Origin of the sequence: Pseudomonas sp. PSB11 (assembly GCF_014596605.1) — a bacterium.
In the GTDB taxonomy this organism is placed as follows: Bacteria; Pseudomonadota; Gammaproteobacteria; order Pseudomonadales; family Pseudomonadaceae; genus Aquipseudomonas; species Aquipseudomonas umsongensis.
In genome coordinates this window covers 1-115,343 of record NZ_NOIO01000008.1, presented here as the reverse complement: position 1 = coordinate 115,343, position 115,343 = coordinate 1, and the positions used below count along the sequence as shown (strand labels likewise).

At 59.9% G+C, this 115,343-nt stretch carries 103 protein-coding genes and 3 tRNA genes; 40 read left to right on the top strand and 66 right to left on the bottom strand.

Annotated elements, in window-relative coordinates:
- Nucleotides 1-111 precede the first annotated feature (111 nt).
- The 7 genes from murA to CGA21_RS12430 form a co-directional block, all read right to left on the bottom strand.
- Complete coding sequence (murA, locus tag CGA21_RS12460) at nt 112-1,377, bottom strand: UDP-N-acetylglucosamine 1-carboxyvinyltransferase (protein WP_020796651.1); 1,266 nt, start codon at nt 1,375-1,377, stop codon at nt 112-114.
- A 22-nt stretch (nt 1,378-1,399) separates the two neighbouring features.
- On the bottom strand, nt 1,400-1,639 hold the full coding sequence (locus CGA21_RS12455) for a BolA family protein (RefSeq protein WP_020796650.1): 240 nt from the start codon (nt 1,637-1,639) through the stop codon (nt 1,400-1,402).
- A gap of 114 nt (nt 1,640-1,753) precedes the next feature.
- Complete coding sequence (locus tag CGA21_RS12450; RefSeq protein WP_110746829.1) at nt 1,754-2,059, bottom strand: lipid asymmetry maintenance protein MlaB; 306 nt, start codon at nt 2,057-2,059, stop codon at nt 1,754-1,756.
- Complete coding sequence (locus tag CGA21_RS12445; RefSeq protein WP_110746828.1) at nt 2,056-2,709, bottom strand: phospholipid-binding protein MlaC; 654 nt, start codon at nt 2,707-2,709, stop codon at nt 2,056-2,058. The genes CGA21_RS12450 and CGA21_RS12445 overlap by 4 nt, the downstream gene beginning before the upstream one ends.
- Before the next feature lie 11 nt (nt 2,710-2,720).
- Nucleotides 2,721-3,188, bottom strand: coding sequence for an outer membrane lipid asymmetry maintenance protein MlaD (mlaD, locus tag CGA21_RS12440; RefSeq protein ID WP_008054374.1), 468 nt, complete (start codon nt 3,186-3,188; stop codon nt 2,721-2,723).
- Nucleotides 3,188-3,985, bottom strand: a complete 798-nt coding sequence (gene mlaE, locus CGA21_RS12435) for a lipid asymmetry maintenance ABC transporter permease subunit MlaE (RefSeq protein ID WP_110746826.1) — start codon at nt 3,983-3,985, stop codon at nt 3,188-3,190. The genes mlaD and mlaE overlap by 1 nt, the downstream gene beginning before the upstream one ends.
- On the bottom strand, nt 3,985-4,794 hold the full coding sequence (locus tag CGA21_RS12430) for an ATP-binding cassette domain-containing protein (protein ID WP_110746824.1): 810 nt from the start codon (nt 4,792-4,794) through the stop codon (nt 3,985-3,987). The genes mlaE and CGA21_RS12430 overlap by 1 nt, the downstream gene beginning before the upstream one ends.
- Nucleotides 4,795-5,068: 274 nt before the next feature.
- Between CGA21_RS12430 and CGA21_RS12425 the strand changes: the two genes are divergently transcribed.
- From CGA21_RS12425 to CGA21_RS12380, 10 genes are all read left to right on the top strand, one after another.
- Nucleotides 5,069-6,043 carry a KpsF/GutQ family sugar-phosphate isomerase gene (locus CGA21_RS12425; RefSeq protein ID WP_110747074.1) on the top strand — a complete coding sequence of 325 codons (975 nt, stop codon included), beginning with the start codon at nt 5,069-5,071 and terminating at the stop codon, nt 6,041-6,043.
- Nucleotides 6,043-6,567, top strand: a complete 525-nt coding sequence (locus tag CGA21_RS12420; RefSeq protein WP_020796644.1) for a KdsC family phosphatase — start codon at nt 6,043-6,045, stop codon at nt 6,565-6,567. The genes CGA21_RS12425 and CGA21_RS12420 overlap by 1 nt, the downstream gene beginning before the upstream one ends.
- Nucleotides 6,568-6,575: 8 nt before the next feature.
- Entirely contained in the window at nt 6,576-7,148 is a 573-nt protein-coding gene (lptC, locus tag CGA21_RS12415) for an LPS export ABC transporter periplasmic protein LptC (protein ID WP_020796643.1), read from the top strand.
- Nucleotides 7,135-7,683 (top strand): lipopolysaccharide transport periplasmic protein LptA, encoded by a 549-nt coding sequence (lptA, locus tag CGA21_RS12410; protein WP_033044848.1) that lies wholly within the window; start codon nt 7,135-7,137, stop codon nt 7,681-7,683. The genes lptC and lptA overlap by 14 nt, the downstream gene beginning before the upstream one ends.
- On the top strand, nt 7,683-8,408 hold the full coding sequence (gene lptB / locus CGA21_RS12405) for an LPS export ABC transporter ATP-binding protein (RefSeq protein ID WP_008054366.1): 726 nt from the start codon (nt 7,683-7,685) through the stop codon (nt 8,406-8,408). The genes lptA and lptB overlap by 1 nt, the downstream gene beginning before the upstream one ends.
- A gap of 184 nt (nt 8,409-8,592) precedes the next feature.
- Entirely contained in the window at nt 8,593-10,086 is a 1,494-nt protein-coding gene (locus CGA21_RS12400; protein ID WP_033044849.1) for an RNA polymerase factor sigma-54, read from the top strand.
- A gap of 75 nt (nt 10,087-10,161) precedes the next feature.
- Entirely contained in the window at nt 10,162-10,470 is a 309-nt protein-coding gene (hpf, locus tag CGA21_RS12395) for a ribosome hibernation-promoting factor, HPF/YfiA family (RefSeq protein WP_020796640.1), read from the top strand.
- Between the two features lie 12 nt (nt 10,471-10,482).
- On the top strand, nt 10,483-10,947 hold the full coding sequence (gene ptsN, locus CGA21_RS12390; RefSeq protein ID WP_110746820.1) for a PTS IIA-like nitrogen regulatory protein PtsN: 465 nt from the start codon (nt 10,483-10,485) through the stop codon (nt 10,945-10,947).
- A gap of 2 nt (nt 10,948-10,949) precedes the next feature.
- Nucleotides 10,950-11,807 (top strand): RNase adapter RapZ, encoded by an 858-nt coding sequence (rapZ, locus tag CGA21_RS12385; protein ID WP_083348227.1) that lies wholly within the window; start codon nt 10,950-10,952, stop codon nt 11,805-11,807.
- A gap of 15 nt (nt 11,808-11,822) precedes the next feature.
- A complete protein-coding gene (locus CGA21_RS12380; protein WP_020796637.1) occupies nt 11,823-12,098 on the top strand; it encodes an HPr family phosphocarrier protein in 276 nt (91 codons plus the stop codon).
- Nucleotides 12,099-12,275: 177 nt separating this feature from the next.
- Here the strand turns inward: CGA21_RS12380 and pmbA are convergent, their stop codons facing one another.
- Nucleotides 12,276-13,622: a metalloprotease PmbA gene (gene pmbA / locus CGA21_RS12375; protein ID WP_188264276.1), complete on the bottom strand. Its 1,347-nt coding sequence runs from the start codon at nt 13,620-13,622 to the stop codon at nt 12,276-12,278.
- Between the two features lie 108 nt (nt 13,623-13,730).
- Between pmbA and yjgA the strand changes: the two genes are divergently transcribed.
- Entirely contained in the window at nt 13,731-14,255 is a 525-nt protein-coding gene (gene yjgA / locus CGA21_RS12370) for a ribosome biogenesis factor YjgA (RefSeq protein WP_008054354.1), read from the top strand.
- Nucleotides 14,256-14,360: 105 nt separating this feature from the next.
- Here the strand turns inward: yjgA and tldD are convergent, their stop codons facing one another.
- The 8 genes from tldD to mreB form a co-directional block, all read right to left on the bottom strand.
- Entirely contained in the window at nt 14,361-15,803 is a 1,443-nt protein-coding gene (tldD, locus tag CGA21_RS12365; RefSeq protein WP_188264275.1) for a metalloprotease TldD, read from the bottom strand.
- Between the two features lie 18 nt (nt 15,804-15,821).
- On the bottom strand, nt 15,822-16,670 hold the full coding sequence (locus tag CGA21_RS12360; protein ID WP_110746815.1) for a carbon-nitrogen hydrolase family protein: 849 nt from the start codon (nt 16,668-16,670) through the stop codon (nt 15,822-15,824).
- Nucleotides 16,671-16,829: 159 nt separating this feature from the next.
- A complete protein-coding gene (locus CGA21_RS12355) occupies nt 16,830-20,633 on the bottom strand; it encodes a YhdP family protein (RefSeq protein ID WP_188264274.1) in 3,804 nt (1,267 codons plus the stop codon).
- A 75-nt stretch (nt 20,634-20,708) separates the two neighbouring features.
- Nucleotides 20,709-22,166 carry a ribonuclease G gene (rng, locus tag CGA21_RS12350; protein WP_110746812.1) on the bottom strand — a complete coding sequence of 486 codons (1,458 nt, stop codon included), beginning with the start codon at nt 22,164-22,166 and terminating at the stop codon, nt 20,709-20,711.
- A 48-nt stretch (nt 22,167-22,214) separates the two neighbouring features.
- A complete protein-coding gene (locus CGA21_RS12345; protein ID WP_110746810.1) occupies nt 22,215-22,811 on the bottom strand; it encodes a Maf family protein in 597 nt (198 codons plus the stop codon).
- A gap of 32 nt (nt 22,812-22,843) precedes the next feature.
- Nucleotides 22,844-23,335: a rod shape-determining protein MreD gene (gene mreD, locus CGA21_RS12340; RefSeq protein WP_008054347.1), complete on the bottom strand. Its 492-nt coding sequence runs from the start codon at nt 23,333-23,335 to the stop codon at nt 22,844-22,846.
- Nucleotides 23,335-24,480 (bottom strand): rod shape-determining protein MreC, encoded by a 1,146-nt coding sequence (gene mreC / locus CGA21_RS12335; RefSeq protein WP_110746808.1) that lies wholly within the window; start codon nt 24,478-24,480, stop codon nt 23,335-23,337. Before mreC ends, mreD begins: the two co-directional genes overlap by 1 nt.
- A 141-nt stretch (nt 24,481-24,621) precedes the next feature.
- A complete protein-coding gene (gene mreB, locus CGA21_RS12330) occupies nt 24,622-25,659 on the bottom strand; it encodes a rod shape-determining protein MreB (protein WP_002555108.1) in 1,038 nt (345 codons plus the stop codon).
- Nucleotides 25,660-25,870: 211 nt separating this feature from the next.
- Between mreB and gatC the strand changes: the two genes are divergently transcribed.
- From gatC to CGA21_RS12300, 6 genes are all read left to right on the top strand, one after another.
- On the top strand, nt 25,871-26,158 hold the full coding sequence (gene gatC, locus CGA21_RS12325) for an Asp-tRNA(Asn)/Glu-tRNA(Gln) amidotransferase subunit GatC (protein ID WP_008054345.1): 288 nt from the start codon (nt 25,871-25,873) through the stop codon (nt 26,156-26,158).
- Nucleotides 26,159-26,174: 16 nt separating this feature from the next.
- Nucleotides 26,175-27,626, top strand: coding sequence for an Asp-tRNA(Asn)/Glu-tRNA(Gln) amidotransferase subunit GatA (gatA, locus tag CGA21_RS12320; protein ID WP_110746806.1), 1,452 nt, complete (start codon nt 26,175-26,177; stop codon nt 27,624-27,626).
- Nucleotides 27,627-27,636: 10 nt separating this feature from the next.
- On the top strand, nt 27,637-29,082 hold the full coding sequence (gatB, locus tag CGA21_RS12315) for an Asp-tRNA(Asn)/Glu-tRNA(Gln) amidotransferase subunit GatB (RefSeq protein WP_110746805.1): 1,446 nt from the start codon (nt 27,637-27,639) through the stop codon (nt 29,080-29,082).
- 164 nt (nt 29,083-29,246) lie between these two features.
- Entirely contained in the window at nt 29,247-29,618 is a 372-nt protein-coding gene (locus CGA21_RS12310; RefSeq protein WP_110746803.1) for a septal ring lytic transglycosylase RlpA family protein, read from the top strand.
- Nucleotides 29,619-29,668: 50 nt separating this feature from the next.
- Nucleotides 29,669-30,730, top strand: a complete 1,062-nt coding sequence (locus CGA21_RS12305; protein WP_188264273.1) for a calcium/sodium antiporter — start codon at nt 29,669-29,671, stop codon at nt 30,728-30,730.
- Nucleotides 30,727-31,107, top strand: a complete 381-nt coding sequence (locus CGA21_RS12300; RefSeq protein ID WP_110746799.1) for a carboxymuconolactone decarboxylase family protein — start codon at nt 30,727-30,729, stop codon at nt 31,105-31,107. Before CGA21_RS12305 ends, CGA21_RS12300 begins: the two co-directional genes overlap by 4 nt.
- A 47-nt stretch (nt 31,108-31,154) precedes the next feature.
- Here the strand turns inward: CGA21_RS12300 and CGA21_RS12295 are convergent, their stop codons facing one another.
- From CGA21_RS12295 to CGA21_RS12255, 9 genes are all read right to left on the bottom strand, one after another.
- Entirely contained in the window at nt 31,155-32,096 is a 942-nt protein-coding gene (locus tag CGA21_RS12295; protein WP_110746797.1) for an AEC family transporter, read from the bottom strand.
- A gap of 157 nt (nt 32,097-32,253) precedes the next feature.
- Nucleotides 32,254-33,807, bottom strand: coding sequence for a galactarate dehydratase (gene garD / locus CGA21_RS12290; RefSeq protein WP_188264272.1), 1,554 nt, complete (start codon nt 33,805-33,807; stop codon nt 32,254-32,256).
- Between the two features lie 11 nt (nt 33,808-33,818).
- Nucleotides 33,819-35,189 (bottom strand): MFS transporter, encoded by a 1,371-nt coding sequence (locus CGA21_RS12285; RefSeq protein WP_110746793.1) that lies wholly within the window; start codon nt 35,187-35,189, stop codon nt 33,819-33,821.
- A 165-nt stretch (nt 35,190-35,354) separates the two neighbouring features.
- Nucleotides 35,355-36,794 (bottom strand): aldehyde dehydrogenase family protein, encoded by a 1,440-nt coding sequence (locus CGA21_RS12280; RefSeq protein WP_110746791.1) that lies wholly within the window; start codon nt 36,792-36,794, stop codon nt 35,355-35,357.
- Between the two features lie 59 nt (nt 36,795-36,853).
- Nucleotides 36,854-37,765 carry a 5-dehydro-4-deoxyglucarate dehydratase gene (gene kdgD / locus CGA21_RS12275; protein ID WP_020796617.1) on the bottom strand — a complete coding sequence of 304 codons (912 nt, stop codon included), beginning with the start codon at nt 37,763-37,765 and terminating at the stop codon, nt 36,854-36,856.
- Nucleotides 37,766-38,169: 404 nt separating this feature from the next.
- A complete protein-coding gene (locus CGA21_RS12270; RefSeq protein ID WP_042955306.1) occupies nt 38,170-38,919 on the bottom strand; it encodes a FadR/GntR family transcriptional regulator in 750 nt (249 codons plus the stop codon).
- 87 nt (nt 38,920-39,006) lie between these two features.
- Nucleotides 39,007-40,734 carry an ABC transporter ATP-binding protein/permease gene (locus CGA21_RS12265; protein ID WP_188264271.1) on the bottom strand — a complete coding sequence of 576 codons (1,728 nt, stop codon included), beginning with the start codon at nt 40,732-40,734 and terminating at the stop codon, nt 39,007-39,009.
- A 97-nt stretch (nt 40,735-40,831) separates the two neighbouring features.
- The gene (locus CGA21_RS12260; RefSeq protein ID WP_008057484.1) at nt 40,832-41,392 is read right to left on the bottom strand and encodes a response regulator transcription factor; all 561 of its coding nucleotides are present in this window, start codon (nt 41,390-41,392) and stop codon (nt 40,832-40,834) included.
- Nucleotides 41,385-42,647 carry an ATP-binding protein gene (locus CGA21_RS12255; RefSeq protein ID WP_110746788.1) on the bottom strand — a complete coding sequence of 421 codons (1,263 nt, stop codon included), beginning with the start codon at nt 42,645-42,647 and terminating at the stop codon, nt 41,385-41,387. The genes CGA21_RS12260 and CGA21_RS12255 overlap by 8 nt, the downstream gene beginning before the upstream one ends.
- A 298-nt stretch (nt 42,648-42,945) precedes the next feature.
- On the opposite strand from CGA21_RS12255, the gene CGA21_RS12250 reads away from it, so the two are divergent.
- The 8 genes from CGA21_RS12250 (at nt 42,946) to CGA21_RS12215 (ending at nt 53,087) form a co-directional block, all read left to right on the top strand.
- Nucleotides 42,946-43,662: an SIMPL domain-containing protein gene (locus tag CGA21_RS12250; protein WP_188264270.1), complete on the top strand. Its 717-nt coding sequence runs from the start codon at nt 42,946-42,948 to the stop codon at nt 43,660-43,662.
- Between the two features lie 561 nt (nt 43,663-44,223).
- On the top strand, nt 44,224-45,825 hold the full coding sequence (locus CGA21_RS12245) for an ABC transporter substrate-binding protein (protein ID WP_188264269.1): 1,602 nt from the start codon (nt 44,224-44,226) through the stop codon (nt 45,823-45,825).
- Between the two features lie 174 nt (nt 45,826-45,999).
- The gene (locus CGA21_RS12240) at nt 46,000-47,433 is read left to right on the top strand and encodes an OprD family porin (protein WP_020796609.1); all 1,434 of its coding nucleotides are present in this window, start codon (nt 46,000-46,002) and stop codon (nt 47,431-47,433) included.
- A gap of 78 nt (nt 47,434-47,511) precedes the next feature.
- The gene (locus CGA21_RS12235) at nt 47,512-49,107 is read left to right on the top strand and encodes an ABC transporter substrate-binding protein (RefSeq protein ID WP_110746781.1); all 1,596 of its coding nucleotides are present in this window, start codon (nt 47,512-47,514) and stop codon (nt 49,105-49,107) included.
- A 72-nt stretch (nt 49,108-49,179) separates the two neighbouring features.
- Nucleotides 49,180-50,190 (top strand): ABC transporter permease subunit, encoded by a 1,011-nt coding sequence (locus CGA21_RS12230; RefSeq protein ID WP_020796606.1) that lies wholly within the window; start codon nt 49,180-49,182, stop codon nt 50,188-50,190.
- Between the two features lie 11 nt (nt 50,191-50,201).
- Nucleotides 50,202-51,128: an ABC transporter permease subunit gene (locus CGA21_RS12225; RefSeq protein ID WP_046820587.1), complete on the top strand. Its 927-nt coding sequence runs from the start codon at nt 50,202-50,204 to the stop codon at nt 51,126-51,128.
- Nucleotides 51,129-51,138: 10 nt separating this feature from the next.
- Nucleotides 51,139-52,107 (top strand): ABC transporter ATP-binding protein, encoded by a 969-nt coding sequence (locus tag CGA21_RS12220; RefSeq protein WP_020796604.1) that lies wholly within the window; start codon nt 51,139-51,141, stop codon nt 52,105-52,107.
- Nucleotides 52,107-53,087, top strand: a complete 981-nt coding sequence (locus CGA21_RS12215) for a peptide ABC transporter ATP-binding protein (RefSeq protein ID WP_110746779.1) — start codon at nt 52,107-52,109, stop codon at nt 53,085-53,087. The genes CGA21_RS12220 and CGA21_RS12215 overlap by 1 nt, the downstream gene beginning before the upstream one ends.
- 174 nt (nt 53,088-53,261) lie before the next feature.
- On the opposite strand, the gene CGA21_RS12210 is transcribed toward CGA21_RS12215, so the two are convergent.
- Nucleotides 53,262-53,516 (bottom strand): hypothetical protein, encoded by a 255-nt coding sequence (locus CGA21_RS12210; RefSeq protein WP_110746777.1) that lies wholly within the window; start codon nt 53,514-53,516, stop codon nt 53,262-53,264.
- A gap of 272 nt (nt 53,517-53,788) precedes the next feature.
- Nucleotides 53,789-55,372, bottom strand: a complete 1,584-nt coding sequence (locus CGA21_RS12205; RefSeq protein ID WP_110746776.1) for a peptide chain release factor 3 — start codon at nt 55,370-55,372, stop codon at nt 53,789-53,791.
- A 440-nt stretch (nt 55,373-55,812) separates the two neighbouring features.
- Here CGA21_RS12205 and CGA21_RS12200 point away from each other — a divergent pair, with 440 nt between their 5' ends.
- The 5 genes from CGA21_RS12200 to CGA21_RS12180 all read left to right on the top strand — a co-directional run bounded on the left by CGA21_RS12200 (nt 55,813) and on the right by CGA21_RS12180 (nt 60,768).
- Entirely contained in the window at nt 55,813-56,529 is a 717-nt protein-coding gene (locus CGA21_RS12200) for an ABC transporter permease (protein ID WP_110746774.1), read from the top strand.
- Between the two features lie 20 nt (nt 56,530-56,549).
- A complete protein-coding gene (locus CGA21_RS12195; RefSeq protein ID WP_110746773.1) occupies nt 56,550-57,443 on the top strand; it encodes a glycine betaine ABC transporter substrate-binding protein in 894 nt (297 codons plus the stop codon).
- A gap of 12 nt (nt 57,444-57,455) precedes the next feature.
- Nucleotides 57,456-58,109, top strand: coding sequence for an ABC transporter permease (locus CGA21_RS12190; protein WP_020796558.1), 654 nt, complete (start codon nt 57,456-57,458; stop codon nt 58,107-58,109).
- Nucleotides 58,106-59,263 carry a betaine/proline/choline family ABC transporter ATP-binding protein gene (locus tag CGA21_RS12185; protein WP_110746770.1) on the top strand — a complete coding sequence of 386 codons (1,158 nt, stop codon included), beginning with the start codon at nt 58,106-58,108 and terminating at the stop codon, nt 59,261-59,263. Before CGA21_RS12190 ends, CGA21_RS12185 begins: the two co-directional genes overlap by 4 nt.
- A 341-nt stretch (nt 59,264-59,604) precedes the next feature.
- Complete coding sequence (locus tag CGA21_RS12180) at nt 59,605-60,768, top strand: type III PLP-dependent enzyme (RefSeq protein ID WP_020796555.1); 1,164 nt, start codon at nt 59,605-59,607, stop codon at nt 60,766-60,768.
- Between the two features lie 167 nt (nt 60,769-60,935).
- Here the strand turns inward: CGA21_RS12180 and CGA21_RS12175 are convergent, their stop codons facing one another.
- Both CGA21_RS12175 and CGA21_RS12170 read right to left on the bottom strand, forming a co-directional pair.
- On the bottom strand, nt 60,936-61,703 hold the full coding sequence (locus tag CGA21_RS12175) for a tetratricopeptide repeat protein (protein ID WP_188264268.1): 768 nt from the start codon (nt 61,701-61,703) through the stop codon (nt 60,936-60,938).
- On the bottom strand, nt 61,700-62,380 hold the full coding sequence (locus CGA21_RS12170) for a Fe2+-dependent dioxygenase (RefSeq protein ID WP_110746767.1): 681 nt from the start codon (nt 62,378-62,380) through the stop codon (nt 61,700-61,702). The genes CGA21_RS12175 and CGA21_RS12170 overlap by 4 nt, the downstream gene beginning before the upstream one ends.
- Before the next feature lie 207 nt (nt 62,381-62,587).
- On the opposite strand from CGA21_RS12170, the gene CGA21_RS12165 reads away from it, so the two are divergent.
- Together CGA21_RS12165 and CGA21_RS12160 are read left to right on the top strand one after the other, a co-directional pair.
- Nucleotides 62,588-64,912 carry a TonB-dependent receptor gene (locus CGA21_RS12165; protein ID WP_188264267.1) on the top strand — a complete coding sequence of 775 codons (2,325 nt, stop codon included), beginning with the start codon at nt 62,588-62,590 and terminating at the stop codon, nt 64,910-64,912.
- Between the two features lie 235 nt (nt 64,913-65,147).
- Nucleotides 65,148-67,676 carry a PepSY domain-containing protein gene (locus CGA21_RS12160; protein WP_188264266.1) on the top strand — a complete coding sequence of 843 codons (2,529 nt, stop codon included), beginning with the start codon at nt 65,148-65,150 and terminating at the stop codon, nt 67,674-67,676.
- Nucleotides 67,677-67,844: 168 nt separating this feature from the next.
- Here the strand turns inward: CGA21_RS12160 and CGA21_RS12155 are convergent, their stop codons facing one another.
- Genes CGA21_RS12155 through ptsP form a run of 3 tightly spaced genes read right to left on the bottom strand, consistent with a single transcriptional unit; the run spans nt 67,845 to nt 73,398 of the window.
- Nucleotides 67,845-69,584 (bottom strand): PTS fructose-like transporter subunit IIB, encoded by a 1,740-nt coding sequence (locus CGA21_RS12155; RefSeq protein ID WP_110746764.1) that lies wholly within the window; start codon nt 69,582-69,584, stop codon nt 67,845-67,847.
- An 11-nt stretch (nt 69,585-69,595) separates the two neighbouring features.
- The gene (pfkB, locus tag CGA21_RS12150) at nt 69,596-70,537 is read right to left on the bottom strand and encodes a 1-phosphofructokinase (protein ID WP_188264265.1); all 942 of its coding nucleotides are present in this window, start codon (nt 70,535-70,537) and stop codon (nt 69,596-69,598) included.
- Nucleotides 70,537-73,398 (bottom strand): phosphoenolpyruvate--protein phosphotransferase, encoded by a 2,862-nt coding sequence (ptsP, locus tag CGA21_RS12145; protein WP_188264264.1) that lies wholly within the window; start codon nt 73,396-73,398, stop codon nt 70,537-70,539. The genes pfkB and ptsP overlap by 1 nt, the downstream gene beginning before the upstream one ends.
- A 294-nt stretch (nt 73,399-73,692) precedes the next feature.
- Between ptsP and cra the strand changes: the two genes are divergently transcribed.
- Both cra and CGA21_RS12135 read left to right on the top strand, forming a co-directional pair.
- Complete coding sequence (cra, locus tag CGA21_RS12140; protein WP_110746758.1) at nt 73,693-74,688, top strand: catabolite repressor/activator; 996 nt, start codon at nt 73,693-73,695, stop codon at nt 74,686-74,688.
- A gap of 3 nt (nt 74,689-74,691) precedes the next feature.
- Nucleotides 74,692-75,468, top strand: coding sequence for a TatD family hydrolase (locus CGA21_RS12135; protein ID WP_110746756.1), 777 nt, complete (start codon nt 74,692-74,694; stop codon nt 75,466-75,468).
- On the opposite strand, the gene CGA21_RS12130 is transcribed toward CGA21_RS12135, so the two are convergent.
- The 5 genes from CGA21_RS12130 to CGA21_RS12110 form a co-directional block, all read right to left on the bottom strand.
- Nucleotides 75,469-75,858 (bottom strand): hypothetical protein, encoded by a 390-nt coding sequence (locus CGA21_RS12130; RefSeq protein ID WP_188264263.1) that lies wholly within the window; start codon nt 75,856-75,858, stop codon nt 75,469-75,471.
- Nucleotides 75,859-76,032: 174 nt separating this feature from the next.
- On the bottom strand, nt 76,033-76,737 hold the full coding sequence (locus tag CGA21_RS30380; protein WP_411157070.1) for a methyl-accepting chemotaxis protein: 705 nt from the start codon (nt 76,735-76,737) through the stop codon (nt 76,033-76,035).
- 1,544 nt (nt 76,738-78,281) lie between these two features.
- On the bottom strand, nt 78,282-79,118 hold the full coding sequence (ampE, locus tag CGA21_RS12120; RefSeq protein WP_188264261.1) for a regulatory signaling modulator protein AmpE: 837 nt from the start codon (nt 79,116-79,118) through the stop codon (nt 78,282-78,284).
- Nucleotides 79,118-79,675 (bottom strand): 1,6-anhydro-N-acetylmuramyl-L-alanine amidase AmpD, encoded by a 558-nt coding sequence (gene ampD, locus CGA21_RS12115; RefSeq protein WP_020796543.1) that lies wholly within the window; start codon nt 79,673-79,675, stop codon nt 79,118-79,120. Before ampD ends, ampE begins: the two co-directional genes overlap by 1 nt.
- A gap of 62 nt (nt 79,676-79,737) precedes the next feature.
- The gene (locus CGA21_RS12110; protein ID WP_188264260.1) at nt 79,738-81,114 is read right to left on the bottom strand and encodes a DUF1631 family protein; all 1,377 of its coding nucleotides are present in this window, start codon (nt 81,112-81,114) and stop codon (nt 79,738-79,740) included.
- A gap of 242 nt (nt 81,115-81,356) precedes the next feature.
- Here CGA21_RS12110 and nadC point away from each other — a divergent pair, with 242 nt between their 5' ends.
- Nucleotides 81,357-82,205, top strand: coding sequence for a carboxylating nicotinate-nucleotide diphosphorylase (nadC, locus tag CGA21_RS12105; protein ID WP_110746747.1), 849 nt, complete (start codon nt 81,357-81,359; stop codon nt 82,203-82,205).
- A gap of 51 nt (nt 82,206-82,256) precedes the next feature.
- Here nadC and CGA21_RS12100 read toward each other — a convergent pair whose 3' ends face one another.
- The 17 genes from CGA21_RS12100 to rlmE form a co-directional block, all read right to left on the bottom strand.
- A complete protein-coding gene (locus CGA21_RS12100; protein WP_110746745.1) occupies nt 82,257-82,562 on the bottom strand; it encodes a DUF6388 family protein in 306 nt (101 codons plus the stop codon).
- 134 nt (nt 82,563-82,696) lie between these two features.
- A tRNA-Thr gene (locus CGA21_RS12095) sits at nt 82,697-82,772 on the bottom strand.
- Nucleotides 82,773-82,953: 181 nt separating this feature from the next.
- Nucleotides 82,954-85,059: a polyribonucleotide nucleotidyltransferase gene (pnp, locus tag CGA21_RS12090; RefSeq protein ID WP_020796539.1), complete on the bottom strand. Its 2,106-nt coding sequence runs from the start codon at nt 85,057-85,059 to the stop codon at nt 82,954-82,956.
- 209 nt (nt 85,060-85,268) lie between these two features.
- Nucleotides 85,269-85,538: a 30S ribosomal protein S15 gene (rpsO, locus tag CGA21_RS12085; protein ID WP_011332409.1), complete on the bottom strand. Its 270-nt coding sequence runs from the start codon at nt 85,536-85,538 to the stop codon at nt 85,269-85,271.
- A 141-nt stretch (nt 85,539-85,679) separates the two neighbouring features.
- Complete coding sequence (truB, locus tag CGA21_RS12080; protein ID WP_020796537.1) at nt 85,680-86,597, bottom strand: tRNA pseudouridine(55) synthase TruB; 918 nt, start codon at nt 86,595-86,597, stop codon at nt 85,680-85,682.
- Nucleotides 86,598-86,600: 3 nt separating this feature from the next.
- Nucleotides 86,601-87,002 (bottom strand): 30S ribosome-binding factor RbfA, encoded by a 402-nt coding sequence (rbfA, locus tag CGA21_RS12075; protein WP_033039870.1) that lies wholly within the window; start codon nt 87,000-87,002, stop codon nt 86,601-86,603.
- A gap of 159 nt (nt 87,003-87,161) precedes the next feature.
- The gene (infB, locus tag CGA21_RS12070; RefSeq protein WP_110746743.1) at nt 87,162-89,687 is read right to left on the bottom strand and encodes a translation initiation factor IF-2; all 2,526 of its coding nucleotides are present in this window, start codon (nt 89,685-89,687) and stop codon (nt 87,162-87,164) included.
- 27 nt (nt 89,688-89,714) lie between these two features.
- The gene (nusA, locus tag CGA21_RS12065; RefSeq protein ID WP_047537517.1) at nt 89,715-91,196 is read right to left on the bottom strand and encodes a transcription termination factor NusA; all 1,482 of its coding nucleotides are present in this window, start codon (nt 91,194-91,196) and stop codon (nt 89,715-89,717) included.
- Nucleotides 91,197-91,255: 59 nt separating this feature from the next.
- Nucleotides 91,256-91,714: a ribosome maturation factor RimP gene (gene rimP, locus CGA21_RS12060; protein ID WP_007973115.1), complete on the bottom strand. Its 459-nt coding sequence runs from the start codon at nt 91,712-91,714 to the stop codon at nt 91,256-91,258.
- A gap of 138 nt (nt 91,715-91,852) precedes the next feature.
- Nucleotides 91,853-91,929 (bottom strand) — tRNA-Met (locus CGA21_RS12055).
- A gap of 97 nt (nt 91,930-92,026) precedes the next feature.
- Nucleotides 92,027-92,112: transfer RNA gene (locus CGA21_RS12050), tRNA-Leu, on the bottom strand.
- A 22-nt stretch (nt 92,113-92,134) separates the two neighbouring features.
- Entirely contained in the window at nt 92,135-92,518 is a 384-nt protein-coding gene (gene secG / locus CGA21_RS12045) for a preprotein translocase subunit SecG (RefSeq protein ID WP_017336473.1), read from the bottom strand.
- A gap of 4 nt (nt 92,519-92,522) precedes the next feature.
- Nucleotides 92,523-93,278 carry a triose-phosphate isomerase gene (gene tpiA / locus CGA21_RS12040; protein WP_110746741.1) on the bottom strand — a complete coding sequence of 252 codons (756 nt, stop codon included), beginning with the start codon at nt 93,276-93,278 and terminating at the stop codon, nt 92,523-92,525.
- A 66-nt stretch (nt 93,279-93,344) separates the two neighbouring features.
- Entirely contained in the window at nt 93,345-94,682 is a 1,338-nt protein-coding gene (gene glmM / locus CGA21_RS12035; protein WP_110746739.1) for a phosphoglucosamine mutase, read from the bottom strand.
- A gap of 16 nt (nt 94,683-94,698) precedes the next feature.
- Nucleotides 94,699-95,550, bottom strand: coding sequence for a dihydropteroate synthase (folP, locus tag CGA21_RS12030; protein WP_188264259.1), 852 nt, complete (start codon nt 95,548-95,550; stop codon nt 94,699-94,701).
- Between the two features lie 8 nt (nt 95,551-95,558).
- A complete protein-coding gene (gene ftsH / locus CGA21_RS12025) occupies nt 95,559-97,469 on the bottom strand; it encodes an ATP-dependent zinc metalloprotease FtsH (RefSeq protein WP_046820620.1) in 1,911 nt (636 codons plus the stop codon).
- Nucleotides 97,470-97,671: 202 nt separating this feature from the next.
- Nucleotides 97,672-98,301, bottom strand: a complete 630-nt coding sequence (gene rlmE / locus CGA21_RS12020; RefSeq protein WP_008057410.1) for a 23S rRNA (uridine(2552)-2'-O)-methyltransferase RlmE — start codon at nt 98,299-98,301, stop codon at nt 97,672-97,674.
- Between the two features lie 101 nt (nt 98,302-98,402).
- On the opposite strand from rlmE, the gene CGA21_RS12015 reads away from it, so the two are divergent.
- Nucleotides 98,403-98,711 (top strand): YhbY family RNA-binding protein, encoded by a 309-nt coding sequence (locus CGA21_RS12015; RefSeq protein WP_020796529.1) that lies wholly within the window; start codon nt 98,403-98,405, stop codon nt 98,709-98,711.
- Between the two features lie 9 nt (nt 98,712-98,720).
- Here CGA21_RS12015 and CGA21_RS12010 read toward each other — a convergent pair whose 3' ends face one another.
- The 8 genes from CGA21_RS12010 to grpE all read right to left on the bottom strand — a co-directional run bounded on the left by CGA21_RS12010 (nt 98,721) and on the right by grpE (nt 109,191).
- Nucleotides 98,721-99,125, bottom strand: a complete 405-nt coding sequence (locus CGA21_RS12010) for an MFS transporter (RefSeq protein WP_110746736.1) — start codon at nt 99,123-99,125, stop codon at nt 98,721-98,723.
- A 28-nt stretch (nt 99,126-99,153) separates the two neighbouring features.
- Nucleotides 99,154-99,630, bottom strand: coding sequence for a transcription elongation factor GreA (gene greA / locus CGA21_RS12005; RefSeq protein ID WP_032831479.1), 477 nt, complete (start codon nt 99,628-99,630; stop codon nt 99,154-99,156).
- Between the two features lie 2 nt (nt 99,631-99,632).
- Nucleotides 99,633-102,854: a carbamoyl-phosphate synthase large subunit gene (gene carB / locus CGA21_RS12000; protein WP_020796527.1), complete on the bottom strand. Its 3,222-nt coding sequence runs from the start codon at nt 102,852-102,854 to the stop codon at nt 99,633-99,635.
- Between the two features lie 118 nt (nt 102,855-102,972).
- Nucleotides 102,973-104,109, bottom strand: a complete 1,137-nt coding sequence (gene carA, locus CGA21_RS11995) for a glutamine-hydrolyzing carbamoyl-phosphate synthase small subunit (protein WP_020796526.1) — start codon at nt 104,107-104,109, stop codon at nt 102,973-102,975.
- 259 nt (nt 104,110-104,368) lie between these two features.
- Entirely contained in the window at nt 104,369-105,172 is an 804-nt protein-coding gene (dapB, locus tag CGA21_RS11990) for a 4-hydroxy-tetrahydrodipicolinate reductase (protein WP_008057399.1), read from the bottom strand.
- 10 nt (nt 105,173-105,182) lie between these two features.
- Entirely contained in the window at nt 105,183-106,307 is a 1,125-nt protein-coding gene (gene dnaJ, locus CGA21_RS11985) for a molecular chaperone DnaJ (protein ID WP_046820627.1), read from the bottom strand.
- A gap of 297 nt (nt 106,308-106,604) precedes the next feature.
- Complete coding sequence (dnaK, locus tag CGA21_RS11980; RefSeq protein WP_020796524.1) at nt 106,605-108,521, bottom strand: molecular chaperone DnaK; 1,917 nt, start codon at nt 108,519-108,521, stop codon at nt 106,605-106,607.
- A gap of 103 nt (nt 108,522-108,624) precedes the next feature.
- Nucleotides 108,625-109,191, bottom strand: coding sequence for a nucleotide exchange factor GrpE (gene grpE / locus CGA21_RS11975; protein ID WP_020796523.1), 567 nt, complete (start codon nt 109,189-109,191; stop codon nt 108,625-108,627).
- A gap of 242 nt (nt 109,192-109,433) precedes the next feature.
- Between grpE and recN the strand changes: the two genes are divergently transcribed.
- Complete coding sequence (recN, locus tag CGA21_RS11970; RefSeq protein WP_188264258.1) at nt 109,434-111,107, top strand: DNA repair protein RecN; 1,674 nt, start codon at nt 109,434-109,436, stop codon at nt 111,105-111,107.
- 190 nt (nt 111,108-111,297) lie between these two features.
- Here the strand turns inward: recN and fur are convergent, their stop codons facing one another.
- Nucleotides 111,298-111,702: a ferric iron uptake transcriptional regulator gene (gene fur, locus CGA21_RS11965; protein ID WP_003197684.1), complete on the bottom strand. Its 405-nt coding sequence runs from the start codon at nt 111,700-111,702 to the stop codon at nt 111,298-111,300.
- Between the two features lie 97 nt (nt 111,703-111,799).
- On the opposite strand from fur, the gene CGA21_RS11960 reads away from it, so the two are divergent.
- The gene (locus CGA21_RS11960; RefSeq protein ID WP_110746734.1) at nt 111,800-112,327 is read left to right on the top strand and encodes an outer membrane protein assembly factor BamE; all 528 of its coding nucleotides are present in this window, start codon (nt 111,800-111,802) and stop codon (nt 112,325-112,327) included.
- Between the two features lie 59 nt (nt 112,328-112,386).
- Here CGA21_RS11960 and CGA21_RS11955 read toward each other — a convergent pair whose 3' ends face one another.
- Genes CGA21_RS11955 through CGA21_RS11945 form a run of 3 tightly spaced genes read right to left on the bottom strand, consistent with a single transcriptional unit; the run spans nt 112,387 to nt 114,539 of the window.
- On the bottom strand, nt 112,387-112,701 hold the full coding sequence (locus tag CGA21_RS11955; protein WP_110746732.1) for an RnfH family protein: 315 nt from the start codon (nt 112,699-112,701) through the stop codon (nt 112,387-112,389).
- Nucleotides 112,694-113,128: a type II toxin-antitoxin system RatA family toxin gene (locus tag CGA21_RS11950; RefSeq protein WP_020796518.1), complete on the bottom strand. Its 435-nt coding sequence runs from the start codon at nt 113,126-113,128 to the stop codon at nt 112,694-112,696. Before CGA21_RS11950 ends, CGA21_RS11955 begins: the two co-directional genes overlap by 8 nt.
- A 7-nt stretch (nt 113,129-113,135) precedes the next feature.
- On the bottom strand, nt 113,136-114,539 hold the full coding sequence (locus CGA21_RS11945; RefSeq protein ID WP_110746730.1) for a sodium-dependent transporter: 1,404 nt from the start codon (nt 114,537-114,539) through the stop codon (nt 113,136-113,138).
- Nucleotides 114,540-114,657: 118 nt separating this feature from the next.
- On the opposite strand from CGA21_RS11945, the gene smpB reads away from it, so the two are divergent.
- Both smpB and CGA21_RS11935 read left to right on the top strand, forming a co-directional pair.
- Nucleotides 114,658-115,140, top strand: coding sequence for an SsrA-binding protein SmpB (smpB, locus tag CGA21_RS11940; RefSeq protein WP_008057382.1), 483 nt, complete (start codon nt 114,658-114,660; stop codon nt 115,138-115,140).
- A gap of 72 nt (nt 115,141-115,212) precedes the next feature.
- A partial coding sequence (locus CGA21_RS11935; protein ID WP_188264257.1) for a transposase occupies nt 115,213-115,343 on the top strand: 131 nt, incomplete at its 3' end.

Here is a 115,343-nt window from a genome sequence, read left to right as displayed (position 1 = left end):
TATCAAGGTACTCATGTCCGGTCGCAAATGGCGCCGGACACACATCGAGCCGGAAACCGGCTCGACTCACAACAATTCAACGGGCACGTCCCTGCGCCCATGCAGCAGAAACTAGCCCGGAACGCGGCGGATCTTGGCGCCCAGCATCTGCAGTTTCTCTTCGATGCACTCGTAACCACGGTCTATGTGGTAGATGCGATCGATCAGGGTATCGCCGTCGGCAATCAGCGCCGAAATCACCAGGCTGGCCGAAGCCCGCAAGTCGGTGGCCATCACTGGCGCGCCCTTGAGCTTCTCGGTGCCGGTGACGATGGCGGTGTTGCCCTCGACCTGGATCTTGGCGCCCATGCGGTGCAGTTCGTACACGTGCATGAAGCGGTTTTCGAAGATCGTCTCGATCACAGCACCCGTGCCTTCGGCAATGGCGTTGAGGGAGATGAACTGCGCCTGCATGTCGGTCGGGAACGCCGGGTACGGAGCGGTTCGCACGTTCACGGCTTTAGGCCGCTTGCCGTGCATGTTCAGCTCGATCCAGTCTTCACCGGTGGTGATTTCGGCGCCTGCTTCGCGGAGTTTCTCCAGCACGGCTTCGAGAATGGTCGGATCGGTGTCCTTGACCTTCACACGCCCGCCGGTCACGGCTGCGGCCACCAGGTAGGTGCCGGTTTCGATACGGTCCGGCATCACCTTGTAGGTGGTGGTGTGCAGACGCTCAACGCCATCGATGGTGATGGTGTCGGTGCCAGCGCCGGAAACCTTGGCGCCCATGGCGTTCAGGAAGTTCGCCAGGTCGACGACTTCAGGCTCGCGCGCGGCGTTCGCCAGGACACTGCGGCCCTTGGCCAGGGCTGCAGCCATCATGATGTTTTCGGTACCGGTCACACTGACGGTGTCGAAGAAGAAATGCGCACCGCGCAAGCCGCCTTCTGGCGCCTTGGCCTTGATGTAGCCGCCTTCGACGTCGATGATCGCGCCCATGGCCTCCAGGCCACGGATGTGCAGGTCCACCGGACGCGAACCGATGGCGCAACCGCCAGGCAACGCGACTTCGGCTTCACCGAAACGGGCAACCATCGGGCCCAGCACCAGGATCGACGCACGCATGGTCTTAACCAGTTCGTACGGAGCGATCAGGGTCTTGATGGTACGCGGATCGATTTCGACGGCCAGTTTCTCGTCGATCACCGGCTCGATCCCCATGCGACCGAACAGTTCGATCATGGTGGTGATGTCGTGCAGGTGTGGCAGGTTGGCAACGGTCACCGGACCATCGCACAGCAGGGTGGCCGCCAGGATCGGCAGGGCAGAGTTCTTTGCCCCGGAGATGCGGATCTCGCCGTCAAGACGAGCACCGCCAGTAATAATCAATTTATCCATAAGAATCTCTACGCCCGTGGGCTCAGGTGCGCTCGGCCCAGGCCGCGCTGCTGAAAAATTTCATAGTGACCGCATGGATGCTGCCATCGGTGATCCATGGGTTCAAATGGGCATAGACCTGCTGCTGACGCTTCACCGGGCTCAACGCCGCCAGTTCATCGCTAATCACGTTCAGCTGGAAATTGCAGCCTTCGCCCTCGACTTCTACCTTCGTTCCGGGCAGCTTTCCTTCAAGAAAGCTCTTCACTTCGTTGGCCTGCATGCTCAACCTCAATCGGCGCCCTGTGCGCGCGGGTCGGACATCATACAAAAAAGCCCCGCGCCTGCGAACCCCGGGAAGCAGGACTCTGACGGGGGGCTTCTTTATAGATGCGGGTTAGGGATGCGCCAACAGCTCGGTCAGTTCACTGACCTGAGCGATTTCGCGCATGTCTTCTGGCATCCCGCGGATGCTCAGCGCCTTGCCGGCCGCCTGGGCATCTCGCATGAAACACAACAGCAACGACAGACCGACGCTGCTGGATTTCTCCACCGCCGAACAATCGACTACCACGGCCGCGGCCTTGCTGGCCTTGATCAGCGCCTGCCCCTGCTCGCGCAATTGAGGGCCGGTGCGATAATCCAGCACACCGCTGAGCCGCAGCTCGCCGGCGTCGTCTATCTGGACCGCCGACTCACTCATTGGGTCTGTTTCTCGGTGGATTGCTCAGCGGTTTCCTTGGCCTTGGCGACTTCCCCGGCCCAACCATTGATGGTTTTGTCCAGGTCGTTGCCATTGCGCTGCATCGCATCAGCGAACTGATCACGGAACAGCTTGCCAATGTTGATACCGTTGATGATGACGTTGCGCAGCTTCCACTCGCCACCGACCTTTTCCAGTGTGTAGGACACAGGATAGATCGCGCCGTTGCTGCCCTTGACTGTCATGCCGACACTCGTACGGTTGCCCGACTCGTCCTTGGCAGGATCAACGGTGATGCCTTGGTTGTTGTACTCAAGCAAGGCATTGCCATAGAACTGGAACAGACCCTTCTTGAAGTTTTCTTCAAAGGTCTTCATTTGCGCAGGGGTCGCCTTGCGCGAGTACTTGACCGTCATGATGCTCTTGGAAATACCTTCGGCATCCACTACAGGCCCGACAATGCTGTTGAGCGCCGCGTAGAAGTCCTGCGGATCCTGCTTGTACTTCTCTTTGTTGGCGGCCAGGTCGGCCAGCAGCCGGTTAGTGGTGTCCTGGACCAGCTCGTGCGCGCTAGGCGCCGCCACGGCATTGGCCATCATCGGCAAGGCCGCGAGCAAAACCAACAGGCCACGTCGCAAGGTAGAGATCATTCAAAAGCTCCTCATTTGGCGTCTTTGCTAACGGTATTGAGCAGGAATTTACCGATCAGGTCCTCGAGCACCAGCGACGACTGGGTGTCGTGGATGGTCCCACCATCCTTGAGCAAGGCTTCTTCCCCGCCCACGCTGATACCGATGTACTTCTCGCCCAACAGGCCAGCGGTCAGGATAGATGCAGTGGAGTCTGCCGGTAGGTTATCTACGCGCTTCTCCAGTTGCATGGTTACCCGACCAGTGAAACTGTCGCGATCCAGATCGATTGCCGTGACCTTGCCGATGGTCACACCGGCCATGGTCACTTTAGCTCTGACAGTCAAACCGGCGATATTGTCGAAATACGCATAAAGTTTATAGGTTTCGGTGCTCGGGCTCGGGGACAGTCCACTGACCCGCAACGCCAGCAACAGCAAAGCCAGGATGCCAGCCAGCAAGAAAAGGCCGACACCGATTTCCAGGGTGCGGTTTTGCATCAGAAATCTCCAAACATCAAGGCGGTCAGAATAAAGTCCAGGCCGAGCACAGCCAAAGAGGCATACACCACGGTCTTGGTAGTGGCACGGCTGATCCCCTCTGAAGTGGGTTCACAGTCATAGCCTTGGAATACGGCGATCCAGGTCACGACAAAGGCGAAGACCATGCTTTTGATGATGCCGTTGAGCACATCGTCGACAAAGGTCACGCTGTTCTGCATGTTCGACCAGTAGGAGCCTTCATAGACACCCAGCCAGTCGACGGCCACCCAGGAACCGCCCCAGATACCCACCACGCTGAAGATCATCGCCAGCACCGGCAGGGAAATGAAGCCGGCCCACAGGCGCGGGGCAATGATGTACTTGAGCGGGTCCACCCCGATCATCTCCAGGCTGGAGAGCTGTTCGGTGGACTTCATGTTGCCGATTTCCGCGGTCAGTGCCGAACCGGCACGCCCGGCGAACAGCAATGCCGTGACCACCGGCCCCAGCTCACGCAGCAGCGTCAGCGCCACCATCTGCCCCACCGCCTGCTCCGAACCGTAGCTGGACAGGATGTTGAAGCCTTGCAGCGCCAGCACCATGCCGATGAATATCCCGGAGACCACGATGATCACCAGGGACATCACGCCCACTGAATGCAGTTGCTTGACCAGCAGGCCAAACCCGCCACCGATGCCACCACGCCCCAGCAATGCATGGAACAGGAACAGCGAAGAGCGCCCGAACACCGCCAGCACGTCGATGCCGCCATGGCCGAACCGGCGCACCCTTTCCAAAAGTGAAATCTTGCGCATCAACGCTTCCCCAGGAGATCTGCGCGGTAATCCGTCGCTGGAAAGTGATAGGGGACCGGACCGTCGGGCTCGCCTGTCATGAATTGACGGATACGCGGATCGTCCGAGTTCATCAGCTCGGCGGGCGAGCCCTGCCCCAACACCTGCCCGTCGCCCACGACATAGATGTAGTCGGCGATGCTGGCGGTTTCGGCCAGGTCATGGGAAACCACGATACTGGTAATGCCCAGCGCATCGTTGAGCAAGCGGATCAGGCGCACCAGCACGCCCATGGCAATGGGGTCCTGTCCGACGAAGGGCTCGTCATACATGAGAATCTGCGGATCGAGCGCAATCGCCCGCGCCAGTGCGACGCGACGCTTCATGCCGCCGGACAGTTCGTCGGGCATCAGGTCGATCGCACCGCGCAATCCCACGGCCTGCAATTTGAGCAGGACGATGTCGCGGATCATTTCTTCGGGCAGCTTGGTATGAACGCGCAATGGGAACGCGACGTTCTCGAAGACATCGAGGTCGGTAAACAGTGCGCCACTCTGAAACAGCACGCCCATGTGCTTGCGTGCATCGAACAGATCACTGCGCGACAACGCCGGCAGGTTCTGACCATTGACCCATACTTCGCCACTGGCAGGCCGCAACTGCGCGCCCATCAAACGCAACAGCGTGGTCTTGCCACACCCGGAAGGCCCCATGATGCCGGTGACCTTGCCGCGCGGGATGCGGATATCAATGTTATTGAAAATGCTGCGCGCACCGCGCTTGAAGGTCAGTCCCTTCAGCTCGACCGCGTAGGCGTTATCGGCACTCATCTAAACTCCTTGCGATGCAGCCTCACACTCGGACGCCTGGCTTCCTGACAAAAGCACATACTCCTGGGCGGGCCGAACTGGCGGCGAACTATATCACTGCAAGCGTCACGCGCCCAAGGCCAATGCCAGACCATGTTCAGCGACGTGACAGCCAGAAAGCTCCATCTAGAGGGGATTCGGTAACAACAGATGACAATGGGCAACGAACTTGCGTGAGGGTTTCAACCATACCGGCTATAATCGCCGCCTTTTCACCAGGCCAAACATTTTCAAAATGAGCCAATCCAGCGACCTGATCAAGTCAGCACAACGCACCATCCGCCTCGAACTGGAAGCCGTAAAAAGCTTGCTGCCCCGTATCGACAAGGATTTCGTGCGCGCCTGCGAAATGATTCTGGCCAGCAAAGGCCGCGTCGTCGTGGTCGGCATGGGCAAATCGGGGCACATCGGCAACAAGATCGCCGCCACCCTGGCCAGTACCGGCACCACGGCGTTTTTCGTGCACCCGGCCGAAGCCAGCCATGGCGACATGGGCATGATCACCCGCGACGACATCATCCTGGCGCTGTCCAACTCCGGCTCGACCCATGAAATCATCACCCTGCTGCCGCTGATCAAGCGCCTGGGCATCCAGCTGATCAGCATGACCGGCAAGCCCGACTCGCCGCTGGCCAAGGCGGCAGAGGTCAACCTGAATGTACAGGTCGACCACGAGGCCTGCCCATTGAACCTGGCGCCCACCTCGTCGACGACCGCGGCACTGGTCATGGGTGACGCCCTGGCCGTCGCGCTGCTGGAAGCCCGCGGCTTTACCGCTGAGGATTTCGCCTTTTCCCATCCGGGCGGTGCACTGGGCCGACGCCTGCTGCTGAAAGTGGAAGACGTCATGCACGCCGGGCAAGAGCTGCCGCAGGTACAGCGCGGCACCCTGCTCAAGGATGCGCTGATGGAAATGACCCGCAAGGGCCTGGGCATGACCGTGATACTCGAGACCGACGGCAAGCTGGCCGGGATCTTCACCGACGGTGATTTGCGCCGCACGCTGGACCGCAGCATCGACATCCACACCGCCACTATTGATCAGGTCATGACGGCCCATGGCAAGACGGCCCGCGCCGAAATGCTCGCCGCCGAGGCCTTGAAAATAATGGAAGATCACAAAATCAACGCGCTGGTCGTGGTCGACAGCGAAGATCGCCCGGTCGGTGCCCTGAACATGCACGACTTGCTGCGTGCGGGAGTAATGTAATGAGCACGGACCTGCTGCAACGCGGCCAACAAATCAAACTGGCGGTGTTCGACGTCGACGGCGTCCTGACCGACGGGCGCCTGTACTTCCTCGAAGACGGTAGCGAATTCAAGACGTTCAACACCCTCGACGGCCAGGGCATCAAGATGCTGATGGCCGCCGGCGTACAGACCGCGATCATCAGCGGCCGCAAAACCCCGGTAGTCGAACGACGCGCGAAGAACCTCGGCATTCCCCACCTGTACCAGGGTCGCGAAGACAAACTGGTGGTACTCGACGAGCTTCTTGCGCAACTCGGCCTAAGCTATGAACAGGTCGCCTACCTCGGTGACGACCTGCCGGACCTGCCGGTGATCCGCCGCGTCGGCCTGGGCATGGCAGTGGCCAACGCCGCCAGCTTCGTGCGCGAACACGCGCATGGCATTACCCTGGCCCGTGGTGGCGAAGGTGCTGCCCGCGAGTTCTGCGAATTGATCCTGCGCGCCCAGGGCCGCCTCGATGCGGCCAATGCCGCGTACCTGTGAGTCAAACCATGTTCAGCAAAAAAGTTCGCAAGACATTGGTGGTCAGTTGCATCGTGGCGATTTTCGCTGCGGTCGGCTACTGGAACATCAGCCCGGAACGCTTCCTCGACAAGCCACCGGCCAAGACTGAAGAAAGCCCGATTGACTGGTACGCGACCAACACTCATACCTTGCAGTACCTCGAAGACGGCAAGGTGCAGTACGAAATGACGTCGGAAAAGGCCGAGCACGTCAAGGCAACCGACATCACGCTGGTGACCAAGCCCGACCTGAACATGTACCGCGGCACCGATTTTCCGTGGCATGTGACCAGCGATCACGGTGAGGTGAACTCCGGCGGGACCGAGGTCGAACTGATCGACAACGTGCGCGTCAAGCGTACCGACGAAAAGAACCGCGACACCCTGATCACCAGTACTCGCATGACCGTGTTCCCGCAGCAGCAATATGCGCAGACTCAGCAACCCGTTAGAATCGACGGCGCTGGCGGTGTATCGACTGGTGTCGGCATGAAGGCGTATTTGAAAGAAAGCAGGATACACCTGCTATCGAACGTAAGAGGACAGTATGAGGCTCGTTAAAACCCTCCCTATTTTGCTCAGTCTGGGCGCAGCACTGGGAAGCGTGAGCGCCTGGGCTCTGCCGGACGATCAGCAGCAACCCATCCGCATCCAGGCCGACGACGCCCAACTGGACGACAAGAACGGTGTGGCCACCTATACGGGCGATGTGGTCATCACCCAGGGCTCGATCATTGTCAAGGGCAACAAGGTGACCATGACCCGCGCCCCCGATGGCGACGTCGACGTGGTGACCTCGGTGGGTAACCTGGCCTACTTCGAGCAACTGCAGACCGCAGGCGACACCAAGCCCGTGCAGGGATGGGGCGTGACCATCCAGTACCTCGCCAAGCAAAATCGTGTCGTGCTGATCGACCGCGCCAAGGTCATCGACAAGGACAGCAACGTCACTCAAGGCGAGAAAATCGTCTATGACACCGAGAAAAAGCTGGCCAGCGCCGGTCGCGCAACGGGCAGCAAGGTGACCGAGTCGCGTCCGCGCATCGACATGGTGATCCAGCCGAAAAAGAAAACCGACGAGCAAAAGGCCCCTTAATGGCAACTCTGAAAGCCCAGCACCTGGCGAAGAGCTACAAGAGCCGCCAGGTCGTGCGAGACGTCAGCCTGTCCATCGACAGCGGCCAGATCGTCGGCCTGCTCGGCCCCAACGGCGCCGGCAAGACCACCTGTTTCTACATGATCGTCGGCCTGGTACAGGCCGATCAGGGTCGCGTGCTGATCGATGACCTCGATGTCAGCCACCAGCCGATGCACGGTCGTGCCAAGGCGGGTATCGGTTATCTGCCGCAAGAAGCGTCGATCTTCCGCAAACTCTCCGTGGCCGACAACATCATGGCCATCCTCGAGACCCGCAAGGAACTCGACAAGGCCGGTCGCCGCAAGGAACTGGAAAGCCTGCTGCAGGAGTTCCACATCAGCCACATCCGCGACAACCTCGGCATGAGCCTGTCCGGTGGCGAACGCCGCCGCGTGGAAATCGCCCGGGCACTGGCCACCAACCCGAAATTCATCCTGCTCGACGAACCGTTCGCCGGCGTGGACCCGATCTCGGTGGGTGACATCAAGCAGATTATCCACCACCTCAAAGCCAAGGGCATCGGCGTGCTGATCACCGACCACAACGTCCGTGAAACCCTGGATATCTGCGAAACCGCCTATATTGTCAACGATGGTCAACTGATCGCCGAAGGCGACGCTGAAACCATCCTGGCCAATGACCTGGTGAAAGAAGTGTACCTGGGGCATGAATTCCGCCTGTAAGCATCGCGGTGCCCGGCGAGTCGGCAGAGCGCTTGGCGCAATAAAAAATCAACCTTTTTTTATTGTTACAGCGCTCTAGGCAAACGCCGCGATTTCGGGCATATAATTTGCTTATGTTTGGCGCTCCGGCGCCCTGTAGTGGATGGCGCATGTGCGCCGGCGAATAAGGTGTTAAGCCCCTGCCATGAAACCATCGCTAGTCTTGAGAATGGGCCAGCAGCTGACGATGACACCGCAGCTGCAACAGGCCATCCGCCTGCTCCAATTGTCGACCCTGGACCTGCAACAGGAAATCCAGGAGGCCCTGGAGTCCAATCCGATGCTCGAGCGCCAGGAAGAAGGCGACGACTTCGACAATTCCGACCCGCTGGCCGACAACGCCGAACACAAACCCAGTACCGACACTCAGGAACCTTCCTACCAGGAAAGCGCCACGACCGTCGATAATATCGAGGAAGGCGACTGGAACGAGCGCATTCCCAACGAACTGCCTGTCGACACCGCCTGGGAAGACGTCTACCAGACCAGCGCCAGCAGCCTGCCAAGCAACGATGACGACGAGTGGGATTTCACCACCCGCACATCAGCCGGCGAGAGCCTGCAAAGCCACCTGCTGTGGCAATTGAACCTGGCACCGATGTCCGACACCGATCGCCTGATCGCCGTGACCCTGATCGATTGCATCAACAACCAGGGCTACCTGGACGAGACGCTGGAGGAAATCCTCGAAGCCTTCGATCCGGAACTGGACATCGAACTGGACGAAATCGAAGCCGTCCTGCACCGCATCCAGCAATTCGAACCTGCCGGCATCGGCGCACGCAACCTGGGTGAATGCCTGCTGCTGCAATTGCGCCAACTGCCCGCCAAGACGCCTTGGCTGGCCGAAGCCAAGCGCCTGGTCACTGACTACATCGACTTGCTCGGCAGCCGCGACTACAGCCAGCTGATGCGCCGCATGAAGCTCAAGGAAGATGAGCTGCGCCAGGTGATCGAGCTGGTCCAGAGCCTTAACCCGCGCCCGGGCTCGCAAATCGAGTCGACCGAAGCCGAATACGTGGTTCCGGACGTGATCGTACGCAAGGATAACGAACGCTGGCTGGTGGAGCTCAACCAGGAGTCGGTGCCCCGCCTGAGGGTCAACGCCCAGTATGCGGGCTTCGTTCGTCGTGCCGACACCAGCGCCGACAACACCTTCATGCGCAATCAACTGCAGGAAGCCCGCTGGTTCATCAAGAGCCTGCAAAGCCGCAACGAAACCCTGATGAAAGTGGCCACGCAGATCGTCGAGCATCAGCGCGGCTTCCTGGAGTATGGCGACGAAGCCATGAAGCCATTGGTCCTGCATGACATCGCCGAAGCGGTCGGCATGCATGAGTCGACGATTTCGCGGGTTACCACGCAGAAATTCATGCATACCCCTCGGGGCATTTATGAACTGAAATACTTTTTCTCCAGTCACGTCAGCACCTCCGAGGGCGGAGAATGCTCGTCCACGGCGATTCGCGCGATCATCAAAAAACTGGTGGCGGCGGAAAATCAGAAAAAGCCGTTGAGTGACAGCAAGATCGCTGGTTTACTGGAGGCACAAGGCATTCAGGTGGCTCGCCGCACCGTCGCCAAGTACCGCGAATCCCTCGGGATCGCGCCTTCGAGCGAACGCAAGCGGTTGATGTAGGGCCACGCCACAGCGTTCCAGTGGCAGATCATCTGGATCTGCCGCTTTATGCACTGGCAACGAAGGAGAAGCTGTATGCAAGTCAACATCAGTGGACACCAACTGGAAGTGACCAAGCCCCTGCGTGAATACGTCGAGCTCAAGTTCAAGAAGCTCGAGGGGCATTTCGACAAGATCACCAACGTGCAAGTCACGATGTGCGTCGAAAAGTTGAAGCAGAAAATCGAAGCCACGCTGCATATACCCGGCAATGAGGTCGTCGCCAACGCGGAACATACCGATATGTACGCGGCAATCGACGCACTGACCGACAAGCTGGATAAACAACTCAAAAAGCATAAGGAAAAGACTCAGAGCCTCCTCCAGGGCGCTACGGGTCGTTAACACTCCCAACCCATGATCCGACTTGAAAGCATCCTGACCCCCGGCCGTTCCCTGGTGAACGTGCCGGGCGGCAGTAAAAAGAAAGCCCTCGAGCAAATTGCCAACCTCATCCATCGCGAAGTGCCGGATCTGGCCATGCAGGATGTTTTCGAGAGCCTGGTCGCCCGTGAAAAACTCGGCTCCACCGGCTTTGGTAACGGCATCGCCATTCCCCACTGCCGTCTAAAGGGCTGTGATGCGCCCATCAGTGCCTTGATGCACCTGGACGCCCCTATCGATTTCGACGCCATCGACGGCGCTCCGGTTGACCTGTTGTTCGTGCTACTGGTCCCGCAAGCCGCTACCGATGCGCACCTGGAGCTGTTACGCCAGATCGCCAGCATGCTCGACCGCAAGGAAGTGCGTGAGAAACTGCGCAGCGCCCCGAGCAATGAAGCCTTGTATCAGGTTGTCCTGGACGAGCAAAACGGTCATTAATCATGCGCTTGATCATCGTCAGCGGCCGTTCTGGCTCCGGTAAAAGTACCGCCCTCGACGTCCTCGAGGACAACGGTTACTACTGCATTGACAACCTGCCTGCCGGGTTGCTGCCTGAATTGGCCGAGCGAGCGCTGATACACACCGAACTGGCGCAACCACTGGTTGCCGTGTCCATCGATGCTCGCAACCTGCCAAGCCACCTGTCGCGGTTCCCCGAGTTACTGGCAGAAGTGCGCAGTCGCCACATCCAGTGCGATGTCCTGTACCTGGATGCCGACGAGGAAACCCTGCTCAAACGTTTCTCGGAAACCCGTCGGCGTCACCCGCTAAGCAACGCCAACCGCTCGCTGGCCGAAGCGATCAACGACGAGACCACCCTGCTCGGACCGATTGCCGACCTTGCCGATCTCAAGCTCAACACCACCAGCCTGAATTTGTATCAACTGCGCGATACCATCAAGCTGCGCCTGCTGAACCAACCGGAACCCGGTACGGCGTTTCTCGTGGAGTCGTTCGGGTTCAAGCGTGGCATGCCGGTCGACGCCGACCTGGTATTCGATGTGCGCTGCCTGCCCAATCCTTACTGGAAGCCGGAACTGCGCGAGCAGTCCGGGCTAGACCAACCGGTGGCCGACTACTTGGCGGCACAACCCGACGTGGAGGAAATGTTCCAGGACATTTCTACGTACCTGCTCAAATGGCTGCCACGTTTTGCCGCCAGCAACCGCGCCTATGTCACCATTGCCATTGGCTGCACCGGCGGCCATCACCGCTCCGTCTACCTGACTGAACGTCTTGGCCAGGTCCTGCAGCAATCCCTGAAGAATGTCCAGGTTCGCCACCGCGACCTCAGCTAAAGGATTCACACCGCGATGCCTGCTCTGGAAATCGAAATCATCAACAAGCTGGGCCTGCATGCCCGCGCTTCGGCAAAATTCGTTGGGGTCGCTGGCCAATACAAGGATTGCACGATCAGGGTAGGACGCACGCCGGAAACCACCGTCGATGGTAAAAGCATCATGGCAATGATGATGCTTGCTGCCGGCAAGGGCACCAAGATTCATTTGAGCACGGAAGGCGAGCAGGCACAGGAAGCGCTGGATGCGCTGGTGGCGTTGATCAATAACTATTTCGACGAAGGCGAGTAAAGGTCAAGGACCGTCCGAACTCGGTCCGAGCCGGGGCCTGCTGGCGAAGGCAGCCTTGAATCAGGATGATCTTTCTGGCGCCATCGCTGGCAAGCCAGCTCCCAAAGGTTTTGCCAAACCCCACAAAAAGGCGCGCCACCCAATGGGTGGCGCGCCTTTTTATCCAGAGGGCGAAGCTTAGCTGCCCGCCACCGTCATCCGCTCGATCAGCACCGAGCCCGTGCGAATGTTGCTGCGCAGTTCCAGATCATTGCCCACGGCTACGATCTGCTTGAACATGTCACGCATGTTGCCGGCGATGGTCACTTCCTGCACCGCGAACTGGATCTCGCCGTTTTCGACCCAGTAACCCGCCGCACCACGAGAGTAATCGCCGGTCACCATGTTCAGGCCCTGGCCCATCAATTCGGTGACCAACAGACCACGCCCCATGCGACGCAGCAGGGCGGCCTGGTCCTCATCGCCATGGCTGACGAACAGGTTATGCACACCGCCAGCGTTGGCGGTGCTCGGCATGCCAAGCTTGCGGCCTGAATAGGTCCCAAGAATATAGGACACCAATTCGCCTTTTTCGACGAACGGCTTGGCGTAGGTCGCCAGGCCATCACCATCGAACGCCGCACTGCCCATGGCACGCATCAGGTGCGGACGCTCGTCGATGGTCAGCCATTGCGGAAACAGCTTCTGCCCCAGCGTACCTTCGAGGAACGAGGACTTTCGGTACAGGCTGCCACCGGAAATAGCCGAGAGGAAGCTGCCGAACAACCCGCCGGCCAGCTCCGCGGAAAACAGCACCGGCACCTCGCACGTCGGCACCGGTCGCGCGCCCAGGCGGCTCGCCGCGCGTTGCGCGGCTTTTTGGCCGATGCTCACCGGATCGGCCAGCAGATTGCCTTGGCGATTCACGTCGTACCAATAATCGCGCTGCATCTGGCCATCAGCCTCGGCGATCATGACGCAACTCAAACTGTGCCGGGTCGACGCATAACCGCCGATAAACCCGTGGCTGTTGCCGTAGACACGGCAGCCCTGGTGCGTGCTCAGGGTGGTGCCATCGGCATTGCTGATGCGGCTGTCGGCAGCAAACGCCGCGGCCTCACAGGCCAGCGCCTGCTCGATCGCCTGTTCCGGGGTGATATCCCATTGGTGGAACAGGTCGAAATCCTGGACATCCCGGGCCATCAGCGCGGCATCCGCCAGGCCCGAGGCTTCGTCTTCAGAGGTGTGCTTGGCGATAGCCAGGGCAGCGGCAACGGTTTCGCGAATCGCCTCTGGCCCACTGGCCGACGTACTGGCCGAGCCCTTGCGCTGACCGACATACAAGGTGATGCCAAAACCCTGATCGCGGTTGAACTCGACGGTTTCGACTTCGCGCTGGCGAACGGTGGTCGACAGGCCCTGCTCGAGGGACACCGCCACTTCACAGGCACTGGCGCCCTGTCGCTTGGCTTCAGCGATGATTTGCTCGACTTGTTCTTGCAGTGCCGGCAACGCTTGTGGGCCGACGCTTTCAACTGCACTCATGCTGTTCTCCACTCAAATTCTGCTTTCGGTAACGGTCATCGAGCGACCGGGCCGGACAAGCGGCCCCCGACTGGTTATCATGGCGGCGTTTCTTTGCGGACGGCCACCATGGTTGATTCTTACGACGACTCCCTCGATACGGGAGAAAAAAGCAAATCCCAGGTTAAACGCGAGCTGCATGCTCTGGTTGACCTCGGCGAGCGCCTTACAACGCTCAAGCCTGACTTGCTGGCAAAACTGCCGTTGACCGACGCCTTGCGCCGGGCCCTGGCCGATGCGCCCAAGCACACCGCGAACATCGCGCGTAAACGGCACCTGCAGTTCATCGGCAAACTGATGCGCGATCAGGACACTGACGCGATTCTGGTTTTGCTCGATCAACTCGATGCCTCCACTCGCCAGTACAACGAACGCTTCCATAACCTGGAACGTTGGCGCGATCGCCTGATCGCCGGCGACGATGCCGTACTGGAAAAATTCGTCGTCGACTACCCGGACGCGGACCGCCAGCAATTGCGTTCCCTGATCCGTCAGGCCCAGCACGAGGTTGCGCAAAACAAGCCTCCTGCATCCAGCCGTAAAATCTTCAAGTACATCCGTGAGCTGGACGAGACTCAACGCGGCCTGCGTTGATTAACGTCCATCCCCTGGAGGAGCTGCCGCAGGCTGCGATCTTTTGATCTTTTAAAAAGCAAAAGATCGCAGCCTGCGGCAGCTCCTACAGGGGGATGTATGTCCCTAAGCGCCCGTGCCACCCACGGTGATCGCATCAATCTTCAGCGTTGGCTGGCCGACACCCACCGGCACCGACTGCCCATCCTTGCCACACGTCCCCACACCGCTGTCCAGCGCCAGGTCATTACCGACCATCGACACCTTGCTCATGGCCTCCGGACCGTTGCCGATCAACGTCGCGCCTTTGACCGGGGCAGTGATCTTGCCGTCTTCGATCAGGTACGCCTCGCTGGTGGAGAACACGAACTTGCCGCTGGTGATGTCCACCTGGCCGCCGCCGAGGTTGGCGCAGTAGATGCCGCGCTTCACCGATGCGATGATTTCTTGCGGGTCGCTTTCGCCGGCCAGCATGTAGGTGTTGGTCATGCGCGGCATCGGCAGGTGCGCATAGGATTCGCGACGACCGTTACCGGTGCGGGCCACGCCCATCAGGCGGGCGTTGAGCTTGTCCTGCATGTAGCCCTTGAGTACGCCGTTTTCGATCAGCGTGGTGCACTCGGTTGGCGTGCCTTCGTCGTCAACATTCAAGGAGCCACGACGACCAGCCAGGGTGCCATCATCGACGATGGTGCACAGCTTGGACGCCACTCTCTCGCCCATGCGCCCGCTGTAGGCCGAACTGCCCTTGCGGTTGAAGTCGCCTTCCAGACCGTGGCCGACCGCTTCATGCAGTAGCACGCCCGACCAGCCGGAACCCAGCACCACCGGCAGGGTTCCGGCCGGCGCCGGAATGGCTTCCAGGTTGACCAGCGCCTGGCGCAGCGCTTCACGGGCATAACCCATGGCGCGATCTTCAGCCAGGAAATAGCGGTAATCGGTACGCCCGCCACCGCCGTGACCACCGCGTTCGCGACGGCCGTTCTGTTCTACTATCACACTGACGTTGAAACGCACCAGTGGCCGCACATCCGCCGCCAGGCCGCCATCGGTGGACGCCACCAGGATCCGCTCCCAGACTCCGGCCATGCTCACGGTGACTTGCTGGATACGCGGATCAAGGGCACGGGTGGCGGCATCGATGCGCTTGAGCAGGTCGACTTTCTCGGCACGGTTCAGCACTTCCAGCGGATTGTCCGGCCCATACAACTGCGCCACATCCTGGCTGGTGAACGCTTGCACGGTGCCATTCTGTCCGGCCCGGGAGATCGACCGGGCGGCACGGGCCGCCGCGCCCAGAGCTTCCAGGGTGATGGCATTGCTGTAGGCAAAGCCGGTCTTCTCACCGGATTGCGCGCGAACACCAACCCCTTGGTCGAGGTTAAAGCTGCCTTCCTTGACGATGCCGTCTTCCAGCGCCCAGGACTCGGAAATCTGCCCCTGGAAATACAGGTCGGCGGCATCGATGCCAGGGCCGGCCAGGTCGCCCAGCACACCTTGCAGGCTTTCGATCGTTACGCCACCGGGTGCCAGGAGGTGCTCACTGACTGAGGACAACAACTCGCTCATATGCTTTACGCCTTAAATTCATCGTTCTGAGGCAGGCCGCTGGGCGCCCTGCGAGAAAAAGCGCCGGTGACTGGACACCGGCATCCGCGCCCGGATGGACGCCTGTTCGCTGCTATCGCGTTCGGCCAACAGCACGGCCTCGCCTTGATCCTGTTGTGCCAGCACCCGTCCCCATGGGTCGACGATTGCCGCGTGCCCCCAGGTTTCCCGCGGCCCAGGATGCGTTCCACCCTGGGCGGCCGCGAGCACATAACACTGGGTTTCGATGGCTCGCGCACGAATCAGCACATCCCAGTGCGCGGCACCGGTGACGGCGGTGAAAGCCGACGGCGCGGTAATCAGCTCCGCGCCAGCAGCACGCAATTCACTGTAGAGCTCCGGGAAGCGCAGGTCATAACAGACCGTCAGGCCGACTCGCCCGACCGGCGTATCCGCAACCACGATCCCACTGCCATAAGCATAGTCATCGGATTCGCGATAACGGCCGCGATTGTCTGCCACGTCCACGTCAAACAGGTGCAGCTTGTCGTAGCGAGCGACCGTTTCGCCTTGATCGTCAACCAGCAACGAGCAGGCATGCACCTTGGCCGTCGGTTGATCCACCGGCGGCAACGGCAAGGTGCCCGCCACAATCCATAACTTGAGGTCGCGGGCCGTCTGTTTCAACCAGGGCAGGATCGGGCCTTCGCCCAACGCCTCGGCGCGACCGATGTCGGCGATGTCGCGCCGGCCCATGGCGGCGAAATTTTCCGGCAGTACAGCCAATTTCGCACCGCCCGCGGCCGCTTGTTCCAGCAACTGACGCGCCTGGGCCAGATTGGCCCGCACGTCGCTCTGGCTGACCATTTGAATTACCGCTACAGACATGGCCTTTCCCTGATCGGATACCAACGCATACCTGTAGGAGCTGCCGCAGGCTGCGATCTTTTGATGTTGCTTTTAAGGTCAAGATCAAAAGATCGCAGCCTGCGGCAGCTCCTACAGTGGAGTTAAGGCCATGCTACTCCATAGGTTTGGAGGATGGCGTCAAAAAGCCTTGTCGAAGGTGATTTTCGGTTCTTTCCACGGCCCCTTGACGGTGTACTTCACACTGGCGAAGCGCGCCACACGGTCACCGATCAACTTGTCGATCAGGAACAGCGCCCCACCGATCGCCGGTGCGCCGACGATCAGCGCGGCGATGGGCAGGTTGTTGGTCACTGGCAGGGTCACCAGCAGTTTCGCATCGATCTGATCGGCCACCATATTCAGGGTGCCGTCGAGCTCGATGGTGCTTGATGGACCGGTCAGGCGGATTGGCTCCCGGGTCACGTACACGCCGTTGGTCGCCACCAGCAGGCCCTTGACCCGGTCATAGCTCAGGCCTTTGCCGAACAGGTCGGAGAAGTCCAGGCGCAAGCGGCGGCCAATGGAGTTGAAGTTGAGCAGGCCAAACACACGCAACGCCTGGGCACTGCCTTCGACCTCGACAAACTGGCCTTCCTTGAGCGACGCATCAAGGGTGCCAGAGAGACGTTTGGTCCCCATCCATGCCGGCGAGCCCGGCCAGCGGGCGTCGACATCCATGTGAAATTCCTGGCTGGTGACGCTCGGCGCATAGCCCCAGCCCTTGAGGACATCCGCCAGGTTCTTGCCGCTGATCCGCCCCTTGTACCAACTGGTGCTGGCACCAGGCGGACCTTCCCATCCGCCACTGCCTTGCAACAACATGCCCTTGAGGCCCATGTCCAGCGAGTTGAGTGCGATCCCCCTGGCCGTCGGACGCACCTTCAGCGACCAGGCGCCCACCAGGTCGTTGCCCTGATATAACTGATTGATGGTGATATCCAGCGCCGGGATCTTGGTCGGGTCCACCGAGGCCAGGGGGTCCGGCGAGTTTTCGTCGGCCAGGACCTTTGGATCCGGGGCGGGCAGGCGCACCGTTTGCAGGTTGATCACCATCGGCGCCGCCTTGGCATCGGGGATGCTGGCGCTGCCCTTGACCTGCTGGCTGTCGAGTTGCAGGGCCCACGAGGACGGTTTGCGCGTCAGCTGCACCACTGCCTGATCCAGGGTGGTACCGAAGGCGCTGAGCTTGCCGACCTTGATGTCCGCTCCGCTGAGCAACTGCTTGGCGTTGCCACCGGGGTCTTGGCCGGCATACTTGCTCACCAGATCCTGCCAGGGGCCGACATCCAGTTCCGAGAGCACGCCACGAATGCGCAAACCCTTGGCCCCGGGCAGCGCGGCCGTGCCATTGCCGAGGAACAATTCACCGCGGCCGCCGGCAAAATTGCCGGTGGGTGCAGCAAACGTGAAGCTCGCCAGCTCCCCGTAATTTGCCCAATAGCGCCGCTCCGCTCCTTGCAGGGTCATGCGAAACGAAGTGTCGCGCCCGACATCCGCCGCCAGGCCAAAGGGCGCCGGCAGATCGACCGCCACACCCTTTAGACTGGAATTGACCATCAATTGGCTATCGGCACCATCGAGGGTCAGTTGCAGTTGGTATGGGATAACCCCACTCACTGGCAACGGCTGGGTCACGCCCAGCCAGTCCTTGAGTTTCTTGACTTCGACCTGCCCGGAAGCGGTGACCCGGGTGTTGAGCTTGCCTTCACGACCGTCGGCGAAAATTTGCGCAGTGACCGGTTTATCGAAGGCGCGCGCACTGATGTTCTGCCCACTCAAGCCTTTGGTGCTGTCGAAACGGAAGTCACCCTTGAGCTGGGTCAGCTCGAGGGGGGGCTCGGGCAGTTTCAAACGGGCCTTTGCCGTCTTGAAGTCAACCAGGATTTTCGGCTGTTCGCCCTTGGCCAGCGGAATATCCAGCTTCAGCTTGCCTTGCAGATCGCCCTCGCCTTCCCAACCCGCGAAAGTCTCGGCAGTGCCTATTGGCGCTTCCTTGAGGATTTTCAGGCCATCACCCAATCCACCGGCGAACGCGCCATCGAGAAACAGGTGACTGTTTTGTCCGGCGGGCACGTGGGGAATGTTGACGTAGATATCGCGGACCTGGGTGTCGAGCAATTGCCCCTTGCTGGCCAGAATCCGTACGCCGCTGTCTTCAACGAATACGTCACCCGTGACCTTGCTGACATGCGGCCAGCCAGGCTGGAACGCCAGCTCGGCATCGTGGACCTTGAAAAACAGACTGATGCTGCGTGCCGTTTCCTCCGCGCCGTGGTTCAACGAACCTTGGTACTGGAAGAATCCCTGATCCACCGCACCTTTGAGAATCGCCGTGCGCAGCCATTCGTCCAGCGCCGGGCTGAGGACGGTCGGCAGGTATTTGGCGGTGTAGCGACCGTCGCCATCCACCAGCCCCACCCGCAGGTCCATGTAGTCTTCCCGAGCCTCATCGAAAAACAGGCGGATCAGGAAGTCGCCAGCGATCTTGCCTTCCTCGCCCAGTACCTTCAGGTACGGCGCGATCAGCGTGAAACTTTCCTTGTCGAGCTTCCAGGTCAAGGTCGCGTTGGCCTGGATGTATTGCCATGGCTTGGCGAAAATCGGGTCCAGGTGCAGCATGAAATCCTTGCTGTCCATGCGCAACTCGCCATGGCCAAGGTCGCCGCTGATGCTGCCCGTTACATTTCGCGCCGCTGGGGCACCGTGATACGCATCAAAACCGACACGATCAAGGTTGGCTGCGAAGCTGAACCGGCTGTCATCGGTGGCATTGGGCTTCACGTCGATCAGCACGTTGCGCAACCCACCGGTGACCTTGAGCCGCTCGACCACCGTGGCGACCCCTTCCGGCAATGGCGCCAGGGCGTTGAGCACCGGCGTGAGTGGTGTCAGGTCGAGACGGTCGGCCTGCAGATGCCAGATGTTTTGCGTCTTGTCCGAGGACGTGGCCTGCTTCAATTGCAGTCGTGATTCCCAGCGGGTCTCGCCAAGGTTCATGGCCAGGGAGTCAACCGTTACCAGCATGCCCTCGGCGCTGCGCTGAAAATAACCGTTAAGCGCCAGATTGTTGATCTGGATCGGCTTGCGTTCGGCATAGGCCCCCTTGAATTGCGGCGCATTCAACCGCACGGCGCCGCTTTGCAAGGCGCCTTTGCCCCAGGTTGCCCACAGCTCGCCACCTGCCTTGAGTTCGGAGAAATTCCACTGCTGGGTCAGGGTTTCGGGCAACCATTTCGACCAGTCGCTTTGCGGCAAGCTCACATAGACTTGCGCCTCGCCGTCCTGCCACTGGCTGGCACGAATACGGGTGCGCACACTCAAGGCCAATGGCTGGCCATCGGGCAGGGTCAAGCGGGCATCGAGTCGTTGGCGGGATGCGCCGGTTTTCAGCGTCGCGCCGACGTACGTCAGGGTCAGCGGCGATTCTCCCCAAGGCTGCAACGTGACCTGGCTGTCGAGCACCGACAGTTGCTGGATCATTTGCATGCGATTGAGTAACTGCTCCGGCTCGAGAGGCTGATCGTCCTTGACCGGCAAGCCTTCCAGCGCCCAGGCACCGTCATCGCCTTGCTTGAGGCTGATCTTCAGGCCATTGAGCTCCAGATTGGCGATGCGCACCTCGCGGGCCAGCAGACTCTCCCACAGGTCCGGGACAGCCCGCACGTTTTCCAGGTGCAGGGCGTTGGCACCCTCGCCTACGGTCACGTCGTGAGCCGACAGAATGGGCGCGAAGCCACTCCAGTTGCCTTTCAGCTCGCCGATTTGCAGGGGCATGCCCAAGGCTTCGCTGGCCTTGGTTTCGACTTCGCCACGGTACTCGGCCACCAACGGCGCCAGTTCCCGGCCCAGGCTGACGTACAACGCCATCACCACCAAAACCAACGCGCACAGGCCCAGACCCCAGCGGGTCAGTGCGGCCAATATGCGTGTCAGACGCTCCATGTCAGGTGGCTCCCATGGCAAAAGTTCTGCAGACAGCTGAGGCCAGCCATTCAGGAAAATTCAGGACGAAGCAGTTCAGAGCAGCACGACGTCGTATTGTTCCTGGGAATACATGGTTTCGACCTGGAACCGAATGGTGCGCCCGATAAATACTTCAAGTTCGGCGACGTTACCCGACTCCTCATCAAGCAGACGATCGACAACTCGCTGGTTCGCCAATACACGATAGCCTTCCGCCTGATAGGCGCGAGCCTCACGCAGGATTTCGCGGAAGATTTCGTAGCAAATGGTTTCCGGGGTTTTCAGCTTGCCACGCCCCTGGCAACTGGTGCACGGCTCGCACAGCACCTGTTCGAGGCTTTCGCGGGTGCGCTTGCGGGTCATCTGCACCAGGCCCAATTCGGTGATGCCGATGATGTTGGTCTTGGCGTGGTCGCGCTCCAGTTGCTTCTCGAGCGTGCGCAGGACCTGGCGCTGGTGTTCTTCATCCTCCATGTCGATGAAGTCGATGATGATGATCCCGCCCAGGTTGCGCAGCCTCAATTGTCGGGCAATGGCGGTTGCCGCTTCGAGGTTGGTCTTGAAGATGGTTTCTTCAAGATTGCGATGCCCGACGAACGCCCCGGTGTTGACGTCGATGGTGCTCATGGCTTCCGCCGGGTCGACCACCAGATAACCGCCGGACTTCAGCGGGACTTTGCGCTCAAGGGCCTTCTGGATTTCATCTTCGACACCGTACAGGTCGAAAATCGGTCGCTCGCCCGGGTAGTGTTCCAGACGATCTGCGATTTCTGGCATCAATTCGGCAACGAACTGCGTGGTTTTCTGGAAAGTTTCTCGGGAATCGATACGAATCTTCTCGATCTTCGGGCTCACCAGGTCGCGCAGCGTGCGCAGCGCCAAGCCGAGATCCTCGTAGATCACACTCGGCGCGCTGATGGTCTTGATCTGCTCGCTGATCTGGTCCCATAACCTGCGCAGGTAGCGGATGTCCATGAGGATTTCATCGGCACCGGCACCTTCGGCCGCCGTGCGCAGGATGAACCCGCCCGCTTCCTTGATGCCTTCCTTGGCCACGCAATCGGTGACCACTTGCTTGAGGCGCTCGCGCTCGGCTTCGTCTTCGATTTTCAGCGAAATACCGACGTGGGCGGTGCGCGGCATGTACACCAGGTAACGTGAAGGAATCGACAGCTGCGTGGTCAGGCGCGCACCTTTGGAGCCGATGGGATCCTTGGTGACTTGCACCACCAGGCTCTGGCCTTCGTGCACCAACGCGCTGATGCTCTCGACGGCCGGACCTTCACGCAAGGAGATTTCGGATGCATGAATGAACGCGGCGCGGTCCAGGCCGATATCGACGAACGCCGCCTGCATGCCGGGCAATACCCGCACGACCTTGCCTTTGTAGATGTTGCCGACGATCCCGCGCTTTTGCGTGCGCTCGACATGAACTTCTTGCAGGACACCGTTTTCGACCACCGCCACGCGCGATTCCATCGGCGTGATGTTGATCAGGATCTCTTCACTCATGGCAGGGTCTCGTTCAGGCATGTTCACAATAATGGCCGGGTACGACGCTTAGCGTGCGTTATTGGGTTGCCAACAGGGTATGCCGAAATGGCCGAGCAGTTGCGCGGTTTCGCACAACGGCAGTCCAACCACCGCCGAGTAACTCCCAGTGAGCCCGGCGACAAACACTGCGCCCAGCCCTTGAATGCCATAGCCACCGGCCTTGTCCCGAGGTTCGCCGCTGGCCCAGTAGGCCGCCGCCTCATCAGGGCTGATCTCACGAAAACGTACGTGACTGGTGACCACCAACGACTCGCAACGATCAAAATCGAGCAGCGCAATCGCGGTCAGGACCTGATGCTCGCGCCCCGACAACATCTTCAGCATGGCGCATGCGTCGCCTTCATCAACCGGTTTGCCAAGAATTTTTCCATCAAGCACCACGGCGGTATCTGCACCGAGCACGCAGCAGGATGCATCAGACGCGACTGCGCCGCGTCCGGCCTCGGCCTTGCCACGCGCCAGGCGCTCGACATAGGCCGACGGGGATTCATGGGTCAAAGGGGTTTCATCGATATCCGCGCTGATGGCGGTGAACGGCACGCCGATCTGCGTGAGCAGTTCACGCCGACGCGGTGAGCCAGAGGCGAGGTACAACCGTTTCATCAAGACCTCTCCCTGTCTAATGCCCGAACGAATTAATTGATTTTGTAGCGTCGACGCAATCCGCGCAAACCGAAGCTGACCCAGGGCCAGAGCAACGCGCTGACCAGTGCCGGCAATACCAGGGCCAGGGTTGGCTGGCGATTGCCAGTCAGGGCGCTGAGCCATAGTTGCACCAGTTGGGCAAGGCCGAAGATCACCAGGATCACCAGGCTCTGCTGCCACATCGGGAACATTCGCAGGCGTTGTTGCAGCGCCAGCACCAGGTAGGTGATGAGCGTCAGGATCAACGCATTCTGGCCCAGCAGCGTGCCGTACAACACGTCCTCGGCCAAGCCCAGGCACCAGGCGGTGACCATCCCGACTTTCTGCGGCAGCGCCAGCGCCCAGAACGCCAGCAGCAAGGCCAGCCACAGGGGACGCAGGATCTCCATGAATTGCGGCAACGGCGATACGCTGAGCAACATGCCGACGGCAAATGTCAGCCAGACGATCCAGCCGTTTCGAGAAGCTGTGACACCGACCATTATTCTCGTCCCCCAGTGGTAGCCGGTGCGGAGACAGGCGGTTTGGCAGCAGGCTTGACAGCAGCGGGCTTGACGGCAGCGGGTTGTGCCGCCGGTGGCTTGGCGGGCGCAGTCGTAGTGGGTTTGGCGGCAGGCTTGGCGACAGGCTTGGCCGGGGTCGTGGCCGCCGGAGTAGCCGCTGGCGTCACCGGAACAGCCGGAGCCGCGACTGCTGCCGGTACAACCGCCGGTCTCGGCACGGTCGCCGGAATGATCGGCCCGCCACCCTGCGCATCCAGGCTTTCCTGGGCTTGGGCAGCGTCGTTGGCGCGCTCTTCGGCAGTGCGAGTGTCGCTGAACACCAGCAGCAAATAACGGCTGCGGTTCAAGGCGGCGGTCGGTACGGCGCGAACAATGGCGAACGGCTGGCCGGAGTCGTGGATCACTTCCTTGACCGTCGCCACCGGGTAACCTGCCGGGAAACGCTGACCCAGGCCGGAGCTGACCAACAGGTCGCCTTCCTTGATATCGGCGGTATCGGCCACGTGGCGCAATTCAAGGCGTTCCGGGTTGCCGGTGCCGCTGGCAATGGCGCGCAGGCCGTTGCGGTTGACCTGCACCGGAATGCTGTGGGTGGAATCGGTCAGCAGCAGGACGCGGGAGGTGTAGGGCATCAACTCGACCACCTGGCCCATCAGGCCACGGGCATCGAGCACGGGCTGCCCGAGCACCACGCCGTCGCGCTCACCCTTGTTGATGATGATGCGATGGGTGAACGGGTTGGGGTCCATGCCGATCAATTCAGCCACTTCGACCTTTTCGTTCACCAGTGCCGAAGAGTTGAGCAACTCGCGCAGCCGAACGTTCTGCTCGGTAAGGGAGGCAAGCTTTTGCATGCGCCCTTGCAACAGCAGGTTTTCGCTCTTGAGCTTTTCGTTTTCGGCGATCAGTTCGGTGCGGCTGCCAAACTGGCTGGCCACACCCTGCCATAGCCGCTGCGGCAGGTCGGTGATCCAGTAAGACTGCATCAACACCAGCGACATCTGGCTACGCACTGGCTTGAGCAGTGTGAAGCGGGCATCGACCACCATCAGCGCGACCGACAGCACGACCAGCACCAACAAGCGCACGCCCAGTGAGGGACCCTTGGTGAAAAGCGGTTTAATAAGCCGCTCCTCCCAGGCAAATGTTCTCTTTATTCATACGGCATCAAACCGGCCTGGATGCAGACGACAGAAGATAAACGCGAACAGGCAGCACTGCAAAGTGCCGCCTGCGCGCTCACAGCATAGAGGCGATCCGGCGACTTATTCGCTGGAGAGCAGGTCCATGGTGTGTTTATCCATCATTTCCAATGCACGGCCACCGCCGCGAGCAACGCAGGTCAACGGGTCTTCGGCAACGATCACCGGCAGGCCGGTTTCCTGTGCGAGCAGCTTGTCGAGGTCACGCAGCAAGGCGCCACCACCGGTCAGCACCAGGCCACGCTCGGCGATGTCGGAAGCCAGCTCCGGCGGCGACTGCTCCAGAGCGCTCTTCACGGCCTGAACGATGGTCGCCAGCGACTCTTGCAGCGCTTCGAGCACTTCGTTGGAGTTCAGGGTGAATGCGCGTGGAACGCCTTCGGCCAGGTTGCGGCCACGAACGTCGACTTCGCGAACTTCGCCACCCGGGTAAGCGGTACCGATTTCCTGCTTGATGCGCTCGGCAGTGGACTCACCGATCAGGCTGCCGTAATTGCGACGCACATACGTGATGATCGCTTCGTCGAAACGGTCGCCACCTACCCGTACGGATTCGGCATAGACCACGCCATTGAGCGAGATCAGCGCGATTTCGGTGGTACCGCCACCGATATCCACGACCATCGAACCGCGGGCTTCTTCAACCGGCAAGCCGGCACCGATCGCAGCAGCCATCGGCTCTTCGATCAGGAACACTTCACGGGCACCGGCACCGAGCGCCGATTCACGGATGGCGCGACGTTCAACCTGGGTGGACTTGCATGGAACGCAGATCAGCACACGAGGGCTAGGCTGCAGGAAGCTGTTTTCATGAACCTTGTTGATAAAATACTGCAGCATCTTTTCGCAGACGCTGAAGTCGGCGATCACGCCGTCTTTCATCGGACGAATGGCAGCAATATTGCCCGGCGTACGGCCCAACATGCGCTTCGCTTCGGTGCCGACAGCAACGACACTTTTCTGGTTACCGTGTGTCCGAATGGCCACAACCGATGGCTCATTCAGGACGATACCGCGCTCACGCACGTAAATAAGGGTGTTGGCAGTGCCCAGGTCAATGGAAAGATCGCTGGAAAACATGCCACGCAGTTTCTTGAACATGGGAAAGGGACCCTAGGCAACGCGTGGGTAAAAAAGTGCGGCAAACTCTAACAACGACAGGGATTTTGGGCAAGGCGCCAATATGTTAAATTGGCCGTTTTTCTGTGCACCAAACCCCACAATCGCGGCCATATGACCGTAGAAGTGCGGTAGTGTTCCGACAATCTAACACACGGACGCCGTCCGTCTTGTTTTCCACTGGAGAATCCCAATGGCGCTTGAACGCTCCGACGTGGAAAAAATCGCTCATCTGGCCTGCCTTGGCCTTAATGATGCCGATCTTCCACACATCACTTCGGCCCTCAACAGCATTCTCGGGTTGGTCGACGAAATGCAGGCGGTGAATACCGATGGTATCGAGCCGCTCGCCCATCCACTGGAAGCCAGCCAGCGCCTGCGTGCAGACGTCGTGACCGAGAGCAACAATCGCGAGGCCTACCAGTCCATCGCACCAGCGGTCGAAAACGGCCTGTACCTGGTTCCGAAAGTCATCGACTAAAGGGAAAGAGCCTGCAATGCATCAATTGACTCTGGCCGAGATCGCCCGCGGACTCGCCGATAAAAAGTTTTCCTCCGAAGAGCTGACCAAAGTCCTGCTGGCGCGCATCGCCCAGCTCGACCCACAGCTCAACAGTTTCATCAGCCTCACCGAAGACCTGGCGCTCACGCAGGCAAAAGCCGCCGACGCACGCCGGGCCAATGGTGAGAGCGGCGCCCTGCTGGGTGCGCCGATCGCCCACAAGGACCTGTTCTGCACCCAGGGCATCCGCACCAGTTGCGGCTCGAAGATGCTCGACAACTTCAAGGCACCGTACGACGCCACCGTCGTCGCCAAGCTGGCCACTGCCGGGGCCGTGACCCTGGGCAAGACCAACATGGACGAATTCGCCATGGGCTCGGCCAACGAGTCGAGCTACTACGGTGCGGTGAAAAACCCGTGGAACCTGGAATACGTGCCGGGCGGTTCCTCCGGCGGCTCCGCTGCTGCAGTGGCTGCTCGCCTGCTACCTGCCGCCACGGGCACCGACACCGGCGGTTCGATCCGCCAGCCAGCGGCGCTGACCAACCTCACTGGCCTGAAGCCGACGTACGGTCGCGTATCGCGTTGGGGCATGATCGCCTACGCCTCCAGCCTTGATCAGGGTGGCCCGTTGGCGCGCACTGCCGAAGACTGCGCAATTTTGTTGCAAGGTATGGCCGGCTTCGATCCGAACGACTCCACCAGCATCGACGAACCCGTGCCGGACTACAGCGCCAGCCTCAACGGCTCGCTGCAAGGCCTGCGCATCGGCGTGCCGAAAGAGTATTTCAGCGCCGGACTCGACCCGCGCATCGCCGATTTGGTGATGGCCAGCGTCGAAGAGCTGAAAAAACTCGGTGCCGTGATCAAGGAAATCAGCCTGCCAAACATGCAGCACGCGATTCCTGCGTACTACGTGATCGCCCCGGCGGAAGCCTCTTCCAACCTGTCGCGTTTCGATGGCGTGCGCTTCGGCTATCGCTGCGAAGACCCGAAAAACCTGGAAGACCTGTACAAGCGCTCCCGTGGCGAAGGTTTCGGCACAGAAGTGCAGCGCCGCATCATGGTCGGTGCCTATGCCCTGTCTGCCGGCTACTACGACGCCTACTACCTGAAGGCGCAGAAGATCCGTCGCCTGATCAAGAACGACTTCATGGCGGCCTTCAACGAGGTCGACATCATTCTCGGCCCAACCACGCCAAACCCGGCCTGGAAACTCGGCGCCAAGAACAGCGACCCGGTCGCTGCCTACCTGGAAGACGTCTACACCATCACCGCCAACCTCGCCGGCCTGCCAGGCCTGTCGATGCCGGCCGGTTTTGTCGATGGCCTGCCAGTGGGCGTGCAACTGCTCGCCCCGTATTTCCAGGAAGGTCGCCTGTTGAACGTTGCCCACCAGTATCAGTTGAACACTGACTGGCACACCCGCACCCCAACCGGCTTCTGAGGAGACACACATGCAATGGGAAGTCGTGATCGGGCTGGAGATTCACACCCAGCTCACCACCCGGTCGAAAATCTTTTCCGGTAGTTCCACCACCTTCGGTTCCGAGCCGAACACCCAGGCCAGCCTTATCGACCTGGGCATGCCTGGCGTACTGCCGGTGCTGAACCAGGAAGCGGTGCGCATGGCGGTGATGTTCGGCCTGGCGATTGACGCCGAGATCGGCCAGCACAACGTGTTCGCCCGCAAGAACTACTTCTACCCGGACCTGCCCAAGGGCTACCAGATCAGCCAGATGGAGTTGCCGATCGTCGGCAAGGGCCACCTGGACATCGCCCTGGAAGACGGCACGGTCAAACGTGTCGGCATCACCCGCGCGCACCTGGAAGAAGACGCCGGCAAGAGCCTGCACGAAGAGTTCAACGGTGCCACCGGCATCGACCTGAACCGCGCGGGCACGCCACTGTTGGAGATCGTCTCCGAGCCAGACATGCGCAGCGCCAAGGAAGCCGTGGCTTACGTCAAGGCGATCCACGCACTGGTGCGTTACCTGGGCATCTGCGACGGCAACATGGCCGAAGGCTCGCTGCGTTGCGACTGCAACGTATCGATCCGTCCAAAGGGCCAGGTCGAGTTCGGTACGCGCTGCGAGATCAAGAACGTCAACTCGTTCCGCTTCATCGAGAAGGCGATCAACAGCGAAATCCAGCGTCAGATCGAGCTGATCGAAGACGGCGGCAAGGTGATCCAGCAGACTCGCCTTTACGATCCGAACAAGGACGAAACCCGTCCGATGCGCAGCAAGGAGGAAGCCAACGACTACCGTTACTTCCCCGATCCGGACCTGCTGCCTGTCGTGATCGAGAACTCGTTCCTCGAAGACGTACGCGCCACCCTGCCCGAATTGCCACCGCAGAAACGCGAGCGCTTCCAGGAGCAATTCGGTCTGTCGGTCTATGACGCCAGCGTGCTGGCCACCAGCCGCGAACAAGCCGACTACTTCGAGAAGGTCGCGAGCATCGGCGGCGACGCCAAGCTGGCGGCCAACTGGGTCATGGTTGAACTGGGCAGCCTGCTCAACAAGCAAGGCCTGGATATCGAGCAGTCGCCGGTTTCGGCCGAGCAACTGGGCGGCATGCTGCTGCGCATCAAGGACAACACCATCTCCGGCAAGATCGCCAAGGTGGTGTTCGAAGCCATGGCCAACGGCGAAGGCAGCGCAGACGAGATCATCGAAAAGCGCGGCCTCAAGCAAGTGACCGACACCGGCGCGATCTCGGCGGTGCTGGACGAAATGCTCGCGGCCAATGCCGAGCAGGTCGAGCAATACCGCGCGGCAGACGAAGCCAAGCGCGGCAAGATGTTCGGCTTCTTCGTCGGCCAGGCCATGAAGGCATCCAAAGGCAAGGCCAACCCGCAACAGGTCAACGAACTGCTGAAAAGCAAGCTCGAAGGCTAACCGGAATGGAGCCAGCTCTAAAATCTGGCTCCATTTTACTGTGGGAGCGAGCCTGCTCGCGAATGGGGTTTGGCACTCAACACAAAGTTGACTGTCAGATTGGCATTCGCGAGCAGGTCGGATCGCCGCACCGTCGCTCCCACTTTTGTTTCGGGAAAACTTCTATGAAGCGCCTACTTGGACTTTGCGCCCTGCTCTCCCTGCTCGCTGGCTGCGCCAGCACCGACACCGTCGACCCGCACGGCTACGACAAAACCGGCGTTGCCTCCTATTACGGCGCCAAACACCAAGGCAAACGCACCGCCAGTGGCGAGCGTTTCGACAAGAATTCCCTGACCGCCGCCCATCGCCAGCTACCCTTCGGTACACGGGTGAAGGTCACCAACCTGAACAACAACAGATCCTGCGTAGTGCGCATCAATGATCGTGGACCGCACACCCGTGGCCGCCTGATTGATTTGTCCCATGAAGCCGCCGAACGACTGGGCATGCTCAAGAACGGCACCGCGCGGGTTCGCGTGCAAGCCCTCGACTGACCGACGGAGCCCCGACCATTTTCGGACTAGCCGATTTACCCCTGATCAGCGTGATTGAATTGCTCAGCGGGCTGGCGTTGCTGATCGCCGGCGCCGAAGTGATGGTGCGCGCTGCCGTGCGCCTGGCAGCACGCCTGCATGTACGCCCACTGATTATCGGCCTGACCATCGTCGCCCTCGGCAGCAGCGCACCGCAGATGGCGGTCAGCCTGCAAGCCACCCTGGCGCACAACGCCGACATTGCCGTGGGCAGTGTGATCGGCAGCAGCATTTTCAACATCCTCGTCACCCTCGGATTGTCGGCGCTGATCATCCCGTTGCGGGTGTCACGTCAACTGGTGCGCCTGGATATTCCCCTGATGATCGGCGCCAGCCTGCTGGTATTCGTACTCGCCTGGAATGAAGAACTGACCCGTGCCGATGGCGTGATGCTGTTGATGGCACTGGCGATTTACCTGGGCTTGTTGCTGCGCCAGTCACGGCATTCGGCGCGCCCGGTTTCGAGCCATGAGCACAACGGCCAGGCGCCATGGCTGAGTAGCCTGCTGATGATTATCGCCGGGCTGGCGATGCTGGTGTACGCCGGGCACCTGCTGTTGGGGGCTGCCGTTGCGGTCGCCACCGATCTTGGGCTGTCGGAGCGGATCATCGGCCTGACCATCGTCGCTGTCAGCACATCACTGCCTGAGCTCGCCACTTCGTTGATCGCCGCAATGCGCGGCGAGCGTGATATTGCCGTGGGCAACGTGATTGGCAGCAATTTGTTCAACCTCCTGGGCGTGCTGGGCTTGACCGCGCTAGTCGCGCCAGCGCCGCTGTCGGTATCGCCAAACGCCCTGGATTTCGACCTGCCGGTGATGCTTGGCGTCGCGGCGCTATGCCTGCCGGTGTTCTATTCCGGTTACCGCGTGACCCGCGCCGAAGGCCTGCTGTTCCTGGGCTTGTACCTGGCTTACGGACTGCACGTGGTGTCGTTCACCACCGGTATGCCGCTGGCTGGCAAGCTTGAACACCTGATGCTGTTTTTCGTCCTGCCAGCGCTGGTGGCGTTCTTGTTGTTCACGTCATTGCGCGCCTGGCGTCGCCAACACCATAAGAGGGAATTGCCATGACCGAGAACAAGAAAACCGGCGTTGAAGTACGTCGCCAAGTGATGGGCGACACCTTTGTCGACCGCGCACTGGGCAACGCTACCGAGTTCACCCAGCCGCTGCAGGATTTCGTCAACGAACATGCCTGGGGTGGAGTCTGGAATCGCGAAGGCCTGCCCTTGAAAACCCGCAGCCTGATCACGCTCGCAGCGCTGACGGCGCTGAAGTGCCCGCAGGAATTGAAAGGCCACGTGCGCGGCGCGCTGAACAACGGCTGCACCGTGGAAGAGATACGCGAAGCGCTACTGCATTGCGCGGTGTATGCCGGTGTGCCAGCGGCGATCGATGCGTTTCGGGCGGCGCAGGACGTTATCGATAGCTACCAGAAGCCGGAATAATTCCGCCGCATCTGTAGGAGCTGCCGCAGGCTGCGATCTTTTGATTTTCAGATCCACCCACCCCACTGCAACAAAAAGATCCCGACATTGGTGGTCACCGCCGCCATCAGCGTGGTGATCACGATGATCGCCGCCGCCAGTTCATGATTGCCATTCGCTGCCCGGGCCATGACGAAACTGGCGGCGGCGGTCGGGCTACCGAAGTACAGGAACAGAATCCCCAGCTCCGCACCGCGAAAGCCCCAGAGCCACGCGCCCAGCGTTGCCAGGATTGGCAGGCCAAGCATTTTCACCAGGCTCGAGCTGAGGGCCATCGAGCCACTTTTTCGCATCGCCGCCAGCGACAGCGTGCCGCCGATGCAAATCAACGCCAACGGCAAGGTGGTTTGCGCCAGATACTGGCCGGACGTCTCCAGCCATCCCGGCAAGCTGATCTTGAAGTAGGCAAAGGGCGCGGCCGCAATCACGCTGATGATCAGCGGATTGCTGAAAACGCTTTTGCAAATGCTCCACGGATCAGACTTGATCACCGGGCTGTACACCGCCAGCACAATGGTCGAGAGCGTGTTGTAGAACAGGATCACCAGCGCCGCCAGGATCGCCCCGAGGGAAATGCCGTAGTCGCCGTACATGCTCGCGGCCAGTGCCAGGCCAATCACCCCGTTGTTACCGCGAAAAGCGCCCTGGGTGTAGATCCCCCGGTCTTCGCGCGGGCACCTGAAAATGGCCCAGCCCCAGGCAATGGCAAAGCACACCAGGGTCGCGAGGGAGAAGTAGATCAGCAGCGCCGGTTGCAATGCGGCGTGCAAGTCGGCATGCAGGATGCCCAGAAACAGCAGCGCCGGCATGGTGACGTTGAACACCAGGGACGAGGCGGTGTGAATGAAGTTGTCGTTGATCCAGTCGATGCGCTTGAGCAACACTCCCAGAAACAGCATGGCGAACACCGGTGCGGTGATGTTCAGGGTTTCGAGGAAAATTGCCAGCATGCCGGGGAGGACCTTGAGGTGGGCGTCGTTAGGAGGCTAATGATAAGCCACTGAGGACTCCGGCGCCTGCTAGATCGCCTTCGCGAGCAGGCTCGCTCCCACTGGAATACATTCCACTGTGGGAGCGAGCCTGCTCGCGAAGAACGATAATGCGGTCTCAGGTAATCGGCGCCGGGTTGAACAACGTGATGTCGTTATGCAGCTTGTGTTTTTCAGCCCACGTCTGTTGCTTGCCGCTGGCCACATCCAGGTAGTAGTGGAACAACTCCCAGCCCAGTTCCTCGATGGAGGCACGTCCGGTGGCAATCCGCCCGGCGTCGATGTCGATCAGGTCCGGCCAGCGCTGCGCCAACTCAGTCCGGGTCGATACCTTCACCACCGGCGCCATGGCCAGCCCGTAAGGCGTACCGCGCCCGGTGGTAAACACGTGCAGGTTCATCCCCGCCGCCAACTGCAACGTGCCGCAGACAAAGTCACTGGCCGGGGTCGCGCAGAAGATCAGGCCTTTTTCCTTGAACCGTTCGCCTGGGCCGAGCACACCGGTGATAGCACTGCTGCCGGACTTGACGATCGAACCCAGGGACTTCTCGACAATGTTCGACAAACCGCCCTTCTTGTTTCCCGGCGTGGTGTTGGCGCTACGGTCCGCTTCGCCCTTGGCCAGGTAACGGTCGTACCAGTCCATTTCCCGTACCAGTTCCTGAGCAACTTCTTTGGTTTGCGCACGGGAGGTCAGCAGGTAGATCGCATCGCGCACTTCGGTGACTTCGGAAAACATCACCGTCGCCCCCGCGCGCAACAACAGGTCCGAGGCATAGCCCAGCGCCGGGTTGGCGGTGATCCCGGAAAACGCATCACTGCCACCGCACTGCATGCCCAGTATCAGATCGGACGCGGGCACGGTTTCCCGGCGGCGTTGATCGAGCTTCTTCAAACGGGTTTCAGCCAGCTCCATGATCTGCTCGATCATCTCGGTAAAACCGTGACTGGAATCCTGCAGGCGATACAACCACGGCTCGCTCAGATCCACCGAGGCATCGCCCTCGTGCATCACCTGCCCGGCCTGCAATTTTTCACAACCCAGGCTGATCACCAGCGCTTCGCCACCCAGGTTCGGGTTGCGCGCCAGGTTACGCACAGTGCGAATCGGGATGTAGGCGTCGGTGGCGGTGATCGCCACGCCACAGCCATAGCTATGGGTCAGCGCCACCACGTCATCGACGTGCGGGTACTTGGGCAGCAGTTCTTCCTTGATGCGCTTGACCGCGTGATCCAGCACGCCGGTGACGCATTGCACCGTCGTGGTGATGCCCAGAATGTTGCGCGTGCCGACGGTGCCGTCGGCGTTGCGGTAACCCTCGAAGGTGAAGCCTTCAAGCGGTGCCTGCGCGGCCGGCACCTCGGTGGACAGCGGCAGGCTGTCCAGCGGCGGCGCGGTTGGCATGCGCAGTTGATCTTCCTTGACCCAACTGCCACGGGGAATCGGCTGCAGGGCGTACCCGATGACCTGCCCGTAACGAACCACTTGGCCACCCTCGGGAATGTCTTCCAGGGTGACCTTGTGGCTCTGTGGCACGAAGTCGACAGTGACCAGGCCATCGGAAAACTCGGTGCCGGCCGGCACCCCCTGGTCATTGACCACGATCACCACGTTGTCCCGCTCGTGCAGGCGGATGTAGCGCGGCGAATCGGAATGTTCAATCAACTGCATGACGCCGCTCCTCAGGAATGCGCTTGAGACAATTTACCGGATGCTTCAGGACCGTTGACCGGCGGTTCCTTGAGCACCACACGCTTGATCGGACCGACGATCACCAGGTAGCTGAACACCGCGACCAGTGCGTTGCAACCGACAAACACCAGCGCCCATTTGAACGAACCGGTGGAACTGATGATGTAGCCAATGACGATCGGTGTGGTGATCGACGCCAGGTTGCCGAAGGTATTGAACAGGCCACCGCTAAGACCGGCGATCTGCTTCGGTGAAGTATCGGACACCACCGCCCAACCCAAGGCCCCCACGCCTTTGCCGAAGAATGCCAGCGCCATGAAGCCCACGACCATCCACTCAACGTCCACGTAGTTGCACGCGACGATGCTGCTGGAGACCAACAGGCCGGCGATGATCGGCGCCTTGCGGGCGAAGGTCAGGGAATGGCCCTTGCGCAGCAGGTAATCGGAAATAACCCCGCCGAGCACACCGCCGATGAAGCCGCAGATCGCCGGCAACGAGGCGATGAAACCCGCCTTGAGGATGGTCATGCCGCGCTCTTGAACCAGGTACACCGGGAACCAGGTCAGGAAGAAGTAAGTGATGCCGTTGATGCAATATTGGCCGAGGTATACGCCCAACATCATGCGATTGGTCAGCAACTGGCGGATGTAGTCCCACTTCGGACCATCGACCTTTTTACCCTTGCCCTTGTCCTGGTCCATGTCGACCATGCCTCCGTTATCGGCGATGTGCTTGAACTCGGCGTCGTTGATCATCGGGTGCTGGCGCGGGCTGTGGATAACCTTCAGCCAGATGCCCGAGAAAATGATGCCGATCACGCCCATGACGATGAACACGTGCTGCCAGCCAAAGCTGTAGACGATCCAGCCCATCAGCGGTGCGAACAACACAGTGGCAAAGTATTGCGCCGAGTTGAAGATCGCTGAAGCGGTGCCACGTTCAGCAGTCGGGAACCAGGCCGCGACGATACGTGCGTTGCCGGGGAAGGACGGCGCTTCGGCCAGACCGACGAGAAAGCGAAGCATGAACAGCGCAACCACCGCCGTGGACATGCCGAACTCGCCGACATAACCCTGCAACACAGTGAACAGCGACCAGGTGAAAATGCTCAGCGCATAGATTTTTTTCGAACCGAAACGATCCAGCAGCCAGCCACCGGGAATTTGCCCGGCCACGTAGGCCCAACCGAATGCGGAGAAGATGTAGCCGAGGGTGACTGCGTCAATGCCCAGGTCTTTTTGCAGGCTGGAGCCGGCGATGGCAATGGTGGCGCGGTCGGCGTAGTTGATCGTGGTCACCAGGAACAGCATGAGCAGGATCAAATAGCGGACGTGAGTCGGCTTCTTGGTCGATTGCATGTAGATGTACTCCCACTGATTATTTTTATGCGGGTAATAACGTTGCTGTCTGCAGGAACGGCCGGTCGACGCTCGATTGCTGGCGATCGCGTCGCCGCGGTGTAAATGACACCCCGCGGTGCCTGCATCGCCAGCAAGCCGGCTCCTACAAGGTATTGCGCTGTATCAGGAGCCGACGTAGGCCGTTTTTACGACCGTGTAGAACTCTTGCGCATAGCGACCTTGCTCACGTGATCCATAGGATGAACCTTTACGCCCACCGAACGGAACGTGGTAATCCACGCCGGCGGTCGGCAGGTTGACCATCACCATCCCGGCCTGGGAGTGGCGCTTGAAGTGGTTGGCGTACTTCAGGGAAGTGGTGGCGATGCCCGCCGACAGACCGAATTCGGTGTCGTTGGCCATGGCCAGTGCGGCTTCGTAATCGGCTACGCGAACGATGTTGGCCACCGGGCCGAAGATCTCTTCGCGGCTGATGCGCATCGAGGCCTGGCTGTCGGCAAACAGCGTTGGCGCGAGAAAGTAGCCTTCGGTGTCGCAGGTCACCAGGCCGCCGCCACTGACCAGGCGCGCACCTTCGGACTGGCCGATGTCGATATATTTCATGTCCTGCTCAAGCTGCGCTTGCGACACCACCGGACCGATGTCGATGCCGGATTTCAATGCGTGCCCCACCTTGATCGATTTCATGCGCTCGGCCATGGCTTCGACGAACTGGTCGTGAATCCCGGCGGTGACGATGAAGCGACTCGATGCCGTGCAACGCTGGCCGGTGGAGTAGAACGCGCTCTGTACCGACAGCTCGACCGCTTGCTTGAGGTCGGCGTCGTCGAGAATGATCTGCGGGTTCTTGCCACCCATTTCCAGCTGTACCTTGGCCTGGCGCGACACGCAATTCACGGCGATCTGACGACCGACCCCCACAGAACCGGTGAAGCTGATGCCGTCGACTTTCGGGCTGTTGACGAGCGCATCGCCAACCACACGACCGCTGCCCATCACCAGGTTGAAAACACCGGACGGGAAGCCTGCGCGGGAGATAATTTCTGCAAGCGCCCAGGCGCAACCCGGTACCAGATCAGCCGGCTTCAACACCACACAGTTGCCGTAGGCCAGGGCCGGAGCGATTTTCCAGGCGGGGATCGCTATCGGGAAGTTCCACGGCGTGATCAGGCCGACCACACCCAGGGCTTCGCGGGTGACTTCAACATTGACGCCCGGACGCACCGACGGCAGGTAGTCGCCGGACAGGCGCAGGCATTCACCGGCGAAGAACTTGAAGATGTTGCCGGCCCGGGTCACTTCGCCAATGGCTTCGGGCAGGGTCTTGCCCTCTTCCCTGGCCAGCAGGGTGCCAAGTTCTTCGCGGCGGGCGAGGATCTCGGTCCCGACTTTATCCAGGGAATCGTGACGAGCCTGAATGCCCGAAACCGACCACGCCGGGAAGGCGGCACGGGCGGCGTCGATGGCGGCGTGGACCTGAGCCAGATCAGCCTTGGCATAATCGCCGATGGCGTCGCTCAGTTCGGACGGGTTGATGTTGACCGAGTAATCGGCACCGGCGACCCATTCACCGTTGATGTAATTGTCGTAGCGCTTTGTCACGAGTCGTTCTCCTCACGCAAAAAACCGCTGATCGCTCAGCGGCTTCGGTTTGATCGTTGTTATTGCGCACCCTGCTTGTCGATCAGCGCGGCGAGCATTTCGTACTCTTCGCCGGTCAGATCGGTCAGCGGCGCACGCACAGGGCCCGCGTCATAACCGGCAATCTTGGCCCCGGCCTTGACGATGCTCACCGCGTAACCGGCTTTGCGGTTACGGATGTCCAGGTACGGCAGGAAGAAGTCGTCGATGATCTTGCCGACGGTGGCGTGATCTTCACGAGCGATGGCGTGGTAGAAATCCATCGCGGTTTTCGGGATGAAGTTGAATACCGCCGAGGAATACACCGGTACGCCCAGCGCCTTGTAGGCAGCGGCGTAGACTTCGGCGGTCGGCAGACCACCCAGGTAGCTGAAGCGATCACCGAGGCGGCGACGGATCGACACCATCAACTCGATATCACCCAGGCCATCCTTGTAGCCGATCAGGTTCGGGCAACGCTCGGCCAGACGCTCCAACAGCGGCGCGTTCAGGCGGCAGACGTTACGGTTGTAGACCACCACGCCGATATTGACCGACTTGCACACGGCTTCAACGTGAGCGGCAACGCCGTCCTGGCTGGCTTCGGTCAGGTAATGCGGCAGCAACAACAGGCCTTTGGCGCCCAGGCGTTCGGCTTCCTGGGCATATTCGATGGCCTGGCGGGTCGAACCGCCGACACCGGCGAGGATCGGCACGCTGGTGGCGCAGGTGTCGACGGCCGTCTTGATGATTTCCGAGTATTCGCTGGCCGCCAGGGAGAAAAACTCACCGGTGCCGCCCGCGGCGAACAAAGCCGAGGCGCCGTACGGGGCCAGCCATTCCAGGCGCTTGATATAGCCAGCGCGGTTGAAATCGCCCTGGGCATTGAAATCGGTGACCGGGAAAGACAGCAGACCGGAAGAGAGGATGGACTTCAGTTCTTGTGGATTCATTATTCGAACACCCTGGATTGCGACGTGTGTGAGTTGAGACCGTTCAGCCCGACGCTGAAGTTGTAGGTCATCGTACAACTTAAAATACAACCGTCAACTGCATTTCATCGTCGAGGGGAAAATTTTTGGATAAAAAGAGGCGCAAGCCTAATGTTTAGTGGCCTTTCATAATGCGAGGCAGAGGTGAAGCAACGCGATCAACGGCTTGATAGAGATACGTTGTCGGAAGATTGTTTCTAGAGATAGAAGGTTTTGTGGATGGCTCATGGCCCCTTCGCGAGCAAGCCCGCTCCCACATTTGATCTCTGGCGTTCACAAATTTTGTGCTCACTGGAGATCAAATGTGGGAGCGGGCTTGCTCGCGAAGGCAATCTGAAAGGCAAAAATCTCTTGGATCAGCCCGCTTACCCCCGCTGCGCCTCAGCCTCTTCATGAGCATGTCGCAAGCGCTCGCGGCTGTTGGTCAGGTGCAAGCGCATGGCCGCGCGGGCCGCATCAGAGTCCTGGCGGGCGATCGCGTCGTAGATTTCTTCGTGCTCGCGGCTCAGGCGATTCATGTAGTGCTGCTGGTCGTCATGGGCCAGTCGCGCGGAGTTGAGGCGAGTGCGCGGGATAATGCTGGTGCCCAGGTGAGTCATGATGTCAGTGAAGTAGCGGTTGCCGGTCGCCAAGGCAATCTGCAGGTGGAACTGGAAGTCCGAGGCCACGGCATCACTGGCGTGGGAAACACTTTCGTTGAGGGCATCCAGCGCCGCGCGCATCAGCGCCAACTGCTCGGGGCTGCGACGTTGCGCAGCGAGGCCGGCGGACTCCACTTCGAGGCTGATGCGCAGTTCCAGGATGGCCAGCACATCACGCAGGGTGACCACGGTCGCCGGGTCGATGCGAAAACCACTCGGGCTCGGGGTATCAAGCACGAAGGTGCCGATGCCGTGACGGGTTTCCACCTGACCGGCCGCCTGCAAACGGGAAATCGCCTCGCGCACCACCGTGCGGCTGACGCCATGGGCATCCATGATCGCCGACTCGGTGGGCAACTTGTCGCCGCGCTTGAGGTGACCATCGCGAATTTGCTCGGACAGCACCGTCACCAGTTCCTGAGCGAGGCTGCGGCGCTTGCGAGGGAGGCGTGGTGAGGCGTTCGGGTTTTCCATGGTGAACATCTGTCTCGACAAATTCGGCTGCTGAAACCGCATCATAGCGCAACGCGGTTGTACGATCACCTACAGGGGGCGCGGTGTTTATGCGGTCACGGTCTGATCCACCAGATGGCCGTTCTCGATACGAACATGCCGTGGGTGGAAGCGCTTGAGGCTGCTGCGATGCCCGACGCTGACGATACTCAGCCCTGGCAACTCATCGATCAGCGCCTGATACAGCGACGCTTCGTCTTCTTCATCCATCGCCGAAGTCGCTTCGTCCATGTACAGCCATTGCGGGGCGTAAAGCAGCGCACGGGCAAAGGCCAGGCGTTGCTGCTCACCCGGCGACAACATGCGCTGCCAGTGATTGGCTTCTTCGAGGCGCGCCACCAGGTGCGGCAAGCGGCAGGTTTCCAGGACGTGCACGTAGCGCTCGTTCGGATAGGTATCGCCGGCCTGTGGATAACTCAGCGCCTCACGCAGTGTGCCGATCGGCAAGTAAGGTTTTTGCGGCAGGAACAGATAGCGCGCCGCTGGCAGGCGAATACTGCCGTGCCCCGCAGGCCACAGGTGCCCCATCGCCCGCAGCAAGGTCGACTTGCCGCTGCCTGAACGACCGCTGAGCATTACGCGCTCGCCCTCTTGCACGGTCATGTCGCCATTGGTCAACAGGTGGCGACCGTCAGCCAGGTCGAGGCCGAGGTTGTGCACCTTCAAGGCTGAGCCCGAGTTCTGCACGTCGATAGCCGGGGCGCGTTGCTCGTTATCCGTCATCGCCTGACGGAAGCTGAGCAGACGATCGCAAGTGGCGCGCCATGAGGCGAGGCTTTGGTAGGCGGTGATAAACCAGCTGAAGCTGTCCTGGACATTGCCGAACGCCGAACTGATCTGCATCAGCTCGCCCAGTTCGATCTTGCCCGCCAGGTAGCGCGGCGCGGCAACCATGAAGGGAAAGATGATGGCCGCCTGCTCGTAACCGGACGTGAAGAAGGTCAGGCGCTTGGACACCTTCATGATGTCCCAGAAATTGTGCCAGACCATCGAGAAGCGATGGGTCAAGCGGCGGTTCTCGTTGGGCTCGCCGTTGTACAACGCGATGCTTTCAGCGTTCTCGCGAACCCGTACCATGGAAAAACGCAGGTCGGCTTCGAAGCGTTGCTGGCGGTTATTCAAGCCGATCAACCGGCGACCGATCAAATGCGTCAGCCAGCTACCTACCACCGCGTAGACCAGTACGCACCAGAACATGTAGCCGGGGATGGTCACACCGAACACTTCGATGCTCCCCGAAACCCCCCAGAGGATGATCGAGAAGGACACCAGGCTGACGATATTGCGCAGCAGCCCAACGCCCAGGTTCAAGGTGTCGGAGGTGAAATTGTTGAGGTCTTCGGAAATGCGCTGGTCCGGGTTATCGGTGTAACCACCCTGCTCCAGTTGGTAATAGTTCTTGTTGCTCAGCCAGCGAGCGAAATGTTTTTCGGTGAGCCACGCCCGCCAGCGAATCGTCAGCATCTGTGTCAGGTAGAGCCGGTACACCGCACCGACAATCGCCACCGCGGCAATCACGCAGAAATACAGGATCAGCCGCCAGAATGCCGCCTCGTCCTTCTGCTGCAAGGCGTTGTAGAAATCCTTGTACCAGGTGTTGAACCACACCGAGATCCCTACACTGATCAGCGACAGCGCAATCACAGCGATCAGCAACGTCCAGGCCTTGACCTTTTCTTCACTGCGCCAGTAAGGCGTGATCATCGCCCAGACTTTTCGGAAAAACTGCCCGCGCACAGCATCATTGACCGCGGAGTACTCAGCGTTCTGATTCATGGATAAGGCTCGATAAGAAAAAGTACGTGCACGAACCGATCATAGATGATCGGTTCGGTTTGTCGCGAGGAGTGGCCCGCATTCGTTCAGCGCTGGTTCAGCGACGAACCGGGCGCTTCTGCAGTTTGCGCTGCAGCGTGCGGCGGTGCATGCCCAGGGCGCGGGCAGTGGCGGAGATGTTGCCTTCGTGCTCGGTCAACACGCGCTGGATGTGTTCCCACTGCAGGCGGTCCACGGACATCGGGTTTTCCGGCACCAGGCTGTCGAGGTCGGCGTGTTCGGACAACAGCGCGGCCAGCACGTCGTCGGCGTCGGCCGGTTTGCACAGGTAGTTGCAGGCGCCACGCTTGATCGCCTCCACGGCGGTGGCGATGCTCGAATAGCCGGTGAGGATCACCACGCGCATTTCCGGGTCCATTTCCAGCAGCTTGGGCAGTAACACCAGGCCGGAATCGCCATCCATTTTCAGGTCCAGGGCGGCATAGTCCGGCAGGTCGGCCTGGGCGATGGTCAGCCCCTCTTCGGCGGAACCGGCGGTGCTGACGCGAAAACCACGGCGGGCCATGGCGCGGGCCATCACCCGGGTAAAGGTCGCGTCGTCATCGACCAGCAGCAAATGCGGCAGTTCTTCACCTTCGACTTGGATTTCGTCACTCATGTTGGTCTCCTCGGGCGCCGTGGGGCAGGCGCAGCTCGGTGAGCGTGCCGCCTTCCTCATGACTGTAGAGTTTCACTGAGCCGCCGGCGCGTGTCACGCTGGCCTTGCTCAAAAACAGGCCCAGGCCGAAACCTTTGCCCTTTGTGGTAAAAAATGGCTTGCCAATCTGCTCGGCGATGGCCAGCGGCACACCGGCACCGTGGTCGCGGATGCTGATGGTCAAATCCTCTGTATTCCAGTCCAGGGTAACTTGCAGCCCGTCGGGACAGGCATCCGCCGCGTTGTTGAGCAAATTGAGCAACGCCTGCGTCAGGTCCGGCGGCGGCGCCATGCGCGGCACCGTGCCCTGGCCCAGGCGCTGGAAGCGATAACTGGCTTCCGGGCGCATCAGGTGCCAGCGATTGAGCGCTTCGTCGAGCCAGTCGGTGACGTCCTGCATCTCCACCGCCAGCCGGCGATTGGCTTCCGCCGCCCGAACAAGCTGCTGCAACGTCTCTTTGCACAGCTTGACCTGGTCCTGCAGCACCTTCAGGTCATCCTGCAGCATCGGGTCAGGATGGTCCTGTTGCATCTCCTTGAGCAACACGCTCATGGTTGCCAGCGGCGTACCCAGCTCATGGGCGGCGCCCGCCGCCTGGGTGGCGACTGCCAGCAGTTGCTGGTCGCGCAGGCCTTCTTCCCGGCGAATGGCCCGCAACTCTTCCTGGCGACGCAGCTCTTCGGCCATGCGCGCGGCGAAGAACGTGATGACTGCCGCCGCCAGGGCGAAGCTCAACCACATCCCGTACACCTGCAGGTTTTCCCGGGCGATCGGGAAGGTTTGCAGCGGATAGAAGCGTGCGAGCAGCAAGGTATACAGGGTCAAGGCGATGCCCGACAGAATCACCGAGTAACGCCATGGCAAAGTCACTGCCGCGATGGTCAGCGGCACCAGGTAATAAGAGACGAAGGGGTTGGTCGACCCCCCCGAGAAATACAGTAATGCGCTGTGGATAAACAGATCGCAGGCCAGCTGCACCGCGTATTCGAGCTCGGTGACCGGCCAGGTGGTGCGCAGCCGAATGGCCGTGAAAGCACACAGCAGCATCGAACAGCCGAGCGTCGCGGCCAGTTGGAACCAGGGCAGTGGCAGCAGTTCGAGCCAGTAGGCCAGGCCTACGGAACCGGCTTGAGCGGCCAGGACCAAGGTGCGGATAAACGTCAACCGCCAGAGATTCTGGCGCGTGGCGGAAGTGATTTGGACGGGGGCGAGCATGAGCTCTCCTGATGAGCGCTCCAGGCGGATCGACGGGAGTATAACCAAGCGCGGGGGCTGACAGGCGAAAGTGCGGCAAACGGCCACATGTAGGAGCGAGCAGGCTCGCGATGGTCGTCAGCGATAATGCGGGGAACCTGGCACCCCGCGGTGCTTTCGGGTTCATCGCGAGCATGCTCGCTCCTACAGGGGGATGCACACCTGTATAGAAGTTGTAACTGTGCGAACCAGATCAGCAACGCTAGAGTCTGATGGGTTCACGCAGGGCCACAACCTGCGCACCCACCAAGGAGCCTTCATGCACACATTCCGCCGCAGCGCCGCCCTCCTCGCCCTGAGTGCCGGCACCCTCGTCGCCCTTCCGGCCCTGGCCGTCGACGAGCTTCATTACAACCAGGTTTCCCTGCGCGCCGAAGTCAGCCAGGAAGTGGCTCGCGACCTGATGATCGTGACCCTCTACACCGAAGAACAGAATACCGACCCGGCCAAACTCGCCGCGGACGTCAGCACCACCATGAACAAGGCCCTGGCTCAGGCCAAGCAGGTCAAGGACATCACCCTGCGTCAGGGCAGCCGTAACAGCTACCCGATCTACGACACCAAGGGTCAGAAAATCACTGGCTGGCGCGAACGCGCTGAACTGCGTCTGGAAAGCTCGGACTTCGCCGCATTGTCGAAGCTGACCGGCGAACTCCTCACCGACCTGAAAATGGGCGGCATGGACTTCGCCATTGCCACGCCAACCCGCAAAGCCAGCGAAGACGCCCTGCTCAAGGACGCCGTTAGCGCGTTCAAGGCCCGTGCCCAATTGGCCACCGACGCCTTGGGCGGCAAGGGCTACAAAATCGTCAACCTGAACCTCAACAGCAACGGTTATCCACAACCGTATATGCGCGGGCCGATGATGATGAAAGCCGCCAGCATGGATGCCGCTCCAGTGACGCCGGAAGTGGAAGCCGGCACCAGCCAGGTCAGCATGACGGCCGATGGCTCGATTGAAGTGCTGATGCCTTGATTCGATGACCTGAATAAAAAACGGCGATCACTCAACTGATCGCCGTTTTTTTGTGCCCTGCAGGAACTGACGCAGGCTCGGGCGCTTTCGGGCGATCTTTTGATCTTGTTCTATGCTCTCAAGGACATTTCAGTGACGACCGAAAAGATCGCAGCCTGCGGCAGCTCCTACGGAGATGTCGTACAAGCCGAAATGAAAAGTTGCACCTTGTATAACTCGCACCTCGCGATCACTACCCGTGCAACGATAACCACTTCGATTAACCGCCACACACCCCTCAAGGACGGGGTATAAATAGGTAACACCCTGCCCCACCCGCGGGCACCCCCAAGGCATCAACGCACCAAAAAAGTGCGCCAGTTGCACTACAAATAGGCCGCGCAAACGATCAAATGCGTCGAGTTTTATACAATTGCGACATTAAGGTACGTTCGTGCCACTGTTTAAGGCTTGTAGTCAGTCTGGATCTTGCATTGGGTATGGCCCCTGCATAGTATCCGCAGGCACGACTCACGAGGTCGTCCTCAAAATCAAAAAATGACAACAAATCATGAGGCCACCATGCTTAAACACGCGGTCATTCCGTTTTTAGTCGGCGCCAGCCTTTTGGCTAGTGCGCCGTTCGCTCAAGCTGCGACTAACCTGGTGTTCTGCTCCGAAGGGAGCCCGGCCGGTTTCGATCCAGGTCAATACACCACCGGAACCGACTTCGACGCCTCTGCCGAAACCATGTTCAACCGCCTGACCCAGTTCGAGCGCGGCGGCACCGCCGTAATTCCTGGCCTGGCGACCAGCTGGGACGTCTCCGCTGACGGCCTGACGTACACCTTCCACCTGCGTGACGGTGTCAAGTTCCACACCACCCCGTATTTCAAGCCGACTCGTGAGTTCAACGCCGACGACGTGCTGTTCACCTTTAATCGCATGATTAACAAGGATGACCCGTTCCGCAAAGCGTACCCGACCGAATTCCCGTACTTCACCGACATGGGGATGGACACCAACATCACCAAGATCGATAAAGTCGACGACAAGACCGTCAAGTTCACCCTCAAGGACGTCGATGCCGCGTTCATCCAGAACATGGCCATGAGCTTCGCCTCGATCCAGTCCGCCGAATACGCCGCACAGCTACTGAAAGAAGGCAAGGCCGCCGACATCAACCAGAAGCCGGTCGGCACTGGTCCGTTCGTGTTCAAGAGCTACCAGAAAGACTCCAACATCCGCTACACCGGCAACAAGCATTACTGGGACCCGAGCCGGGTCAAGCTCGATAACCTGATTTTCGCCATCAACACCGACGCGTCGGTGCGCGTGCAGAAACTCAAGGCCAATGAGTGCCAGATCACCCTGCACCCGCGCCCTGCCGACGTCACCGCGCTGAAAAACGATCCCAAGCTGCAACTGATCGAAAAGCCCGGTTTCAACCTCGGCTACATCGCCTACAACGTGCGTCACAAGCCATTCGACCAGCTCGAAGTGCGCCAGGCGCTGGACATGGCGGTGAACAAGCAAGGCATTCTCAATGCCGTTTACCAAGGTGCAGGGCAACTGGCGGTCAACGCCATGCCGCCGACCCAATGGTCCTACGATGAGACGATCAAGGACGCCGCCTATAACCCGGAAAAAGCCAAGGAACTGCTCAAGGCTGCCGGCGTGAAGGAAGGCACCGAAATCACCCTATGGGCCATGCCCGTACAGCGCCCCTACAACCCCAACGCCAAGCTGATGGCCGAAATGCTCCAGGCTGACTGGGCGAAGATCGGCCTCAAGGTCAAGATCGTCAGCTACGAATGGGGCGAGTACATCAAGCGCACCAAGAATGGCGAGCACGACATCAGCCTGATCGGCTGGACCGGTGACAACGGTGACCCGGACAATTGGCTCGGCACGCTGTACAGCTGCGATGCCATCGGCGGCAACAACTACTCCATGTGGTGTGATCCGGCTTACGACAAGCTGATCAAGCAGGCCAAGGTCGTGACCGACCGCGACCAGCGCACCCTGCTCTACAAACAGGCGCAGCAGTACCTCAAGCAGCAGGTACCGATCACGCCGGTCGCCCACTCGACGGTCAATCAGCCGTTGAGCGCCAAAATCGAAGGGTTCAAGGTCAGCCCTTTCGGTCGCAACGTTTTCTCGGGTGTCAGCATCGAAAAATAAAACCGTGTAGCTGAAAACGCTTGGGGGCGCATTGCGCCCTCACGCAAGCGTATTGCCGTAATTCGCCAATTTGGCACCAGGCAAACGTTTGCAACGCGTTAATGAGTTCCAAAGCAAATAGCCGAACCACCAAAAAAGGCCGGCATTAATAATAGAAACCAAGGAGCTTCACCCATGAAACTGAGCAGCACCGCGCTACTGGCCCTGGCCATCAGCAGCATCACCGCCACGGCATACGCTGAAACCCAAAGTCAGGCGTACACCCCGGTGACCGTGAATGAGAAAAGTGCCCAGAGCGAAGCCACCGGCTTTCTCGAAGGCCAGTCGATCACCGGCACCACTCGCAACTGGTACGCCAACGAACAACTGAAGCGGGGCGCCAATTTCGCTTACAAGAAAAATGGTGTTTCAACGCCAACTGACCGCCGTATCAACTGGGTCCAGGGCACGATCCTCAAGTACAACTCGGGCTTCACCGAAGGCACCGTTGGCGTCAGCACTGAAGTGGCGGCCTACAACGCCATCGCCCTGGACCAGGACCGCAAGGACCTGGCGTCCAACAACGGCGGCGCACCGGGCACTCGCCCAGGCGCAGGCAACAACCGTACCCTGACCGAAGAAGGCGGCGACGCCGTTGGCCAGTGGAGCAAGTTGGGCCTGGCGAACGTCAAGGCACGTATTTCCAACACCACCCTGACCGCCGGTCGTCAGAACTTCAGCAGCCCGATGGTCGACGTCATCGGTAACCGTGCGCTGCCTTCGAGCTTCCAGGGTGTGGCGATCCACAGCGAAGAGCTGAACAACCTGGCATTCGACCTGGCCACTTTCGATCGCAATTCACCGCGTACGGAACAAAGCCAGCGCAAATTCCGCACCGAATACGCCAATGGCATCGTTGAAACCGACCACGTCTACACCGGCGGTATCACCTACACCCCGTTCGCCAGCCTGACCACCAGCCTCTGGGCCACCCAAGCTGAAGACATCTGGAACCAGTACTATTTCGGCGCCACCCACGTACTGGGCGACAGCCAGGTACTGAGCCTGACCACCGGCCTGAACTACTACAAGACCCAGGAAGAAGGTAAGGCGCTGATCGGCGACATCGACAACGATACCTATTCCCTGTCGTTCGGCCTGACCCACCAGGCTCACAGCCTGACCTTCTCGTACCAGGAAGTGAACGGTAACGAGTACTTCGACTACCTGCACGAAACCAACGGCATCTACCTGGCCAACTCCCTACTGTCGGACTTCAACGGCCCGAACGAGAAGTCGTTCCAGGTTGCCTACGGCCTGAACATGGCCGAATACGGCGTACCGGGCCTGAAGTTCAACATCTACCAGGCGCGCGGCTGGGGCATCGACGGCACCCACTACACCGGCAACAAAGGTGTGGCCGACAAAGGCTACGACGGCATCCAGTCGCAAGACGGCGAACACCATTACGAATACGGCATCGGTGCCACCTACGCTGTGCAGAGCGGCCCGTTCAAGGCCACCACTATTCGCGGCACCTACACCGCGCACCGCGCCAGTGAAAACCAGGCTGATGGCAGCATCAACGAGTTCCGTCTGGTGACTACGGTTCCGTTCAACATCCTGTAATGCACCAACCGCACGGCTGGTTCAGTGACGAGTCAGCCGTCCGACCTTTGTCCTTTAACCGATTGCAGAGGGTTCTTGATGAAAATGCTTCCCCTACGTGCGGCCATCGCGGCCGCCTTGCTGAGTGTCGCGGTAGGTGTATCGGCCAAGCCACTGGTGGTCTGTACCGAAGCCAGTCCCGAAGGCTTCGACATGGTCCAGTACACGACTGCAGTCACAGCCGATGCGGTGGCCGAGACCATCTTCAATCGCCTGGCGGACTTCAAGCCCGGGACCACCGATGTGATTCCGGCACTGGCCGAATCCTGGGACATCAGTGAGGACGGCCTGACGTACACGTTCCACCTGCGCAAAGGTGTCAAGTTTCATACCACCGAATACTTCAAACCGACCCGTGACATGAATGCCGACGACGTGGTCTGGAGCTTCCAGCGTCAGCTGGACCCGAATCACCCGTGGCACAAGCTGTCGAGCGTGGGCTTCCCGTATTTTGAAAGCATGGGCTTCAAAGAGCTGCTCAAGAGTGTCGAGAAGGTCGACGACAACACGGTCAAGTTCACATTGACCCGCCGCGAAGCGCCGTTCCTGGCCGACATCGCCATGGCGTTCTCCTCGATCTATCCTGCCGAGTACGCCGACCAACTGCTCAAGGCCAACAAGACCGGCGACCTCAACAACAAGCCAATCGGCACCGGTCCGTTTGTCTTCCAGCGCTACAACAAGGACGCTCAGGTCCGCTTCAAGGCCAACCCGGACTATTTCCGTGGCAAGCCGCCGGCCGATTCGCTGATCCTGGCCATCGCCACCGACAACAACGTGCGCCTGCAGAAGCTCAAGGCCAACGAATGCCAAGTCGCGCTGTATCCCAAGCCCGATGACATCCCGAGCATCAAGAAAGACTCGAACCTGAAGGTCGATGAACTCAACGCGATGACGGTTTCCTACGTCGCGATGAACACCCAGCACAAATACATGAGCGATGTGCGAGTGCGCAAAGCCATCGATATCGCCTTCGACAAGGAAGCCTATGTCAACGCGCTGTTCGGCAAGGGCAACGCCACCGTCGGGGTCAACCCGTTCCCGGACACCCTGCTGGGCTACAACCACGATCTGAAGAATCCACCCCGCGATCTGGACAAGGCCCGCGCCCTGCTCAAGGAAGCCGGCGTGCCGGAAGGCACCACCTTCACCCTGTTCACCCGCAACGGCGGCGGTCCGACCAACCCCAACCCGATGCTCGGCGCACAGATGATGCAGGCCGACCTGGCCAAGGTGGGGATCAAGATCGACATCCGCGTGATGGAATGGGGCGAAATGCTCAAACGCGCGAAAAATGGCGAGCACGATATGGTTTCCGCCGGATGGGCGGGCGATAACGGCGACCCGGATAACTTCCTGACGCCTATGCTCAGTTGCGAGGCGGCGAAGAACGGCGAAAACTACGCTCGCTGGTGCAATGAAAAATTCCAGGCCCTGCTCGACCAGGCCCGGGAAAAAACCGACCCGGCCGAGCGTGCAGCACTGTACGAACAGGCACAGGTTATCTTTAACCAGGACCAGCCATGGATCAGCATGGCGCACACAAGAATGTTCACTGCAATGCGCAACAACGTAGAGGGCTACCAAATTAGCCCGCTCACCACCAATAACTTCGCCACCACCCAGGTGAAGTAGATAAGAAACTCCCGGCATTCCTGACCCAGGCATGCCGGGCACGCCTAACCGGCTGATGAGGTACACCTTACGATGTTTAGTTTTATTGCCCGCCGACTGGGGTTACTGATCCCCACGTTCTTCGGCATCACCTTGCTGACTTTCGCGTTGATTCGCATGATCCCTGGCGACCCCGTGGAAGTCATGATGGGCGAACGCAGAGTCGACCCGGAAATGCACGCTCAGGCAATGGAACGCCTAGGTCTGAACAAACCCCTGTATGCCCAGTACCTGGATTACATCGGCAAACTGGCCCACGGCGATCTCGGGGAATCCCTGCGTACCCGTGAAAGCGTCTGGAACGAGTTCACCTCCCTATTTCCCGCGACCCTGGAACTGTCCATGGCCGCCCTGTTGTTCGCCGGTATCCTGGGCCTGCTGGCCGGGGTGATCGCGGCCCTCAAGCGAGGGTCCCTGTTCGACCATGGTGTGATGGGTGTCTCCCTGGCGGGATACTCGATGCCGATCTTCTGGTGGGGCCTGATCCTGATCATGTTCTTCTCGGTCTCCCTGGGCTGGACCCCGGTGTCCGGGCGGATCGACTTGCTCTATGACATCGAGCCGCGAACCGGCTTCATGCTGATCGACACGCTGCTGGCCGATGACGTCGGCGCGTTCTTCGATGCCCTGCACCACCTGATCCTGCCGGCCATCGTGCTCGGCACCATCCCGCTGGCTGTCATCGCGCGGATGACCCGTTCGTCGATGCTCGAAGTGCTGCGTGAAGACTACATCCGAACCGCCAAGGCCAAGGGCCTGTCGCCTTCGCGCGTGGTGTTCGTGCACGGTCTGCGTAACGCGTTGATTCCGGTGCTGACCGTGGTCGGCCTGCAAGTCGGCACCCTGCTGGCCGGCGCGGTCCTGACCGAGACCATCTTCTCCTGGCCGGGCATCGGCAAGTGGCTGATCGAAGCCATTGGCGCCCGGGACTACCCGGTCGTGCAAAACGGCATCCTGTTAATCGCCTGCCTGGTGATCCTGGTCAACTTCGTAGTGGACATCCTCTACGGCTTTGCCAACCCACGCATCCGTCATCAGCGCTGAGGTCAAAACCCATGAGCACTCCAACATCCTCAGTAGCCACCGCCACGTCCGCCGTGGATCAAAGCCTGCTGTATCCATCGCCGTACAAAGAGTTCTGGCAAGCATTTTCCAAGAACAAAGGTGCCGTTGCCGGCCTGATGTTCATGCTGCTGGTGATTTTCTGCGCCATCTTCGCCCCGTGGGTTGCACCCCATGACCCGAGCGAGCAATACCGCGACTTCCTGCTGACCCCGCCAGCCTGGCTGGAAGGTGGGCAGATCCAGTTCTTGCTGGGTACCGATGAACTGGGCCGCGACCTGCTGTCGCGCCTGATCCAGGGTTCGCGCCTGTCGCTGCTGATCGGTTTGTCGTCGGTGGTGATGTCGCTGATCCCGGGGATCCTGCTGGGCCTGTTTGCCGGCTTTTTCCCCAAAGCGGTCGGCCCGACCATCATGCGCCTGATGGACATCATGCTGGCCCTGCCGTCGCTGCTGCTGGCCGTGGCGATCGTCGCCATCCTCGGCCCTGGCCTGATCAACACCGTGATCGCCATCGCCGTGGTGTCCCTGCCGTCTTATGTTCGCCTGACCCGCGCCGCGGTCATGGGCGAGCTGAACCGCGACTACGTGACCGCCGCGCGCCTGGCCGGTGCCGGCCTGCCGCGCCTGATGTTCGTCACCGTGCTGCCCAACTGCATGGCGCCGCTGATCGTTCAGGCGACCTTGAGTTTTTCGTCGGCGATTCTCGATGCCGCCGCCCTGGGCTTCCTCGGCCTTGGCGTACAACCGCCAACCCCTGAGTGGGGCACCATGCTGGCCTCGGCCCGCGACTACATCGAACGCGCCTGGTGGGTCGTCAGCCTGCCTGGCTTGACCATTTTGCTCAGCGTGCTGGCAATCAACTTGATGGGTGACGGCCTGCGCGACGCGCTGGACCCGAAACTCAAGAACGCCGCCTGAGGAGATTCCAATGTCACTGCTAGAAATCAAGAATCTCAACGTTCGCTTCGGCGACAAGAACGCTACGCCCGTGGTCGATGGCCTCGACCTGAAAGTCGACAAGGGCGAAGTGCTGGCCATCGTTGGCGAGTCGGGATCGGGCAAGTCCGTGACCATGATGGCGCTGATGGGCCTGATCGAGCATCCAGGTATCGTCACCGCCGACTCGCTCAGCTTTGACGGCAAGGACATGCTCAAGCTCAACAATCGCCAGCGACGTCAAATCGTCGGCAAAGACCTGTCCATGGTCTTCCAGGACCCGATGACCGCGCTGAACCCGAGCTACACCGTCGGTTTCCAGATCGAAGAAGTGCTGCGCCTGCACCTGAAAATGTCCGGCAAGCAAGCGCGCAAACGCGCCATCGAACTGCTGGAAAAAGTGGAAATCCCGGGCGCCGCCAGCCGTATGGACGCCTACCCGCATCAACTGTCGGGTGGCATGAGCCAGCGCGTTGCGATCGCCATGGCGATTGCCGGCGAACCGAAACTGCTGATCGCCGACGAACCGACCACCGCACTGGACGTGACAATCCAGGCGCAGATCATGGACCTGCTGCTGGCGTTGCAGAAAGAGCAGAACATGGGCCTGGTGCTGATCACCCACGACCTCGCGGTCGTGGCTGAAACCGCCCAGCGCGTGTGCGTGATGTACGCCGGCCAAGCGGTCGAAGTCGGCCAGGTGCCGCAACTGTTCGACATCCCGGCCCACCCATACAGCGAAGCGCTGCTCAAGGCGATTCCGGAACACAGCCTGGGCGCCTCACGCCTGTCGACCCTGCCGGGCATCGTCCCGGGTCGCTACGACCGTCCGCAAGGCTGCCTGCTGTCGCCGCGCTGCCCGTACGTGCAGGACAATTGCCGCGTGCAGCGTCCAGCCCTTGACCCGAAAAGCAACAGCCTCGCCCGCTGCTTCTACCCGCTGAACCAGGAGGTGGCGTAATGGCCGTCGTTCTTACCGCCCGCGACCTGACCCGTCACTACGAAGTGTCCCGTGGCCTGTTCAAGGGTCACGCCACCGTACGCGCCCTCAACGGTGTGTCGTTCGAGCTGGAAGCCGGCAAGACCCTCGCCGTCGTCGGTGAGTCGGGCTGCGGCAAATCCACCCTGGCCCGTGCCCTGACCCTGATCGAGGAACCGTCCTCCGGCTCCCTGAAAATCGCCGGTCAGGAAGTCGCCGGCGCCGACAAGGCCCAGCGCAAGCAACTGCGCAAAGACGTGCAGATGGTGTTCCAGAGCCCCTACGCATCGTTGAACCCACGGCAGAAAATCGGTGATCAACTGGCCGAGCCGTTGCTGATCAACACCAACCTGTCGGCCACCGAACGTCGCGAGAAAGTCCAGGCGATGATGAAGCAGGTGGGCTTGCGTCCCGAGCACTACCAGCGTTATCCGCACATGTTCTCTGGCGGCCAGCGCCAGCGGATCGCCCTGGCCCGAGCGATGATGTTGCAGCCAAAAGTACTGGTGGCGGATGAGCCAACGTCGGCACTGGACGTGTCGATCCAGGCCCAGGTATTGAACCTGTTCATGGATTTGCAGCAAGAGTTCAACACCGCCTATGTGTTCATCTCCCACAACCTGGCGGTGGTGCAACACGTTGCCGATGACGTGATGGTGATGTACCTCGGTCGCCCGGTGGAAATCGGCCCGAAGAACGACATCTACGAGCGCCCGTTGCACCCGTACACCCAGGCGCTGCTGTCGGCCACCCCAACCATTCACCCAGACCCCAACAAGCCGAAAATCAAGATCGTCGGCGAATTGCCCAACCCGCTGAACCCGCCGCCTGGTTGCGCGTTCCACAAGCGCTGCCCGTATGCGACCGAGCGTTGCAAAACCGAAGAGCCAGCGTTGCGTCCTCTGGATAATCGGCAGGTGGCTTGCCATTACGCCGAGCAGTTCGTGCACGGCGCGGCATAAAATTGTGAGAGCGGGCTTGCTCGCGAAAGCGGTCAATCAGTCGACAACGAGAGTGACTGACACGACGACTTCGCGAGCAAGCCCGCTCCCACAGGGATTTTGCTCGTTCATCCAACCCCTTCTATTTCGATTGCACATTAATCGGGAGAGACGGGGTTTTCTTTTGTCTGCGATTTACGTCTGGCTGTCACCTTCTTCATCATCGGAGTCCGGCTCATCGGTGGTCGAGTCATCATCGTTGTCGGCACCACCCTGCCCCTTGTCCCCCGGTTCCGATTCGGACTTGGCGATCATCAGATCACCATGGGTCCCCTGCCCGCTAGACGCCTGGGTTTCGTGATTCTCACACTCGGCCCAGACCGCCGAACTGCCGAGGGCCAGCATCAGCAAAACCTTCAACAGCAACACAACGCGTAGCAACCTGTTCATAGTCGAATCCGTCCTTTTGCAGGTGAAACATCTGTGCCTGGCTGGCGCTCTCTGAAATCTAGTTCCGATCAGCCGGGTTCTCCAGATAGGACGCTAACGGCTGGGCGGAAATACCGTGGACAGGGAGAATGGTTGGCAATAAGCGTTATGCCGAAAAGATCAAACGATCGCAGCCTTCGGCAGCTCTCACACAGAGCGTGGGAACGATCGGGTTCGCCAACAAAAAACCCCGCAGCTTTCGCAACGGGGTTTTCGGTGTTTCAACTCAGCGCTTAGTGGTGCTCACGCGTTGCACGGAATTTCACGTCCGGCCAGCGTTCTTCCATCAGTGCCAGGTTGACCCGGGTCGGCGCGAGGTAGGTCAGGTGACCGCCGCCGTCCAGTGCCAGGTTTTCCACGGCCTTGTTGGAGAATTCCTCAAGTTTCTTCTTGTCGCTGCATTCGATCCAGCGCGCGGAGTACACGGTGATCGGCTCGTAGGAGCATTCGACCTTGTATTCCTCTTTCAAGCGGCTGGCGACCACGTCAAATTGCAGTACACCGACGGCACCGAGGATGATGTCGTTGCTGCGCTCGGGGAAGAACACCTGGGTCGCACCTTCTTCGGCCAATTGTTGCAGGCCCTGGCGCAGTTGCTTGGACTTCAATGGATCACGCAGGCGTACGCGGCGGAACAGTTCCGGGGCGAAGTGCGGGATGCCGGTAAAGCCCAGAACTTCGCCTTCGGTGAAGGTGTCGCCGATCTGGATGGTGCCGTGGTTGTGCAAACCGATGATGTCGCCGGCAAACGCTTCTTCCAGTTGCTCACGCTCGGAGGAGAAGAACGTCAGCGCATCGCCGATCCGCACGTCCTTGCCGGTGCGCACGTGGCGCATCTTCATGCCTTTTTCGTACTTGCCGGAGCAGATACGCATGAAGGCGATACGGTCGCGGTGTTTCGGGTCCATGTTCGCCTGGATCTTGAAGATGAAGCCCGAGAACTTCTCTTCCACCGGCTCCACGGTACGCTCGTTGGCCACCCGTGCCAGCGGGCGCGGCGCCCAATCAACGACGGCGTCGAGTACGTGATCGACACCGAAGTTGCCCAATGCAGTACCGAAGAACACCGGGGTCAGTTGACCGTCGAGGAACTCCTGCTGGTTGAACTCGTGGCAGGCGCCCTGTACCAGTTCCAGCTGTTCGATGAAGCGCTCGTACTCGTCACCCAGGTGGGCGCGGGCTTCAGCTGAGTCGAGCTTCTCGATGATCTTGGTTTCGGTGCGTTCGTGGCCGTGACCGGCGGTGTAGACAATGATGTAGTCGTCGGCGAGATGGTATACGCCCTTGAAGTCACGGTAGCAGCCGATCGGCCAGGTGATCGGCGCCGCCTTGATCTTGAGGACCGCTTCGATTTCGTCGAGCAGTTCAATCGGGTCGCGAATGTCACGGTCGAGTTTGTTGATGAAGCTGACGATCGGCGTGTCGCGCAGACGGCAGACGTCCATCAGGGCGATGGTCCGTGGCTCAACGCCCTTGCCGCCGTCGAGGACCATCAAGGCCGAGTCCACTGCCGTCAGGGTGCGGTAGGTGTCTTCGGAGAAGTCTTCGTGGCCCGGGGTGTCGAGCAGGTTGATCATGTGCTCGCGATACGGGAACTGCATGACCGACGTGGTAATGGAAATACCACGTTGCTTTTCCATTTCCATCCAGTCGGAGGTGGCATGGCGGTCGGACTTACGAGATTTCACCGTACCGGCTACCGCAATCGCCTTGCCCATCAGCAAGAGCTTCTCGGTGATGGTGGTCTTACCGGCATCGGGGTGGGAAATAATGGCGAAAGTGCGGCGTTTCGCGACTTCGGCGGCCTGTTTGGTCATGGGAAATCGCCTGGCAGGTGATTCAAAAAAGGGCGCAGATTATAGCCCAACTTGATTGAATAACCGAACCGTTGAGCACATTAGGGGTGGCCAAATGCTGCTTCAGATGGGAACCTTTTAATACACGGAGACGTCCACTCCCCCGTAACGACCACTCGTCGGGGGCTTGAAACACCTGCAAAGCGGCCTGACGAGGCTGTGCTCATGGCTCAATAGCCGTACGCCTCCCCCGTAGGAGCGAGCAAGCTCGCGATGGACGTTAACGATAACGCCGGGTACCTGAATGTACGCGTTGTCTGAGGGTTTTTCGCGAGCATGCTCCGCTCCTACAGGAGAACGCGCTCGGCGTGAGCTGCTTCTCGCGATCATTTTTTCGGCAGCCAGGAATGGCATTGCCACACGAGAAAGTGTTCGCCGACGGAAAAAAAAGGAGTCCGCCTGTGGCTATTCGCTATGGCAAAGGGCTGATAGGAGGTGCGGTTGTCGTCGCTCTCCTGGCCCTGCTGGTCCACTGGATTGGCATCAACACGATCGAACATTACCGCGACGATTTGTTGTTTTACCTGCAAGCTCATCTGATTCTCGTCCTCGCTTCCATGCTGGCCGCCCTCGTTGTGGGCATTCCTGCCGGCATCTTCCTCAGCCGCCCGACCATGGTTGGACGCGCCGAACGCTTCATGCAGGTCTTCAACATCGGCAACACCGTGCCACCTCTCGCCGTACTGGCCATTGCACTGGGCGTCCTTGGCATCGGCAGCGGCCCCGCGATATTCGCCCTGTTCCTCGCTTCATTGTTGCCGATCGTGCGCAATACCTACGAAGGCCTGAAAAACGTCCAGGGTTCGCTCAAGGAAGCGGCCGTCGGCATCGGCATGACCCCCTCCCAGGTGCTGTGGCGGGTCGAACTGCCCAATGCCGTGCCGATCATCATCGGCGGCGTGCGCGTCGCCTTGGCGATCAACGTCGGGACCGCACCGCTGGCGTTCCTGATCGGCGCCAACAGCCTGGGCAGCCTGATCTTCCCCGGCATCGCCCTGAACAACCAGCCGCAACTGCTGCTGGGAGCGGCCTGCACCGCCCTGCTGGCGTTGCTGCTCGACGGCCTGGTGACACTCGCCAGCCGTCTCTGGCTCGAACGCGGTTTGCGCCCGTCTTAAGCCCCGGCAAAGGAATCATCATGAAAACACCAAGCTTTTTACTAGGCTGCATGCTGCTGCTCGCAGGATTTGCCCAAGCCGCGGAGAAACCCGTGATCCGCATCGGCGCCCGGGTGTTCACCGAGCAAACCCTGCTCGCGGAAATTACCTCTCAATACCTGCGCACCAAGGGTTATGACACCCGGGTGACCGGTGGATTGGGCAGTAACCTGGCCCGCAGCGCCCAGGAAAGTGGCCAACTGGATCTGATGTGGGAATACACCGGCGTGTCGCTGGTGGCCTACAACCATGTCACCGAAAAACTCGACAGCGCCCAGTCCTACGCCAAGGTGAAAGAACTCGACGCGAAAAAAGGCCTCATCTGGCTCACTCCGTCGAAGTTCAGCAACACCTACGCGTTGGCGCTGCCGGAAAAAACCGCAAAGGCCTACCCGCAGATCAACTCCATCAGCGAACTGAACACCGTGATGCAGGCTGAGGCGAAAACCAATCACCTTGTCGCGCTGGACACTGAGTTCGCCAACCGTTCCGACGGTCTGGACGGCATGGTCGACCTCTACGGCATGAACCTGACCCGCAAAAACATCCGCCAGATGGATGCCGGGCTGGTCTACACCGCCCTGCGCAATGGCCAGGTGTTCGCCGGCCTGGTCTACACCACCGACGGTCGCCTGAACGCCTTCAAGCTCAAGTTGCTTGAAGACGACAAGCACTACTTCCCGGACTACACCGCTGCGCCAGTGGTGCGTCAGGATTACCTCGATGCCCATCCGCAACTGGCGCAAGAGATCAAGCCGCTGGCCGAACTGTTCGATGACGAAACCATGCGCCAGCTCAACGCGCGGGTCGATGTCGATCACGAAAGCCCTTCGTCCGTTGCCGCAGATTTCCTGCGCCAGCATCCAATCAAATAAGGAGGAAAAGCCATGGAATTTATCAACGCCTTTTCCCACCTCGACTGGGCACAGGTACTGCACCTGACCGGGCAACACATCACCCTGGTCGGCATCGCCGTGACCCTGGCGATCGTGGTCGGCGTGCCGCTGGGCGTCCTGATGACGCGTTTTCCGACGCTCGCCGGGCCGCTACAGGCCAGCGCCACCGTGCTGCTGACCGTGCCATCGATTGCCCTGTTCGGCCTGCTGCTGCCGTTCTACTCGAAATTCGGCCAGGGCCTGGGCCCGATGCCGGCCATCACCGCGGTGTTCCTGTATTCGCTGCTACCCATCATGCGCAACACCTACCTGGCCCTGACCAACGTCGAACCGGGCATCCGCGAAGCCGCGCGCGGTATCGGCATGACCTTCGGCCAGCGCCTGCGCATGGTCGAACTGCCGATTGCCGTGCCGGTAATCCTTGCCGGCGTGCGCACCGCCGTGGTCATGAACATCGGCGTAATGACCATCGCCGCGACCATCGGCGCCGGTGGCCTGGGCGTGCTCATCCTCGCTTCCATCAGCCGCAGCGACATGTCGATGCTGATTGTCGGCGCCGTGCTGGTCAGCCTGCTGGCCATCTTCGCCGACCTGCTCCTGCAATGGCTGCAACGCTCGCTGACTCCTAAAGGACTGCTCAAATGATCGAACTTCAAAACCTCAGCAAGACCTTCCAAAGCAACGGCAAAGACGTGAAGGCCGTGGACTCGGTGAGCCTGACCGTCAATGAAGGCGAGATTTGCGTGTTCCTCGGGCCTTCGGGCTGCGGCAAAAGCACCACGCTCAAGATGATAAACCGCCTGATCACACCCACCTCGGGCAAGATCCTGATCAATGGCGAAGACACTACCGGTCTCGACGCAGTGACCCTGCGCCGTAACATCGGCTATGTGATCCAGCAGATCGGTCTGTTCCCGAACATGACCATCGAGGAGAACATCGTGGTGGTGCCGAAACTGCTCGGCTGGGACAAACAGAAATGCCACGACCGCGCCCGCGAGTTGATGAGCATGATCAAGCTCGAACCCAAGCAATATCTGCATCGCTATCCTCGGGAACTGTCCGGCGGCCAGCAACAGAGGATCGGCGTGATTCGCGCGCTGGCCGCTGATGCGCCACTGTTGCTGATGGACGAACCGTTCGGCGCGGTCGACCCGATCAACCGCGAGATGATCCAGAACGAATTCTTCGAGATGCAGCGGGCGCTGAACAAGACCGTGATCATGGTCAGCCACGACATCGACGAAGCCATCAAGCTCGGCGACAAGATCGCGATTTTCCGCGCCGGCAAACTGCTGCAGATTGACCACCCCGACACCCTGCTGGCCCACCCGGCTGACGACTTTGTCAGTAACTTCGTCGGCCAGGACAGCACTCTCAAGCGCCTGTTGCTGGTCAAGGCTGAAGACGCGGCGGATAACGCACCTTCAGTCAGCCCGGAAACGCCGGTGGCCGATGCGCTGGAAATGATGGACGAGCATGACCGTCGCTACGTGGTGGTCACCTGCGCCGAGAACAAGGCTCTGGGTTACGTTCGCCGCCGCGATCTGCACCGTCAGAGCGGCACGTGCGGGCAGTACCTGCGCGAATTCAACGCTACCGCGGCCTACGACGAGCACTTGCGCATTCTGTTGTCGCGGATGTACGAGTTCAACCGGTCGTGGTTGCCGGTGATGGATGCCGAGCGGGTGTTCCTTGGGGAAGTAACCCAGGAATCGATTGCGGAGTATTTGAGCTCGGGCAAGTCTCGTGGGGGCAAGACCAGCATCGTTTCGCCAGCCGACGCTGCACTGGCCTGATCCCTCCTCACCGTCATTCAGGGGAACATCACACCGTCACACAGGTCCGTTACATCAGTAGCTGTAAGGGACCGCACGACGGATGCGTGCAAAAACGCGACATTTTTTGTTGATCTCAAGCCCCTCACGCCCTAAAGTTCGCGCCGAACGTCCATGCTGGAAACGATCCATCCGGCTCAAGTACTGACGACGAGACAGCAAGGCCAAGGGAAAGCAGCGCTTCCCATGGCCTTTTTGCTTTCGGCGACATGCCTTGGGAAGTAGGCGAACCAAAGTGGGGATACGGAGGACGTTCATTTGCACCCATTGATAATTTCAGTTTGCCAGTAGGAGTTCCCAGCATGTCGATCCAGGTCGAAGACTATTTCGCGCGTGAAACCTTTCAGAAAATGAAGGCATTCGCCGACAAGCAAGAAACCCCGTTCGTGGTAATCGACACCGCGATGATCAGCCAGGCCTACGATGACCTGCGCGCCGGTTTCGAATTCGCCAAGGTCTACTACGCGGTCAAGGCCAACCCGGCGGTGGAAATCATCGACTTGCTCAAAGAGAAAGGCTCGAGCTTCGACATCGCCTCGATCTACGAGCTGGACAAAGTGCTGAGCCGCGGCGTCAGCGCCGATCAGATCAGCTACGGCAACACCATCAAGAAATCCAAGGACATCCGCTACTTCTTTGAGAAGGGCGTGCGCCTCTATGCCACCGACTCCGAAGCCGACCTGCGCAACATCGCCAAGGCCGCACCGGGCTCGAAAGTCTACGTACGCATCCTGACCGAAGGCTCGACCACCGCCGACTGGCCTCTGTCGCGCAAATTCGGCTGCCAGACCGACATGGCCATGGACTTGCTGATCCTGGCCCGTGACCTGGGCCTGGTGCCGTACGGCATCTCCTTCCACGTAGGCTCGCAGCAGCGCGATATCAGCGTCTGGGATGCCGCGATCGCCAAGGTCAAGGTGATCTTCGAACGCCTGAAGGAAGAAGACGGCATCGTACTGAAGCTGATCAACATGGGCGGTGGCTTCCCGGCCAACTACATCACCCGCACCAACAGCCTGGAAACCTACGCCGAAGAAATCATTCGCTTCCTCAAGGAAGACTTCGGCGACGACCTGCCGGAAATCATCCTGGAGCCGGGCCGTTCCCTGATCGCCAACGCCGGCATCCTGGTCAGCGAAGTGGTGTTGGTCGCCCGTAAATCCCGCACCGCCGTCGAGCGTTGGGTATACACGGACGTGGGCAAGTTCTCCGGCCTGATCGAAACCATGGACGAAGCCATCAAGTTCCCGATCTGGACCGAAAAGAAAGGCGAGATGGAAGAAGTCGTCATCGCCGGCCCAACCTGTGACAGCGCCGACATCATGTACGAAAACTACAAGTACGGCCTGCCGCTGAACCTGGCGATCGGTGATCGCTTGTACTGGCTATCGACCGGTGCCTACACCACCAGCTACAGCGCGGTTGAGTTCAATGGCTTCCCGCCGTTGAAATCTTTCTACGTGTAAGTACTGCACGCAGAAATCAAAAAGCCTATGACACGTCATGGGCTTTTTTGTGGGTGATCACAAAGAATCGACCCACCACATTCCTGTAGGAGCCGGCTTGCTGGCGATCAAGGCACCGCGGTTACCCAGACAAACGGGGTGACCGTTAATCGCCAGCAAGCCGGCTCCTACAGAGATATGAATACCTGTTCGAGTTCGGCGAAGCGCTTGGCGTACGCAGGTGCCAACGCGCGAATCTGCGGATCGGTTGCGCCCAACAAGGCTTCACTCGCGACCCGCAGGAAGTTCAGATTGCCGCCGCTCAGCGCCCTGCGCAGCCATTGCAATGCCTCGTCGATATTCCCTTGATCCGCCAACACTGCCGCAAAGCTGAACTGGCCACGAAAGTCCCCGCCCTCAGCCGAGCGCCGATACCAGCCGTGCGCCGCTTGCAGATCCTTCGGGCATACCTGCCCTTCTTCCAGGTAACGTCCCAGCAGATTCATCGATTTCGCGTGGCCCAGTTCTGCCGCGCAGCGATAGAGTTCGAGCGCTTGCAGCTGATCCTCAGCCACCCCACGCCCGGTCGCCAGCAGATTGGCATAGTTGTACATCGCCCAATCCAGCCCCGCTTCTGCGGCGATTCGATAATGCCGAGCAGCCATTTCGGCATCGGCCACACACCCCCAGCCATGTTCATGACATCGCCCCAGCATGTTGCGCGCCATCAGGTGCCCTTGTCGGGCGGCGATGTCGAACCAGCGCAACGCCAGCGGTTGATCCTGGGTGATTCCATTTCCATCCAGCAGAATCTGCCCAAGCAGCGCCTGGGCATCGACAAGCCCCTCGCGGGCTGCTGCTACGATCGCCTGGGCCGCACGGGCCGGGCTTTCGTCGAGCATGGCTTTGAGACGGTCTCCATCGAGCACCTCCTGGCGGCGCAATTGAAAACTCATACCTCGACCCAACGGCGCAACAGGTTGTGATAAGTACCGGTCAGGCGGATCAGCGAAGGATGGTCCGGCACGTCCTGGGTCAACTGCCGGATCGCCCCGTCCATCTCGAACAACAGCGCACGCTGGCTGTCTTCGCGCACCAGGCTCTGGGTCCAGAAAAACGAGGCGTAACGCGTTCCACGGGTGACGGCGTTGACCTTGTGCAGGCTGGTGCCGGGGTACAGCACCATGTCACCCGCCGGCAACTTCACCCGCTGGGTGCCGTAGGTGTCCTGGATTTCCAGCTCGCCGCCGTCGTAATCCTCGGGGTCGCTGAAGAACAGCGTGGCCGAGAGGTCGGTGCGCACCCGTTCGATACTGCCCTTGGGCTGACGCACCGCGTTGTCGATGTGGAAATCGAAACTGCCGCCAGCCGTGTAACAGTTCAGTAACGGAGGAAACACCTTGTGCGGTAACGCCGCTGACATGAACTGCGGGTTTTTCCACAGCCGCTCCAGCATGGCCGCGCCGATTTCCTTGGCCAGCGGGTGGCCTTCCGGCAACTGCAGATTGTGCTTGGCCTTGGCCGACTGGTAACCGGCCGTGATCTTGCCATCGGCCCAATCGGCCTGTTGCAGAGCCTCGCGAATGCGCTGCACTTCTTCTTTTTCGAACAAGCCGGGGATGTGCAGCAGCATGGGGCAAGCACCAGAAAGCAAAGGGGCGCCAATGGTATTGATTCTTATTGCCCTTGTAAAACCCGAGAGACGAACGAAACAGTAAAAACCGTAAGGTTAAATTGTAAAGATTGTAAATTCAGTGCGAATAGTAATTTTTCGCAATTGATACAAATACGTGTTTACACTATATTCCGCCGCCTCAAATCCTTGGGGAGGGGAATAAAAATGTCACGCCAACAACCACAACTACCGGTCAGTTCACCGCGTTTTCTCGCTTCTGCAATTGGCGTGGCGATCACTGCCGGCTCTGCGGGCCAAATGCTTTTCGCGGCGGAAAAAACCAACGAGCAGGCACCGAGCAACACGATTTCCCTCGGCGCAACCGCGATCACCGGCGAAGCCCAGGATGAGACCTCCTACAACGTCGAAAAAGCCTCCTCGCCCAAGTACACCGCGCCCCTGGTCGACACTCCGCGCTCGATCACTGTCATCCCGCAACAAGTCCTCAAGGACACCGGCGCCCTGAACATGCAGGACGCACTGCGTACCGTCCCGGGCATCACCTTCGGTGCCGGTGAAGGCGGCAACCCTCAGGGTGACCGTCCGTTCATCCGCGGTTTCGATGCCCAGGGCGATACCTACCTGGACGGCGTGCGCGATACCGGTTCCCAGAGCCGTGAGATCTTTGCCGTTGAATCGATCGAAGTCAGCAAGGGCCCTAACTCGGCCATTGGCGGTCGCGGCGCTGCCGGTGGCAGCATCAACCTGGTGAGCAAGAAAGCGCATCTGGGCGACTCGTTCGACGGTGGCTTTACCTGGGGTTCAGACCAGACCCAGCGTTACACCATGGACGGCAACTACCAGTTCTCCGACACCGTTGCCGGTCGCCTGAACCTGATGAGCCACGAAAGCAACGTCGCCGGCCGCGAAAGCGTCGACTACGATCGCTGGGGCGTCGCGCCTTCCCTGGCCTTCGGCCTGGGCACCGACACCCGTGTCAACCTTGACTACTACCATCTGGAAAGCAACGACACACCGGATTCGGGTATTCCCTACACCATTCCGGCCGGTGGCTCGGCTGCCCGCACCAAGTCCAATCCGGACAAGCCCTACGCCGGCGGCGACAGCAGCAACTTCTACGGCCTGACCGATCGTGACTTCCGCAAGGGTCGTACCGACACCGCGACCATCGCCATCGAGCACGACCTGAACGACGCGTTGACCGTCAAGAACACCCTGCGCCACGGCAGCAGCATGCAGGACTACATCCTGACCCAGCCGGACGACAGCAAGGGCAACGTCAACAACGGTACCGTTTGGCGCCGGGCCAACACCCGCGTCAGCAACACCGATACGACGACCAACCAGACCGACCTGTTTGGTGACGTCTACATCGCAGGCTTCAAGAACAGTTTCGCAACCGGTATCGAATTGAGCCGCGAGGAAAGCAAGAAGTCCTCGTATACCGTCAACACCGACACCACGCCTGGGACCACTCCAGTCACCACCACCTGCAACCCGGCGATCATCGGCGCACCCAGCGGCTACAACTGCACCTCGCTGTCGAACCCTAACCCGAACGATCCATGGAACGGTTCGATCACCCGTAACTACGCCGGCACCGACACCACGGGTAAAACCTACGCGCTCTACGTGTTCGACACCCTGACGTTGTCCGAACAGTGGCTGGTGAACATGGGCCTGCGCTACGACCATTTCGACACCGACTACAAGACCTTCAACGCCGCAGGCACCACGACCTCCAAGGGTGATGACGTCAGCGAGTTCGTAACCGGTCAGTTCGGTGTGGTCTACAAACCAGCGGAAAACGGCAGCATCTATGCGTCCTACGCAACGTCCGCGACACCTCCGGGCTCCACGCTTGGCGAAGGTCAGGACGGCAATCCGCTGGGCGGCACCCCGGATCGCAACGGCAACCTGCTGAAAAGCGACATGGAGCCAGAAACCACCAAGAACTACGAAATCGGTACCAAGTGGGACCTGCTCAACGATCGCTTGTCGCTGACTGCCGATATCTTCCGCACCGAAAAAGACAACGCCCGCGTCCAGGTCGATACCACCACCTACGAAAACGCTGGCAAGACCCGCGTCCAGGGTGTCGAGCTTTCGGCCACTGGCAAGATCACCGACAAATGGCAAGTCTTCGCCGGTTACGCCTACATGGACAGCGAGCAAGTCGACGGTGGTGACCTGCCGGCAAACAAAGCCAACGACGGTAACGAACTGCCTAACACGCCGAAAAACAGCGCCAGCCTGTGGACCACTTACCAGGTCACGCCGAAGCTGACCATCGGTGGCGGTGCGTTCTATGTCGACGACGTGTTCGGCAACGTGGCCAACACCACCATGGTCAATGACTATGTGCGCTACGACGCGATGGCCGCGTACAAGCTGACCAAGAACATCGACCTGCAGCTGAACGTGCAGAACCTGACCGACGTTACCTACTACGACAAGGCGTTCTCCACGCACTTCGCCAACCAGGCGGCGGGCCGGACTGCCTTGTTGAGCACCAACTTCCACTTCTGATAACAGAAGCGTGAACCTGTAGGAGCTGCCGCAGGCTGCGATCTTTTAAACTTCGGCGAATGCACCACCGCCAAAAATCAAGATCAAAAGATCGCAGCCTTCGGCCGCTCCTACAGGGGACAGGCCCCGTTCATCCAGGTGAACGGGGCTTTTGTGTGTCAAGGGAATGTTCCTCGATAACCCACGGCATAATGCGCGCCGTGATGACAATTTTTGAACGAACAAGGCGAGCGACGTGTTGAAGAAAACCCTGTTCCAGTTGCACTGGTTTTTTGGCATCAGCGCAGGGCTCGTCCTGGCCCTGATGGGCATTACCGGGGCGACGGTCTCGTTTCAGGATGAAATCCTGTACGCGCTGAACCCTTCCGTGTTGCAGGTGCAGAAACAAGTCGCCGGCGTGCTGCCCCCGGCTGACCTGGTGGAGAAGATCGAGGCGGCGACGCAGATGAAAGTGGCGATGCTCTCGGTCGGCATCGACAGCGACGTTGCCGCAAAAGTGTTCTTCACCCCGCCAGCGGGCGAGCGTCGCGGCCCCATGCGTTACTTCGACCCGTACACCGGCGAACTCCTGGGCGACGCCGCCGGCCAAGGCTTCTTCGGCCTGATGTTGCAACTGCACCGCTTCCTCGCCATGGGCGACACCGGCCGGCAAATCACGGGCGCCTGCACCCTGATCCTGGTGTTCTTCTGCCTGTCCGGCCTGTACCTGCGCTGGCCTCGCCAGTGGAAAAGCTGGCGCGCCTGGCTGACCCTCGACTGGAAGAAAAAAGGCCGCAGCTTCAATTGGGACTTGCACTCGGTTGCCGGCACCTGGTGCCTGGTGTTTTATCTCCTGGCCGCGCTGACCGGGTTGTCCTGGTCCTACGAGTGGTACAACAAGGGTTTGACTCGCCTGCTTTCCGATTCGCCACAGAATGAACGGGTTCGTGGTGGACGCGGCCCTGGGCCAAGCGGTCCGGCACCGGTGGTCGACTACTCGGCGGTGTGGAGCAGCATCTACAGCACTGCCGGTCCCGACCTGAGTTTCTACAACACCCGCATGCCGTCCGTGGCCGGGCAACCGGCAACTGTTTTCTACCTGTTGAAGAATTCGCCCCACGACCGCGCGCTGAACCAGATCACCCTCGACCCGGTGACAGGCGCGATCAAGCGGCATGACCGCTACAGCGACAAGAGCTTCAAGGCGCAGCTGTTGACCAGCCTCTACGCGCTGCACGTGGGCAGCTATTTCGGCATCGTCGGGCGCATCATCCTGACGCTCACGGCCCTGAGCATGCCGCTGTTCTTCGTCACCGGATGGCTGCTGTACCTGGATCGTCGACGCAAGAAACGCCAGATCAAGGACGCCCGCAAAGGCCTGGCGCAACCCGGCAGCGACGCCACGGCCTGGCTCATCGGTTTCGCCAGCCAGAGCGGCTTTGCCGAGCAACTGGCCTGGCAAACCGCTGGCCAGTTGCAGGCGGCGGGCCTGCCGGTGAAGGTGCAGCCACTGGCGGATGTCAGCGAGCAGGACCTGCATGCTTCGAACAACGCGCTGTTTGTGGTCAGCACCTTCGGTGACGGCGAAGCGCCAGACAGCGCCCGGGGTTTCGAGCGCAAGGTGCTGGGCCGGTCGTTGCGCCTCGACAGGCTGAACTATGCCGTGCTGGGACTCGGCGACCGCCAGTACCAACACTTCTGCGGGTTTGCCCAGCGCCTGCACAAGTGGCTGGGCGAGCACGGCGGCAAGACCTTGTTCGCGCCGGTGGAAGTCGACAGCGGCGATCCCTATGCCTTGCGTCACTGGCAGCAGCAACTGGGCCTGTTGACCGGCCAGGCGCCTGTGGGCACCTGGCAAGCACCGAGCTACGAAAACTGGACGCTGGTCCGCAGGGAATTGCTCAACCCGGACAGCAGCGGCTCACCGGTGTACTTGCTGGGCCTCAAGGCTCCAGGTACCAACAGCTGGCTGGCCGGTGACCTGGTGGAGGTGCTGCCGCGCAATTGCCCTTGGGCCATCGAGCACTTCCTCGAAGGATTGGGGATCGACGGCCGCGCGACGGTTACCCACGAAGGTTTGTCGCAACCGCTGGAACAAGCCCTCGCCAGCCGGCAGCTGCCCGAGAACCGCAGCCATCTGGTCGGCCTGCATGCGCAGTCCCTGGTGGATGCCCTCGTGCCGTTGGCCATGCGCGAATACTCCATCGCCTCGATAGCCGCCGACGGCATCCTGGAATTGATCGTACGCCAGGAGCTGCACCCGGATGGCACCCTTGGCGTCGGCTCCGGCTGGCTGACCGAACACGCCGCCGTGGGCGGCAGCATCAGCCTGCGCGTGCGGCGCAACAGCGGTTTCCACCTGCCCAATGAGCCGGTGCCGATGATCCTGCTGGGCAACGGCACGGGACTCGCTGGCTTGCGTAGCCTGCTCAAGGCGCGCATCGCCGATGGCCAGCAACGCCAGTGGTTGTTGTTCGGCGAGCGCAATCGCGAACACGATTACCTGTGCCGCGACGAGCTCGAGGAATGGTTGATTTCCGGCGACTTGCAGCGCCTGGACCTGGCATTCTCGCGTGATCAAGCCGAGAAGATCTACGTGCAGGATCGCTTGCGCGATTCGGCCGAAGAGCTGAAGAAATGGCTGGCGGAGGGTGCGGTGATCTACATCTGTGGCAGCCTTCAGGGGATGGCCTCGGGCGTCGATCAGGTGCTGAACGATGTGTTGGGCGCTGCCGAAGTCGAGCGCCTGATCGAACAAGGCCGCTACCGCCGCGACGTTTACTGACCCTACAGTGATCATTCCCACGCTTTGTGTGGGAATGCCTCAACGGACGCTCCGCGTTCGGCTCCGCAAGGGACGCGGAGCGTCCCGGGCTGCGTTCCCACGCAGAGCGTGGGAACGATCAATCTGATTTAACGCCCGGAGCCTGATAGCGCCTACAGGGGGCCAGTGTCAGGCGTTGACGGGTTCCACCGCCATCTCCACCACTTCCGGCCGCTTGACCAGCGCATACACCACCGCCGTCAACAAACTCCCCGCCACAATCGCCAGCAAGTACAGCAATGCATGGTTGATCGCATTCGGAATCGCCAACACAAACAACCCACCATGGGGCGCCATCAACTTGCAGCCGAAGTACATCGACAACGCACCGGTCAGCGCACCGCCGGCGATGCTCGCCGGGATCACCCGCAGCGGGTCTTTGGCGGCAAATGGAATTGCGCCTTCGGAGATAAAGCACAGCCCCAGTACCAAGGCCGCTTTACCCGCCTCGCGTTCGGTCTGGGCGAACTTGCGCCTGGCAATGAACGTGGCGATGCCCAGGCCGATCGGCGGCACCATGCCGGCGGCCATGGTCGCCGCCATCGGTGCATAACTCTGCGACGCCAGCAGCCCGACCGAAAACGCATACGCGGCCTTGTTGATCGGCCCGCCAAGGTCGACACACATCATGCCGCCCAGCAGCACGCCGAGCAGAATCGCGTTGGTCGTACCCATGCTGTCGAGGAAATGCGTGAGCCCGGCGAGCATGCCCGCCACCGGCTTGCCGACCACGTAGATCATCACCAGGCCAGTGAACAGGCTTGCCAGCAAGGGGATGATCAGGATCGGTTTCAGCGCCTCGAGACTCTGCGGCAACCGCGCATAACGATTGATCGCCTGCGCCGCGTAGCCGGCGAGGAAACCGGCAATGATCCCGCCGATAAATCCGGCACCCAGGGTGCTGGCCAGCAGGCCGCCGATCATCCCCGGCGCCAGGCCCGGACGGTCGGCAATCGAATACGCGATGTAGCCTGCCAGCAGCGGCACCATGAGTTTGAATGCGGTATCGCCGCCGATCTGCATCAGCGCCGCCGCCAACGTCCCCTCTTCCTTGAAGGCGGTGATGCCGAATACGAACGACAAGGCAATCATCAAGCCGCCTGCCACCACCATCGGCAACATGTACGACACGCCGGTCAACAGGTGTTTGTAGACCCCGGTCTTCTCTTGTTTGACCGGCCCCTTGGCACCGGTCGAAGCGCTTTCCTGCTTGCCTTCAGCCAATGCTTTATTGAGTGTCGCTTCAGCCTGCTTGAGGGCAATGCCGGTGCCGCAACGGTAGATCTTCTTGCCGGCAAAACGCTCGGTGGCGACTTCGATGTCCGCCGCCAGCAGCACCACATCGGCGTCGGCGATCGCGTCGCTGCTCAGCGGATTGCGTGCGCCGACCGAACCCTGGGTTTCCACCTGCAAGTCATAGCCCAAGCGCTTGGCCGCTTGCTGCAGGGCTTCGGCGGCCATGAAGGTGTGGGCGACACCGGTCGGACAGGCCGTCACGGCAACCAGTCGCGGCGCTTTCTCGACCGCGGCAACCGGCTCGACCACGGCTTTCGGTGCGGCATATACCCTGGCCTCTTCAGCACCACGGCGCAGCACCGCTTCGACATCTTGCAGCGCTTGGGCAGGGGTGCTCTGGAACAATCGCTTGCCGACGAAACGCGACATATCCACAGGCCCGCTGGTCACCAGCAACACCCACTCGGCGGCCTCGATCGTGGCGGCCGACAGTTGCCGTTCGGGATGCCCCGCATCGCTGATCTCGACGCTGGTGCTCCAGCCTTGACGCTGCGCCGCTGCATCGAGCAACCGGGCGCACAGCACACTGGTGACCATGCCGTTCGGGCAGGCAGTAACAATGGCTAACTTCATGACCAACCCTCTTATTGTTCTGTCAGGGGGCGCACGCGCACGCCCTGTTCGAGCTGCGCCAGTTGCGCCGCATCGCTGATACCGAAGCCGATCTGGGTGACCGCCATCGCGGCAATCGCCGTGGCGGTGCGCAAGGTTTGTTCAGGCGTATCGGCACTGAGCAACCCGTGGAGCATGCCGGCCAACAACGAATCGCCCGCGCCGACCGTACTGGCGACGCTGACTTTCGGCGGCGTGGCATGCAGCGCCGAACCGACGCTGAACCAGTTCACACCCTCGGCACCGTGGGAAATCACCACATGCTCGATGCCTTGGGCGTGCAGGCGACTCGCGGCTTGCGCCTGGGCCAGGACCGACACCGTCTCGCCACCGAGCACTTCAGCCAACTCCTCGGCATTGGGCTTGATCAACCATGGAGCAGCCTTGAGCGCCGCCCGCAATGCTTGCCCACTGGTGTCCAGGGCGACCTTCAAGCCCAGATCATTCAATCGCCCGATCAATGCCTGCAACCACTGCGGGCTGATGCCTTGGGGCAGACTGCCGGCAACCACTACCGCATCATGCCCCGGCGCTATCTGGTCCAGACGCTCGAGCAATGCCTGCTGCGCCGCGGCGCTGACCAGCGGCCCTGGACCATTGAGGTCGGTGATGCGTCCATCGCTTTCCGCCAGCTTGATGTTGCTGCGCGTCTCACCGGGAACACGAATGAACGCATCGACAAAACCGCGTTTGGCGAACAGGCTTTCGAACGCTTGCTGATTGTCTTCACCGAGAAAACCGCTGACGGTCAATTGATGCCCGAGGTCCGCCAACACCTGCGCCACGTTCACCCCTTTGCCCGCGGCGTGGGTGTACATAATGTCGCTGCGGTTGACCTGACCGGGTTCCAGGCGCGCAAGCTGGACGGTGAGGTCCAGCGCCGGGTTGAGGGTCAGGGTTAAAATCCTGGCCATTACAAAGCCTCCACTAATGCGCGCACTTCATTCGCGCTGCCCACGGCAAGCGCCTGTTGGGCAAGGGTTTGAGCCTGGGTCAGGCTGAGTTCGCGAACCCGCGCCTTGACCTCGGCAATGCTGCGCGCGCCGACGCTGAGTTCATCCACGCCCAGGCCAACCAGCACCGGTACCGCCAACGGGTCGGCCGCCAACTCGCCGCACACACCGACCCATTTGCCATGGGCATGAGCCGCGCGCACGGTGATATCGATCAGTTGCAGCACCGCCGGATGCAAGCCATCGGCCTGGGCCGACAAGGTTGGATGACCACGGTCGATGGCCAGGGTGTATTGCGTCAGGTCATTGGTGCCAACGCTGAAAAAGTCGACTTCCCTGGCCAGCACCGGCGCCAGCAAGGCCGCCGATGGCACTTCGATCATGATGCCCAGTTGCAGGTCCGCCACTGGAATTTCCAGGCGCAGGCGTTCGGTCATGTCCCGCGCCTGGCGCCACTCGTCGACGCTGCCGACCATCGGGAACATGATCCGCAGCGGCCGGTTGTCGGCGGCGCGCAACAAGGCGCGCAACTGGGCTTCCATGATCTGCGGCCGTTGCAGGGTCAAGCGAATGCCGCGCACCCCGAGGAACGGGTTTTCTTCCTTGGCGATCGGCCAATACGGCAGCGGTTTATCGCCACCGACATCAAGGGTGCGCACCACCAGCGGACGACCGGCCAGGCCATCGAGAACACGGCGGTATTCGGTTTCCTGGGTCGCCTCGTCCGGCGCTTGCGGGTGGGCCATGAAAATCAATTCGGTGCGCAACAGACCGATGCCTTCGGCGCCCTGCTCCACCGCACTGGTGACGCCGGCACTTTCACCGATATTGGCGAACACTTCGACAGCATGGCCATCGGTGGTCAACGCCGGTTGATGGCGTTGTTCGGCGGCGGCCTTCAAGCGTTGCTCGCGGGTGTCGCGCTCCTGGGTGGCGCGCTGCAAGGTCGCCGCGTCGGCGTCCACATGCAAACGTCCGCGTTGGCCATCGATCAACAGGGGCGTGCCCGGTGCCAGCAGCAACACCGCCGCACCGGCACCGACCAGCGCTGGAATTCCCAAGGCCCGCGCAACAATCGCGCTGTGGGCGGTGGCGCCACCGCGGGCGGTTAGAATGCCGGCGACACGGGTCGGATCAAGGCGCGCCACATCGGACGGACCGACTTCGTCCATCACCAGAATGTAGGGCTGCTCAGGTTCATGCGGTGTTTCGACACCACTGAGCTGCGCCAGCACTCGACGGCCGATATCGCGCAGGTCGGCGGCGCGCTCGGCGAGCAAGGCGTCCTGCAACGACTCCTGTTGCCTGGCAGCGGCTTCGATCACCGACATCCACGCCGCTTCCGCGCTTTCGCCCTGCTTGAGACGGGTGTCGACCTCATCGGTCAATTCCGGGTCGTCGAGCATTTCCTGGTGGGTGATGAAAATCTCGCGGATGGCCTTGGCCTTGCTGCGTTCGATCAAGCTGTCGATGTCCTGGCGCACGTGCGCCAGCGCTTGCTTGAGGCGCTCTCGCTCGATGGCGGCGGACTCTGCGCGTAGCGGGTAATCGATGGTTTGCAGTACCTGGATATGCGCGGGGCCGATGGCGATTCCCGGCGCTGCGGCGATGGCCTGCACCAGACTGCCGGACGCCGGGGCGAGCAGTACTTGGGCCACCTCGACGATTTCTTCACGAGGCTGGCTCACCGCTGGCAACGGCTCGACTTCTTCACCGAGGCCCTCTTCAATCGCGGTCAACAGAGCGGGCAAGGCATCGGCAGCGATGCTCGGCTCGGCGATGATCTCCAGCACCTGCCCACGACGGGCGCCCAGGCTGAGCAGTTTGCTCAAGCTTTTCATCGACACCGCACTGTCCTGGCCATCGACGATGCGGATACGAATTTCGCCTTCAAAGCTTTTCGCCAGTTGCGCGAGGATCTTCGCCGGACGGGCGTGCAGGCCGTGGGCGTTGGCCAGCGCAATGCGTGCGCTCGGCCAGTCTGCCGGCAACTCGCCGCCGAGCACTTCAAGCACCGCGCGACAACTGGTGGCACGGCCCAACTCATGGCCGCGACCTTCAATCAGCAACGCACACAGGCGTTCGAGCAACGCTTGATGGGCCTCGCCCAGGCTGGCCAGACAAAACAGGCCGCTCAGCGGTTGACCGAGGTAGCGCAGCGGTTTGTCAGGGGTAACGAACGCCAGGCCTGGACGCTTGACCGTTTGTTCACTGTGCAGCCACCACAGCCCATCGCCCAGCGGCAGCGCTTCGACTTGCTGCAACACGGCGGAGAAACCATTGCTGACGCAGTCGGCCTGACGCAGTAACCGCGCGCCACGCCAGACCAGCTCTTCGAAATCTTCGGCGGCGACGCCCAAGCCGATCATCTGCGCATCCAGCGCCAGCTCTTGCGGCGCGCCTTGCAGCAGTTTCAGCAAGGCCTCGGCGCTGCTGGCGCGACGCAAGGCTTGGCCAAGGTCGGTCTCGCCGAGCGCGCGGGTCAGCAGTTGCAGCAGGCGCAGGTGTTCGTCGGATTTGGCGGCAATCCCGATCGCCAGGTAGACGATCTGTCCGTCACCCCAGTCCACCCCCTCAGGGAATTGCATCAGGCGCACACCCGTGGAAAACACCTGGTCGCGGGTTTCTGGCGTACCGTGGGGGATGGCAATACCTTGGCCGAGAAAGGTCGAGCCCTGGGCTTCGCGAGCCTGCAAGCCAGCGAGGTAGCCCTCGTCAACCAGGCCATCGGCAACCAGGTGCCGGGCCAGCAGTTGCAGCGCGGCGGACTTATCCACAGCCGACTGGCCCATGGATATCTGCTCTATGGTGAGCTCGAGCATGCTTTCTCCTGTTGGCGCCCTTGGGGCGCCAGGTATTGTTTTTGAATGATTCAGCTTAGGCCTTTGTCTTAAAACAATCTTCGGCGGTTTCGCGGCAGAACCGGCCAAAGCAGCCATTAACGTAGAAAATACGCCTGCTGAATCGTTTAATCTAGAGTGATTGGCACGTTACTCGATAAAGTTGCATCGTTGAAGTCCAACTTGTCGGATGCGTTGTGACCAAGCTCGCCTGCCTGAATCGGGTAGGATTGGTGAAAATGTCGAGGCAAGCTCGAAAAAACAAGGAATAGCGGGTTGAAACTCAGTGATATAGCCCAGCTGGCCGGTGTGTCCGTCACCACCGCCAGCTACGTCATCAATGGCAAGGCCGAACAACAACGTATCAGCAGCGCCACCGTTGAGCGCGTGCGCGCGGTCGTCGAGGAACATGGCTTCACGCCTAATCCCCAGGCAGCCGGCCTGCGCAGTCGCCACACCCGGACCCTGGGGTTCATTCTGCCCGACCTGGAAAACCCCAGTTACGCACGGATCGCCAAGCTTCTCGAACAAGGTGCCCGGGCGCATGGCTACCAGCTGTTGATTGCCAGTTCCGACGATGCGCCCGACAGCGAGCGGCAATTGCTGCAACTGTTCCGCGCCCGTCGTTGTGATGCCCTGATCGTTGCCAGTTGCCTGCCGCGGGGTGACGACAGCTATCGCCAACTGCAAGCCAAAGGCATTCCGATCATCGCCATCGACCGGGTCATGGAACCTGAATATTTCTGCTCGGTGATCAGCGATGACCGCGAGGCCAGCCTGCACCTGACCCAAAGCCTGCTTGAGCCGTTGCCCAAGCAGATCGCCTTGATCGGCGCGCGTCCCGAATTGAGCATCAGCCAGGAACGGGCTGCTGGCTTCAAGCAGGCCCTGGTCGGGTACGACGGTGAGGTGCTCATCGAACACGCTGATTCGTTCAGCCGTGAGTGTGGCAAGCAGTTGATGGAAGAGCTGATCCAGCGCGTAGGACATTTGCCCGAGGCCCTGGTGACGACGTCCTATGTACTGCTTCAGGGTGTGTTCGATGCGTTGCACGATTTTCCGTTGAAAACCCGCCCGCTGCGCCTCGGCACATTTGGAGACACCCAGTTGCTGGATTTCCTGCCGCTGCCGGTGAACGCCATGGCACAACAACACCAATTGATTGCCGACAAGGCCCTCGCACTCGCCCTGGCAGCCATCGAGCAGTCCGATTACCAACCCGGTGTGCTGGCCATCGCGCGGACGTTCAAACAACGTATTCGCCAGGACTGAGCCATGGACCTGATCGACACCCACACCCACCTGGACTTCCCCGACTTCGACGCGGATCGTCAGGCACTGATGGCCCGGAGCCGTGCTCTCGGGGTACGTAAAATGGTGGTGCTGGGGGTGTATCAGGCCAATTGGCAGCGCGTCTGGGAACTGGTGCAAAGCGATCCCGACCTGCATGCGGCGTTCGGCTTGCACCCGGTGTACCTGGAGGATCATCGCCCCGAACATCTCACCGAACTGGCCGACTGGCTGGGGCGATTGGCCGGCCATCGCCAGCTGTGTGCGGTGGGCGAGATCGGCCTGGACTACTTCATCGAAACCCTGGACCGTGAACGACAGCAGGCGTTGTTCGACGCGCAGCTGCAACTGGCGGTGGATTTCCACCTGCCCGCGCTGATTCATGTGCGGCGCAGTCATGCGGCGGTGATTGCCACGCTCAAGCGTTTCAAGTTGAAACGCGCCGGAATCATCCACGCCTTCGCGGGCAGTCAGGAAGAAGCGCGCGAATACATCAAGCTCGGTTTCAAGCTCGGCCTCGGCGGCGCTGCGACCTGGCCCCAGGCCCTGCGCATGCACCGCGTACTCGCCCGGTTGCCACTGGAATCGGTGGTGCTGGAAACCGACGCTCCGGACATGGCGCCGGCGATGTTCCCCGGCCAGCGCAACAGCCCGGCGCACTTGCCGGCGATCTGCACGGCGCTGGCGCAAATCATGTCGCTCGCCCCGGAACAACTGGCCGCCGCGAGCAGCGCCAATGCCCGTGAACTGTTCAACTGGTAATCAGTCGACGTGGGCCTTGGCAGCCTCGAGAATCAGCGTCATGTGCTGACGCTGGCGGGCGAATCGAAGCGCAACGAAGTAGACGAAAATCGCCACCAGAGAAATGTTCAGTTGCTCCACGACGCTGAGTATGCCAATCCATTCCAATACCAACGCCACCAGCAATGTGCTGCAAATCATGATTAGCAGGCTGGCCTTTAACATGGCCAATGAGTCCAGGGACTTGAAGCGCCTGATCTGTTTCGGATCGTACAGTTGCAGGGCTTTCTGACAGTGGGTACAGGTGAATGCTTCGTTGATTGCAATGGCATTGAGTTGCCAGGGTTTGAGCAATAGCGTGCGCTGGCAATGTGCACAGCGCCCCTGGATACCAAGTGTTGCGACAGCCATAACCGTGCCTCCTCCATGCGGTCAGTGACGTTGATAATCCTTCATTGAAGACGAAAAAAGCAGTTCCGAAGAAAATAAGGACCTTTCCTACAAAAGAATAGGCTGAGGTACTACAGAAATTTCAGGCGCTCACCAATCTGTGGGTCTGCACTCCCACAGGTTGGTGAGATGTTTTCAGACCCGGAAGGCGCTGATCAGCTGCTTGAGCTGCACCACCTGCGCCGACAGCGCGCGACTGGCATTCTCCGTCTGGTGGGCACCTTCGGCAGTACGCTCTCCGGCACGATTGATCTCGACAATGTTCTGGTCAATGTCGTGGGCCACGGCGGTCTGCTGTTCCACAGCCGCGGCAATCTGCTGGTTCTGATCGACGATCATGCCGACAGCCCCCAGGATATTGTCCAGGGCTTGCTGGACCTTCTCCGATTGTCCCACCGTTCCATTGGCCATCTCATGGCTGACGCCCATCGCCTTGACCGCGGCCCCAACACCGCCATGCAGCTTGGCGATCATCTGTTCGATCTCTTCGGTCGATTGCTGGGTGCGCTTGGCCAGTGTGCGGACTTCATCCGCCACCACCGCAAATCCGCGCCCCTGCTCACCCGCCCTGGCTGCCTCAATGGCGGCATTGAGTGCCAGCAAGTTGGTCTGTTCGGCAATGCTCTTGATCACTTCCAGCACACGGCTGATGGACTGGCTGTCGCTAGCCAGCTGGTTGATCACCTGCACCGACTGGTCGATTTCGCTGGCCAGCGCAGCGATGCTGCCCTGCTGCGATTCCACCAGCCCACGACCGCTCGCCGTTTCGTCGTTGACACTGTGGGCGCTGCTGACGGCGGCGGCAGCGCTGCGCGCCACCTCAAGGGACGTGGCCGACATTTGATTCATCGCCGTGGCGACCTGCTCGATCTGCGAGCGCTGCCCGGCCACGGCCTGGTTGCTTTGCGCGGAGACACTCTCGACTTGCCCGGCCTGGCGCTCGACCTCGCCGACGGTCTGTCCGACACGCTCGATCAAGTCATGGATCTTTTTCACGGTGCCGTTGAACACCTCGCCCAACTCCCCCAGCTCATCACGACTGTGGGCGTTGAAAGTGACTGTCATGTCGCCGGCCGCCACTTTGTCCATGACCTCGCCAAGACGCTTGAGGGTGGTGCGGGTCGAGGCGTAGAAGGCACCGTAAAGATAAAAGATCAGCACAAACACCACCGACAGCGCCACGGCCTGCAGAATCATGTGCGTGCGGTTCTGGTCCAGGCGCTGTTGCAACTGGGTGCCGAGGAATTTCAAGGTGGCTTCATTGAGTTGATAGGTCTGGCCCATCAGCGCCGAGACCTGATCGTAAAAGGCCTGCCATGGTGCATCGAGCGTGTCGGCCATCACCACCTGCTCTTCGAACAGTTCGCTGGCCTTTTTCAACGACGCCTTGCTGCTGTCAGCCTGGGTCGCCAGGGTTTCGCGTGCGGCGTTGCTCGAGCCCGTTGCGTCCTGCAGCTTCAGACCGTACTCGGCATGGAGCTTGTCGAGCTGTACCAGCAGTTCATCGAAACGCGTGCTCGACGACGAATTGAGAAACCCCTGGCCCAAGGAAGCGGAGCCCAGTGCGCGACCTTCACCCAGCATCTGGGTAACGCGCGGAGTGATGTTGGTGACGAGCTCGCTCAGCTGACGCATGTCACTCTGGCTATCGTGGCTCAGGCCGGCCTGACTGGCGATGATCTGGCCGAAGACCTGCGCATTGCCGAGCAGCTTGCTGATCAGTGCACTTTTGCTTTGCAGGGACTTTTCCGTCTGCTGCGCTTTGAATGCGTTGATCATTTCATCGCGCTTGGCATCGAACAGCACGACCTGCTCCGGATCGGTGGCCATCGCCGTCAACCCCTGCAAACGTGCCAGGACACCTTGTTCAAGCGTACCGATCTGCGTCTCGACATTCCCCGCCTTGCCCGACTGGCCCAAGGCGACGTTGATCTGCACAAGATTGTTCAGGGTTTCCAGATCACGCCTTAACGCGAGACTGCTACCCAACAGATCCAGGCTCTGCAATTCGACCCGGGTGCCCTGGAATTCGCGATAGGAATCACGCACCAGGTAGAAGTTGGTTACCAGCATCGGCACCAGGAACAGTACGCTGATCAGGCTGAACTTCATGCCGAAGCTCAGGCGGTTCATCAGCGCGACGGCGGGATAGAGCAAGCTCTTCACTGGAAGTCTCCCTTGGATTTCTTATTTTTATTGGCGGACGCAGCGAGACGGCAGATAGCCAGTATTCGGCGCTATCTCTGTATAGCGTAAATCAGGGGAGGTTTTTGTAACTTAAGGTTAACGGAAGACACATTTTAAGGGTGACGGCATTCTCACGAAGAACGATGACGCGGTGCGGCAGATGCACCGCGGCGTCTGGATCGCCGGCAAACCAGCGCCTACGGCAGAACCGTCCACAACGCAAAGCCCGCATACCAGAGCACTGCCGCCCGTAGCAGCAACTCCCAGATGCGATCGAGGCTGTTGACGCCCTCAGGCCCGACCACCGGAGCTGGAATTTCACCGGCTACCAGCCCGGCCTTTTCGATCAATTGGGCAGCGCTGATGTTCCAGTTCAACAGTTCGTGCAACATCACCCGGCTGACCGCGACAAAGTTGCCGACCAGGGCAAAGCTCGCTGCCAACAGACGCACCGGCACCCAGTCGAATGCATGGCGCAGTTGCGCCGCGCGCTCGACCACCGCAGGGTTTTGCCCATGTTCTTCGGCCAGCGCCAGCAATCGATAACTCAGCGCGGCCACCGGCCCGAGCAGGAAGTACCAGAAAATGATCGCGAAAAAGCTCTGGTAGGCCTCCCACAGCAAATGCCCTTCGACCCGCTCCAGCAGTTGCTCGGCATTGTCGGCGCAGATGTCCAGGTCACGCTTGGCCACATGAGCCGCCGCTTGCAGGTCTTCGCGACGCCAGGCATCGCGAAAGGATCCTAGCTCCCCCAGCAGATCACCACGCCCCAGGCTGTAGATCACCACCAGCAAATGCACCGGCAACGCCAACAGACCGTAGGCTACGGGGTCGAGCACCACCAGCAGCAAGCCCAGCACCGCCACTGGAAACAACACCAGCACGGCCAGGACCAGCCACGGCCGCTTTACCAGACGCGGGCTGAGCTCAAGCTTGTTCAGCTCACGAATCCAGCCAGCGTCGTGCTGAATCCGGTGGCGCAGGGCCGAAAACTTCTCGATCCATACCGCCAACAGCAACACCAGAAAACTCATTATCCTTCCTCTTGTGCCAAGGCCGCTCGATAGCGCGCCCAATCGAACGCGGGACCCGGATCGGTCTTGCGCCCAGGGGCGATATCGCTGTGCCCGCAGATACGCTGCGTGGTGATGGCCGCAAATGCCGATTGCAACTGCCGGGTCAGGGTCGTCAACGCTCGATATTGCGCATCGTCGAACGGCAGATCATCCGTGCCTTCGAGTTCGATGCCTATGGAAAAATCGTTACAGGTTTCCCGCCCTTCAAAACTCGAAACGCCCGCATGCCAGGCACGCTCAAGGCAAGAGACAAACTGAGTGACGGTCCCGTCGCGCTCGATCAGAAAGTGCGCGGACACCCGCAGGTGTGCAATCCCTTCAAAGTAGGGATGCTCCGTGACATCCAGGCGGTTCTGGAAAAACTCCTGCACCTTTCCAGTCTTGAACTGCGCTGGCGGCAGGCTGATGTTGTGGATCACCAGCAGGGAAATTTCGCCCTCGGGGCGCGCATTGAAGTTGGGCGAGGGGCATAAATGCACGCCTTTGCACCAACCGCTGGCGGGGTCCAACTGCATACAGGTTCCTTCAACGACGACTGTGTTGGCGCCAGTATGCCGCGATAGGCCATCGGGGGCGATCATTTGACGCGATTGAGGTACTGCAATTTGCCCGGCACTGAAGCCAGGGCTGGTTCAAACAATACGTCATCGTCGAACACGCGTGCGGTATCGACCGGGCCTTCCTCAGCCGTAGGCAGGATGATTGGCTCCAATACCTCGACCATCGCTGTCGCATCGGCTCGCGAATGCCCTGGATGCTCGAACACTTGAACGTGCAAGCATTCCAGCTCGCTGAAAAACGCACGGGTCGCAAATGGATCGAACGCCGAGCCGCTCAGCCCTTCGCGCAATGCCTTTAACAGCCCCGGAACCAGCGTCAACAGATGCTCACGAGCATCGGGCTGTTCATGACGTTGGACGCTCCAGATCAATTGCATCATGGTCTGCACGTCAGCCTGCCACTGCGGTGACAGATGGCCACGCTTGAGGCAGGTCAGTAGCAATACCTTGCTCCAAGTGTCGAGCAAGAACGCCAGCACACTTTGCGGCAATGTCTTACCCAGCAGTGCCTGATTCAACGCTTGCTCTACTCGCTGGCGGGCCAAAGCGGTCTGGGCGTGACTTTCTTCGGCGTCACGAATCCGCTGCTCCAGCCGTTCGCTGCGTCGGCGTTCGTCACGGGTGAGCGCGTCAGCTTGCTCACTTTCCGGCATGGCAAGCTCAGAAGCCGTGTTGTTATCCATCGTGTCGCTTGCAGGGGCTGGTGTCAGGCCTGGCAGCACGCCGGTGGCGATCAACAGTTGGTTGGCCTGGGCGTAAAGCTGGCCGGCGCCACTGAGCACATAGCGATCAAACAGGGTGAGGATGATCAGCTTGACCTTGATGTCCACGCCCAGGTGACGCCCGGCCGCCAGGAAGCACTTGCAGAGCACCGTAGGACCCAGGGGATTGTGCTGTTCGATCAGCGTCCTTCGCAACAACGTACTCAGACGGGCGGTGAGTTGGTCAAGGGCGAAACCGTCGCGGTAGAGCACCTTGTTGACCAATGCTTGCACAGCCAGGTTGCGTTCGGGCTCGTCCTCAAGCGGTGCAACATTGGCATTGGGAGACAATGACCGAGGCAGCATCCTGTAGGCGAGGTCGCATTGGCCGAGGTTAATGAATGCCTTGAAGAGGTGCTCGAAAAACAGCCGCTCGATACTTTTGCGCTTCAAACGCAAATCGCGCATCGCCTCAAAGAAAAGATTCTGCTCGACATCGTCAGGTGCCCGGTCGGCCATTTCGAAGAGGGTATCGTCGGCATTATCGAACAGCGCCTGCAAGCCCTGCCGTAGCTGTTGCGTCGCCTTGTCGCGAACCTGCAGCACAATGACAGGCAGGCGGGCGAGTGGCAGTTGCGTCGCCTGGTCACTCGCGACCCTGCGCAATGGCACTACATTCCCGTCGATGTGCATCCAGCCTCCTGAAATTCCAGACCGTCAAAGCCATGACGTCAAATCCAAGGCGAATTATCAGGGAAAGGGCGCCCTTGCGCCACCCCGGCGCGTACTTCGCAGGAAAAGGAGGCAACCCCAAGGGGGCATCACACACGCAATCGACCAAATGCAGGCTTCAGAACGCCAGCAACCGTTCTGACGCCTTGGGTTGCTCAGTACCATGGCCCTATAATCGGGGCACTTTGTTTGTGGAGCGCCTTATGCCGAATCTACGTCTCGCCGACTTGAACGCCGAAATCGAAGCCAACGTGCGCCGCGCGTTGCTCGAAGACATCGGCAGCGGCGACATCACCGCACAGCTGATTCCCGCCGAACGCCTGGCCAAAGCCACCATCATCACCCGCGACGCTGCCGTCATCAGCGGCACCGCCTGGGTGGATACCGTGTTTCGCCAGCTCGACCCACGGGTTGCGGTGCACTGGCAGGTTGCCGATGGTGAGCGGGTCAAACCCAATCAGGTATTGTTCCACCTCGAAGGGCCAGCTCGCTCGCTGCTGACGGGCGAGCGCAGCGCGTTGAACTTCCTGCAAATGCTCTCTGGCGTTGCCACTCGCGCGCAGCAGTTGGCAGACTTCGTTGCCAATACCCAAGTCAAGCTGCTCGATACCCGCAAAACCCTGCCAGGGCTGCGTTTGGCGCAGAAGTACGCCGTAACCTGTGGCGGTTGCCACAACCACCGCATCGGCCTGTATGACGCCTTCCTGATCAAGGAAAATCATATCGCCGCCAGCGGTGGCATCCCGCAGGCCATTGCCGCCGCCCACAAGATTGCGCCGGGCAAGCCGGTAGAAGTCGAAGTGGAAAGCCTGGATGAACTCAAGGAAGCCTTGGAGGCCGGTGCCGACATCATCATGCTTGATGAGCTGAGCCTGGATGACATGCGCGAAGCCGTGCGCTTGAACAACGGCAAGGCAAAGCTGGAGGCCAGCGGCGGGATCAACGAAAGTACGTTGCTGCCGATTGCCGAAACCGGGGTGGATTACATTTCGATCGGGGCGATGACCAAGGATGTGAAGGCTGTGGACCTGTCGATGCGATTAAGCCTCTGATCGCGCGCCGCTGAATAAAAAACGCCGGCCTCCTGAAGGCCGGCGTTTTTGTCAGACCACCAGATTGTTCATCTCGCAGTACTCTTCCCATTCGACGCCCAAGACTTCGGCCGCTTCCCTGTGCAGTTTCAGGCGTTCGATCTCGTATTCTTCAGGGGTCGAGGTGTACTTGAGCGTCAACTCCCAAGGCTGCAAGCCCTGGGCTTCGGCTTCATCCTCGAACGCCCACTGGATCTGGTCCCTCTGATCATCGGGTGGCAAGTCCTTGATCTCTTCCAGCAAATGGGGCACGTCCAGCACGTATTTCTTGAGGGCTTCTTCGTGTCTGGCTTCTTGAGACAGTTCTTTAACGGTCATGGCGTTCTCTTTGATCGGGGGAATGGAAGATGGATCTGGATCATCAAGGATCTCTCTGACGCAAAAAAACCGCGTAAAGCCCGGCTTTTCTGGCCTTCAGAACCATTCGGGATCATCTGAAAACAACGTGTCGCTGGTGCCCGAGACAGGAATCGAACCTGCGACCTTCGCGTTACGAGTGCGCTGCTCTACCGACTGAGCTACACGGGCAGTGGGCTAAACCTAGCACTGACCATGGGGCCAGGCAACTTCGAACACTGTTAAAAATCAAAAGATCCCGGCCTGCTGCTGCGCCTGCATAAGGCTGCGATCCTTTGATTTTTCTGCACATGGCAAAACGCCCCGAACCAGTCGGGGCGTTTTGTTGTTCAGCGCTCAGATGCGGGAGTGATTAAACGCCCGAAGCCTTCGCCGCTGCTACGTCCTTGATGGACAGCTTGATACGGCCGCGGTTGTCCACGTCCAGTACCAGCACTTCCACTTCCTGACCTTCTTTCAGGATGTCGGTCACTTTCTCAACGCGAGCATCGCTCAGCATGGAAATGTGAACCAGACCGTCCTTGCCAGGCAGGATGTTGACGAATGCGCCGAAGTCGACGATGCGCTCAACCTTACCGACGTAGATCTTGCCGATTTCGGCTTCAGCGGTGATACCCAGGACGCGCTGACGTGCAGCTTCTGCAGCTTCCTTGGTTTCGCCGAAGATCTTGATCGAGCCATCGTCTTCGATGTCGATCGAAGCCTTGGTCTCTTCACAGATCGCACGAATGGTCGCACCGCCTTTACCGATGACATCACGGATTTTGTCGGTGTCGATTTTCATCGCGATCATGGTCGGAGCGTTTTCCGACAACTCGGTACGCGACTGGCCAATGATCTGGTTCATCTGGCCGAGGATGTTCAGGCGCGCTTCCAGGGCTTGGCCCAGAGCGATTTCCATGATCTCTTCGGTGATGCCCTTGATCTTGATGTCCATCTGCAGCGCGGTCACGCCTTTGGCGGTACCGGCTACCTTGAAGTCCATGTCGCCCAGGTGGTCTTCGTCACCCAGGATGTCGGTCAGGACGGCGAATTTCTCGCCTTCTTTAACCAGACCCATGGCGATACCGGCAACCGGTGCCTTCATTGGGACGCCAGCGTCCATCAGGGCCAGGGAAGCACCGCAAACGGAAGCCATGGAGCTCGAACCGTTGGATTCGGTGATTTCCGATACAACGCGGATGGTGTACGGGAACACGTCAGCGGCAGGCAGCATGGCCTGAACCGAACGACGGGCCAGGCGGCCGTGACCGATTTCACGACGACCAGCGCCACCCATGCGACCACACTCGCCCACCGAGAACGGAGGGAAGTTGTAGTGCAGCATGAACGGGTCTTTTTTCTCGCCTTCCAGAGTATCCAGAAGTTGTGCGTCACGGGCAGTACCCAGCGTCGCAACTACCAGGGCCTGGGTTTCGCCACGGGTGAACAGGGCCGAACCGTGAGTCTTCGGCAGAACGCCGACTTCGATGTTCAGCGGACGTACGGTACGGGTGTCGCGACCGTCGATACGTGGCTTGCCGTTCACGATGTTTTCGCGAACGGTGCGGTATTCGATTTCACCGAAAGCCGCTTTGACTTCAGCGGCGGAAGGCTGGCCTTCTTCGCCGGACAGCTTGGCGACGACCTGGTCCTTCAGCTCACCCAGGCGAGCGTAACGGTCAGCCTTGATGGTGATGGTGTAAGCCTGGGAGATCGCCTCGCCGAACTCGGCGCGGATCGCACCCAGCAGTTCAGTCGCTTCGGCTTGCGGAGCCCAGGTCCAGGTTGGCTTGGCAGCTTCGGCAGCCAGCTCCTTGACGGCCTGGATCACGGCCTGGAATTCGTCGTGGGCGAACAATACTGCGCCCAGCATCTGGTCTTCGGTCAGCTCTTTGGCTTCCGATTCAACCATCAGGACGGCTTCCGAAGTACCGGCAACGACCATGTCCAGGCTCGAAGCTTTCAGTTGTTCGTAAGTCGGGTTCAGCAGGTAGCCGGTGCTTTCGTGGAAGGCAACGCGGGCAGCGCCGATCGGGCCATCGAAAGGAATGCCGGAGATGGCCAGGGCAGCCGAGGTACCGATCATCGCAGCGATGTCCGGATCGGTCTTCTTGCTGGTGGAAACCACGGTGCAGACAACCTGCACTTCGTTCATGAAGCCTTCAGGGAACAGCGGACGGATCGGACGGTCGATCAGTCGGGAAGTCAGGGTTTCTTTCTCGGAAGGACGGCCTTCGCGCTTGAAGAAACCGCCAGGGATCTTACCGGCAGCGTAAGTCTTTTCCTGGTAGTGAACAGACAGGGGGAAGAAACCCTTGCCTGGATCGGCTTGCTTGGCACCAACGACGGTCACCAATACGCTGACGTCGTCGTCAACGGTGACCAATACTGCGCCGGAGGCCTGACGGGCGATACGGCCAGTCTCGAGGGTAACGGTCGACTGACCGAACTGGAATTTTTTGATTACCGGGTTCACGGTGTCCTACCTTCTTTTGTGGCTCTTGGGGAAACTGGGTTCTTGCGAAATTCTTGGGCAACGCCGGGAATCGGCCCGACAGGTTGTCCTGAGTGCTCTTGCACAGGCAAAACGAGTATCCAGATAAAACTTGAGGCTGGGAGCCTGCCGTGCACCGGCGGAAACCCGCTGACGCACGACAGACAACCAACCTCTAGCGCAATCGCTTATTAGCGACGCAGACCCAGGCGAGCGATCAGAGCGCTGTAACGGCTCACGTCCTTGCCTTTCAGGTAGTCCAGCAGCTTACGACGCTGGTTAACCATGCGGATCAGACCACGACGGGAGTGGTGATCTTTACCGTTGGCCTTGAAGTGACCTTGCAGTTTGTTGATGTTGGCGGTCAGCAGTGCAACTTGCACTTCTGGCGAACCAGTGTCACCAACAGCTTGCTGGTAGTCAGCTACGATTTGAGCTTTTTCTTGAACGTCGAGAGCCATGTGGCAATCCTTTTATCAGGAAACTGTTTCAATAACAGTTTCAACAGGCCAGGGACAAATCCCTGTATCTAAAAATGAGTAGTGACCATGCCTGCTAACAGCCACACTCGCCGACCTGCTGTTACACAGATCGGTTTCCGGTCATTCTGACCGAATCAGTCGACGCGGCGCGATGCGCCCGTCTTCGCTCACTTCACCGATACCGATGAAGCGACCATTGTGATCCTGTACCCGTACCATGCCGAACTTCGGGGCATCCGGGGCGCGTACCGGCTGGCCATTGAGCCAGTAGAACGCGCTCGCTTCCGAGAACTGCAACAGTGGCCAATCCAGCAGGCCGCTGTCCGATGGCATCAGGAAGCGGTCGACCGCCTCGTTGCCGCCTTCGGCATGTACCGCTTCCAGCTCTTCGAGGGTCACGGTCTGCGCCAGGGTGAATGGCCCGGCCTGGGTACGTCGCAGTTCTGCAACGTAAGCGCCACAACCGAGTTGCTCACCGATATCCTCCACCAAGGTGCGAATATAGGTGCCTTTGGTGCAATCCACCGCAAGCCGCGCAGTATCCCCTTCGAAGGCCAGCAATTCCAAGCGCGTAATAGTAACAGAACGCGGTTCGCGCTCCACTACTTCACCTGCACGAGCCAGCTTGTACAACGGTTGCCCATCACGCTTGAGAGCCGAGTACATCGGCGGTATCTGACTGATTTGCCCACGAAATTGCGGCAACACAGCTTCGATATCGGCGCGACCAACGGTCACCGGGCGCTCCTGCAAAACCTCGCCCTCGGCATCGGCCGTGGTGGTGGTCTTGCCCAGTTGCGCGAGGGTTTCGTAACCCTTGTCGGAATCGAGCAGGTACTGCGAGAACTTGGTGGCCTCACCGAAGCACAGCGGCAACACGCCAGTGGCCAGCGGATCGAGACTACCGGTGTGCCCGGCCTTCTCGGCGTTGAGCAACCAGCGGACCTTCTGCAAGGCCGCGTTGGAGGTGAACCCCAGCGGCTTGTCGAGCAGGATGATGCCGCTGACGTTACGACGGATACGTTTGACCTGAGCCACCGATTACTCCTTGGTGTCTTCGGCTTGTGCCGCAACCGAGTGCTGGTTGTCTTCAGCCACTGCGCGCTCGATCAAGGCCGACAGATGCGCACCGCGCACGACGCTTTCATCGTAGTGGAAGTGCAACTGTGGAACGCTGCGCAGCTTCATCTCGCGAGCCAGCTGCATGCGCAGGAAGCCAGCGGCGGAGTTGAGCACCTTGATGCTTTGCGCGATCTCTTCGTGACTGTCCTGGCCCATCACGGTGATGAAAATCTTGGCGTGACCGACGTCACGGCTGACTTCCACAGCGGTAATGGTGACCAGGCCGACGCGCGGGTCTTTGACTTCACGACGGATCAGTTGTGCCAGCTCACGCTGCATCTGATCGCCGATACGTTGGGTACGGCTGTATTCTTTTGCCATGTCTTGTTACCTGTTACTGCCCCACGGTGAAACCCGCAAGGTCTGAAAGCGGCAAACGCCCGGCCTGACAAAAGCCAGACCGGGCGTTGCGTTTAGAGTCCGGGCGATGCGCCGCGCAATTGCATGCGGCTGGCCATCACGGCTCTTGAAGTGCGCGAGTTAGAGGCTGCGAGCAACCTGGACCTTCTCGAAGACTTCGATCTTGTCACCGACCTTGACGTCGTTGTAGCTCTTCACGCCGATACCGCATTCCATGCCGGCACGTACTTCGGAAGCGTCATCCTTGAAGCGACGCAGGGATTCCAGCTCGCCTTCGAAGATAACGATGTCTTCACGCAGTACACGGATTGGACGGTTACGGTGAACAACGCCTTCGATCACCATGCAACCGGCGATCGCGCCAAACTTCGGCGAACGGAACACGTCACGCACTTCGGCGATGCCCAGGATGTTCTCGCGAACGTCGCTGCCGAGCATACCGGTCAAGGCTTTCTTGACGTCTTCGATGATGTCGTAGATCACGTTGTAGTAACGCATATCCAGACCTTCCTGCTCGACGATCTTGCGAGCGCCGGCATCGGCACGCACGTTGAAGCCGAACAGTACAGCGTTGGAAGCCAGTGCCAGGTTGGCGTCGGATTCGGTAATACCACCGACACCGCCACCGACCACGCGCACTTGCACTTCGTCGTTGCCCAGGCCGTTCAGGGCACCGTTCAACGCTTCCAACGAACCACGGACGTCGGATTTGAGGACGATGTTGAGCGTCTTCTTCTCTTCCTGACCCATGTTTTCGAAGATGTTTTCCAGCTTGCCGGCGTGAGCACGGGCCAGCTTGACTTCGCGGAACTTGCCTTGACGGAACAGAGCCACTTCACGGGCCTTCTTCTCGTCGGCAACCACGCTCATCTCGTCGCCAGCGTCCGGGGTACCGTCCAGGCCGAGAATCTCGACAGGGATGGCCGGACCGGCTTCCTTGATTGGCTTGCCGTTCTCGTCGAGCATGGCACGTACGCGGCCATAGTTCGAACCGACCAGCACCATGTCGCCCTGGCGCAGGGTACCGTCTTGAACCAGAACGGTTGCAACCGGGCCACGGCCCTTGTCGAGGCGGGATTCAACCACGACACCACGGCCAGGAGCCGATGGAGTAGCGGTCAGTTCCAGTACTTCGGCTTGCAACAGGACGGCTTCGAGCAGTTCGTCAACGCCGGTACCCATCTTCGCGGAGACCGGTACGAATGGAGTGTCGCCACCCCACTCTTCGGAGGTCACGCCGTGAACCGACAGTTCGCTACGGATGCGATCGAGATCGGCGCCCGGCTTGTCGATTTTGTTCACAGCAACCACCAAAGGAACGCCAGCCGCCTGAGCGTGCTGAACAGCCTCGATGGTCTGTGGCATCACGCCGTCGTCCGCTGCAACTACCAGGATCACGATGTCGGTCGCCTTGGCACCACGGGCACGCATTGCGGTAAACGCGGCGTGACCCGGGGTGTCGAGGAACGTCACCATGCCACGGTCGGTTTCAACGTGGTAGGCACCGATGTGCTGGGTGATACCGCCGGCTTCGCCAGCAGCTACCTTGGCACGACGGATGTAGTCGAGCAGGGAAGTCTTACCGTGGTCAACGTGGCCCATTACGGTCACGACCGGTGCACGGGAAACCGCCTCACCTTCAAACTTCAGGGACTCAGCCAGGGAATCTTCCAGGGCGGTGTCGCTGACCAGGGTCACTTTGTGGCCCAGCTCTTCGGCAACCAACTGGGCAGTTTCCTGGTCCAGTACCTGGTTGATGGTCGCTGGAGTACCCAGTTTGAACATGAACTTGATGATTTCAGCAGCCTTGACCGACATCTGCTGGGCCAGATCGCCCACAGTGATGGTCTCGCCGATCTTCACTTCGCGCACGACAGGGCCGGTTGGGCTCTGGAAACCGTGGGCGTTGCGCTTCTTCAGCTTGGCCTTGCCGCGACCACCACGACGGAAGCCATCGCTTTCTTCGTCGGTAGTACGTGGGGCAACGCGTGGCGCAGGCGCCTTCTCCTTGACCGAAGCACGATGCGGAGCGTTTTTGCGCTCACCATCGCCGCCACCGCGACGATTGTTGTCGTCGGCACGTGGTTTGTCCGGACGACGCTGCTCGTCGCGCTTGCGGGTATCGGCTGCAGGTGCCGGAGCGGCAGCCACGACCGGCGCGCTTTCGCGCACAGGCTCGGCCACCGCAGCTGGCGCTGCAGCAGGTTGGGCTTGGGCGGTCGGCGCAGCAGCTGGCTGGCGACGCGCTTCTTCTTCGGCGCGGCGCTTGGCTTCTTCTTCAGCCTTCTGACGTGCAGCATTTTCTACTGCGCGACGTTCATCCAGTTCACGCTTGCGCTCGGCTTCGATTTCTTCCGGGCTGCGCTGTACGAAGACTTTCTTCTTGCGTACTTCAACGCTGATGCTTTTGCTGCCAGCAACACGCAGGGTGCTGGTGGTTTTACGCTGCAGCGTAATCTTGCGTGGTTCTTCCACTTTCGCCTTGTGGCTGCTTTTCAAGTGAGTCAGCAACGATTGCTTCTCACTGTCAGTCACACTTTCTTCGGCGGCGGTGTGCGGCAGACCTGCCTCACGCATCTGCTGCAACAGGCGCTCTACCGGTGTTTTGACCTCATCGGCCAGTTGTTTCACCGTGACTTGCGTCATGCACTTCTCTCCTCAGGCCGCGCCTAATTACTCGAACCAGTGGGCTCGGGCGGCCATGATCAACTTGCCGGCACGATCATCGTCAATGCCGTCGATGTCGAGCAGGTCGTCAATAGACTGCTCGGCCAGGTCTTCGCGGGTAATTACGCCGCGCACCGCCAGTTCCATCGCCAAATCCTTGTCCATACCCTCAAGCGAGAGCAGGTCTTCGGCCGGATGGGCGTCTGCCAGCTTTTCCTCAGTAGCGATGGCTTTGGTCAACAAACGATCCTTGGCACGAGCGCGAAGCTCGTTGACGATATCTTCGTCAAAGCCGTCGATGTTGAGCATTTCTTCCAACGGTACGTAGGCAATCTCTTCCAGGCTGGTGAAGCCTTCATCAACCAGCACCTGCGCCAGCTCTTCGTCGACTTCCAGCTCGTCGATGAAGTTGCGCAGGATGTCGCCGGTTTCTGCTTGCTGTTTAGCCTGGATGTCCGATTCGGTCATCACGTTCAGGGTCCAGCCAGTCAACTGGCTGGCCAGACGCACGTTCTGACCACCGCGACCGATGGCCTGAGCCAGATTGTCTGCGCCAACGGCGATGTCCATTGCATGGGCATCTTCGTCAACGATAATTGCCGCCACTTCAGCCGGCGACATTGCATTGATTACGAACTGAGCCGGGTTGTCGTCCCACAGGACGATGTCCACACGCTCACCGCCCAACTCACCCGACACTGCCTGGACGCGCGAACCGCGCATACCGATGCAAGCGCCCTGCGGGTCGATGCGTTTGTCCTTGGAGCGGACGGCGATCTTGGCGCGCGAACCCGGATCACGGGACGCAGCCATTACTTCGATCAGCCCTTCAGCAATTTCCGGCACTTCGATGCGGAACAACTCGATCAGCATTTCCGGCGCGGTACGCGACAGGATCAACTGCGGGCCGCGGTTCTCGGTGCGGATTTCCTTGAGCAGCGCACGCAAGCGCACGCCAACCCGGAAAGTTTCGCGAGAAATGATGTCCTCACGGGCCAGCAACGCTTCGGCGTTGTTGCCCAGATCAACGATCACGTTGTCGCGGGTGACTTTTTTCACGGTGCCGGAGATGATTTCACCCAGGCGTTCGCGGTAAGCGTCGACAACCTGGGCGCGCTCAGCTTCGCGAACCTTCTGCACGATGACTTGCTTGGCAGTCTGTGCAGCGATACGGCCGAATTCGATGGACTCGATCTTCTCTTCGACAACGTCACCGACCTTGGCGCCAGGATGCGTCTCGGCAACCTTGCTTGGCCAGGTTTCGATAGCCGGATCGTCCAGGTCTGCTTCTTCGACGACCGTCCAGCGACGGAAAGTCTCATAAGCACCGGTGTGGCGGTTGATTTCCACACGCAGATCGACTTCGTCCTCGAAACGCTTTTTGGTAGCCGTGGCCAGAGCGAGCTCCAGCGCTTCAAAAATTACGTTAGCCGGTACGCCCTTTTCATTGGATACCGACTCAACAACCAGCAGTACTTCTTTGCTCATCGTACGCCTCGCCTTTCGCAAGCCATTGGATCCGCGGGATCCGCAGTATCTGGCACGCCTCAGTCAAAACTGGGAATAATGTTGGCCTTGTCGATCATATCGATCGGCAACAGGAACTCATGGTCTTCTACCTGCACCACGACGTCCTGCTCTTCTACACCGCGCAGAAGGCCCTGAAAGTTGCGTCGTCCTTCAAAAGGCGAGCGCAGCTTGATCTTCACTTGTTCACCGGCAAATTTTGCAAACTGCTCAAGAGTGAACAGCGGGCGTTCCATGCCTGGCGAGGAAACTTCGAGGGTGTATTCAACGGAGATTGGATCTTCAACATCCAGCACACCGCTGATCTGACGGCTGACGATGGCACAATCGTCCACCAGCACACCGCCCTCTTTATCAATATAAACGCGCAACATCGAGTGACGACCCTGAGCCGAAAACTCGATACCCCAGCATTCATAGCCTAGGGCCACGACCACCGGGGCCAGCAAGGCCTGCAACTCTTCTAGCTTGCTCGACACCTGAACCCCCTCGTGCATGTATGTGCATGCTATGCAAAATAAAAAAATGGGCGAAGCGCCCATCCTTGAAACGCCGTCGAACAGCGGCGTTGGAAGTGTCCAGCTAACAAAAAGCCCCTTAAAAGGGGCTCCTTAAACTGGTTGCGGGGGCCGGATTTGAACCGACGACCTTCGGGTTATGAGCCCGACGAGCTACCAGACTGCTCCACCCCGCGACAAAGCTGGGGCGGAAGTATACGACCGAACCCCGACGGGGTCAATGTAACCTTCCACCTGCAAGAAAGCCCGCAACAGCGGGCTCTCCTGACTAATTGGTACCGAGAAGGGGACTCGAACCCCTACACCCTATGGGCACAACCACCTCAAGGTTGCGTGTCTACCAATTCCACCACCTCGGCAATACTACGTTTGAAACCCTTCTTACTTCTGCTCTTGAGCTGGAGGCACGTCAGTCGCTGGAGTAGCCGACTTTTGCTCTTGAAGCACCGGGACATCATCAGAAGCCGGTTGTTGCTTTGGAACTTCCAACACTGCCGGGTTTGGCAAACCTACTTGAGTCAGCTGGTGAGCTTTCTCTTTAGCAAAGTAACCTAACCCTAAGCTGGTTATGAAGAAACCTGCGGCAAGTATAGCAGTAAACTTACTAAGAAAGGTAGAGGAACCTTGGCTTCCGAACACAGTATTTGAAGCACCTGCTCCGAAAGACGCGCCAGCGTCCGCACCTTTACCCTGCTGCAGCAAAACCAGAGCTACTACGCCCAATGCACCCAGCAGATGAAAAACGACTACGACTGTTTCCAGCATTTTTTCAGTTTCCCGCGGCGCGAATAATCGCACCGAACTCATCTGCATTCAGGGAAGCCCCACCAATGAGGCCCCCATCGATATCCGGCATGCCGAACAGTTCGACCGCATTGGCCGCCTTCACGCTGCCGCCGTATAGAAGCCGCACACCTTGTGCGACCTCAGAATTCTCTGCCGCCAACTGCGCGCGAATGGCTGCATGCACATCCTGCGCCTGTTGTGGCGAAGCAGTCAGCCCGGTGCCAATGGCCCAGACCGGCTCGTAAGCGATCACTGCCTTGGCAAACACACCGACACCCAACTCATCGATAATGCTGCCCAGTTGCTGCGAGACCACTTCAAGGGTTTTCCCGGCTTCACGCTGCTCAAGGGTTTCCCCTATGCACAACACCGGAACCAGACCACTTGCCTGTGCCGCTGCAAACTTGCGAATCAGCACTCCGTCCTGCTCACCCATCAACTGGCGGCGCTCGGAATGCCCGACAAGCACCAGGGAACAACCTGCATCCACCAACTGACTAGGCGAGACCTCACCGGTCAGTGCACCTTGTCCGGACTCCACCGCAGAATTCTGCGCGCCGACCGAAATCGACTTTCCTTTCAAGCCCTCAACCACTTGGCTGATATGCAACAAAGGAGGGAATACCGCTACTTCAACACCGCTCGGCAAGGCCAAGTCACGTAGGCCGTTGATCAGCTCAGCGACGCTGGCGCGGGTACCGTGCATCTTCCAGTTACCAGCTACCATAGGGCGACGCATGCTGTACCTCGTCGGTCAAAGTGGGCGCAGATGTTACCCAACACAATCGAGGCTGGCAAGCCGAATTCAGGCAGAAACTTCAGTAACCAGTTTTGCCAGCTCTTCGGCGTAGCCGCGAACCAGGGTTTCGTCTTCGCCTTCGACCATGACACGCACCAGCGGCTCGGTCCCGGACTTGCGCAACAGCACGCGTCCGCGACCCGCCATGGCCTGGGTGACACGCTCGCTGGCTTCCTTGACCGAGGCATGCTCGAGCGGGTTTGCACCACCACCGAAACGCACATTGATCAATACCTGAGGGCACTTGCGTAACGCCTGACGAGCCTCTGCCAACCCTTGCGAACGAGTCTTCAACGCCATCAACACCTGCAACGCGGCAATGATCGCATCACCGGTCGTGGTGTGATGGAAGCAAACGATATGCCCCGAGTTCTCGCCACCGACCAGCCAGTTGCGCTCCAGCAGGTCCGCGATCACATAACGGTCACCGACGTTGGCGCGCACAAAGGGAATCGCCAGGTCCGCGAGGGCGAGCTCCAACCCCAGGTTACTCATCAACGTACCGACTACACCGCCCTGCAGCTTGTCCTGTTCATGCAGATCGCGAGCGATGATAAACAGCAGCTCGTCGCCATCGACGATGGCACCGGTGTGATCAACCATCAACACCCGATCGCCGTCACCATCAAATGCGATACCCAGGTCGGCATGCTCGGCCAATACGGCAGCCTGCAATTGGCCCATGTGGGTTGAACCGCAGTTGTCGTTGATGTTCAGGCCATTGGGGTGCGCGGACAGAACCACGACCTCGGCACCCAGCTCGCGAAATACGCTTGGCGCCACCTTGTACGTCGCACCATGGGCGCAATCGATGACGATTTTCAGACCGGAGAAGCTGGTGCCGGTTGGCACGCTGCTCTTGCAGAATTCTATATAGCGACCAGAGGCATCGTTGATTCGCGAGACTTTGCCGATCTTGCTCGACTCAACCACGGTCATCGGGGTGTCGAGCAACTCTTCGATCATGTGCTCGATCTCATCGGGAAGCTTGGTGCCCTTCCCGGAGAAAAACTTGATGCCATTGTCGTCATGGGGATTGTGCGAAGCACTGATCACGATGCCGGCTTCGGCATGAAAGGTACGCGTCAGGTAGGCGATGGCCGGTGTCGGCATCGGGCCCAGGAGCATCACGTCAGCACCCGCCGACGTCAGCCCGGCCTCGAGCGCCGATTCGAACATGTACCCGGAAATCCGCGTGTCCTTGCCGACCAGCACCTTGCACGCCCCCATCTTGCGGAACGCCATGCCGGCAGCCCAGCCCAGCTTGAGCATGAAGTCAGGAGTGATCGGATAAACGCCGACCCGACCGCGAATGCCGTCGGTGCCAAAATATTTCTTTGTCATGAGTACTCCATAATTCTTATTCGGCTGATTGCACTGCAGTGATCATTTTCACCACATCAACTGTTTCAGCTACGTCATGGACACGCAATATACGCGCGCCCTTGTGCGTTGCCAGCGCCGCCAGGGCAAGACCGCCATACAGGCGCTCACCGACAGGGCGACTCAACGCTTGACCGATCATGCTCTTTCGCGACACCCCAACCAACAACGGGCACCCCAAGGCATGCAAGGCTTCCATGTGCTTGAACAAGCTTAGATTGTGCTGCAGATTTTTTGCGAACCCAAAACCTGGATCAAGAATGATCCGCTCAGCTGGAATCCCCACCGTCGCACATTGAGCCATGCGCTCGCCCAGAAACTCGCCCACCTCTTGGGTGACATCCTGGTAGTGCGGGTTGTCCTGCATGTCACCCGGCTCACCGAGCATATGCATCAGGCAAACGGGCAAGCCGGTCGCCGCCGCCGCATCCAGGGCACCCTCGCGGCGCAAGGAACGCACGTCATTGATCAGGCCGGCACCCAGCCGCGCCGATTCGCGCATGACCGCGGGCGTGGAGGTATCGACCGAGATGATTACATCCAGCTCACGGTTAATCATTTCGACGATTGGCGCCACGCGCTCGAGCTCTTCGAGCGGTGAAACCGCCCTGGCCCCCGGGCGAGTGGACTCGCCGCCGACATCGATCAAGGTGGCGCCCGCCGCGACCATGGCTTGCGCATGGCGCAACGCCGCATCGAGCTGGCTGAATTTGCCACCATCGGAGAACGAATCGGGAGTGACATTGAGAATGCCCATGACATGCGTCTGGGACAAATCAAGAACCCGGTTGCCGCAAGGCAACCGGGTCGAGGACTGAACAAAAGTCATTTCAAACCTTAAACGTCAGCAGCGGGACCGCCGATAGGTGTTTCCGGACGCTCGCCCTGCACCGCCGGAGGCGTACCGGAGGTACCCGTGCCACCCGACCAGTCGCGAGGCTCGCGAGGTGTGCGCCCCGCCATGATGTCGTCGATCTGCTCGGCATCGATGGTTTCATACTTCATCAGGGCATCGGCCATGGCGTCGAGCTTGTCACGGTTGTCCGTGAGGATCTGCTTGGCGGTGCCGTAGCACTGGTCGATGATACTGCGCACTTCCGAGTCGATCAGCTTGGCTGTCTCACCGGAGAAACTTGCATTCTGGCCACCGCCGCCGCGACCGAGGAACACTTCGCCTTCCTCTTCAGCGTACATCAGCGGACCGAGTTTTTCGGAAAGCCCCCACTTGGTCACCATGTTCCGTGCAATCTGGCTGGCACGCATGATGTCGTTGGACGCACCGGTGGTGACGCCATCGAAGCCCAGGGTCATTTCTTCAGCAATACGGCCACCGTACAGCGAGCAGATCTGGCTGATCAGCGCACGCTTGGACAGGCTGTAGCGATCTTCTTCCGGCAGGAACATGGTCACGCCCAGCGCACGACCGCGCGGAATGATCGAGACCTTGTAAACCGGGTCATGCTCAGGCACGACGCGACCCACAATGGCGTGGCCAGCTTCGTGATAAGCGGTGTTCTGCTTTTCTTTCTCGGACATGACCATGGATTTGCGCTCGGCGCCCATCATGATCTTGTCCTTGGCCAGTTCGAACTCTTTCATTTCGACGATGCGCTTGCCGGCACGGGCAGCGAACAACGACGCCTCGTTGACCAGGTTGGCCAGGTCGGCACCGGAGAAACCCGGGGTACCACGCGCGATCACTGCCGGAGCGACGTCGTCGCCCATTGGCACCTTGCGCATGTGAACCTTGAGAATCTGTTCGCGACCACGGATATCCGGCAGACCGACCACGACCTGACGGTCGAAACGACCCGGACGCAGCAGCGCAGGGTCCAACACGTCAGGACGGTTGGTCGCGGCAATCACGATGATGCCGTCGTTCATTTCGAAGCCGTCCATCTCCACCAGCAACTGGTTGAGTGTCTGCTCGCGTTCGTCGTGACCACCGCCCATGCCGGCACCACGGTGGCGACCGACGGCGTCGATTTCATCGATGAAGATGATGCACGGAGCATGTTTCTTGGCTTGTTCGAACATGTCGCGAACACGGCTGGCACCGACACCGACGAACATCTCGACGAAATCGGAACCGGAAATGGTGAAGAAAGGTACCTTGGCCTCGCCGGCAATCGCCTTGGCCAGCAAGGTCTTACCGGTACCCGGAGGACCGACCATCAACACGCCGCGAGGAATGCGGCCGCCCAGACGCTGGAACTTGCCCGGGTCACGCAGGAACTCGACCAGCTCACCGACTTCTTCCTTGGCTTCGTCGCAACCGGCAACGTCTGCCAGGGTGGTTTTCACCTGGTCTTCGGAGAGCAGGCGCGCCTTGCTCTTGCCAAAGCTCATCGGCCCGCCCTTGCCACCGGCGCCGCCCTGCATCTGGCGCATGAAGAACATGAACACGGCGATGATCACCAGGATCGGGAAGCTCGCGACCAGGAGCTGGGTCCAGATGCTTTGCTGTTCAGGCTGCTTGCCTTCGACCACCACGTGGTTATCCACCAGGTCGCCGATCAGGCCGTTGTCCTGGATTGCCGGACGAATGGTCTTGAAGCTGTCGCCATCGTTGCGCTTGCCGGTAATCACGTAGCCATCAACCGCCACGCGCTCGACCTTGCCATCCTTGACCTGCTGGATGAAGTCGGAATAGTTGAGGGTCTGCGGCTCGTTAGGGCTGGAGAAGTTGTTCATCACTGTCACCAGGACTGCCGCGATGATCAACCACAGGATCAGATTCTTTGCCATATCGTTCAATTAACTACCCTCTGAAGCAAGCGCCGCTGTTGGCGCGCGCTTCGCATGATATTCACCGGCCTAACTTACTACATTACCTACAACTCTGGCAGGCGCCGTCTGTAACCCTTTGTGAAACACTTCCTACACAATATTCGTTATTTCCCACAGGGCGAAATACGAAATTCCTATTGCCCTGCAAAAAAACCGCGCTTTATTCACTCCGGCCGCGGTAGCCCCAGGCCAGCATGTATTGCTCACGGGAACTGCCTCGGGAAGAGTCCGGCTTGATCATCTGGACCTTGTCGAATTTCTGACGAGCGTCCTTCACGTAAGCGTCAAACCCTTCACCCTGGAAAACCTTGATCACGAAATTACCACCCGGCTTGAGTATCCGAGCCGCCAGATCAAGCGCCAGCTCGCAAAGAAACATGGCTTTGGGCATATCTACGGCAGGCGTACCACTCATATTGGGGGCCATATCGGAAATCACAAGGTCCACCGGCGAATTACCGACGGCGTCCAGGATCTGAGCGAGCACTTCGTCCTGGGTGAAATCCCCCTGGATGAAAGTCACGTCCGGAATGCTGTCCATTTCCAGGATATCCGAGGCGATCAGGCGCCCCTGACCACCGATCAGCCGGCTGGTGACCTGCGACCAGCCACCAGGCGCCGCGCCCAGGTCAACAACGGTCATGCCCGGACGGATCAGCTTGTATTTCTCCTGGACCTCCAGAAGCTTGTAACTCGCACGCGAGCGGTAGCCATCCTTCTGCGCCTGCTTCACATAGGGGTCATTGACATGTCTTTTCAGCCAACCAAGGCTTGTCTTGGAACGCGCCATTGGGCACCTCGATGATAAGGGTCGTGATTAGTTGGGCGGATCCACGAACCCTCGGGTAAAATGGCCGCCATTTTACAGAATCCAGACGAAAGGGTCAGATTATGCCGCTCACTCAAGAGCAGAAGAAACAGTACAAATCCATTGGCCACCATCTGAAACCAGTTTTGATTGTGGCTGACAACGGTTTGACTGAAGGTGTGTTAGCCGAATTTGAACGCGCATTGGCGGATCACGAGCTGATCAAGATCAAGCTCAATATCCTCGATCGCGAATCGCGCCTGGCATCCATTGCCGAGCTGTGCAAGGTTGGCAAAGCGGATCTGGTACAGGTCATCGGCAAGATGGCACTGATTTACCGCAAGAACTTCAGCGTCAACAAGCAGCTGTCGAACGTCCATCGCTTCAAGTGATGACAAGGGTCAAGGGTGTGCTTCGCGCACCCTGCCACTCCATCCGGGCACCGGCTGCATAATCAGCACCAGCCCCGAGAACCCCAAGACCAGATAGCTGAACACCTGCCAGCGCTGCGCATCCGGCCAGCCGATAGGCACGGCCACAAACATCGCACAGGCGCACAACGCGACCAGCAGCACCTGCCCACGAAAATCCCGCCATAGACTGGCAAGGCCATTAGCCTGTACCAGCACCAAAGCCTGAAAGATCACGCACACGGCGGCAAACCCCACCACCACAGTCTCGAACATGCCGGCGATCTCATCGATCAGCAACGGTGCCAGGCCAATTCGACCCAACACCGGCTGCAAACCGAGATGCACCAGCCACAGACCGCCGACCCACAACATCTGGGCCAGTTGCCAGAGCATGGCGCCCGCATTCAGCGGGCGCCTTGCTTCAGATGTGACGGACTTCGACAATCTCGTACTCGATAACGCCACCAGGCGTTTTGACGACGACCACATCACCCTCTTCCTTGCCGATCAAGGCTCGAGCCAAGGGTGAACCGACCGAAATCTTGCCGAGTTTGAAGTCAGCCTCATCCTCACCCACGATGTGGTAAGTGACGCTCTCATCAGTCTCGACGTTGGCGATTTCGACGGTGGTGCCGAAGATAACCTTGCCAGTGTGAGGAATGGTCGTGACGTCAATGATGACCTGATTCTGAATCCGGCCTTCGATGTCACGAATCCGCGCCTCGACCATACCCTGCTGCTCGCGAGCGGCGTGGTATTCGGCGTTTTCCTTCAAGTCACCCAACTCACGGGCCGTACCGATGTCCTGGCTGAGCTTTGGACGGACGACTTTGGTCAGGTGAGCGTGCTCTTCCTCCAGGGCGCGAGCGCCCTGAACGGTCATCGGGTACTTCGTTATGCTCATGCCTTCAATCCTGCGTGTAGATCCTGCAAGCGGCGTACGGTCTTCTCGGGACCGAACTTCAGCGCTTCGCAGATCGCTTCGCCAGCAGCAATGGTGGTGGTGCAGTAAATCTTGTGCTGCAGGGCATTGCGACGAATGGAATAGGAGTCAGCGATCGACTGACGGCCTTCGGTGGTGTTGATGATCAAGGTGACTTCGTCATTCTTGATCATGTCGACTACGTGCGGACGCCCTTCGGTCACCTTGTTCACGCGGCGCACTTTCAGGCCTGCGGCTTCGATCAGCTTGGCAGTACCGGCAGTGGCAACCACTTCAAAGCCCAAGTTGATCAGATCACGGGCCACGCCTGCAACCAGTGGCTTGTCGTCATCGCGCACGCTGATGAATGCAGTACCGCCGGTCGGCAGCACTTCGCTGGCACCCATCTGGGCCTTGGCGAATGCTTCACCGAAGGTGTCGCCCACGCCCATCACTTCGCCGGTCGACTTCATTTCCGGGCCGAGGATCGGGTCGACGCCAGGGAATTTGGCGAACGGGAACACCGCTTCTTTCACGCTGTAGAAGTTCGGGATAATTTCCTTGGTGAAACCCAGCTCCTGCAGGGTTTTACCGGCCATCACGCGTGCTGCGATCATCGCCAGGGAAACGCCGATGCACTTGGACACGAACGGTACGGTACGCGAAGCGCGCGGGTTGACTTCGATGACGTAGATGTCTTCGCCTTGCAGTGCCAACTGAACGTTCATCAGGCCGACCACGCCCAGTTCCAGGGCCATTTTCTTGACCTGTTCGCGCATTTCGTCCTGGATGTGCGCCGGCAGCGAGTACGGCGGCAGCGAGCATGCGGAGTCACCGGAGTGAACGCCGGCCTGCTCGATGTGCTGCATGATCGCGCCGATCACTACGTCCTTGCCGTCGCAGACCGCGTCCACGTCCATTTCGATGGCGCAGTTGAGGAAGTGGTCCAGCAGCACCGGGCTGTCGTTGGACACTTGAACCGCTTCACGCAGGTAGCGCTTGAGTTCTTCTTCTTCGTAGACGATTTCCATCGCACGACCGCCCAGTACATAGGACGGGCGCACCACCAGCGGATAACCGATCTTGCTGGCTGCACGAATCGCTTCGTCTTCGCTGCGTACGGTGGCGTTTGGCGGCTGACGCAGGTTCAGGCGCTGGACCATTTGCTGGAAGCGCTCGCGGTCTTCGGCACGGTCGATGGCGTCAGGGCTGGTGCCGATGATCGGCACGCCAGCAGCTTCCAGGGCACGGGCCAGTTTCAGCGGGGTCTGGCCGCCGTACTGGACGATCACGCCTTTTGGCTTCTCGACGCGGACGATTTCCAGCACGTCTTCCAGGGTCACTGGCTCGAAGTACAGGCGATCGGAGGTGTCGTAGTCGGTGGAAACGGTTTCCGGGTTGCAGTTGACCATGATGGTCTCGTAACCGTCATCGCGCAGGGCCAGTGCCGCGTGTACGCAGCAGTAGTCGAACTCGATGCCCTGGCCGATACGGTTAGGACCGCCACCCAGGATCATGATCTTGTCGCGGCCCGACGGCGCGGCTTCGCACTCTTCTTCGTACGTGGAGTACAGGTACGCGGTATCGGTGGCGAACTCGGCGGCGCAGGTGTCGACGCGCTTGTAGACCGGGAAGATTTCCAGCTTGTGGCGGTGGGCACGCAGGCTCTTCTCGGTCACACCCAGCAGCTTGGCCAGGCGCATGTCGGAGAAGCCCTTGCGCTTGAGGCGGAACATCAGGTCACGGTCGATGCTGGTCAGACCCAGGGTCTTGACCTTCTCTTCGTCCTTGATCAGGTCTTCCATCTGCACCAGGAACCAAGGATCGATCATGGTCATGCCGAAGATGTCTTCAACGCTCATGCCAGCGCGCATGGCGTCCGCCACGTACCAGATTCGCTCGGCGCCCGGCACGGTCAGTTCGCGCTTGAGGATGCTCATGCTTTCCGGGTTGCGCAGGTCAACCTTCTCGTCCAGACCGCAAACACCGACTTCCAGGCCGCGCAGGGCTTTCTGCAGGGATTCCTGGAAGGTGCGGCCGATGGCCATGACTTCACCCACCGACTTCATCTGAGTGGTCAGGCGCGCATCAGCCTTGGAGAACTTCTCGAAGGCGAAACGTGGCAGCTTGGTCACGACGTAGTCGATGGACGGCTCGAAGGACGCCGGGGTCTTGCCGCCGGTGATGTCGTTCGACAATTCGTCCAGGGTGTAGCCCACAGCCAGCTTGGCCGCGACCTTGGCGATCGGGAAGCCGGTGGCTTTCGAAGCCAGTGCCGAGGAACGGGATACACGCGGGTTCATCTCGATCACGACCATGCGGCCGGTGTTCGGGCAGATACCGAACTGAACGTTCGAACCGCCGGTTTCCACGCCGATCTCACGCAGTACCGCCAAGGAGGCGTTACGCAGGATCTGGTATTCCTTGTCGGTCAGGGTCTGTGCCGGCGCCACGGTGATCGAGTCACCGGTGTGCACGCCCATCGGGTCGAAGTTTTCGATGGAGCAGACGATGATGCAGTTGTCCTTTTTGTCGCGGACAACTTCCATTTCATATTCTTTCCAACCGATCAGCGATTCGTCGATCAGCAGCTCTTTGGTCGGAGACAGGTCCAGGCCGCGGGCGCAGATTTCTTCGAACTCTTCACGGTTGTACGCGATACCGCCACCGGTGCCGCCCATGGTGAAGGACGGACGGATGATGCACGGGAAGCCCAGCTTCTCGAGGACCGCATTGGCCTCTTCCATGCTGTGGGCGATGCCGGAACGCGGGCACGCCAGGCCGATGGATTTCATCGCCTTGTCGAAACGCGAACGGTCTTCAGCCTTGTCGATGGTGTCGGCGTTGGCACCGATCATTTCTACGCCGAACTTCTCCAGGACGCCTTCGCGCTCCAGGTCCAGGGCGCAGTTCAGGGCGGTCTGGCCGCCCATGGTCGGCAGCAGCGCGTCCGGACGCTCTTTCTCGATGATCTTGGCAACGGTCTGCCACTTGATCGGCTCGATGTAGGTGGCGTCGGCCATGGCCGGGTCGGTCATGATGGTGGCCGGGTTGGAGTTCACCAGGATGACGCGGTAGCCCTCTTCGCGCAGGGCTTTGCAGGCCTGGGCGCCGGAGTAGTCGAATTCGCAGGCCTGGCCGATCACGATCGGGCCAGCGCCGAGAATCAGGATGCTTTTAATGTCTGTACGTTTTGGCATGGGTTTGTCACTCAAATCCGCAGGTCAGTCGGCAAGCCGTCTTGTTCAATCTGTGAAGACTTGAAGGGGTCGCCGATATCGGGACCACCCTCAAGCTTTGCAACATCAGGGCGAGCGATCAGCGTCGCTTGGCCATCTCGTTGATGAAGCGATCGAACAGAGGTGCTACGTCGTTCGGGCCAGGGCTGGCTTCAGGGTGACCCTGGAAGCTGAAGGCGCTCTTGTCGGTACGCTCGATACCTTGCAGGGTGCCGTCGAACAGCGATTTGTGAATCGCGCGAACGTTGGCAGGCAGGGTTGCTTCGTCTACCGCAAAACCATGGTTCTGGCTGGTGATCATCACCACGCCGCTGTCCAGATCCTGGACCGGGTGGTTGGCACCGTGGTGGCCGTGACCCATTTTCAGGGTCTTGGCGCCGGAGGCCAGGGCCAGCAGCTGGTGACCGAGGCAGATACCGAACACCGGGATGTCGGTTTCCAGCACGTCCTTGATCGCCTGGATCGCGTAGTCGCAAGGCTCGGGATCGCCAGGGCCGTTGGACAGGAACACGCCGTCCGGCTTCAGGGCCAGCGCTTCGGCGGCTGGGGTTTGTGCAGGCACCACGGTCACGCGGCAACCGCGCTCGACCAGCATGCGCAGGATGTTCACCTTGACGCCGTAGTCGTAGGCCACCACGTGGTACGGCAGTTCGGAGGCTTCGATGGTCGCGTGGCTGTCGGTCTTCAGATCCCAGACAGTCGAACGCCACTCGTACTTCTCTTTGGTACTGACGACTTTCGCCAGGTCCATGCCCTTGAGGCCAGGGAAGCCCTGGGCGGCGGCGATGGCGGCTTCTTCGGAAATGTTGTCACCGGCCATGATGCAGCCGTTCTGCGCACCTTTTTCACGCAGGATGCGCGTCAGGCGGCGGGTGTCGATACCGGCGATGGCCACAACGTTGTTGGCCTTCAGGTAGTCCGACAGGGACATCGTATTACGCCAGTTGCTCGCCACCAGCGGCAGGTCACGGATGACCAGGCCAGCAGACCAGACGCGGTTGGACTCGGCGTCTTCCGGCGTGGTGCCGGTATTGCCGATGTGCGGGTAAGTCAGGGTAACGATCTGTTGGGCGTAGGAAGGATCGGTAAGGATTTCCTGATAGCCGGTCATTGCGGTGTTGAACACCACCTCACCAACGGTTTGACCGTCGGCTCCAATGGCTTCGCCGCGAAAAATGCTGCCATCAGCAAGGGCGAGTATGGCTGGCTTAGTCAAGAAGACCTCCCGTAAATAAAGCCTGAAAGGGCGATCGCAGGTTGTAAAAAAGCGGAGTGACGTATGGACACGTCACCCCGCTTCTTCACTGAATTATTCTGCGCGCTTTTAGTGGACACACTAAAGCTGTAGCTTACAGAAAAAGGCATTTTTGGTCTACCGCCAATGAGCCTTAAAGGCTGGAGAATGCGACAGGTCGTCGCTTGGCGGGGTAAAACCGGGCTCAAACGCTGTGCGCGAGCCCGATTTCGGGTGCATCTTAACGCAGGTCGAGCACGTCTTGCATGTCATAAAGACCCGCTTCACGCCCGTCGAGCCACAAAGCAGCGCGCACCGCGCCCTTGGCGAAGGTCATGCGGCTGGAGGCCTTGTGAGTGATCTCGACACGCTCACCGTCGGCGGCGAACAACACAGTGTGATCACCCACGATGTCGCCAGCGCGCACCGTGGCAAAACCGATGGTCTCGCGCTCGCGAGCACCGGTCTGGCCCTCACGTCCATAAACCGCGACTTTCTTCAGGTCGCGACCCAGGGCATCGGCAATCACCTCACCCATGCGCACGGCCGTACCTGACGGCGCATCGACTTTATGCCGATGGTGAGCTTCGGTGATCTCGATATCGACATCATCACCCAGCACCCGGGCAGCGGTATCGAGCAGCTTCAGGCAAAGGTTTACACCGACGCTGAAATTGGCCGCGAAGACGATCGGAATATCCTTTCCCGCTTCTGCCAGCAACTGCTTCTCTTCAACACTGAAGCCGGTTGTGCCAATGATCATCGCCTTGTTGTGCTTGCGGCAGAAGGCGAGGTTTTTCAGGGTCACCGTCGGATGGGTGAAGTCGATCAGCACGTCGAACTCATCGACCACGCGATCCAGGTCACCCGACAGCGGCACGCCGATGCGACCGATAGCCGCCAGCTCGCCGGCGTCCGCGCCGACCAGCGTACTGTCAGGACGATCCACTGCTGCCGTCAGGCCGGCACCCGGTGCCTGCTGCACAGCCTCGATCAGGGTCTTGCCCATGCGCCCGGCGGCGCCCATCACAGCTATACGTCGCATGCCTGTCTCCTTACAAATCGCCGAAGAAGCGCTTCACGCCTTCGAACCAGCCCGTGGTTTTCGGGGAATGACTGTTGTCGTCCGCCAGGGAGCTGCGGAACTCTTCGAGCAGTTCACGCTGGCGACGGCTCAGGTTGACCGGCGTCTCGACTGCCACACGGCACATCAAGTCACCCGCACCGCCGCCACGCACAGGCGCAACGCCCTTGCCACGCACGCGGAACTGCTTGCCGGTCTGAGTCCCCTCAGGGATTTTCAGCTTGACCCGACCATCGAGGGTAGGAATCTCCAGCTCGCCACCCAGCGCCGCATCGACGAAGCTGATGGGCACTTCACAGAACAGATGCTTGCCGTCACGCTGGAAAATCGAGTGCTCGCGCACGTTGATCACCACGTACAGATCGCCGGTTGGCCCGCCCTGGGCACCCGCCTCGCCCTCGCCCGACAGGCGAATGCGGTCACCGGTATCGACACCGGCCGGCACTTTGACCGACAGGGTCTTGTACTCTTCGACACGACCTTCGCCATGGCAGGAATCGCAAGGATCGGAAATGATCTTGCCCTGGCCGTGGCAACGCGGACAGGTTTGCTGCACCGAGAAGAACCCTTGCTGCATGCGTACCTGGCCGATACCGCCGCAAGTCGGGCAGGTCACCGGCGAAGAGCCTTTCTTGGCCCCCGAGCCGTCGCACGGCTTGCAGTTGACCAGTGTCGGAACGCGGATATTCACGCTGGTGCCACGCACCGCTTCTTCCAGGTTCAGCTCCAGGGTATAACGCAGGTCGCTGCCTCGCTGGGCACCACCGCGGGAACCACCGCGACCGCCACCGAAGAAGTCGCTGAAGACATCACCAAAGATGTCCGAGAAGTTCTGGCCACCGAAACCGGCGCCGCCGCCACCCATGCTCGGGTCGACACCGGCATGACCGTACTGGTCATAGGCCGCACGCTTGCTGGAATCGGAGAGCACTTCGTAGGCCTCGTTGGCCTCCTTGAACATCTCTTCCGATGCCTTGTCATCAGGATTACGGTCCGGGTGGTGCTTCATCGCCAGGCGACGGTAGGCCTTCTTCAGGTCCGACTCGCTTGAACCTCGCTCAACACCCAATACTTCGTAATAGTCACGCTTTGCCATAAGTCTCTGCACTCTTGAGGACGTTCGACAAACCTCTCCTGAGCCTCGTCAAACTCGTTGAGCCCCAATACAGGCCCGGACCCAACTCACGTCAATTCAACGATCCTGGTCTTTGTTTCGATGTGGCACTTGCGGTTCGGAAAGCAGGAGCATTCCCGGCCATGCCTGCAACATCCGACCGCAGTCGCATGCTGTAAAAATTCGCGTATTCCAGACACGCCAACGCGGGAGCAAGCTCCCGCGCGGCGACATCCTACCAGTCACCGCCGCAAGGCAGTCAACCGGGCGACCAACAACTTACTTGTGGTCTTTTACTTCTTCGAACTCAGCGTCGACAACGTCGTCAGCCTTTTGCGCCTTGTCGTCGTGCGGTGCCGCGCCTTCAGCAGGCTGAGCCTGTTCGGCGTACATCTTCTGCGCCACTGGAGCGGAGACTTTCGACAGCTCTTCAACCTTGGCTTCGATAGCAGCCTTGTCGTCGCCTTTTACAGCGGCTTCCAGGGCAACCACGGCAGCTTCGATCGCAGTCTTCTCTTCAGCGCTTACCTTGTCGCCAGCGTCAGCGACCATTTTGCGCGTCGAGTGAACCAGTGCGTCACCCTGGTTACGGGCAGCGGCCAGCTCTTCGAACTTGCGGTCTTCCTCGGCATTGGCCTCGGCGTCACGCACCATGCGCTCGATCTCTTCATCGGACAGGCCGGAGTTGGCCTTGATCACGATCGACTGAGTCTTGCCGGTGGCCTTGTCCTTGGCGCCTACGTGCAGGATGCCGTTGGCGTCGATGTCGAAGGTCACTTCGATTTGTGGCACGCCACGTGGTGCTGGTGGAATCTCGGCCAGGTCGAACTTGCCCAGGGACTTGTTCTGTGCAGCCTGCTTACGCTCACCTTGCAGCACGTGAATGGTCACGGCGCCCTGGTTGTCGTCGGCGGTCGAAAACACTTGCGATTTCTTGGTAGGAATCGTGGTGTTTTTCTCGATCAGCGCAGTCATCACGCCACCCATGGTTTCGATACCCAGGGTCAGCGGGCTGACGTCCAGCAGCAGAACGTCTTTCACGTCACCGGCCAGTACCGCACCCTGGATGGCAGCACCCATGGCGACAGCTTCGTCCGGGTTCACGTCTTTACGTGCTTCTTTACCGAAGAACTCGGTCACCAGCTTCTGAACCAGTGGCATACGGGTCTGACCGCCGACCAGGATCACGTCGTTGATCGCGCCAACGTCGATACCGGAGTCTTTCAGCGCAATGCGGCAAGGCTCGATGGTGCGTTGAACCAGGTCTTCAACCAGCGCTTCCAGCTTGGCGCGGGAGATCTTCACGTTCAGGTGCTTAGGACCGGTAGCGTCTGCAGTGATGTACGGCAGGTTGACGTCGGTCGACTGAGCGGAAGACAGCTCGATCTTGGCTTTTTCAGCGGCTTCTTTCAGGCGCTGCATCGCCAGCGGATCACCCTTGAGGTTCATGCCGCTTTCTTTCTTGAATTCGTCGACGAGGTAGTCGATCAGACGAATGTCGAAGTCCTCACCACCCAGGAAGGTGTCGCCGTTGGTGGCCAACACTTCGAACTGGTGCTCGCCATCGACTTCAGCGATCTCGATCACGGAAACGTCGAAAGTACCGCCACCCAGGTCATAAACGATCACGGTGTGATCGCCCTTGGCCTTGTCCATACCGTAAGCCAGAGCAGCCGCGGTTGGTTCGTTGATGATACGTTTTACGTCCAGGCCCGCGATGCGGCCGGCGTCCTTGGTCGCCTGACGCTGGCTGTCGTTGAAGTAGGCCGGAACGGTGATCACCGCTTCGGTCACTGGCTCGCCGAGGTAGTCTTCGGCGGTCTTCTTCATTTTCTTGAGGATTTCAGCCGAGATTTGTGGCGGCGCCATCTTCTGGCCGTTCACTTCAACCCAGGCGTCACCGTTGTCAGCCTTGGCGATCTTGTACGGAACCATCTTGATGTCTTTCTGCACGACTTCTTCGTCGAACTTGCGACCGATCAGACGCTTCACGGCGTACAGGGTGTTATGCGGGTTGGTCACAGCCTGACGCTTGGCGGACTGGCCGACCAGGATTTCGCCATCGTTGGCGTAAGCGATGATCGACGGCGTGGTACGCGCGCCTTCGGCGTTTTCAATAACTTTGGCTACGCCGTTTTCAAGCACGGAGACGCAGGAGTTGGTGGTCCCCAGGTCGATACCGATAATTTTGCCCATGTTCACTCTCCCGAAACTTTTGGATTTGGTTGCCGCAGCAGTGGTGGCTAACTGCGGTAGCACTTAAACGCTTGACTTCTAAATGGGGGCCTTGCGGCTAATTTCAAGCCTGCTCGTCAATAGAAGGCGAAACTGGCGCCGGAGCCTTGCTGACCACGACCATCGCCGGGCGCAGCAGGCGACCGTTAAGCTGGTAGCCCTTCTGGAACACCTTGAGCACGCTGTTTGGCTCGAGGTCAGCGCTTTCCTGCATGGCCATTGCCTGATGAAGAACGGCGTTGAACGGCTCGCCATGCGGATCGATCGCTTCCAGCTGATAACGCTTCAGGGTGTCCTGGAACATTTTCAGGGTCAGCTCGATGCCTTCACGCATCGGACGAATGCTTTCGTCATCCGGGCTGGACAACTCCAGGCCACGCTCCAGGCTGTCGATGATCGGCAGCAGGTCGCCGGCGAATTTTTCCAGCGCGAACTTGTGAGCTTTTTCCACATCCTGCTCGGCGCGACGGCGGACGTTCTGCAGATCGGCGGCCACACGCAAAGCCTGATCCTGCGCACCTGCCAGTTGCTCTTCGAGCACTTGTACACGAGCCGCCAGGTCATCACCCGAAGCCTGGGAAGCCTGATCGGCGTCTAGATTTTGCGTATCCACTGTCTGTTCGTCAGCCATAGAATTCTCCTTTCAATATCGTCCGCGAGCCTGACTCGCGCTTCTGTCCAGCTATATGGGGCCGCAAAATCCAGCTTCAAGGGGCTGATCAAACATTAACCCTACAAAAAACAGCTGCATTGTCATTCCTCTGCGCACTAAGGATTTCGTCGGATCAAGCAAATCGAGCTAACGAGGGGCATTGTCAGTCGCAAATAAAACACTGTATAAATAACCAGACCTAAAGCCTGGGAGCGGCCTTCATGCTGGTGCACCTGTCCGTACATAACTACGCCATCGTTGAACACCTCGATCTTGAACTCGATCGAGGCATGAGCGTGATCACAGGGGAAACTGGCGCCGGCAAGTCGATCATGCTCGACGCCCTGGGCCTGACCCTCGGCGATCGTGCCGACAGCGGCGTGGTCCGCCCCGGCGCAGACAAAGCCGACATCCTGGCAACCTTTGACCTGGCCGACATCCCGGAAGCCAGCGCCTGGCTCGCCGAACGCGACCTCGAGAACGACGGCCCGTGCATCCTGCGCCGAGTCATTACCGCCGAAGGACGCTCGCGCGGCTACATCAACGGCACCCCCTGCCCGCTGGGCGACCTCAAGGCCCTGGGCGAACTGCTGATCGACATCCATAGCCAGCATGAACACCAGTCCCTGCTCAAGACCGATACCCATCGCCGCCTGCTCGACGAATATGCCGGCGCCACGGACCTTGCCCGCCAGGTGCACCTGGCCGCCCAGCGTTGGCGCCAGACTCACCAGGAGCTTGAGCGACTGTCCAACTCCGGCGACGAGCAGCGCGCTCGCCATCAGTTGCTCAGCTACCAGCTTGAAGAGCTTGAAAACCTTGGCCTCGGCGACAACGAGCTGGAGCAACTGGAACAGGAACACAAGAACCTGACCAACGCAGAAACCTTGCTGGGTATCTGCCGGCAAGTGGTCGAACAATGTAGCGAGAGTGATTCGGGCAATGTCCTGAACGCCCTGACTGCAAGCCTTAATCGCCTGTCGAGCGTGAACAACTCGATTGGCGCGCTGGGCGAAGCCAGCAGCTTGCTGACCAGCGCACAGATCCAGGTTGAAGAAGCCGTGGGTGAGCTGAACCGCTTCCTGGATAACTTCGACGCAGACCCGGCGCGCCTTCAATACCTGGAAGAACGCCTCGATGCGATCTACACCATGGCCCGCAAGCACCGCATCCAGCCGAACGAGGTCGCAGAGATGCAGCAGCGGTTACTGGATGAAATCGAAACCCTGAACGCCAACGATGAATCCATCGAACGACTGAGTGATGAGCTGGCGTCTTATGCCCGTCATTATCAAGAGAAAGCTCGAGAGTTGAGCGACCTGCGCCACCAAGCCTCCAGCAGCCTGGCCAGCGCGGTGGAGCAGGAGATCCAGCGCCTGGGCATGCCCGGAGGGCGCTTTGCCATTGAGCTGCGACCGAACAACAGCAATGAATTGCTTCCGAACGGACTCGAACAGGTGGAACTGTTGGTTAGCGCCAACCCGGGGCAGCCCTTAAAAGCCCTGGCGAGGGTGGCATCGGGTGGCGAACTGTCGCGCATCAGCCTGGCGATCCAGGTGATCACCGCGCAAACGTCCCGGGTCCCGACCTTGGTGTTCGACGAAGTGGACGTCGGCATTGGCGGACCAACTGCGGAAATCGTCGGCCAACTGCTGCGCAGGCTCGGTGAACGCGGGCAGGTCCTGACGGTCACGCACCTGCCCCAAGTGGCCGCACAAGGGCATCAGCACCTGTTCGTGCACAAGGTCCGGGGCGAAGATGCCACTCGCACGGCCGTCTCCAAATTAAGCAAGAACGATCGTGTAGAAGAAGTGGCGCGAATGCTGGGTGGGATCGATCTCACCAAGGAATCCCTGGCTCACGCCAAGAAAATGGTCGTCACTGCAAAAATCTAAAACGAACCCTGTAGGAGCTGCCGAAGGCTGCGATCTTTTGACTTTGTCCATACAAACGCAAAGATCAAAGATCGCAGCCTTCGGCAGCTCCTAAAGAACCCTTTGCAAACCGCACAAGCGGCAGAAAGCACGAAGGCGACCCTTAGGTCGCCTCCGTTCGTTTCGCGAACCCTGGGTTCGCGCGACATGCTTACTTTTTCTTGCGCACGTACAACACAAGATTGTGATCAACCATCTCGAAACCGTACTTGTCGACGATGGCTTTCTGCAGGCGCTCGATTTCTTCGTCGAAGAATTCGATCACTTCGCTGGTTTCGACGTTGACCATATGGTCGTGATGCTTGCCGTCGTCCAGTTCGAAGACCGCATGGCCTCCGTCGAAGTTGTGCCGCACCACAAGTCCAGCCGCCTCGAACTGGGTCAGTACACGGTAAACCGTGGCCAGACCGACGTCCTCGCCAGCCTCCATCAATGCCTTATAGACATCCTCGGCACTCATGTGGCGCTGCTCGGCCGAGTCGAGCATTTGCAGAATCTTGACCCGTGGCAGGGTCACTTTGAGGCCGGCTTTGCGTAGTTCGCTATTTTCAACCATGGTCAGCTTTCTCGCGATGCTGCTTCGCAGCTTCTCTTAATGCGGGTATGATCGGCGTTTACGTTGTCCCAGCCAAGATAGTGGAAGTCGCCCACCGATGCAAAACACCAAGCTCTTGCTAACCAGTTTCACCTTTGTGGGACTGCTCGCACTCGCCGGTTGTTCATTCCCCGGGGTTTACAAAATCGACATCCAGCAGGGCAATGTCGTCACGCAGGACATGATAGACCAGTTACGCCCGGGAATGACCCGTAAGCAAGTAAGGTTTATCATGGGCAACCCCCTGCTGACCGATACGTTCCATGCCGATCGCTGGGATTATCTGTATAGCCTGCAACCGGGTGGTGGCGAACGCCAACAGGAACGCATTAGCGTTATCTTCAATTCAAATGACCAGCTTGTCAGCCTCTCTGGCGACTTCATGCCTGGCGTGAGCCGCGACGAAGCCATTCTGGGCAAGGACACTGGCACCACCGTGACTGCGCCGGCAGAGCAGGTCGAGCAGCCGAAACCGGAAAAACCGGTCAAGCCTGGCTCGTTGCTCGATCAGATCCAGAAGGAAGTGGACGGTGTCGAAACCGTGCCAGTCCCGACTCCAGAACCTCTGGAAACCTCGCCGCAATAATTTGCGACATAAAAAAACCCGGCATGTCCGGGTTTTTTTACGCCTGGCATTTACCCGACTTACTGATTCCGGGCCTTGGCCTCGGCAGCCTTCGCCGCACGCAGGCGACGCACTTCCTTTGGGTCCGCCAGCAACGGCCGGTAGATCTCGATGCGATCACCTGATTGAACCAGACGACTGTCGGGATCGGCAATCACCTTGCCGAAGATCCCCACCGGACACTGCGACAGGTCCAGATCAGGAAAAGCCTGACGTATGCCGGACTTGAACAACGCGGCGCGAACGGTGGTTCCTGCCGGCACGCTCACCGGCAAGAGCAGCTGACGATCAACGGCGGCATAGACCACCTCGATCTCTATCATCGCCTCAACCATGCATTTGCTTGGCGCGCTGGCAGAACGCGTCCACCAGGGTATTCGCTGCCTGATTGAACAACGGCCCCAGGGTGGCGCGAATAATCGGCCCTGCATAATCAAACGACAGGTCCAGGCTGATCTTGCAGGCCTTCTCACCCAACGGCTTGAACACCCACACGCCATGCAACTGGGTGAACGGCCCCTCCTCGAGGTTCATCTCGATCGACTGGCCGGGCACCAGGGTGTTGCGCGTCACGAAATGCTGGCTGAGCCCGCCCTTGGCCACGCCAACGCTCGCGCGCATATGATCGGCAGAGCTTTCCAGCACTTCAGCTGAAGAGCACCAGGGCAGGAATTCCGGATAACGCGCCACGTCGTTGACCAGGTCATACAGCGCTTGCGCGGGGTACGGCAGCAACGCCGAACGTGAAATGTGTGTCGTCATGTCAGCGTCACTTCCAGAGCTGGGCGGCAAACACTATGAGAATGCCGATTGGCGCCACATAGCGCATCAAGAACAAGGACAGGGCAAACAACATCGGGTTTCGCATCGACAGCTCGTCACGCACTGCTTCACGCCCCATTACCCAGCCTGCAAATACCACGAAACACAATCCACCGAGCGGCAGCATGATCCGTGAGGTGAAAAAATCGATCACGCCAAAGAAGTCCAGGCCACCCGCCGCACCCCATTGATAGAGGTGAAACAGCCCGTCTTCGTTCACGAAAAACTTGGCTTGCTTCCAGATATTGAAGGAAAACACGGTACCCAGGCCGACAAACCAGCAGCTGAAGGCCAGCCAGAAGGTGACCCAGGTTCGACTGATTTTCGAGCGCTCCACCAGGTAAGCCACCATGGGTTCGAGCAAGGATATGGCCGAACTCCAGGCTGCAATCGCGACCAGCACGAAGAACACTACGCCCATCAACTGGCCAAACGCTACGTTGCCAAAGGCAAATGGCAGGCTGACAAACATCAGGCCAGGGCCTTCGCTCGGGTTCAACCCTCCGGCAAATACAATCGGAAACAGCGCCAGGCCAGCCACCAGGGACACAAAGGTATCCAGCAGCGCAACGCCAACGATGGTCCCGGAGATCGACGAATGCTTGGGCATGTAGGCGCCGTAGATCATGATCGAACCGACACCGACGCTCAGGGAAAAGAAAGCGTGCCCCATGGCCGGCAGCAAGCCGTCGAGGACTTTTTCCGGGTGGAAGTCGAACATGAAATGCACGCCTTCCATGAAATGCCCGGTGGTCATGCTGTAGCCCAGCAACACAAGGATCATCACGAACAGCAACGGCATCATGATCCGCAGACTGCGTTCAAGCCCCGCGACCACGCCTTTTGCGATCACCACCGCAGACAGCAGCATAAAAATCGTGTGCCAAAGTGTCAGGCGCCAGGGATCGGCAATCACATTGCCAAAGTACGCCCCCACCTGATCAGGAGTCGCGCCCTGGAAGTCGCCACGGCCCATATCGATGATGTAATCCAGCGACCAGCCGCCGACGACACTGTAGAAAGACAGGATCAACAATGCCGTGATCATTCCGGCAAAAGCACCCCACGACCACTTTGTCGAATGCCCCGCTTCCAGCGCCAGCACCTTCAAGGCATTGGCCGGACTCTGCCGGGCACGCCGGCCAATCAGGGTTTCGGCGAGCATGACCGGCACACCGATCAAGGCGATACAGGCCAGGAACATCAGCACGAAGGCGCCGCCGCCGTAGACGCCAACCATGTAGGGGAATTTCCAGATACTACCCAGGCCCACGGCCGAACCGGTCGCGGCGAGTATGAAAACCCAACGGCTAGCCCAACTGCCGTGGACAGAAACCTTGTCTGTCGACATCTATATTACGACCAAGCGTTCAAAAAAGAGGCCGCATTGTCCGGGATTCAATCAACCTGCTCAAGCATGTAGCAATCCCGTAGCCGACTCGCGTGCAACTCCCTATAATGCCGCCCCTATGGCTAAACAGAAGAAACACCCAACAGGGACCATCGCGCAAAATAAAAAGGCGCGACACGATTACTTCATCGAACATCGGTTCGAGGCTGGTCTGGTCCTGGCCGGCTGGGAAGTAAAAAGTCTGCGGGCAAGCAAGTTGCAACTGGTTGACAGTTACGTACTGCTCAAGGATGGCGAAGCCTGGCTGCTGGGCAGTCATATCACGCCCCTGACGACCGCCAGCACCCACGTCATCGCCGATCCGGTGCGCACGCGAAAATTGCTGCTCAACCGGCGGGAGCTGGAAAAGCTCGCCGCTGCCGTGCAGCAAAAAGGCTACGCCTGCGTGTGCCTGTCCTGGTACTGGAGCAAGCACATGGTCAAGTGCGAAATTGCTCTGGGCAAGGGCAAGAAGGAATACGACAAACGTGATACCGAGCGCGAACGCGACGCCGGACGCGAATTGCAGCGCGCGGTGCGCAACAAGGGCAAGGAAGATTAATTCCTTGCACTGATCGTTCCCACGCTCTGTGGACTGCACCCCAAAGGTTGGACACAACCGATGGGGTGTTTCATGAGGAAGTACACAGTTCAAGTGAAGCTGTTGGCGGTGCAGGATTACTGTTCCGGTAATGCGGGTCTTAGAGATGTTGCGGATCGGCACGATGTTGATTTTTCTTCGTTGCGCCAGTGGATCGCGGCCTA

Coding starts and splice junctions, on each gene's coding strand:
- murA (WP_020796651.1), bottom strand. CDS start 1,377: ATGGATAAATTGATTATTACTGGCGGTGCTCGTCTTGACGGCGAGATC.
- CGA21_RS12455 (WP_020796650.1), bottom strand. CDS start 1,639: ATGCAGGCCAACGAAGTGAAGAGCTTTCTTGAAGGAAAGCTGCCCGGA.
- CGA21_RS12450 (WP_110746829.1), bottom strand. CDS start 2,059: ATGAGTGAGTCGGCGGTCCAGATAGACGACGCCGGCGAGCTGCGGCTC.
- CGA21_RS12445 (WP_110746828.1), bottom strand. CDS start 2,709: ATGATCTCTACCTTGCGACGTGGCCTGTTGGTTTTGCTCGCGGCCTTG.
- mlaD (WP_008054374.1), bottom strand. CDS start 3,188: ATGCAAAACCGCACCCTGGAAATCGGTGTCGGCCTTTTCTTGCTGGCT.
- mlaE (WP_110746826.1), bottom strand. CDS start 3,985: ATGCGCAAGATTTCACTTTTGGAAAGGGTGCGCCGGTTCGGCCATGGC.
- CGA21_RS12430 (WP_110746824.1), bottom strand. CDS start 4,794: ATGAGTGCCGATAACGCCTACGCGGTCGAGCTGAAGGGACTGACCTTC.
- CGA21_RS12425 (WP_110747074.1), top strand. CDS start 5,069: ATGAGCCAATCCAGCGACCTGATCAAGTCAGCACAACGCACCATCCGC.
- CGA21_RS12420 (WP_020796644.1), top strand. CDS start 6,043: ATGAGCACGGACCTGCTGCAACGCGGCCAACAAATCAAACTGGCGGTG.
- lptC (WP_020796643.1), top strand. CDS start 6,576: ATGTTCAGCAAAAAAGTTCGCAAGACATTGGTGGTCAGTTGCATCGTG.
- lptA (WP_033044848.1), top strand. CDS start 7,135: ATGAGGCTCGTTAAAACCCTCCCTATTTTGCTCAGTCTGGGCGCAGCA.
- lptB (WP_008054366.1), top strand. CDS start 7,683: ATGGCAACTCTGAAAGCCCAGCACCTGGCGAAGAGCTACAAGAGCCGC.
- CGA21_RS12400 (WP_033044849.1), top strand. CDS start 8,593: ATGAAACCATCGCTAGTCTTGAGAATGGGCCAGCAGCTGACGATGACA.
- hpf (WP_020796640.1), top strand. CDS start 10,162: ATGCAAGTCAACATCAGTGGACACCAACTGGAAGTGACCAAGCCCCTG.
- ptsN (WP_110746820.1), top strand. CDS start 10,483: ATGATCCGACTTGAAAGCATCCTGACCCCCGGCCGTTCCCTGGTGAAC.
- rapZ (WP_083348227.1), top strand. CDS start 10,950: ATGCGCTTGATCATCGTCAGCGGCCGTTCTGGCTCCGGTAAAAGTACC.
- CGA21_RS12380 (WP_020796637.1), top strand. CDS start 11,823: ATGCCTGCTCTGGAAATCGAAATCATCAACAAGCTGGGCCTGCATGCC.
- pmbA (WP_188264276.1), bottom strand. CDS start 13,622: ATGAGTGCAGTTGAAAGCGTCGGCCCACAAGCGTTGCCGGCACTGCAA.
- yjgA (WP_008054354.1), top strand. CDS start 13,731: ATGGTTGATTCTTACGACGACTCCCTCGATACGGGAGAAAAAAGCAAA.
- tldD (WP_188264275.1), bottom strand. CDS start 15,803: ATGAGCGAGTTGTTGTCCTCAGTCAGTGAGCACCTCCTGGCACCCGGT.
- CGA21_RS12360 (WP_110746815.1), bottom strand. CDS start 16,670: ATGTCTGTAGCGGTAATTCAAATGGTCAGCCAGAGCGACGTGCGGGCC.
- CGA21_RS12355 (WP_188264274.1), bottom strand. CDS start 20,633: ATGGAGCGTCTGACACGCATATTGGCCGCACTGACCCGCTGGGGTCTG.
- rng (WP_110746812.1), bottom strand. CDS start 22,166: ATGAGTGAAGAGATCCTGATCAACATCACGCCGATGGAATCGCGCGTG.
- CGA21_RS12345 (WP_110746810.1), bottom strand. CDS start 22,811: ATGAAACGGTTGTACCTCGCCTCTGGCTCACCGCGTCGGCGTGAACTG.
- mreD (WP_008054347.1), bottom strand. CDS start 23,335: ATGGTCGGTGTCACAGCTTCTCGAAACGGCTGGATCGTCTGGCTGACA.
- mreB (WP_002555108.1), bottom strand. CDS start 25,659: ATGTTCAAGAAACTGCGTGGCATGTTTTCCAGCGATCTTTCCATTGAC.
- gatC (WP_008054345.1), top strand. CDS start 25,871: ATGGCGCTTGAACGCTCCGACGTGGAAAAAATCGCTCATCTGGCCTGC.
- gatA (WP_110746806.1), top strand. CDS start 26,175: ATGCATCAATTGACTCTGGCCGAGATCGCCCGCGGACTCGCCGATAAA.
- gatB (WP_110746805.1), top strand. CDS start 27,637: ATGCAATGGGAAGTCGTGATCGGGCTGGAGATTCACACCCAGCTCACC.
- CGA21_RS12310 (WP_110746803.1), top strand. CDS start 29,247: ATGAAGCGCCTACTTGGACTTTGCGCCCTGCTCTCCCTGCTCGCTGGC.
- CGA21_RS12300 (WP_110746799.1), top strand. CDS start 30,727: ATGACCGAGAACAAGAAAACCGGCGTTGAAGTACGTCGCCAAGTGATG.
- CGA21_RS12295 (WP_110746797.1), bottom strand. CDS start 32,096: ATGCTGGCAATTTTCCTCGAAACCCTGAACATCACCGCACCGGTGTTC.
- garD (WP_188264272.1), bottom strand. CDS start 33,807: ATGCAGTTGATTGAACATTCCGATTCGCCGCGCTACATCCGCCTGCAC.
- CGA21_RS12285 (WP_110746793.1), bottom strand. CDS start 35,189: ATGCAATCGACCAAGAAGCCGACTCACGTCCGCTATTTGATCCTGCTC.
- kdgD (WP_020796617.1), bottom strand. CDS start 37,765: ATGAATCCACAAGAACTGAAGTCCATCCTCTCTTCCGGTCTGCTGTCT.
- CGA21_RS12270 (WP_042955306.1), bottom strand. CDS start 38,919: ATGGAAAACCCGAACGCCTCACCACGCCTCCCTCGCAAGCGCCGCAGC.
- CGA21_RS12265 (WP_188264271.1), bottom strand. CDS start 40,734: ATGAATCAGAACGCTGAGTACTCCGCGGTCAATGATGCTGTGCGCGGG.
- CGA21_RS12260 (WP_008057484.1), bottom strand. CDS start 41,392: ATGAGTGACGAAATCCAAGTCGAAGGTGAAGAACTGCCGCATTTGCTG.
- CGA21_RS12255 (WP_110746788.1), bottom strand. CDS start 42,647: ATGCTCGCCCCCGTCCAAATCACTTCCGCCACGCGCCAGAATCTCTGG.
- CGA21_RS12250 (WP_188264270.1), top strand. CDS start 42,946: ATGCACACATTCCGCCGCAGCGCCGCCCTCCTCGCCCTGAGTGCCGGC.
- CGA21_RS12245 (WP_188264269.1), top strand. CDS start 44,224: ATGCTTAAACACGCGGTCATTCCGTTTTTAGTCGGCGCCAGCCTTTTG.
- CGA21_RS12240 (WP_020796609.1), top strand. CDS start 46,000: ATGAAACTGAGCAGCACCGCGCTACTGGCCCTGGCCATCAGCAGCATC.
- CGA21_RS12235 (WP_110746781.1), top strand. CDS start 47,512: ATGAAAATGCTTCCCCTACGTGCGGCCATCGCGGCCGCCTTGCTGAGT.
- CGA21_RS12230 (WP_020796606.1), top strand. CDS start 49,180: ATGTTTAGTTTTATTGCCCGCCGACTGGGGTTACTGATCCCCACGTTC.
- CGA21_RS12225 (WP_046820587.1), top strand. CDS start 50,202: ATGAGCACTCCAACATCCTCAGTAGCCACCGCCACGTCCGCCGTGGAT.
- CGA21_RS12220 (WP_020796604.1), top strand. CDS start 51,139: ATGTCACTGCTAGAAATCAAGAATCTCAACGTTCGCTTCGGCGACAAG.
- CGA21_RS12215 (WP_110746779.1), top strand. CDS start 52,107: ATGGCCGTCGTTCTTACCGCCCGCGACCTGACCCGTCACTACGAAGTG.
- CGA21_RS12210 (WP_110746777.1), bottom strand. CDS start 53,516: ATGAACAGGTTGCTACGCGTTGTGTTGCTGTTGAAGGTTTTGCTGATG.
- CGA21_RS12205 (WP_110746776.1), bottom strand. CDS start 55,372: ATGACCAAACAGGCCGCCGAAGTCGCGAAACGCCGCACTTTCGCCATT.
- CGA21_RS12195 (WP_110746773.1), top strand. CDS start 56,550: ATGAAAACACCAAGCTTTTTACTAGGCTGCATGCTGCTGCTCGCAGGA.
- CGA21_RS12190 (WP_020796558.1), top strand. CDS start 57,456: ATGGAATTTATCAACGCCTTTTCCCACCTCGACTGGGCACAGGTACTG.
- CGA21_RS12185 (WP_110746770.1), top strand. CDS start 58,106: ATGATCGAACTTCAAAACCTCAGCAAGACCTTCCAAAGCAACGGCAAA.
- CGA21_RS12180 (WP_020796555.1), top strand. CDS start 59,605: ATGTCGATCCAGGTCGAAGACTATTTCGCGCGTGAAACCTTTCAGAAA.
- CGA21_RS12175 (WP_188264268.1), bottom strand. CDS start 61,703: ATGAGTTTTCAATTGCGCCGCCAGGAGGTGCTCGATGGAGACCGTCTC.
- CGA21_RS12170 (WP_110746767.1), bottom strand. CDS start 62,380: ATGCTGCTGCACATCCCCGGCTTGTTCGAAAAAGAAGAAGTGCAGCGC.
- CGA21_RS12165 (WP_188264267.1), top strand. CDS start 62,588: ATGTCACGCCAACAACCACAACTACCGGTCAGTTCACCGCGTTTTCTC.
- CGA21_RS12155 (WP_110746764.1), bottom strand. CDS start 69,584: ATGAAGTTAGCCATTGTTACTGCCTGCCCGAACGGCATGGTCACCAGT.
- pfkB (WP_188264265.1), bottom strand. CDS start 70,537: ATGGCCAGGATTTTAACCCTGACCCTCAACCCGGCGCTGGACCTCACC.
- ptsP (WP_188264264.1), bottom strand. CDS start 73,398: ATGCTCGAGCTCACCATAGAGCAGATATCCATGGGCCAGTCGGCTGTG.
- CGA21_RS12135 (WP_110746756.1), top strand. CDS start 74,692: ATGGACCTGATCGACACCCACACCCACCTGGACTTCCCCGACTTCGAC.
- CGA21_RS12130 (WP_188264263.1), bottom strand. CDS start 75,858: ATGGCTGTCGCAACACTTGGTATCCAGGGGCGCTGTGCACATTGCCAG.
- CGA21_RS30380 (WP_411157070.1), bottom strand. CDS start 76,737: ATGTCGGCCACGTCCCTTGAGGTGGCGCGCAGCGCTGCCGCCGCCGTC.
- ampE (WP_188264261.1), bottom strand. CDS start 79,118: ATGAGTTTTCTGGTGTTGCTGTTGGCGGTATGGATCGAGAAGTTTTCG.
- ampD (WP_020796543.1), bottom strand. CDS start 79,675: ATGCAGTTGGACCCCGCCAGCGGTTGGTGCAAAGGCGTGCATTTATGC.
- CGA21_RS12110 (WP_188264260.1), bottom strand. CDS start 81,114: ATGCACATCGACGGGAATGTAGTGCCATTGCGCAGGGTCGCGAGTGAC.
- nadC (WP_110746747.1), top strand. CDS start 81,357: ATGCCGAATCTACGTCTCGCCGACTTGAACGCCGAAATCGAAGCCAAC.
- CGA21_RS12100 (WP_110746745.1), bottom strand. CDS start 82,562: ATGACCGTTAAAGAACTGTCTCAAGAAGCCAGACACGAAGAAGCCCTC.
- rpsO (WP_011332409.1), bottom strand. CDS start 85,538: ATGGCTCTCGACGTTCAAGAAAAAGCTCAAATCGTAGCTGACTACCAG.
- rbfA (WP_033039870.1), bottom strand. CDS start 87,002: ATGGCAAAAGAATACAGCCGTACCCAACGTATCGGCGATCAGATGCAG.
- infB (WP_110746743.1), bottom strand. CDS start 89,687: ATGACGCAAGTCACGGTGAAACAACTGGCCGATGAGGTCAAAACACCG.
- nusA (WP_047537517.1), bottom strand. CDS start 91,196: ATGAGCAAAGAAGTACTGCTGGTTGTTGAGTCGGTATCCAATGAAAAG.
- secG (WP_017336473.1), bottom strand. CDS start 92,518: ATGCTGGAAACAGTCGTAGTCGTTTTTCATCTGCTGGGTGCATTGGGC.
- tpiA (WP_110746741.1), bottom strand. CDS start 93,278: ATGCGTCGCCCTATGGTAGCTGGTAACTGGAAGATGCACGGTACCCGC.
- glmM (WP_110746739.1), bottom strand. CDS start 94,682: ATGACAAAGAAATATTTTGGCACCGACGGCATTCGCGGTCGGGTCGGC.
- folP (WP_188264259.1), bottom strand. CDS start 95,550: ATGACTTTTGTTCAGTCCTCGACCCGGTTGCCTTGCGGCAACCGGGTT.
- ftsH (WP_046820620.1), bottom strand. CDS start 97,469: ATGGCAAAGAATCTGATCCTGTGGTTGATCATCGCGGCAGTCCTGGTG.
- rlmE (WP_008057410.1), bottom strand. CDS start 98,301: ATGGCGCGTTCCAAGACAAGCCTTGGTTGGCTGAAAAGACATGTCAAT.
- CGA21_RS12015 (WP_020796529.1), top strand. CDS start 98,403: ATGCCGCTCACTCAAGAGCAGAAGAAACAGTACAAATCCATTGGCCAC.
- CGA21_RS12010 (WP_110746736.1), bottom strand. CDS start 99,125: ATGCTCTGGCAACTGGCCCAGATGTTGTGGGTCGGCGGTCTGTGGCTG.
- carB (WP_020796527.1), bottom strand. CDS start 102,854: ATGCCAAAACGTACAGACATTAAAAGCATCCTGATTCTCGGCGCTGGC.
- dapB (WP_008057399.1), bottom strand. CDS start 105,172: ATGCGACGTATAGCTGTGATGGGCGCCGCCGGGCGCATGGGCAAGACC.
- dnaJ (WP_046820627.1), bottom strand. CDS start 106,307: ATGGCAAAGCGTGACTATTACGAAGTATTGGGTGTTGAGCGAGGTTCA.
- dnaK (WP_020796524.1), bottom strand. CDS start 108,521: ATGGGCAAAATTATCGGTATCGACCTGGGGACCACCAACTCCTGCGTC.
- grpE (WP_020796523.1), bottom strand. CDS start 109,191: ATGGCTGACGAACAGACAGTGGATACGCAAAATCTAGACGCCGATCAG.
- recN (WP_188264258.1), top strand. CDS start 109,434: ATGCTGGTGCACCTGTCCGTACATAACTACGCCATCGTTGAACACCTC.
- fur (WP_003197684.1), bottom strand. CDS start 111,702: ATGGTTGAAAATAGCGAACTACGCAAAGCCGGCCTCAAAGTGACCCTG.
- CGA21_RS11960 (WP_110746734.1), top strand. CDS start 111,800: ATGCAAAACACCAAGCTCTTGCTAACCAGTTTCACCTTTGTGGGACTG.
- CGA21_RS11955 (WP_110746732.1), bottom strand. CDS start 112,701: ATGGTTGAGGCGATGATAGAGATCGAGGTGGTCTATGCCGCCGTTGAT.
- CGA21_RS11950 (WP_020796518.1), bottom strand. CDS start 113,128: ATGACGACACACATTTCACGTTCGGCGTTGCTGCCGTACCCCGCGCAA.
- CGA21_RS11945 (WP_110746730.1), bottom strand. CDS start 114,539: ATGTCGACAGACAAGGTTTCTGTCCACGGCAGTTGGGCTAGCCGTTGG.
- smpB (WP_008057382.1), top strand. CDS start 114,658: ATGGCTAAACAGAAGAAACACCCAACAGGGACCATCGCGCAAAATAAA.